The sequence below is a fragment of the Streptomyces sp. NPDC017991 genome (genome assembly GCF_044328075.1).
Taxonomy (GTDB): Bacteria; Actinomycetota; Actinomycetes; order Streptomycetales; family Streptomycetaceae; genus Streptomyces.
Genome location: NZ_JBIRGP010000005.1, coordinates 439,461 through 552,176, shown reverse-complemented (window position 1 = coordinate 552,176; position 112,716 = coordinate 439,461). Strand labels below are relative to the sequence as shown.

General features: G+C 67.8%; 112 protein-coding genes and 2 pseudogenes (1 of these 114 cut by a window edge). 42 read left to right on the top strand and 72 right to left on the bottom strand.

What is annotated here, in order from left to right; translation table 11 throughout:
* From ACH4DZ_RS18800 to ACH4DZ_RS18705, 20 genes are all read right to left on the bottom strand, one after another.
* On the bottom strand, positions 1-627 hold the 5' portion of the coding sequence (locus ACH4DZ_RS18800; RefSeq protein WP_398288260.1) for a hypothetical protein. 573 nt of this gene lie to the left of the window's left edge; only the first 627 of its 1,200 coding nucleotides appear in the window; the start codon lies at positions 625-627; its stop codon lies beyond the left edge, outside the window.
* On the bottom strand, positions 627-1,604 hold the full coding sequence (locus ACH4DZ_RS18795; RefSeq protein ID WP_398288259.1) for a hypothetical protein: 978 nt from the start codon (positions 1,602-1,604) through the stop codon (positions 627-629). Before ACH4DZ_RS18795 ends, ACH4DZ_RS18800 begins: the two co-directional genes overlap by 1 nt.
* Positions 1,605-1,723: 119 nt before the next feature.
* Complete coding sequence (locus ACH4DZ_RS18790; RefSeq protein WP_398288258.1) at positions 1,724-2,665, bottom strand: hypothetical protein; 942 nt, start codon at positions 2,663-2,665, stop codon at positions 1,724-1,726.
* Positions 2,652-6,695 (bottom strand): hypothetical protein, encoded by a 4,044-nt coding sequence (locus ACH4DZ_RS18785; protein ID WP_398288257.1) that lies wholly within the window; start codon positions 6,693-6,695, stop codon positions 2,652-2,654. Before ACH4DZ_RS18785 ends, ACH4DZ_RS18790 begins: the two co-directional genes overlap by 14 nt.
* A gap of 300 nt (positions 6,696-6,995) precedes the next feature.
* On the bottom strand, positions 6,996-7,514 hold the full coding sequence (locus ACH4DZ_RS18780) for a hypothetical protein (RefSeq protein WP_398288256.1): 519 nt from the start codon (positions 7,512-7,514) through the stop codon (positions 6,996-6,998).
* A 104-nt stretch (positions 7,515-7,618) separates the two neighbouring features.
* On the bottom strand, positions 7,619-8,218 hold the full coding sequence (locus ACH4DZ_RS18775; protein WP_328333327.1) for a hypothetical protein: 600 nt from the start codon (positions 8,216-8,218) through the stop codon (positions 7,619-7,621).
* Between the two features lie 72 nt (positions 8,219-8,290).
* The gene (locus ACH4DZ_RS18770) at positions 8,291-8,719 is read right to left on the bottom strand and encodes a hypothetical protein (RefSeq protein ID WP_398288255.1); all 429 of its coding nucleotides are present in this window, start codon (positions 8,717-8,719) and stop codon (positions 8,291-8,293) included.
* On the bottom strand, positions 8,719-8,943 hold the full coding sequence (locus ACH4DZ_RS18765; RefSeq protein WP_398288254.1) for a hypothetical protein: 225 nt from the start codon (positions 8,941-8,943) through the stop codon (positions 8,719-8,721). Before ACH4DZ_RS18765 ends, ACH4DZ_RS18770 begins: the two co-directional genes overlap by 1 nt.
* 633 nt (positions 8,944-9,576) lie before the next feature.
* Positions 9,577-10,107 carry a hypothetical protein gene (locus ACH4DZ_RS18760; protein ID WP_398288253.1) on the bottom strand — a complete coding sequence of 177 codons (531 nt, stop codon included), beginning with the start codon at positions 10,105-10,107 and terminating at the stop codon, positions 9,577-9,579.
* Between the two features lies 1 nt (position 10,108).
* Entirely contained in the window at positions 10,109-10,441 is a 333-nt protein-coding gene (locus ACH4DZ_RS18755) for a hypothetical protein (protein ID WP_398288252.1), read from the bottom strand.
* A gap of 16 nt (positions 10,442-10,457) precedes the next feature.
* Positions 10,458-11,324 (bottom strand): hypothetical protein, encoded by an 867-nt coding sequence (locus ACH4DZ_RS18750; protein WP_398288251.1) that lies wholly within the window; start codon positions 11,322-11,324, stop codon positions 10,458-10,460.
* 11 nt (positions 11,325-11,335) lie between these two features.
* Positions 11,336-11,800, bottom strand: coding sequence for a hypothetical protein (locus ACH4DZ_RS18745; protein WP_398288250.1), 465 nt, complete (start codon positions 11,798-11,800; stop codon positions 11,336-11,338).
* Positions 11,801-11,965: 165 nt separating this feature from the next.
* The gene (locus tag ACH4DZ_RS18740) at positions 11,966-12,442 is read right to left on the bottom strand and encodes an IPT/TIG domain-containing protein (protein ID WP_398288249.1); all 477 of its coding nucleotides are present in this window, start codon (positions 12,440-12,442) and stop codon (positions 11,966-11,968) included.
* 71 nt (positions 12,443-12,513) lie between these two features.
* Positions 12,514-13,482 (bottom strand): pentapeptide repeat-containing protein, encoded by a 969-nt coding sequence (locus ACH4DZ_RS18735; RefSeq protein ID WP_398288248.1) that lies wholly within the window; start codon positions 13,480-13,482, stop codon positions 12,514-12,516.
* A 369-nt stretch (positions 13,483-13,851) separates the two neighbouring features.
* Positions 13,852-14,535: a hypothetical protein gene (locus ACH4DZ_RS18730; RefSeq protein ID WP_398288247.1), complete on the bottom strand. Its 684-nt coding sequence runs from the start codon at positions 14,533-14,535 to the stop codon at positions 13,852-13,854.
* Positions 14,536-15,033: 498 nt separating this feature from the next.
* Positions 15,034-15,309, bottom strand: a complete 276-nt coding sequence (locus ACH4DZ_RS18725) for a hypothetical protein (protein ID WP_398288246.1) — start codon at positions 15,307-15,309, stop codon at positions 15,034-15,036.
* Positions 15,310-15,396: 87 nt separating this feature from the next.
* Entirely contained in the window at positions 15,397-16,698 is a 1,302-nt protein-coding gene (locus ACH4DZ_RS18720) for a phage major capsid protein (RefSeq protein WP_398288245.1), read from the bottom strand.
* Positions 16,699-16,935: 237 nt separating this feature from the next.
* The gene (locus tag ACH4DZ_RS18715; protein WP_398288244.1) at positions 16,936-18,747 is read right to left on the bottom strand and encodes a 2'-5' RNA ligase family protein; all 1,812 of its coding nucleotides are present in this window, start codon (positions 18,745-18,747) and stop codon (positions 16,936-16,938) included.
* 185 nt (positions 18,748-18,932) lie between these two features.
* Positions 18,933-19,145, bottom strand: coding sequence for a hypothetical protein (locus ACH4DZ_RS18710; RefSeq protein WP_398288243.1), 213 nt, complete (start codon positions 19,143-19,145; stop codon positions 18,933-18,935).
* A 13-nt stretch (positions 19,146-19,158) separates the two neighbouring features.
* On the bottom strand, positions 19,159-19,773 hold the full coding sequence (locus ACH4DZ_RS18705) for a hypothetical protein (protein WP_398288242.1): 615 nt from the start codon (positions 19,771-19,773) through the stop codon (positions 19,159-19,161).
* A 142-nt stretch (positions 19,774-19,915) separates the two neighbouring features.
* Between ACH4DZ_RS18705 and ACH4DZ_RS18700 the strand changes: the two genes are divergently transcribed.
* Complete coding sequence (locus ACH4DZ_RS18700) at positions 19,916-20,620, top strand: hypothetical protein (RefSeq protein ID WP_398288240.1); 705 nt, start codon at positions 19,916-19,918, stop codon at positions 20,618-20,620.
* 118 nt (positions 20,621-20,738) lie between these two features.
* Positions 20,739-21,341, top strand: coding sequence for an exonuclease domain-containing protein (locus ACH4DZ_RS18695; RefSeq protein WP_398288239.1), 603 nt, complete (start codon positions 20,739-20,741; stop codon positions 21,339-21,341).
* A 270-nt stretch (positions 21,342-21,611) separates the two neighbouring features.
* Here the strand turns inward: ACH4DZ_RS18695 and ACH4DZ_RS18690 are convergent, their stop codons facing one another.
* The 17 genes from ACH4DZ_RS18690 to ACH4DZ_RS18610 all read right to left on the bottom strand — a co-directional run bounded on the left by ACH4DZ_RS18690 (position 21,612) and on the right by ACH4DZ_RS18610 (position 54,368).
* Positions 21,612-37,967 carry a hypothetical protein gene (locus ACH4DZ_RS18690; protein WP_398288238.1) on the bottom strand — a complete coding sequence of 5,452 codons (16,356 nt, stop codon included), beginning with the start codon at positions 37,965-37,967 and terminating at the stop codon, positions 21,612-21,614.
* A 103-nt stretch (positions 37,968-38,070) separates the two neighbouring features.
* The gene (locus tag ACH4DZ_RS18685; protein WP_398288237.1) at positions 38,071-38,283 is read right to left on the bottom strand and encodes a hypothetical protein; all 213 of its coding nucleotides are present in this window, start codon (positions 38,281-38,283) and stop codon (positions 38,071-38,073) included.
* Positions 38,283-40,748 carry a phage portal protein gene (locus tag ACH4DZ_RS18680; RefSeq protein WP_398288236.1) on the bottom strand — a complete coding sequence of 822 codons (2,466 nt, stop codon included), beginning with the start codon at positions 40,746-40,748 and terminating at the stop codon, positions 38,283-38,285. The genes ACH4DZ_RS18685 and ACH4DZ_RS18680 overlap by 1 nt, the downstream gene beginning before the upstream one ends.
* On the bottom strand, positions 40,748-41,086 hold the full coding sequence (locus ACH4DZ_RS18675; RefSeq protein WP_398288234.1) for a hypothetical protein: 339 nt from the start codon (positions 41,084-41,086) through the stop codon (positions 40,748-40,750). Before ACH4DZ_RS18675 ends, ACH4DZ_RS18680 begins: the two co-directional genes overlap by 1 nt.
* 55 nt (positions 41,087-41,141) lie before the next feature.
* On the bottom strand, positions 41,142-41,645 hold the full coding sequence (locus ACH4DZ_RS18670) for a hypothetical protein (protein ID WP_398288233.1): 504 nt from the start codon (positions 41,643-41,645) through the stop codon (positions 41,142-41,144).
* Between the two features lie 98 nt (positions 41,646-41,743).
* Positions 41,744-42,298, bottom strand: coding sequence for a DUF5753 domain-containing protein (locus ACH4DZ_RS18665; RefSeq protein WP_398288232.1), 555 nt, complete (start codon positions 42,296-42,298; stop codon positions 41,744-41,746).
* A 101-nt stretch (positions 42,299-42,399) separates the two neighbouring features.
* The gene (locus ACH4DZ_RS18660) at positions 42,400-42,759 is read right to left on the bottom strand and encodes a MazG-like family protein (RefSeq protein WP_398288231.1); all 360 of its coding nucleotides are present in this window, start codon (positions 42,757-42,759) and stop codon (positions 42,400-42,402) included.
* A 151-nt stretch (positions 42,760-42,910) separates the two neighbouring features.
* Positions 42,911-44,800 carry an ATP-binding cassette domain-containing protein gene (locus ACH4DZ_RS18655; protein WP_398288229.1) on the bottom strand — a complete coding sequence of 630 codons (1,890 nt, stop codon included), beginning with the start codon at positions 44,798-44,800 and terminating at the stop codon, positions 42,911-42,913.
* Between the two features lie 273 nt (positions 44,801-45,073).
* Positions 45,074-46,096, bottom strand: coding sequence for a thiopeptide-type bacteriocin biosynthesis protein (locus tag ACH4DZ_RS18650; protein WP_398288228.1), 1,023 nt, complete (start codon positions 46,094-46,096; stop codon positions 45,074-45,076).
* Positions 46,078-47,304, bottom strand: a complete 1,227-nt coding sequence (locus ACH4DZ_RS18645; RefSeq protein ID WP_398288227.1) for a lanthionine synthetase C family protein — start codon at positions 47,302-47,304, stop codon at positions 46,078-46,080. The genes ACH4DZ_RS18650 and ACH4DZ_RS18645 overlap by 19 nt, the downstream gene beginning before the upstream one ends.
* Positions 47,301-50,324, bottom strand: coding sequence for a lantibiotic dehydratase (locus ACH4DZ_RS18640; protein ID WP_398288226.1), 3,024 nt, complete (start codon positions 50,322-50,324; stop codon positions 47,301-47,303). Before ACH4DZ_RS18640 ends, ACH4DZ_RS18645 begins: the two co-directional genes overlap by 4 nt.
* A gap of 99 nt (positions 50,325-50,423) precedes the next feature.
* Positions 50,424-50,621, bottom strand: a complete 198-nt coding sequence (locus tag ACH4DZ_RS18635) for an FxLD family lanthipeptide (RefSeq protein WP_398288225.1) — start codon at positions 50,619-50,621, stop codon at positions 50,424-50,426.
* A 52-nt stretch (positions 50,622-50,673) separates the two neighbouring features.
* Complete coding sequence (gene fxlM / locus ACH4DZ_RS18630; RefSeq protein WP_398288224.1) at positions 50,674-51,903, bottom strand: methyltransferase, FxLD system; 1,230 nt, start codon at positions 51,901-51,903, stop codon at positions 50,674-50,676.
* A gap of 462 nt (positions 51,904-52,365) precedes the next feature.
* Positions 52,366-52,821 (bottom strand): DUF6415 family natural product biosynthesis protein, encoded by a 456-nt coding sequence (locus tag ACH4DZ_RS18625; protein ID WP_398288223.1) that lies wholly within the window; start codon positions 52,819-52,821, stop codon positions 52,366-52,368.
* Positions 52,809-53,270: a hypothetical protein gene (locus ACH4DZ_RS18620; RefSeq protein ID WP_398288222.1), complete on the bottom strand. Its 462-nt coding sequence runs from the start codon at positions 53,268-53,270 to the stop codon at positions 52,809-52,811. The genes ACH4DZ_RS18625 and ACH4DZ_RS18620 overlap by 13 nt, the downstream gene beginning before the upstream one ends.
* Positions 53,271-53,565: 295 nt before the next feature.
* Entirely contained in the window at positions 53,566-53,985 is a 420-nt protein-coding gene (locus ACH4DZ_RS18615; protein WP_398288221.1) for a hypothetical protein, read from the bottom strand.
* The gene (locus ACH4DZ_RS18610; RefSeq protein WP_398288316.1) at positions 53,982-54,368 is read right to left on the bottom strand and encodes an ATP-binding protein; all 387 of its coding nucleotides are present in this window, start codon (positions 54,366-54,368) and stop codon (positions 53,982-53,984) included. The genes ACH4DZ_RS18615 and ACH4DZ_RS18610 overlap by 4 nt, the downstream gene beginning before the upstream one ends.
* 597 nt (positions 54,369-54,965) lie before the next feature.
* On the opposite strand from ACH4DZ_RS18610, the gene ACH4DZ_RS18605 reads away from it, so the two are divergent.
* From ACH4DZ_RS18605 to ACH4DZ_RS18590, 4 genes are all read left to right on the top strand, one after another.
* On the top strand, positions 54,966-56,219 hold the full coding sequence (locus ACH4DZ_RS18605) for an XRE family transcriptional regulator (protein ID WP_398288220.1): 1,254 nt from the start codon (positions 54,966-54,968) through the stop codon (positions 56,217-56,219).
* Positions 56,216-56,758, top strand: coding sequence for a GNAT family N-acetyltransferase (locus ACH4DZ_RS18600; RefSeq protein ID WP_398288218.1), 543 nt, complete (start codon positions 56,216-56,218; stop codon positions 56,756-56,758). Before ACH4DZ_RS18605 ends, ACH4DZ_RS18600 begins: the two co-directional genes overlap by 4 nt.
* Positions 56,759-56,973: 215 nt before the next feature.
* Entirely contained in the window at positions 56,974-58,365 is a 1,392-nt protein-coding gene (locus ACH4DZ_RS18595; protein WP_398288217.1) for a Tat pathway signal protein, read from the top strand.
* 39 nt (positions 58,366-58,404) lie between these two features.
* Positions 58,405-58,878, top strand: a complete 474-nt coding sequence (locus ACH4DZ_RS18590; RefSeq protein ID WP_398288216.1) for a TrmO family methyltransferase — start codon at positions 58,405-58,407, stop codon at positions 58,876-58,878.
* A 28-nt stretch (positions 58,879-58,906) separates the two neighbouring features.
* Here ACH4DZ_RS18590 and ACH4DZ_RS18585 read toward each other — a convergent pair whose 3' ends face one another.
* Positions 58,907-60,091, bottom strand: coding sequence for a tyrosine-type recombinase/integrase (locus tag ACH4DZ_RS18585; RefSeq protein ID WP_398288215.1), 1,185 nt, complete (start codon positions 60,089-60,091; stop codon positions 58,907-58,909).
* A 214-nt stretch (positions 60,092-60,305) separates the two neighbouring features.
* On the opposite strand from ACH4DZ_RS18585, the gene ACH4DZ_RS18580 reads away from it, so the two are divergent.
* The 8 genes from ACH4DZ_RS18580 (at position 60,306) to ACH4DZ_RS18545 (ending at position 64,824) form a co-directional block, all read left to right on the top strand.
* Positions 60,306-60,779, top strand: coding sequence for a hypothetical protein (locus ACH4DZ_RS18580; protein ID WP_398288214.1), 474 nt, complete (start codon positions 60,306-60,308; stop codon positions 60,777-60,779).
* A 125-nt stretch (positions 60,780-60,904) separates the two neighbouring features.
* On the top strand, positions 60,905-61,846 hold the full coding sequence (locus tag ACH4DZ_RS18575) for a hypothetical protein (protein WP_398288213.1): 942 nt from the start codon (positions 60,905-60,907) through the stop codon (positions 61,844-61,846).
* Between the two features lie 97 nt (positions 61,847-61,943).
* Positions 61,944-62,573, top strand: a complete 630-nt coding sequence (locus ACH4DZ_RS18570; RefSeq protein ID WP_398288212.1) for a hypothetical protein — start codon at positions 61,944-61,946, stop codon at positions 62,571-62,573.
* Complete coding sequence (locus tag ACH4DZ_RS18565) at positions 62,573-62,911, top strand: hypothetical protein (RefSeq protein ID WP_398288211.1); 339 nt, start codon at positions 62,573-62,575, stop codon at positions 62,909-62,911. The genes ACH4DZ_RS18570 and ACH4DZ_RS18565 overlap by 1 nt, the downstream gene beginning before the upstream one ends.
* Positions 62,908-63,567 carry a hypothetical protein gene (locus ACH4DZ_RS18560; protein ID WP_398288209.1) on the top strand — a complete coding sequence of 220 codons (660 nt, stop codon included), beginning with the start codon at positions 62,908-62,910 and terminating at the stop codon, positions 63,565-63,567. The genes ACH4DZ_RS18565 and ACH4DZ_RS18560 overlap by 4 nt, the downstream gene beginning before the upstream one ends.
* Entirely contained in the window at positions 63,564-63,818 is a 255-nt protein-coding gene (locus ACH4DZ_RS18555) for a hypothetical protein (protein WP_398288208.1), read from the top strand. The genes ACH4DZ_RS18560 and ACH4DZ_RS18555 overlap by 4 nt, the downstream gene beginning before the upstream one ends.
* Before the next feature lie 68 nt (positions 63,819-63,886).
* Positions 63,887-64,216: a hypothetical protein gene (locus tag ACH4DZ_RS18550; protein ID WP_398288207.1), complete on the top strand. Its 330-nt coding sequence runs from the start codon at positions 63,887-63,889 to the stop codon at positions 64,214-64,216.
* Between the two features lie 77 nt (positions 64,217-64,293).
* On the top strand, positions 64,294-64,824 hold the full coding sequence (locus ACH4DZ_RS18545) for an HNH endonuclease signature motif containing protein (protein WP_398288206.1): 531 nt from the start codon (positions 64,294-64,296) through the stop codon (positions 64,822-64,824).
* Between the two features lie 105 nt (positions 64,825-64,929).
* On the opposite strand, the gene ACH4DZ_RS18540 is transcribed toward ACH4DZ_RS18545, so the two are convergent.
* The 3 genes from ACH4DZ_RS18540 to ACH4DZ_RS18530 all read right to left on the bottom strand — a co-directional run bounded on the left by ACH4DZ_RS18540 (position 64,930) and on the right by ACH4DZ_RS18530 (position 68,683).
* Positions 64,930-67,707, bottom strand: a complete 2,778-nt coding sequence (locus ACH4DZ_RS18540; RefSeq protein WP_398288315.1) for a class I SAM-dependent DNA methyltransferase — start codon at positions 67,705-67,707, stop codon at positions 64,930-64,932.
* 218 nt (positions 67,708-67,925) lie between these two features.
* Positions 67,926-68,186, bottom strand: a complete 261-nt coding sequence (locus tag ACH4DZ_RS18535; protein ID WP_398288205.1) for a hypothetical protein — start codon at positions 68,184-68,186, stop codon at positions 67,926-67,928.
* A gap of 68 nt (positions 68,187-68,254) precedes the next feature.
* Positions 68,255-68,683, bottom strand: coding sequence for a hypothetical protein (locus ACH4DZ_RS18530; protein WP_398288204.1), 429 nt, complete (start codon positions 68,681-68,683; stop codon positions 68,255-68,257).
* A gap of 184 nt (positions 68,684-68,867) precedes the next feature.
* On the opposite strand from ACH4DZ_RS18530, the gene ACH4DZ_RS18525 reads away from it, so the two are divergent.
* Complete coding sequence (locus ACH4DZ_RS18525; protein ID WP_398288203.1) at positions 68,868-69,281, top strand: hypothetical protein; 414 nt, start codon at positions 68,868-68,870, stop codon at positions 69,279-69,281.
* A 454-nt stretch (positions 69,282-69,735) separates the two neighbouring features.
* On the top strand, positions 69,736-70,704 hold the full coding sequence (locus ACH4DZ_RS18520) for a hypothetical protein (RefSeq protein ID WP_398288202.1): 969 nt from the start codon (positions 69,736-69,738) through the stop codon (positions 70,702-70,704).
* Between the two features lie 60 nt (positions 70,705-70,764).
* Here ACH4DZ_RS18520 and ACH4DZ_RS18515 read toward each other — a convergent pair whose 3' ends face one another.
* From ACH4DZ_RS18515 to ACH4DZ_RS18470, 10 genes are all read right to left on the bottom strand, one after another.
* Positions 70,765-72,558, bottom strand: a complete 1,794-nt coding sequence (locus ACH4DZ_RS18515; protein ID WP_398288201.1) for a hypothetical protein — start codon at positions 72,556-72,558, stop codon at positions 70,765-70,767.
* Positions 72,559-72,798: 240 nt separating this feature from the next.
* Complete coding sequence (locus ACH4DZ_RS18510) at positions 72,799-72,960, bottom strand: hypothetical protein (protein WP_398288200.1); 162 nt, start codon at positions 72,958-72,960, stop codon at positions 72,799-72,801.
* Entirely contained in the window at positions 72,960-73,202 is a 243-nt protein-coding gene (locus ACH4DZ_RS18505) for a hypothetical protein (protein WP_398288199.1), read from the bottom strand. The genes ACH4DZ_RS18510 and ACH4DZ_RS18505 overlap by 1 nt, the downstream gene beginning before the upstream one ends.
* 51 nt (positions 73,203-73,253) lie before the next feature.
* Entirely contained in the window at positions 73,254-73,715 is a 462-nt protein-coding gene (locus ACH4DZ_RS18500) for a hypothetical protein (RefSeq protein WP_398288197.1), read from the bottom strand.
* A gap of 270 nt (positions 73,716-73,985) precedes the next feature.
* Positions 73,986-74,591 carry a hypothetical protein gene (locus ACH4DZ_RS18495; RefSeq protein WP_398288195.1) on the bottom strand — a complete coding sequence of 202 codons (606 nt, stop codon included), beginning with the start codon at positions 74,589-74,591 and terminating at the stop codon, positions 73,986-73,988.
* A gap of 291 nt (positions 74,592-74,882) precedes the next feature.
* Positions 74,883-75,179, bottom strand: a complete 297-nt coding sequence (locus tag ACH4DZ_RS18490) for a hypothetical protein (RefSeq protein ID WP_398288194.1) — start codon at positions 75,177-75,179, stop codon at positions 74,883-74,885.
* Complete coding sequence (locus ACH4DZ_RS18485; protein WP_398288193.1) at positions 75,176-75,529, bottom strand: HNH endonuclease; 354 nt, start codon at positions 75,527-75,529, stop codon at positions 75,176-75,178. Before ACH4DZ_RS18485 ends, ACH4DZ_RS18490 begins: the two co-directional genes overlap by 4 nt.
* A gap of 289 nt (positions 75,530-75,818) precedes the next feature.
* Positions 75,819-76,412 carry a hypothetical protein gene (locus ACH4DZ_RS18480; protein WP_398288192.1) on the bottom strand — a complete coding sequence of 198 codons (594 nt, stop codon included), beginning with the start codon at positions 76,410-76,412 and terminating at the stop codon, positions 75,819-75,821.
* 92 nt (positions 76,413-76,504) lie between these two features.
* Entirely contained in the window at positions 76,505-77,005 is a 501-nt protein-coding gene (locus ACH4DZ_RS18475; RefSeq protein WP_398288191.1) for a hypothetical protein, read from the bottom strand.
* 13 nt (positions 77,006-77,018) lie between these two features.
* Positions 77,019-77,387 (bottom strand): hypothetical protein, encoded by a 369-nt coding sequence (locus tag ACH4DZ_RS18470; protein ID WP_398288190.1) that lies wholly within the window; start codon positions 77,385-77,387, stop codon positions 77,019-77,021.
* 203 nt (positions 77,388-77,590) lie between these two features.
* Here ACH4DZ_RS18470 and ACH4DZ_RS18465 point away from each other — a divergent pair, with 203 nt between their 5' ends.
* On the top strand, positions 77,591-78,901 hold the full coding sequence (locus tag ACH4DZ_RS18465) for a hypothetical protein (RefSeq protein ID WP_398288189.1): 1,311 nt from the start codon (positions 77,591-77,593) through the stop codon (positions 78,899-78,901).
* Positions 78,902-80,594: 1,693 nt separating this feature from the next.
* Here ACH4DZ_RS18465 and ACH4DZ_RS18460 read toward each other — a convergent pair.
* The 12 genes from ACH4DZ_RS18460 to ACH4DZ_RS18405 form a co-directional block, all read right to left on the bottom strand.
* Entirely contained in the window at positions 80,595-81,923 is a 1,329-nt protein-coding gene (locus tag ACH4DZ_RS18460) for a DNA cytosine methyltransferase (RefSeq protein ID WP_398288188.1), read from the bottom strand.
* A gap of 263 nt (positions 81,924-82,186) precedes the next feature.
* A complete protein-coding gene (locus ACH4DZ_RS18455; RefSeq protein WP_398288187.1) occupies positions 82,187-82,927 on the bottom strand; it encodes a hypothetical protein in 741 nt (246 codons plus the stop codon).
* Positions 82,928-82,988: 61 nt separating this feature from the next.
* Positions 82,989-83,840 (bottom strand): hypothetical protein, encoded by an 852-nt coding sequence (locus ACH4DZ_RS18450; RefSeq protein WP_398288186.1) that lies wholly within the window; start codon positions 83,838-83,840, stop codon positions 82,989-82,991.
* A gap of 90 nt (positions 83,841-83,930) precedes the next feature.
* Positions 83,931-84,455, bottom strand: a complete 525-nt coding sequence (locus tag ACH4DZ_RS18445; protein ID WP_398288185.1) for a hypothetical protein — start codon at positions 84,453-84,455, stop codon at positions 83,931-83,933.
* Positions 84,456-84,550: 95 nt separating this feature from the next.
* Complete coding sequence (locus tag ACH4DZ_RS18440) at positions 84,551-85,201, bottom strand: hypothetical protein (RefSeq protein ID WP_398288183.1); 651 nt, start codon at positions 85,199-85,201, stop codon at positions 84,551-84,553.
* Between the two features lie 83 nt (positions 85,202-85,284).
* Positions 85,285-85,968, bottom strand: coding sequence for a hypothetical protein (locus tag ACH4DZ_RS18435; protein WP_398288182.1), 684 nt, complete (start codon positions 85,966-85,968; stop codon positions 85,285-85,287).
* 77 nt (positions 85,969-86,045) lie between these two features.
* On the bottom strand, positions 86,046-86,417 hold the full coding sequence (locus ACH4DZ_RS18430; RefSeq protein WP_398288180.1) for a hypothetical protein: 372 nt from the start codon (positions 86,415-86,417) through the stop codon (positions 86,046-86,048).
* A 71-nt stretch (positions 86,418-86,488) separates the two neighbouring features.
* The gene (locus ACH4DZ_RS18425) at positions 86,489-86,866 is read right to left on the bottom strand and encodes a hypothetical protein (protein ID WP_398288179.1); all 378 of its coding nucleotides are present in this window, start codon (positions 86,864-86,866) and stop codon (positions 86,489-86,491) included.
* A gap of 200 nt (positions 86,867-87,066) precedes the next feature.
* Positions 87,067-87,279, bottom strand: a complete 213-nt coding sequence (locus ACH4DZ_RS18420) for a hypothetical protein (protein WP_398288178.1) — start codon at positions 87,277-87,279, stop codon at positions 87,067-87,069.
* Positions 87,276-87,935 carry a hypothetical protein gene (locus ACH4DZ_RS18415; protein WP_398288177.1) on the bottom strand — a complete coding sequence of 220 codons (660 nt, stop codon included), beginning with the start codon at positions 87,933-87,935 and terminating at the stop codon, positions 87,276-87,278. Before ACH4DZ_RS18415 ends, ACH4DZ_RS18420 begins: the two co-directional genes overlap by 4 nt.
* A gap of 15 nt (positions 87,936-87,950) precedes the next feature.
* Positions 87,951-88,355, bottom strand: a complete 405-nt coding sequence (locus ACH4DZ_RS18410) for a hypothetical protein (protein ID WP_398288176.1) — start codon at positions 88,353-88,355, stop codon at positions 87,951-87,953.
* Between the two features lie 65 nt (positions 88,356-88,420).
* On the bottom strand, positions 88,421-88,912 hold the full coding sequence (locus ACH4DZ_RS18405) for a hypothetical protein (RefSeq protein ID WP_398288175.1): 492 nt from the start codon (positions 88,910-88,912) through the stop codon (positions 88,421-88,423).
* A gap of 264 nt (positions 88,913-89,176) precedes the next feature.
* On the opposite strand from ACH4DZ_RS18405, the gene ACH4DZ_RS18400 reads away from it, so the two are divergent.
* The 17 genes from ACH4DZ_RS18400 (at position 89,177) to ACH4DZ_RS18320 (ending at position 99,686) form a co-directional block, all read left to right on the top strand.
* Positions 89,177-89,596: a hypothetical protein gene (locus ACH4DZ_RS18400; RefSeq protein ID WP_398288174.1), complete on the top strand. Its 420-nt coding sequence runs from the start codon at positions 89,177-89,179 to the stop codon at positions 89,594-89,596.
* Between the two features lie 67 nt (positions 89,597-89,663).
* The gene (locus ACH4DZ_RS18395) at positions 89,664-89,903 is read left to right on the top strand and encodes a hypothetical protein (protein WP_398288173.1); all 240 of its coding nucleotides are present in this window, start codon (positions 89,664-89,666) and stop codon (positions 89,901-89,903) included.
* A gap of 152 nt (positions 89,904-90,055) precedes the next feature.
* Complete coding sequence (locus tag ACH4DZ_RS18390) at positions 90,056-90,475, top strand: hypothetical protein (RefSeq protein ID WP_398288172.1); 420 nt, start codon at positions 90,056-90,058, stop codon at positions 90,473-90,475.
* Positions 90,476-90,544: 69 nt separating this feature from the next.
* Entirely contained in the window at positions 90,545-91,036 is a 492-nt protein-coding gene (locus ACH4DZ_RS18385; RefSeq protein ID WP_398288171.1) for a hypothetical protein, read from the top strand.
* Between the two features lie 240 nt (positions 91,037-91,276).
* Positions 91,277-91,927 (top strand): hypothetical protein, encoded by a 651-nt coding sequence (locus tag ACH4DZ_RS18380; RefSeq protein WP_398288170.1) that lies wholly within the window; start codon positions 91,277-91,279, stop codon positions 91,925-91,927.
* The gene (locus ACH4DZ_RS18375; protein WP_398288169.1) at positions 91,927-92,898 is read left to right on the top strand and encodes a hypothetical protein; all 972 of its coding nucleotides are present in this window, start codon (positions 91,927-91,929) and stop codon (positions 92,896-92,898) included. The genes ACH4DZ_RS18380 and ACH4DZ_RS18375 overlap by 1 nt, the downstream gene beginning before the upstream one ends.
* Positions 92,899-93,046: 148 nt before the next feature.
* Positions 93,047-93,460: a hypothetical protein gene (locus ACH4DZ_RS18370; protein ID WP_398288168.1), complete on the top strand. Its 414-nt coding sequence runs from the start codon at positions 93,047-93,049 to the stop codon at positions 93,458-93,460.
* A gap of 41 nt (positions 93,461-93,501) precedes the next feature.
* A complete protein-coding gene (locus tag ACH4DZ_RS18365) occupies positions 93,502-93,993 on the top strand; it encodes a hypothetical protein (RefSeq protein WP_398288167.1) in 492 nt (163 codons plus the stop codon).
* Positions 93,994-94,061: 68 nt separating this feature from the next.
* Positions 94,062-94,622, top strand: coding sequence for a hypothetical protein (locus tag ACH4DZ_RS18360; RefSeq protein ID WP_398288166.1), 561 nt, complete (start codon positions 94,062-94,064; stop codon positions 94,620-94,622).
* An 80-nt stretch (positions 94,623-94,702) separates the two neighbouring features.
* Positions 94,703-95,332, top strand: a complete 630-nt coding sequence (locus ACH4DZ_RS18355) for a hypothetical protein (RefSeq protein WP_398288165.1) — start codon at positions 94,703-94,705, stop codon at positions 95,330-95,332.
* Positions 95,333-95,523: 191 nt separating this feature from the next.
* Positions 95,524-95,799: a hypothetical protein gene (locus ACH4DZ_RS18350; protein ID WP_398288164.1), complete on the top strand. Its 276-nt coding sequence runs from the start codon at positions 95,524-95,526 to the stop codon at positions 95,797-95,799.
* A 278-nt stretch (positions 95,800-96,077) separates the two neighbouring features.
* Positions 96,078-96,341 (top strand): hypothetical protein, encoded by a 264-nt coding sequence (locus ACH4DZ_RS18345; protein ID WP_398288163.1) that lies wholly within the window; start codon positions 96,078-96,080, stop codon positions 96,339-96,341.
* A 227-nt stretch (positions 96,342-96,568) separates the two neighbouring features.
* Positions 96,569-96,973, top strand: a complete 405-nt coding sequence (locus tag ACH4DZ_RS18340) for a hypothetical protein (RefSeq protein ID WP_398288162.1) — start codon at positions 96,569-96,571, stop codon at positions 96,971-96,973.
* 79 nt (positions 96,974-97,052) lie between these two features.
* Positions 97,053-97,364, top strand: coding sequence for a hypothetical protein (locus tag ACH4DZ_RS18335; RefSeq protein WP_398288161.1), 312 nt, complete (start codon positions 97,053-97,055; stop codon positions 97,362-97,364).
* Positions 97,365-97,442: 78 nt separating this feature from the next.
* Positions 97,443-98,498: a phosphoadenosine phosphosulfate reductase family protein gene (locus ACH4DZ_RS18330; RefSeq protein WP_398288160.1), complete on the top strand. Its 1,056-nt coding sequence runs from the start codon at positions 97,443-97,445 to the stop codon at positions 98,496-98,498.
* Positions 98,499-98,586: 88 nt separating this feature from the next.
* Positions 98,587-99,042, top strand: a complete 456-nt coding sequence (locus tag ACH4DZ_RS18325) for a hypothetical protein (RefSeq protein ID WP_398288159.1) — start codon at positions 98,587-98,589, stop codon at positions 99,040-99,042.
* 62 nt (positions 99,043-99,104) lie between these two features.
* A complete protein-coding gene (locus tag ACH4DZ_RS18320) occupies positions 99,105-99,686 on the top strand; it encodes an HAD family hydrolase (RefSeq protein WP_398288158.1) in 582 nt (193 codons plus the stop codon).
* 106 nt (positions 99,687-99,792) lie between these two features.
* On the opposite strand, the gene ACH4DZ_RS18315 is transcribed toward ACH4DZ_RS18320, so the two are convergent.
* The 5 genes from ACH4DZ_RS18315 to ACH4DZ_RS18295 are packed head-to-tail and all read right to left on the bottom strand — an operon-like array spanning position 99,793 to position 103,650.
* Positions 99,793-99,939 (bottom strand): hypothetical protein, encoded by a 147-nt coding sequence (locus ACH4DZ_RS18315; RefSeq protein ID WP_398288157.1) that lies wholly within the window; start codon positions 99,937-99,939, stop codon positions 99,793-99,795.
* A gap of 39 nt (positions 99,940-99,978) precedes the next feature.
* On the bottom strand, positions 99,979-101,370 hold the full coding sequence (locus ACH4DZ_RS18310; protein ID WP_398288156.1) for an amidase family protein: 1,392 nt from the start codon (positions 101,368-101,370) through the stop codon (positions 99,979-99,981).
* On the bottom strand, positions 101,367-102,560 hold the full coding sequence (locus ACH4DZ_RS18305) for an MAB_1171c family putative transporter (protein ID WP_398288155.1): 1,194 nt from the start codon (positions 102,558-102,560) through the stop codon (positions 101,367-101,369). The genes ACH4DZ_RS18310 and ACH4DZ_RS18305 overlap by 4 nt, the downstream gene beginning before the upstream one ends.
* Before the next feature lie 13 nt (positions 102,561-102,573).
* Complete coding sequence (locus ACH4DZ_RS18300) at positions 102,574-103,119, bottom strand: hypothetical protein (RefSeq protein ID WP_398288154.1); 546 nt, start codon at positions 103,117-103,119, stop codon at positions 102,574-102,576.
* A gap of 24 nt (positions 103,120-103,143) precedes the next feature.
* A complete protein-coding gene (locus ACH4DZ_RS18295; RefSeq protein ID WP_398288153.1) occupies positions 103,144-103,650 on the bottom strand; it encodes a hypothetical protein in 507 nt (168 codons plus the stop codon).
* 323 nt (positions 103,651-103,973) lie between these two features.
* On the opposite strand from ACH4DZ_RS18295, the gene ACH4DZ_RS18290 reads away from it, so the two are divergent.
* Entirely contained in the window at positions 103,974-104,420 is a 447-nt protein-coding gene (locus ACH4DZ_RS18290) for a hypothetical protein (RefSeq protein ID WP_398288152.1), read from the top strand.
* Between the two features lie 412 nt (positions 104,421-104,832).
* Entirely contained in the window at positions 104,833-105,282 is a 450-nt protein-coding gene (locus ACH4DZ_RS18285) for a hypothetical protein (RefSeq protein WP_398288151.1), read from the top strand.
* A 920-nt stretch (positions 105,283-106,202) separates the two neighbouring features.
* Here the strand turns inward: ACH4DZ_RS18285 and ACH4DZ_RS18280 are convergent.
* A complete protein-coding gene (locus ACH4DZ_RS18280; RefSeq protein WP_398288150.1) occupies positions 106,203-106,763 on the bottom strand; it encodes an ATP-binding protein in 561 nt (186 codons plus the stop codon).
* Positions 106,764-106,953: 190 nt separating this feature from the next.
* Here ACH4DZ_RS18280 and ACH4DZ_RS18275 point away from each other — a divergent pair, with 190 nt between their 5' ends.
* From ACH4DZ_RS18275 to ACH4DZ_RS18255, 5 genes and pseudogenes are all read left to right on the top strand, one after another.
* A complete protein-coding gene (locus ACH4DZ_RS18275) occupies positions 106,954-107,784 on the top strand; it encodes a helix-turn-helix domain-containing protein (RefSeq protein ID WP_398288149.1) in 831 nt (276 codons plus the stop codon).
* Entirely contained in the window at positions 107,781-107,984 is a 204-nt protein-coding gene (locus tag ACH4DZ_RS18270; RefSeq protein ID WP_398288148.1) for a DUF397 domain-containing protein, read from the top strand. Before ACH4DZ_RS18275 ends, ACH4DZ_RS18270 begins: the two co-directional genes overlap by 4 nt.
* 246 nt (positions 107,985-108,230) lie before the next feature.
* Complete coding sequence (locus ACH4DZ_RS18265) at positions 108,231-109,934, top strand: choice-of-anchor P family protein (protein ID WP_398288147.1); 1,704 nt, start codon at positions 108,231-108,233, stop codon at positions 109,932-109,934.
* Positions 109,927-110,265: a hypothetical protein gene (locus ACH4DZ_RS18260; RefSeq protein ID WP_398288146.1), complete on the top strand. Its 339-nt coding sequence runs from the start codon at positions 109,927-109,929 to the stop codon at positions 110,263-110,265. The genes ACH4DZ_RS18265 and ACH4DZ_RS18260 overlap by 8 nt, the downstream gene beginning before the upstream one ends.
* 1 nt (position 110,266) lies before the next feature.
* Positions 110,267-110,554: pseudogene (locus ACH4DZ_RS18255) on the top strand (SAM-dependent methyltransferase); the annotation flags it as partial.
* Positions 110,555-111,031: 477 nt separating this feature from the next.
* Here the strand turns inward: ACH4DZ_RS18255 and ACH4DZ_RS18250 are convergent.
* Together ACH4DZ_RS18250 and ACH4DZ_RS18245 are read right to left on the bottom strand one after the other, a co-directional pair.
* Entirely contained in the window at positions 111,032-111,430 is a 399-nt protein-coding gene (locus ACH4DZ_RS18250; protein WP_398288145.1) for a PIN domain-containing protein, read from the bottom strand.
* On the bottom strand, positions 111,427-111,723 hold the full coding sequence (locus tag ACH4DZ_RS18245; protein ID WP_398288144.1) for a hypothetical protein: 297 nt from the start codon (positions 111,721-111,723) through the stop codon (positions 111,427-111,429). Before ACH4DZ_RS18245 ends, ACH4DZ_RS18250 begins: the two co-directional genes overlap by 4 nt.
* A 101-nt stretch (positions 111,724-111,824) precedes the next feature.
* Between ACH4DZ_RS18245 and ACH4DZ_RS18240 the strand changes: the two are divergent.
* Positions 111,825-112,030 (top strand): annotated as a pseudogene (locus tag ACH4DZ_RS18240) (hypothetical protein); the annotation flags it as partial.
* A 187-nt stretch (positions 112,031-112,217) separates the two neighbouring features.
* Here the strand turns inward: ACH4DZ_RS18240 and ACH4DZ_RS18235 are convergent.
* Positions 112,218-112,667 carry a spore-associated protein gene (locus tag ACH4DZ_RS18235; RefSeq protein WP_398288143.1) on the bottom strand — a complete coding sequence of 150 codons (450 nt, stop codon included), beginning with the start codon at positions 112,665-112,667 and terminating at the stop codon, positions 112,218-112,220.
* Between the last annotated feature and the right edge of the window lie 49 nt (positions 112,668-112,716).

The following is a 112,716-nucleotide window of genomic DNA, read 5'->3' as shown; positions in this document are numbered from 1 at the left end:
CCCGCAGTCCGGGTTGTCCCACCAGGCCAGCTCCCACGGATTCTGGCCGTCGCTCGTGCCGAGAAGTTCGCCGAGTTTGTGACTGTCGATCTTCAGGCCGATGTTGCCGTAAGGCCGGCTCTGTACGTGAGACCAGACCTTGCGGAACGCGTCGTACACGTCGACCCGGGGTCCTCCGTACGGTTTCGGCGGGTCGGGGACGCGTTGCTTGCCCTTCTTCCCGTCGACCCAGCCGTCATGGTTTTTGTCCTTTCCGGCGTAGGGGTCTTTGGGGGTGATCAGAGCGCCGGAGACCATGTAGTCCTCGTACGGAATGCCCTGCGGGTAGCAGGAGAAGCCCTCGCACTGGATGCTCGCCTGCGGCCCGTCGTACGAAGTCTTGGTCACGACGCCGCCCCACCGGATCACGCCGTCGATCTCCAGGTACAGCTTGGTGTCCCACTCCTGCAAGATCGGCTTGCCGTCCGCGCCGAGCATCCGCGAGTACTCGGGCTGGATCGTGCCCGCCATCGCGCCGGGCCCGGACAGGTCGCGCTTCGGGTTGCTGCTGAGCGCAAAAGGGACTTCCCAGTCGAGTATTTCCTCGGGCAGGGCGCGTTGAGCGATGAACCGCCACCCGGCCGGCATCAGACCTCTTCCTCGTCCGGGGCCTCGACGAACTCGACGTCGGCGACGATCGACGTGGAGCCGTCCACGGACAGGTCACCGGTCTCGCTCTTCGACATGTACGTCTGGAGGTAGAGGCGTTGGGTGGTGCCCCGCAGCGCGCTGGAAATGCTCATGTTGTCGGCGATAACGATGGTCTGGCGCCGAGTCTGGTTGCCGGTGTCGTCGTCGATCACCGTGTTCTGGCCCTGGATCGTGCCGAACACGTTCTGCATGGAGGCGTAGACGTCTGCCTTCGTCATGCGCAGGCCCGCGATGGTGGTGATGATCTTCAAGCGAGTCGCCCAGGCGGGCACGTCGATGTCCCACCGTGCCGGATCACCGGGCCAGTTGTGCCACTTGTTGTCGGAGTAGGTGAGCGTCGACAGGGTGCCGGGGAAGGCGGTGTAGATCCGCCGGTCCCGGCGGGGGGCGACCATCGAGCGCAGGTCCTTGATCATGGCCTGGGTGACGGTCGTCGTATTGGCCGGGATGTCGATGCGGGCGAGAGCGATCGCGGAGTCCCCACTCCTGACCTGCCGCACACTCGTCGTGGTCTTCGAGACGCCGCTGATCACACGGGTATAGACGTACGGGCCGATCTTGGGATTGGAGGGGTTCGGCCAGGTCTCGCCGTAGCTGTAGGGGTTCTCCACGCGGGCGACGATCAGGTCGGAGCGGGCCGAGACGCCGGTGGCGGCGATCGGAACCTGGTCGGCGACAGGGAGCCGGGCAGCGTACGCCTGGTACGCGCCGCCCTGGGCGCGGTTGATGAGCGCGCAGGCCCCGGTACGGATCTGCACCGCCGCCGCGGGGGTGCTGAGCGCCTTCACCTGGAGGTCCGCGGAGCCGACCACCCCCTCGGCGCCGCCGAACGCGGCGTACGCCAAGAGCCTCGCGACTTCCGAGCTGTGCTCCGCGCCGCCTTCGGTGAACCACGGAACCGAATCCCACGCCATGCCGTTTCCTCCGCTGCTTGCTGGGCGAACCGGCGGGGAGTGTTCAGGGGGCGGGGCTCTTGCGTCGCGTGCTGCCTGGCCGTGGCTTGCCCATTCGGACAGGGACAATCTTGGTTCGGTCACAAGTAGGCGTAGGCATCGCGCCAGGCCACCGTCATGTATGCGGTGCTGGTGCTGTCCGTTCCACGCATCACGAAGTCCTGGCGGCCCACGGGTAGGCGCATGTCCTCAAGTCTCGGCGTCCCCCGGTAGAGGAGTCCGGCAACCGATGCGCCGCCGTTGCGCAGCACCGTCCGCGCCCAGGGCCGGGTGTCGATCGCGACGCGTTCACCCGCGCCGAGCGTGAGGTTCAGGGAAGCCTTCCACCTGCCGACGACCTCGCATACCGGCTGGCTGATCGGACCGTAGATGGTGATGACTGGCCATGTCGCCCTCGTGCCGCCCACGGTGACGTCCCCCGCCACCTTGCCGCTGCTCTCCCCGATCATTGTCAGCGGCGTGGTCAGCGGACCGACGAGACCACGGTGCGGCGGTGGCTGAATGTCCACGCGCACGCTCTGCTCGACCTCGTCGTACGCGGTGTCGTCCTGGCAGGCGAAGGTGCACACGACAGGGGTGTAGCCCTGCCTCGTGAGCTTGGAGGCGGCCGGCGCCCACTTGCGGGGGCGGCCGTAGAAACGGCGGGGTCGGCCGCCCTGCGTGGTCGACAGCGTGGCCGGGGTGGCGAAACGGAGGCGCAGCGCCTCCGCGTCCCACGCCTGCCCGAACCTGGACAGCCGGTCCAAGGCTGCGCCGTGCCGGCCCTGCTGGGTGGTCGCGTCGTCGACAGCGTCGACACCGACCTCGAACGTGATGGTCGCCGCGGTCTTGAAATCCTGACCGAAGCGGATACCGTCCGCGCGGGGCAACGGGGTGTCCCCGGCGTCCGTGTCGCCGTACGCGATCTCGTACGGCTCCAGCAGATAGAAGCCGGAGCGGATCGTGCCGAACGTGAACGTCGCGCCGGGATGCACACCGTTGGCGCCGTACGACAGTCTCCACTCACTCTCAGCCAGCGACATGGGCACCTCCTCGGCGGATGCGGCGCAGTTCGAACATGGCGTCGTTCAGGGCCTCTCCTGGGGTCATGGGACGGCCGGTCATGGTGAGGTTGAGGTCGCCACCGACGAGGGAGGGGCTAACGGCCTGGGGGACGGAGGCGCGGGGTGCCGCAGCGCGGGTGCCGCGGTTGACGGCCACGGCGCCGTCGGCGTACTGGCGCAGCGCGCCGTTCGCCCAGGCGACGACTCCGCCGAACTCGCGCACCACCTGCTCGACGATCTGCTTGGACCGGGTCCGCTTCGCCCCAGCTAGCGGCACGTAGGCTTCGCCGCCGGTCTCCGGCTCCGCCCACAGCCGCCATTCACCGGGGCGGGCGATCTGTGCGACGTGCCGTTCGGCTCCGGCCGCGAACGTCTTGATGCGGTTGCCAGCACGCTGGATGCCGCCGTTGGCGAACCGGGTGATGCTGCCGTTGGCGTTTTCAGAGACGTACGGCTTGCCGACCGTGGAGTACTTGATCGTGACGTGCACGGTCTTGCCGGTGAGGCCGTTGATCTTCCGCTGGATCGCCTCGACGTTGGAGGATGCCGACCCGGTCGGGGCGGTGATCTCGACCTTCTTGCCCTTGAGTTCCTTGACCTTGAAGCCAAGGTCTTTGATCATCTTCTGCGCCGTGGCGGTCGGCGCTTCCATCTTCAGCTTCTTGCCGGGCGGCAGCCCCGCGACCTTGTCGCGAATCGCCGTCAGATCCCCGGTGGCCTTCTTGATGATCGCGGTGACCGTGACGTTCTTCCGGTTCGGGGCATTCGCGATGTCCGCGGCCAGGGCGCCGATGTCGACGCGGGCGCCCTTCGTCGGCGCGGTGACCCGGACGTTCTTTCCGCCGGGGAGCGTGGTCACCTTGAAACCAAGGAGTTCGAGCTGCTTACGGGCCTCGCCCGTCGGTGCCTTGATGCTGATTGACTTGCCCGGCTTCAGCGACTCCAGCGTGCCGCGCAGTCCGAGAATCTGCGCCGTCGACTCCGGGATGCCCTTCGTGGTCATCAGCGTGGTCACGGTGTCCGGGATGAACCCCATCTGGTCGGCGAGGGCCTTCGCCTGTGACTTGGGGATGCCCATGTCCATCGCGAGCTGGATTGCCTTCGACCGGGCCCGCTCCATCGCGGCCTGACCTCGGTCCATTGCCTCCGACATGGGCATCACGCCCTGCTCGGCCGATTGCTGGGCGCTGGTAGCAACGCCGAGCATGGAGTCGCGCAGCTCGCCGAGTCGGCCGTTCAGGGTCTGCCCGTTGCGGGAGGCGGTGTTGACCAGGCCGTCACTGTCGACGAGAGCCTTGCCCCAGCCTTCGGCCTGGTCGATGTTGCCCTTCATCGTCTCGTCGATCTGGAGCATTACGGAGTTGAGCTGTGCGGACGCGTCGTGGAATGACTGCGCGTTGCCACTGAGGGCATCGAGCGCGCGGCGCAGGCTGTCGGTCCGCTCGTCGGCGCTCTTGGTCTTGTCGCTGTAGCCCTGCACCGCGGCCTGGAGGCGGTCGTAGGCGGACGTGCCGGTGGTGGATGTCCCGTTGACCGCTTCGTTCAGCTCCTTTGCCTTCGTCTTCGACTTGTCCAGCTCGCCGCTCATGCCCTTGAGGGCGTCGGCGGCGGCCTGGTACTTCTCGCCCTGCGGCGTCATCTTCAGGACGTCTGTCTTGGGGCCCATCGAGACGTAGTGCTCGGTCTCCTTCGCGAGCGTGCGCAGCTTCTTTTCCAGGCCCTCGATGGAGCCGCCTTGGTCGAGGTAGGCGTCGGTGACCGACTTGAGGCTGACGTCCGCGCTGCGAAGGGTGTCGACGAGCTTGCCCTTGCCGTCGTTGAGCTTGACGTCTTGGAGGTACTGGGCTGCCTGCGCCCTCACGTTGGCGTCGATCTGCCCGTTGGAGTCGGCGAGTGCCTGCGCCAGGGAGCTGATGCGTTCCTCGTGTGCGGCGGCGGCGCGGGCGGCGGCCTGCTGCTTCGCTGCGAGCAGCCCGAGCCCGATCGTGACCCCGGCCATAGCGATACCCAGTGGGCCGCCGAGCGCTGAGGTCATGCCGCCGAGGGTTCTGGAGGCGACCCGGTTCGCGGCGCCGATGCCCCGCAGCGTGCCGGAGAGGCGACCGCCCTCGGTGGAGGCGGTGCGGTAAGCCGTGCCCATGCGTTGCCACATGGTGGCCTGCGGGCCGATCGTCCCGGGCGAGAGGCTGCCGCGCATGACGTTGCCCAGGGACGATGCCGATCGGGTCGCCGTGGCGATCGACGTGCCGAAGCCGCGCAACGCAGTGGAGACGGCGGAGACCACCTTGAGGGCGAGCATCGTCCCGAGCAGCACCGCCAGGGCAGTGTTCGCGCCCGGCACGATGCTCATGATCGTGTTGAAGGCGTGCAGCAGGCCGTTGAAGGCGGCCAGGAGCACCCCGAGCCCAGTGCCGGCCGCCGAGAGGTTACCGATCGCGGTGGCAAGGTTGGATACGAGGCCGATCAGCGCGGGCCCGATGGAGTGCCCGATGGAGTCGAAGAAGGTGCCGAGCGCGGGCATCAGCTCGGTCCTAATCTGCCGGATCAGGTCGGTGATGCCGTTGTCCTTCGCGGCCCGGCCAAGCCCTCGAAAAAAGTCGCCGACGAGCCGGTTCAGCTCGTGGAAGGTGGGCGCGGCGTCGGAGAAGAACTGCTTCATCGACGTCTGGCCCTTGACCGAGTTCGCCCACCGCTTGAAGCGGGTCATGGCGCCTTCGAACCCGTCGAGCAGCGCATCGCCGGAGTCCTGGGCGGCCTTGCCGACGCCCCCGAGGCCCTTAACGAGGTCCCAGGTGGAGCGCCCGAGTTGGGATGCCTTATCTCCGGCGTGGTCGAGGAACTTCGCCAGCGATCCGGTTTCGCGACCGGCCTGGACGGAGGCCCGCGCCCATTGCGTGAACTTCTCAACGCCGCCGCTGACCCGTTCGACAAAAGGGCCGGAGGCCACCATGAAGTCGAGACTTGCGTGCCCGAGATTCGCGAGCCCATCGGTCATGTGCCCGACGGCCGTGCTGTTCGTGGCCGCGATCGTCTTGAAGTCGCGACGGAACGGGCCTGACTGCATGAACTGGGCGCCCCGCTCGGCCAGGTTGCCCATCTGGCCTGCGGTGTCGCCGAGCATGTCCTTCAGCAGAGGCAGCACCGCGCCCGACAGGGGCTTGATGTCGTCTGCGACCTGCGAGAAGAATCTTTCCTGCACGGACTGGCGCATCTTGCGCCATGCGCCGCTCAGGGAGGCGACCGTGGTCACGCTCTTGCGGGCTGAAGCGGACAGCCCCTCGGTGGACTGCTTGAGCGCGTCCTGCTGGGCCTTGGTCAGCTTTGCGCCGTTGGCTGCCTGCTGCTGGGCCTTGAGGGTCTGCTTCAGAGCTTCGCCGAAGCCGCCGAAGGCGACCTTCGTGCCGATCGCCGCAGTGCCGGCCGCCACGATCAGGCCGGGTATCGCTCCGAGCACACCTACGGCGGGTGCGGCGGAGGATACGAGCGCGGTCAGCGCGGCGCCGTACTGGGTGAGAGCGGCAACGGCGGGCTGCGCGAGGGAGAGCAGCGAGCCGATGCCGAGCATCCGCATCGACTTGCGGCCGCGCGGGACCCGCATCTGCACCGGGACGTTGACCGGCGTGCGGTCGGCTTCGCCCTGCGCACCGCGGATCAGATCGCGGACGCCTGCGAGCAGGCCGCCGCTGCGGCTGTGACTGTCGGAGTCACCGTCGGGCCGGACCGGTACGCGGACGTCGGTTGCTGCGATGCGCCGTGCGATGCCGTCCAGCTCCGCCCGGAGCCGCTGGTCGTCGATCTTGATCTTGACCTTGGAGCTGACGCCCTTCGACGCCTCTTTGACGGCGGCTTCGAGCTTCTTGCGAAGGTTCTTGTCGTCGACCTTGATCTTGACCTTTACGGCCAGGCCCTCGGCGGCCGCCTCGACCTTGGTGCGCAGTTCACGCGCGAATCCGGCGAGGTCGGCGACGACCGGCACGTCCAGGCGACCAGCCTGAAGGCCCTCAGCCACTGCGGACCATTCCTCTCTGCATCGCGGCCGCGAGCATCTGCCGGTGCCCCGTCATCTGGGGGGCTGCGGTGTGCTGTTGCTGTTGCGGCTTCGCGCCGGGCTGCTCGTGAGCAGCAGCCCGGGCGGGGTTGTACGGGCGAGGGATGGACGTCGGTTCTTCACGTCGCCGGTCGGCGGCCAGAATGCTGACCTCTTCGATCAGCTGGGCCAGGAGTTCCGTCTCCTTGGTCCACCCGTTGATCTGGGCGGACTGGATGCGGGACTCCTCGGGGAGGCCGTCGATCAGGACGATCAGACGCCTCAGTCCGAGGAAGCCGGGCTCTCCTGGCTGTCGCCAGATTCCTCGGGCGTCGAGTCCGTGGAATCGGTTGAGGTCGGACTCGACGTCTCCCCATCGCTCTCGGAGGAGCCGCCCAGCCCGAAGAGTTTTCCCAGGTCGACGCCGTAGACCTTGATCAGGCCCATGGTGAGGCGGACGTACGCCGGGAGGGAGGGGCCCAAGTCATCGAACCGCTGGTACTCCTCCTTGCCGAGGAGGATGCGGTGCACCTCGTAGATCGCGTCGACGAACTGGCGTGGCAGGTTCGGCCGTTTGAAGACCAGGTCGATGACGACCGACGCGGTCGGGTTCTCGCTCGCCTCGATGACGTCGCGCAGCAGGCCGACGAGGTCCAGGGTGTCGGAGAGCAGCGGGTCGAGCGCCTTGGCGGGCAGCTCGGCGGGGTAGATGAACTGCTCCTCGCGGTACTTCACGGGGATACCGTGGGGGTACTGGACTTCCCGGCGTTCGGCGGCGTCGAGGTCGATGACGAAGGACATGGCAGGCGGGCCTCTCGTGTGCGCGGGCTGGATCGCGGTGTGCGGCAGCGCGCGGACACTGGCAAGTCCGTGAGGCTTGCGTCGCGCGCTGCCGCTGCGAGAGGTCAGCCGCCCGCCGGAGCGGTGGCCGGGGCAAAGCTCGGGTCGTTGGTGATGACGTACCAGGCGTCGGAGTCGTCACCGCCCTGCACGGCAAGGCGCAGGGGCAAGACGGCTTCCTTCGTCTTGGCGAGTTCGGTGTTCACGCCCTCCATCTGCATGGAGCGCGGCACCATGTAGCGGTAGCTCTTGCCGCCGTCGATCACCTCGATGCACGCGGCGATCTCGGTACGCGAGCCGATCCTGGGCGGCGTGAACTTGTAGTGCTTCTTGGAGTCGGCGGCCGTGACTTCGTCGATCTGGCCACCGCCGTACACGGCCCGGAAGTTCTCACCGGACCACTGCTGGAGATCGACCTCGATCGTCGACGCGTCCTGGGTCTGGAAGGTCCGGGTCGGGTACGAGGACTGGGCGCTGCGGACTTGCTCGAAGTTGGGTTCGTTGTTGAACTTCAACGAGTCCTCGGTGGTCAGACCGACGGCGCGCCAGCCGTTCGGCATGACGGCGGTTGCGTCAGCCGGCGCGGTAGCGCCGACCTCGGCGAGCCACACGCGCGTGAGCGCGGGGATGACGATCTGGTTGTTGTTGGCGGTCTCGCCTGCCATGGCGGGGTCTCCCTGGGGGTCCGGTGATCGGGCCCCGGAACCTTGCGGAGAGCAGAGGGCTAACGTCGCGCGCTACGGGTGCAGCGTGACCAGCAGACCGAGGAGCCAACGAGGCTGTCCGTCGACGAGCGGGGACCAGAGGAGCGTGCCGGAGGGGCGGACGCCGCTGATGACGGGCTGCCCCGAAGTGTGGGGGGCGTCGGGCAGCTCGGTGGCCGCGGCCGCGCACAAGAGGATGATCCGCCGCAGCTCGGCTTGTCCCGGCCAGCCGCCGGGGTCGCCGTACATCTCCAGCGTCACCTCGGGCTCGGTTGCCCACGTCAAGCTGCGCAGGTCTCCGCCGGGCCCGTGGCTGACGCGCAGGTGAGGCCACGGGGCCTCTGCGATCCCGGACACGCGGCCGGGGCCGCCCAGGGCCTCGGCCACGCGCGGGTGTTTCTGGAGCCAAGTAAGCAGCGCCGTCACCGGGTCGGCGTCGGCGAGCGTGAAGACACCAGACATCAGGTACGAGCGACGTAGCCCGAGATACGCAGGCGCCGGGCGTAATCGGCCGACACGCGGACCTTCGCGCCGGGCAGGTAGCTGCGGCCTTCGATGTTGAGGTGGTTGGCCAGCGTGACGGTCTCCATCGGCGCGTTCGACGGCGCGGTGGCGCGTGCGGAGGAGGCATCGGCGGCCGGGGCTTCGGGCGTGGCGCTCTGGGGAGAGAGGTTCTTGGCAGTCATGCAGCGCACCGTGACTGGCACGGCCTGCTTGCGTCGCGTGCTCCGGCTTGGCGGTCCGGAGTACACGCTGTGAGCCTGGGGCGCCCGGCGATGCTGCGTTCGTCTACGTCCGCTACAGCAACTGGCCTGATTCGCCCGCGCGTTTAATGGGGCAAAAAGGGATCAGACGGTCTGACACCTTGACGACGCCGGATAGGATGCCGATGGCGGAAAAGGCGCACGCCACCGCCATGTTATCCGCCCCCGTTAAGGCGACATACCGTCTGACCTGCGGAAACGCCCTTTTGCTTATGCTCGCACCCCCTCCAATGTGGTCGTTGTGCCGGACGTCGGCGCCTCGGACTGGGAGGGACAACGAATGAGCGGCAAGAAGCGCACCTCTACCGGCGGTCGGAAGGCCGCGTGGCGAGAGGTCCCCTGGGAGTGGCGCCGGCCTCGGCCGCTGGAGGTCACCGGCCTCCTGACCGCCATCCCGCTCGTATCGGCGGTCGCCGGATACGTTCCCGAGGGTCCGGCGACGCTCAGTACAGCCGCTGCCTTCGCTGTGAATGCTGTGGCCACATTTGTTGCTCGATGCATGCGACGCACGCGCAGTTGACGCGCCGCAGCCCTGACGCCCCCGCATCGGGGGCGTCAGCGGCGACCAGCCACGATGGCAGCGGCGCGGGCCATGAAGTGCGCGCCGTCAGCGATCAGGTTGCCTGGGTAGACAGTCCCGACTTCAGCCTCGACGACCATCGGGCCGCGGGCGGTGACGGTTACCGTCACCTTCTTGCCGGTGATGATCGGTTGACCGGTGCTGATGTTCCGTGTAATGCCCTCGGGGTCGAGGGCGGTGGCGCAGCGGCAGTTCTTCAGGTTCGCGACCGCTCGGGACGTCTGGTCGCGGGGCTGAAGCATGTAAGTGTTCGCCCCGACGCCGCGGTGCTTGCGGTCCCAGTCCATGCTGTTGATCGTGAACCGAAGGTTCCCCGGCACGACTTGGCCCTGCGCCTGGACGTGGGTGGGACGCACCTTGTCGTCGGCCACAGTGACCCACCGCTTCGTGGGTGGGGCCAGACGTTTCGCCTCGACCTCGACCTGGTGGGCTATGCGCTGGACATGTGGGGCGACCATCCTTGCGAGCAGCGTCTCCAAGGCAGGGTTCGGGGTGAACTTGGCCATGTCAGGGCACCTCCGGCGGGTTTTGCGCGGCGGTCGCCTGGACGTAGTCGACGGCCGGGTAGCCGGGCACCCGGTGGAGGCGGGCGGTGGAGACGGTCCATGTCATCCCGGCCTCGTCGCCGATGACATCGCCGGGTTCTACGGGCCAGGCGGCCGGGGCCAGGCGCAGGGACCAGGTGGCGTCCGGCTGCTCCAGGGCGGAGCCGGGCCAGGGGCCGCGCGGCGCCGACCGATGACTCGGATCGGGCGGCACGGGGACACCGTTCGCGTCTCGGGCCCAGGGGTGCGCGAGCGCGTACAGCGTCAACGCCCGGTTAGCCAGAACGACGGCCATCGGCCTCCCCTTCCAGTCAGCGCCGGGCGCGGGTCGACGCGTACGGCCAAGGGGCGCGCGGCGGCCGGGACAACGGCTGGAACACCAGACGGCGCAGCCGGTTGAGGCTGTTGATGGTGGGGAGAGCGCCTGCCTGACCAGTGGTGGGCGCGGAGTCGTACGAGACGGACTGGCCTTCGGCGCTCACGGATGAGACGCGACGCCCCGACCCTGCTGCCGTCGTGACCTGGTCGGTCCGCTGCCGGACGGACTCAGCGGCGTGCGCTACGACATAACGCACCACCGACTCCTCCTTGACGCCGTCCAGACCGACGAGGAGGTCCACGTCGTACGTGCCGTCGCCACTGGCCCGATAGGAGATCACCTCAGCGATGTCGTCAACGTCGAGGTGCCAAGCGTCCGCGTCCTCAAGAGCATCCGTCCAGTACGGGGTGAGCCCACGCAGCGTGGTGACAGCGGGCACCAGGGCCCGGCCGAGGTAGGCGGCGACGTCGGCCTGCGCGTTGCGGATCTCCGTCTCATAGGTGCTGCGCTGGGCAGAGGCGAGCGGGAGCGTAACGCCAAGGGCGTCGGCGACAGCCTCGGGTGACGCGACCAGGCCCTGGCCGTTGGGGAGGTCCAAGCGCACTGAGGTGTCCGTGACGGCCTGCCCGGACGCGTTTGGGGTGAAGGTGACCGTGCCCCAGTAGCGGCCCGGCGCGACGTGGGGGATGTCGAAGCGGTATACCCCGGCGCTCAGACGAACGGCAGGTGCGGCCGACGCGACAACCGCCCCGTCGCGTTCCGGCGTGGCGTACAGGTCGAGGCGTGAGACCTCGCCGCCGGCCGGGGCCGGGTCGTAGTGCGCTCCGGCCCACATGGGCTTGTGGTCGTAGACCGACACCTGGCCTCTCCCTACTGGTTGCGGTTGGTGCGCGCGGCCTGCGCGTCGAGGCGTTCGCGGATACGGGCGGCGATGTTCTCGGAGACGACGGCGCCCTTCGGCTGGAGGAGCCGCGTCACGGGGTTGTGGTGAGGTCCGAGGAACGTGCGCTCGATCAGGCGGATGGTGCACTGGAGCGTCGAGCCGAACGGGGTGAGGGGTACAAACACCTCGTCGAGGTTGGCGGGCGGCTGCCCGGTGGCGTCGTCGAGGATGACGTCGGCCAGGTTCTCCTCGTCGGGGATGACCTCGGTCGGTGTGACGTACAGGGGCGCGGCCGGGGGCTCGGGGGCATCGTCGACGTGCGGCGGCTCCAACGGGGCTGCTTCCGGCGCGGTGGGGGCCGAGTCGGTGGGCTCGGTGTCCGGTGCAGCCGCCGTAGCGTCCTCGGCGATCGTCTTTGCGGTGGTCTTCCGGGTGCGGGCGGTGGTGGCCATGGATGGCTCCTCATGCGGGTGTCGGTCCGATCGCGCGCACCCTGCACGGGTGGCCCGGTTTGTGTCGCGCGGTGCGAGAAGATCGCGTCTATCGGGAATCGAAGCCTCGGAGCATTGGCCGCGGCTGCGCTGGGGCCCCACGGGCGGGGCCCCAGACGGCTCGGTTCAGCCGCCGGCCGGGGCCTCGTAGGTGAAGCCGTTGGTCTTGGCGATGAGGCCGCTGTCATCTGCGAGTTCGACGGATGCAGCTCCCGCTTCGCCGGACGGCGTCTTCACGGTCAGCTCGTTGGCCGAGTGGATGCGCAGTTCGGTTCCGGCCGTGGGGCCGAAGCTGACGGCTGAGACACCGTCGAGATGTTCACCCTTGATCGTGATGGTGGTGCCGCCTGCGGCCGGGCCCTTGTTGGGGCTGATCGCCGTCACACTGGCCGCGCTGAACGCTCGGTCGATGCTGGATCTCGGGATGACTGTCCCGGCCTGGTAGAGCAGGAAACGCTTGGAGCCTTCGGGCTGTCCGTCTCCGCGCCCGTACGGCTCGGAGACGTAGACGTCTTCGGTGATGCGGACGGGGGGATCGTCGAGTGCGGCCGCGGGAAACGCTGCTTTCGCGATGCGGGTGCCATCCTGGCGATACAGGCCCATGGTGTCCTTCCTCCGATTTCGGTAGTCGGCGAAGGATGTGTGTCGGAACGGACTAGCGTCGCGCCCTGACTTCAATCGTCCTCGCGACCGAGGGCCCGACGGGGGATGGAATCAATTTCCGTGCGGAGATTCACGACACGCGCGACGGAGTCCGGCAGTTCGACCCTTGGGGCGACACTGGCCGGCGTCAGCTGCTCTGACGTCAATCCCGGAGCGTCCTGAAACACGGTTTCCCCGTGGAGCGACGCACCTTCAAACCGAGCCCCGTGCAAGCTCACATCGGAAAACAGTGCATCTTCAATGTCTGATTCGCGGAGATCTGCGTCTTCCATCGATGCCTTGTCGATGGACGTCCCCTCCATCTGAGCCCGACGGAAACTAGCTTTCTCCAGTGATACGTTGTGGAATTTCGTTCCCTCAAGTGAGGCATCATCAAAAGTCGCCTTGGAAACGTTGCAACTCGCCAGAGTTGCCTTGTTGAGCGTGGCCTCATTGAGGCGAACCGATTCGAAGTTGCAGTCGATGAATGTCGCCGCGTGCAGGTCAGCGCCCGAGAGGTCGAAGTCCTGCAATCGACCGCCCTCAATCTGCACTTCGTGCAGAGTTACATCGCGCAGATCAACGCGGTGTGCCTCCTCGCGATCCGGGCGGCGGCAGAGAACCTGGAAGGCGACTAGCCCATCTCGCTCTGGCGGATTCGAGACAGTGAGGGTCCCGTGCTCGCCGTCAACTTCAACGATTTGAGTCTCGTCGTGACGTGCGCAGCGGTCGCGCACGAATGAGGCCAGGACCTCGACGACTGTCCAATGGTCCTTCTCGGAGTCCTTCATGATTCTTTCGAGGGCGTAGATTCCGCCAAGCCGTTCTGTCTCGCTGGCGGAGCCAAGAAGCTTGATTGCCGCCACATATCGCTCGGTGACCTGGCCTTCGCGCGTGAGTTCGGCCTGATCCCGATCCTTGTCGCGCGTGTGCTGAAGATTCAGGTGGGTGTACATCAATCCGAGGCCCGCCACCACGGCGGCCCCAAGGGCGACAAGCATTGTGCGGAGCCCAGTGATCACGACACCATCGGCCGGCTGTAGGTCTCTGTCCCGAATGTGGGAACCGTCGAGCCACCAGGGGCCCCTCCAGAGCAAGAGCCCGTAGCCGATCAGCCCTAGGAAGATCGCCAGACCAATTGCCAGGCGGCGCCCTTGAGACCCGCTGCGTACCTTCCACCTTCGCCTCAACCGAGTGATCACCTGGCCACTGTGCCTCCGGACAGCGCCGAGAGTGGTCCTTCTGTAAAGATCAGAGCAGAACTTGAGGTACTGCACGAGCTACGCCGAACTGGCGAGGAGACGGTAGGGGTCAGGAGGCTCGCTATCGCACGCCCGTTCCCTGCTGAGTCGTTGCGCGTTGGCGCGAGCTCAGAGCAACCGAAGGTGGTCCCAACCATTTGGGCTGACACTGAGGACGAGCAGCCCGGCGGACGAGACCTCGCCCGATCTAGCCGTGTACCAGTCCGAGCCGTTGTCGAGCGTGGGGGCCTGGATGTGCAGGCGCCCGTTGCCCAGCTGTTGGGTGCGGAAGTGGTGGTAGTGGCCGGTGATCAAGATCGAGGCATCTGCGATGGCCTGACGGCCGAAGCTCTGCGCTCGCCACCAGTCCCCGGCCTTCTCCGGCCTGGGGTATTGGTGGCCGTGTGCGAGTCCCACAGTGGTTCCGGCGATGTCCAGGCTGACGGTCTCGCGCCACTTCTCCGGCATGACGAAGCTGACGTGCCCGTACGCGTCCGTGTTGCGGGCGTACGCGTCGGCGATCTGGGACATGACTTCAATACCCCAGTCGTCGTTGGGCGGGCCGACGGCTTCGCGGCCGCGTCGTACACGGCCGTGGTTCGAACCGCAGGTTGCCGCGACGACGCGATCGAAGCGTCCGGCGAGGCGGTCCAGGCCCTCGAAGGTGATCCGTCTGTGGACGCGGATCATCTCCGTCATGCTCAGGTCGTTGGTGTACGCCTGCTGCGCGGTGTTCTCGTAGGTCCCGAATGTGGTCGTCGAGTCGATCGAAGCGTTCAGCGACCCGGGAGACCAGCTCCGGAGTGCCGCCATCCCGTCCGACCTTGCCTGCCTGCGCGTCGGCGTATACGACGATCAGGGCGCGCTCTGCGCTATCGGCGGTAGCGCGTGGCTTCCGGCGCCGCCGCATCGCGTCGCGGACCAAGGCGTCGACGTCTCCAGTGGAGAGCCAGGCCGGGGCGGCGGGCTCGATCACGTAGCGGCAGCGCCAGACCGCTCGGGTGACCGCGTCTTCGCCTTGGGCATCACGATGCCAGGCGGCCGGGTCGTGACGGGCTTCGACGAGTCGCACTCTCCAGCCCTCGGGGATGGCGAGCCCGAGGTCTTCGACGCGGGCACGCCAGTCGGCCTCGTCCTGCGGCGGTTGCACGGCGGCCGGGGCGGTGACCACCATGGCGCCCCCCGCCTCGTAGCGGACTCCGGCCTCCCAGCCCCGTGGGGCAGGTGCCGGGGGCCGCAGGACCTCGCTGGGCTGAGATTGATTGGCGTCCGCCGTGGGCTGGAGAAGGGCCTCCAGGTCGTTCGTCAGGCTCATCGTGTGCACCGGCATCCGTTGGCAGCGCCGCGGCGGCGGTGACGCGCCACGGTGTAGGAGGTGACCGACCGGCCGTGCTCGCCGAGTACTTCAGCGATGGCGGTGGAGGAGATGGTGCTCGTGTCGAGGATGCGCCGCAGCGTTTCAGCGGCGTCGTTGTCCACGGCGGCCAGTACGGACGCGACGCCGCACGGTGGCCCCTTGCGGGCGGCCGGCGCCTTAGTCAGTGCGTCCAAGTCGGCTGCAAGCCCGACGAGTTCCTTGTTGGTCACCGGCGTTCCTTCGTGTCAGGTCGTGCACAAGGCGGGCGAGCGGGGAGGCACCGCCAGGACGACGGGCGGTGCCTCCCTTCATCGGGTTCAGCCGGTGGGCTGGGTCCAGGTGCCGATCACGAAGGACTCGGGGCGCGGGACCTCCAGGGCGACCCGTTCGTCCGCTCGGAACGTGATCAGCCCCTTCTCGAAGTTGTCCGCGTTCTCCGAGCTGACCGTGACGGAGACCGACTCCCTGTCGTGGAGCTGGGCGCCCAGGCCAAACGCTCCGACGAGGAAGTTGTCATCAGCCATCGCCGTCGTCTCGACGACGTCCAGGCGCCAGACGCGCTTGGACGCGCCGACAGCTATCTGCAGGGCGACGCGGAACGCACCCGTCTTGTCCTCTTCGACCTCGACGTGCTCCCACATCGTCGGCGAGAGGACGATGCCAGTCGGGTCGTACTCGGCGAGCAACGCCTTGGTGATGCTGCGCCGGATCTGGACGCTGTACTGGTCGGAGTTCAACCCCTGGTACTGCTGCACGCCAGGGGTGTTGAAGATGCCGGTCAGGCTCTGGCCATCACCGACCGAGTGCAGAAGGTCCCAGTCCTCCTGGTACTTCACACCTTCGATCATGCGGCTGTTGATGAAGGTCTTGAGCCTGGGCTCGTCGGACAAGATGTTCTTGTGGGCGTCGAGTAGGTGGGCGATCTCGCTGACCGGGTACATCACCGGGACCAGCGAGAGCTTCGAGCGGGGTGCCCGCCCCCAGGTGTCGGTCTCCGCGCCCGTCGCCGGGCTGGTGCCGTCGGCGCCGTAACGCTCCTTCACCTGCTTGGCGTTGTTCGTCCAACCAGTCTCGCGAGCGCCGTACAGCACGGCCTGCTTCGTCGAACTCTTCGGGAACAGGTCGCGCACGTGGAACTTGCGGTACTCGCGCTCCGCGATCCCGAGGTTCTGCACAGAGCCGAGAGTCTGGTGCGTGACCGTCCCCGCCGACAGGCTGAAGATGGACTTCCCTTCCATCTCGGCCCGGACATACGGGCGGTCACGGAACCCGGCCTGCGCGGCGTGCTTGAAGGCGTCGGACTCGACGAAGAGATCACCGAGGCTCTTGCCCTCCATGGGGCCCTGCTGCCTCTGCCCGTAGTGCTGGCCTGCGGCGGGCACAGAGTCCGGCTCGGCCAGATACTGCTTGACCTGGCTCAGGCCCTCGGCATCGGCGATGAGCTGCTTGAGTTCCATCGCATCGGCGGACACCTTCTTGAAGGCGGACGCCTGCTCGGTGCTGACGACGAATCCACCGTTGTCCTCGACCTTGAAGGTCTGCGAAATGCGCTCGGCTTCGGCGGACTTCTCGGCGAGCTGGGTCTTCAGGCTGTTGATGAGGCTCTTGTTCTCAGCCATTGCGGGGTGCTCTCTCCTGATGCTGGGTGCGGTTGACGTGCGTCGCTCGCCCGGCCAGCACCGGGACGACCCGACAACGCGGGGCATTTGAGAGAGCGGGGGTGGTTAACGTCGCGTGCTGCCGTTCCTCACGTGATGGAGGAAGGCAGCACACGGGCTCTGACCTGCTGTTTTGTTGTGGTGTGAAGCAGGTGCCTTGTGGGCGGCGGAAGCGGTTCGCGGGCTGAGTCGCGGTGGCTACCCCTGGATCGCAGCGAGCTGGGCTTTCACTTCATCGGGGTCGAGGAGAACGGTGTCCTCGTCGTCTTCGTCGTTGTCCGGCTCCTCGCTCATGCCGTCGTTGGGGGCAGGGTCGTGGGGTTCGTCGTACGGGTCGTCCCACAGGTCGATGCCATTGCCCGCCATCGGGGCCGGGATGGATGCACGCTCTCGGCGGTCTTCGTCGGCGGGGTGGACGTCGAGTCCCTTGCGGGAGAGCGCGGCGATGAGTTCTTCTACCGTGGATCGCAGCGGGCCCAGTTGCTCAGTTCCGTCGGCGGCCTGGACGCGGGCGGTGACCTCTTCCAGTGCGCTCAGGGCCGGGCGTACGACGAGGCTGTCCGTGGTCTCGTCGGCATCGGCGGCGCGCGCCGGCCCTTGGTTGGGGATGACCACGGTGGTCAGCTCAACGGGTTGGGGAGAGCCGAGGGCTATCTCGGTGCCGTTGGCGTCGTACGGCACGGAGTAGGTGGCCGGGGTACCGCCGTCCTGGTGGACGGAGACGATCGCGCGGTCGGGGTAGGTGGCCTCGACGCATGACCAGGTGCCCTCATCCGTGGCGAGTAGCTGTCGGACGGCCGCGCGGACGCGGTCGCGGATCTCCTCGTAGGACGCTGGCAGGGGCTGGATCGGCTGCACGAGGGCTCCAGATGTGGTGCGGGACTTGGCTTCGAAGACCGTGGCGCGGGCGCTCTTGTTCGCTGGCGGGTTGCGCTTACGGCTGCTGCTACCTGCGGTCTTCGCTTCGAACACGGCGGCGCGGGCGGTCTTTGTTTCGCCCCTAGCTGGCATTCCAAGATCGTTCTTGCTCAATTGGGCAAAGAGGTTGGAGGGAACCGATTCCTCGCCGGTAGCTTGGCCGGTGAGACGGACAGGGGTGGCGTCCGGGCCGCGGACTACGTGCACGGTGTGGAAGGAGACGGGTATCGGCGGGAGTGCTGGGGTATCGGCGGGCAGGTCGTAGCCGAGGGTGATGTGCGGGGTGAATCCGTGGTCGGTCCGTACGGCTCCGGCGAGGGGCGACACAGCGAGGACGTCGAGGATTCGAGTACGCAGCTCGGTCAGGCCGGGCACGTCGACCGGGACGAACATCGGCTCGCCGTCCCCGCTGGCGGGGAAGCGGCCGATGCCCCCGATCTGGCCGGTGAGGGGTTCGGTGCCGTCGAGCGCGATGGCGACGAGCTGGGCGAGGTCGTCGGGGTGGCCGGGGAGTTGGTCGGCGTCTCCCAGGTAGGCCAGGGTGATGTGAAGGTCACGCGGGTCCGTGCCGTCGCGGTGGGCGATCTTCGCGGCGGTGTCGGCGGGGAGGTAGAGCGCGACCATGCTGCCGCGTCCTACCTGCTGCTCGGCGGCCTTGATGTCGAGGTGGCCGCTGGACGCGGTGGTCTTGTGCTCCAAGTCGACGGAGCCGGGGTCGGCCTTGACCTCCAGCGAGCGGGTCATGGGGTGGGCCCCGTGCAGTACCGGGGAGACCTCGAACAAGTCGAGCTTGTGGATTACACGGACGCCGTCGGAGCGCTTCGTCGCGCCGCTCGGAGGGACGCGGTAGCCGATGGAGAACTGGGCCTCACCATGGTCGTGCCACTGGCGCACCTGCTCGTACACGTCGCGGCCCTTGGACGTGCGCAAGTTGAACGCGATGGTCGCGACGAGTGCTCCGGCTTCGGACGGCCAGCTGGGGATGTCGGCGAAGCGGGGGTCACCGGGCTGCCACTCGGCGACGTCCAGAACGACGCCGATGGGCTCTTTCCACTCGTGGTGCCAGACGGTCTTGACAGGTCTGGTCGCCAACGTGTGAGCGAATGCTCCGGGGACGATGAGGTCCGCGACTTCATCGACGACACCTGTGACGGCGAAGATCGCCCTGCAGATGCCCTGGCGGGGCGCAGGGGCGCGGGACGTGGGGGCGGTCGGCACGGCGAGGAACCTCCGGCGGGTGGACAGTTGGCCGCCGGGACCGTGCCGTGCCTATCCGTCTACTGTCCTGCGCTGACCTCGGCCTGGGGGTTCTTGGACTCCGACGCCGTGCGCGCAGCCATGTACCCCTTCGTCCAGTAGCGGGCGCCGAACTGCTGCATCTGGTCGGGGCTGTATTGGTCGTAGGGGCAGGCGTCGGAGGGGTCGCCCGCCGTGAAGGCGTCTCCGCCTTCCTTGAGCAGCGCCAGATAGCTCTGGCGGTTCAGCTCCACCGTTGTCCGCTCCTTAACTCTGCTGCTTCGGGGGGAACAGCGGGTCCTGCCCGCCGTGTTCGGCAGGCGCACCGGCGTCGTCGCCTCCGGCCTGGCTGTGGGTGCGGGTCATTTGAGCATCGTCGACGTCGATGGCCCACACGTCCGGGTCGGTGTACCGCCACACCTGTCCGGTGGCGTCTCGGACCCACCCGGTCAGTGTGCCGTCCGGAGCCTGATCGAGCCACGCCTCTTCACCGCTGGCTCCTTGGTAGGCGGCAAATGCGGCGGTGGGGTCGGTCTCGTCGCCCTCGTCGTACATGTCTCCGGACCACGGCCGTGCATCGTCCTCCGGGGCGGGAGGCGCTTCCTCGGAGGGCTCGTCTTCGACATCTCCGCCCTCGGGAGGTGCCTCTGTTGGCGCAGTCGGGGCTTCTTCAGTGGGCGGTACGGCGCCGGGGTCAGTCTCTTCTTCTGGAGCCTCGTCAGCCGGGCTGTCCGCCGACGCGTCCGCGGCGGCCAGACCGGGCGGTGTTTCCGTGCCTGCGTCCTCCACGGCTGCGTTGTCCTGGTCCTGGTCTTCATCGTCGTCCCCGAACGGCTTGCCGCCCTTGGGGAGCGCCTTGATGGCGAATCCGTATCTGGTCACCGCCGGAGGATGACCGCGCGACCGCACTTGTGTCTCGGCCGCCCCGGACCTGCCTTCCCGCCGCTGTCAGTCGCGTCTGCCCCTCGTCGGAGCTGTACTTAAATTCGCCCCACCAGCGTGCGCACCGAACTACGATGATCGAGTGATCGATGATGGTGGGGCGTACAAACTCATTTTGGAGAGAGCGGTAAAGCGGTTCGAACTCGACCTGAAAGCGTGGCCGTGGCCCCCGGAGCGCGCCAGCGAAGACTGGGGCACATATTGGCGAGCCCGGTTCGAGGATACTCTTTTCCGGGTTGGTCTCGGCGTGCGAAAGCTAATTGAGGCCGCAAAGCTTTCGGTTGAAGTCCAGGAACTTCCCATTGGTGTCACGTTTATGCCTCTTCGGGGCGAGCGGTTCCCCGGCGTTCTAGATCAACACCGAATTGAGGAATTCTATGATGCGGAGGCAGCGCGTCCCGACCGCTTGCCTCTCCTGCTTCTCTGTCATGCGATAGTGCACTCCTACGTCCTCGTTCCCTGCTTCGACGGGTCAGCACATACAGGGCTGCTCGTACAGAATTTCTACCTGGCTTCGGACCGCGGGCGGAAGAAGGGTGTTTACCTGATCGAATGGCGCACTTTCGTTGATGATCTGGTGCGTCCCGTAACGACGGACGCCGTCAACGGGATTTTCATTTGTCGACTGCCTAACGGTGAAGAACTGAGAATCCCAACCTCTTCCCCGGGCAGGGAATCGCTGGACCGTTACGCTAGCCTGTCGCAGGGAAACGCCAAATCTTTTGATAAATTCATGCAGGAGTGGCGAGCGGCTTATGGCCTGCCGCCCAATTCGGAATCGATCTGAATAGGCGTCCCGGCGCGCCGCGAACGGCTAGCCCCCACCAGCAACCGGCAGCGCTCGTTCGCGCTCATTCATGTCAGCGTGGCCCCGGGTGTCAGAGGGAGGTGCTACCACTTCCTCTGTGGACTTCACCTCCTGGCCTGCGCTGCTCGTGGTCGACACTGAAGGCAACGGAACCAGCCCGCCTGATCTAGTCGAACTTGCAGTCTTGCCTGTCTGTGGCGGTGCGGCCGACAAGACCGTTGCGGGAGCCTGGCTCGTGCGGCCAGAGCGCCCCGTCACGCCGCGCGCCACGAGCGTGCACGGCCTGACGAACGCCGTGTTGGCCGGCGCACCATCCTGGGCGGACATCGCCAGCGAGGTACACGCGTTTCTCGCTGCGTCCTGGATCTGTGCACACAACGCCCATGTCGATTACCGAGTCATGAAGGCACACTTGCCCGGGTGGGAGCCGTCTGGAGTGCTGGACACCTTGAGATTGTCCAGGGCCACATTCCCCGACCTACCGGGCTACAGCCTGGATCACCTCATCAAGCTCCTGAAACCCGACCTGAGCGAGGCCCCCGCCCAGCGGCACAGGGCGACGTTCGACGCCTTCGCAACGGCGCAACTCCTCGTCATCATGGCGGACCGCTACGAGACTTGGGACCAAGTCGTATCCGCAGCGGTACCGCCTAACCTGCCGGGAGCTCCCAAGCCGGGACCAGACCTCACCCTGTGGTGAAACGTCCGGCACGATGAGATGGGCCGCGGCTCTCAATGACCTCGGTGTACCGCTGAAGTACGGCGAGAACGGCCTCCGTGTCGTCTCCGGCTACTGTGCGCAGAGGGCCCGTGGGAGTCAGCGGAATCGACTCGCCTGTGTGCAGTTCGACGAGAGCCGCTGCGCGGGCGGAGCCAACCACCGGCCGGTCCGCCTCACCGGTGATCACCACCTGGTACGCGGAACCATCGTCGAACCGGCCAGTCACGGTGTGCGGCATTTTCTTCTCCTTCATCGCGTGGCCAGCAGGCCGAGGAGGAAATCACGCAGATCGTCGTCCTCGTACCAGTCGCCGGTGAACATGGCCTGCAGCGACCGGGCGAGGCTGTCACCCGTATCCGGCTGCGTCTGCTGCTGCGCCAGGAGCCTGCCCAGGGCCGTGCGGTCGAGTGTGCGGGCGCCTGGGCGGCCGGTGTGTGTCCGCGTGAACCAGAACGCACGCTGAGCGGCATCCAGGTCCGGCAGGTGCCTGGCGAAGTGCTGTGCCAAGGCGTGCGCGGCAGTGCCGACTCCCGCATCACCGAGGTCAGCGACGGTGGCCCGGCGCGCCTCGGGCTCGTAGCGGCCAGCGTCGCCGTTGACGGCAGCCAGGCGGCGGCCATCAGGGGCGTCGAGCCAGTCCCGGGGGATGAGGCGCTGGACGTCACGTATCGCACGTTCGGCGTCCGGGGAGCTGTCCGGGGCGAAGACGATGCCCGCGTTGCCCCGCGGGCCGAGTTCGCGGACGTCCGCCAGGGCGGCCGCTACGGCGTTGGGCACGGCCGCGGCGTACCGGCGGCGCAGGTCCTCCCACTCGCGGCGCGCGGCAGCAGCCTCCATGCGCGCGGCTGCGATCTCCACGTCGACGTCCGGGTCCTGGATCATGCTGCTGCTCCGCGCGGCTTGGAGGTTGAGCAAGCGCCGCTCCGTAGAGGCCACATAGTCGTCCGCGTGCTGAAGGGTGCCGTTCGGGTCCCCGCCGAAATCGTCCCCCAGCGCTTCGGCAAGCCGGCGGGTGACGTCCTGGTCGACGTCGCTGCCTGCCGCCCGAAGCGCAGCCATGTGCCGCAGGGCAGTGAGGCCCGGCCCGCCGTCGGAGGCACGGTCCGGCACCCACCTGGTATCGGTGGAGCGGTCGGGCAGCCTTCCCGCGGAGAGCTGCGTCCACGTCGTCGGCATCCACCACGAGAGGCGACGGGACGCCTGACCGAAGTGACCGCGCTCGGGCATCAGGGCAGCCCACTGGGACACGCGCGCTGCCAGCGACTCGCCCTCGACGTCCGGGAGGTCGATCGCAGCTTGCAGTTGTGCCAGACGCCGAGATTCCGGCCAGTCGCGAACTCGGCGCACCAGGCGGCGCAGGAACGACCGCAGCCGGGAGAGCCGGTCGCGACTGTTACGCCACAACTCCGCGATCTTCCGCGCAGCGGCCTTCACCAGTTCGGTCACGCGGCGGCCCAGCCGGGTGAGGAGGGCGATCACGCGGGCGAGGAGACCAGGCTGCTGCCCGCCGTCCGGTGCGGAGCGGCGGACGATGCGTTGGGCGGTGGTCTGGCGGGTACCGTCGAACTGCCGCGTTAGGAGCCGGGTGATGGCGTCGATGTCTGCCGGGTCGGTCCCGGACCCTTCGAGCTGTCGCAACAGCGCGGTTAGCGCGTCGTCGACGTGCCCGGTCGCGTCGGCAGACGCATCGGCGTCGGGGGTACGGCGGCCGCGTGGGGTGGGCGGGGTATCGGGGCGCCGTGTGGCGGTCGGGGCGGCGATGTGGTCGGGGATCAGCCGCAGGAGTCCGGCTGCGCGCTGAGCCAGGTCCTCGTGGGGCTCGCCAGGGAGAGGTTCGAGGTCGTTGATGGTCCGCAGCACGGCGCGGACGGTCCGCTCGTGGGCCTTTTCGCGGGTCCGGCGCAGGGCCTGCTGGACGCCGGCGCGGTCGCGGCCTGTGATGCCCGCAGCATCCAGGGCGGCGTTCGCATCCTGGCGGGCGGTATTGCGGGCGCCTTGCAGGGCTTCCGGGGTGAGGCGCTGGGCGATCTGCTCGCGCAGAGCGTGGATATCGCCAGGCGGCTCGGTCCCGGCCACGGCCTCGTCGATGATGCGCATGGCCACCATGCGGTTATGGTCGGCGACGATCTGGCGCCGTACCGAAGCCAGCGGCGGAGTCGGAGTGCGCGGGGCGGGCGCGGGGGCAGGAACGCTGTCGATGTCTGCGGCGGGCTCTGGGAGTTGCCACACGGGCATGGCGGCGTGGACCAAGCGGCGCTTCCACTGCCGGTTCTCGTCCTCCAAGAGGAGGTTGCGCACCCCGCCGGGGCCCTCCTCCACGTCGATGACGCGGTAGACGTGGATTGCGTCGCCGCGGCGTTCGTCAGGCATGGCGATGATGTCGCCTTCGCTGATCTGTGCGGCGTTGGAGGGGCGGGAACGGTCGAGCCCTTCCGGGGCGCGGCGGCCGGACGCGCGGTCGAGGTGGTCTGCGGCTCGGATTGCCGCCCGCCCTTCGGTGGTGGAAGGGTTGGCGTTCGCCCGGAGCTGCGCTGCGAGCGCGGCGGCCTGTCCCGGGGTGACGGGCAGGTCGGCGCCGAGCCGGGCGGCACCCTGCTGGGCGTGGGGGTCGTCCTCGGGGCTGCTGCCGTTGTCGGCGATTGTGTCCCGGTCGGCTGGGGTGAGGTCCGGGTCGACGGTGGGGCCGTTGACCGGGTCGAGGGCGGGCAGCGGCTCGTGCACAGTCAGGTCGTCGGTGATCGGAGCGTCGTCCGGGCCGAGGGCCGGGGTTGTGCCGTCCGGGCCCTCAGCCTTGTGGACGACGGCGGTGGCGTCCATGTCGATGCCGCCCAGCTCGCCCGTGGTGGTGTCGGCGTAGTCGAGGGTGACGCGGTCACCTTCGCGGCTGGTGTCCAGGATCTCCACGGCGGTTGGGGTGCCGTCCAGGTCGAGAACGACGATGTCGCCCTTGTTGATCTCGTCGGCGGTCGTCGTGCTGATGCCGATGATGGGGGCGGTGTCAGGGGTGTCGTCTCGGACTTCGCCGACGACGCGGAGGCCCGCGGCGTCGCGAGTGAGGGTGCCTTCGGAAGTGGTGATCGTGATGCGGTCGCCGTCGATCTCATCGATCGGGCCCAGGAGTGCGCCGCTCTCGTCGGAGACGACGTGACCGGGCCGGAGCCGCTGGCCGGTGGAAGTCCAGCCCGTAGGGCGGCGATCCTGGGTGTCGTTCACCGTGAGGGAGCTGGGGGCGACTGCGTTGTCGGTGTCGCCGTCTGCCCACCGTATGGAGACGGTCGTGTCGGTGACACCGGTGACCGTGCCATCGCGGTCGCCGCCGCCGGTGATGTGGCTACCGGGGAACAGGCCAGCACCGCGGGTGTCGGTGGCGATGATGTCGGGCAGGTCGCCGCTGATGACGTCGCCCTGGGCACCGCTCGCCGGGGCTCCGGGTGCTGCGGCCTCCGAGGGCTCGGCGCGGGCGGCGCTGGCGTTGAGCGGGGTGTAGACGGTGCCACGGCTGCCGGTGCGGCCATCGGCAGTCTCACCGATCGTGGTGCGCCACATGTCCTCGGTGCGGCCCTTGCGGGTCACAGTGACGCGCTGCGGAGCGTCGAGGACGTACCCGGCGCGAGTCACAGCACGGCCCCGGCGAGTCGTTCCGTCGATGCGCGCCATGTCGCCGGGCTGGAGCTGGTCCACGCTCGCCCAGTGGGCAGGCTGGCCACCGATGGGCTCGGGCTCCGGGCGGGGCTCAGGCTCGGCCACGGGTTCGTCAGTGCTCTCGGGTGCCGGCGTCGGCTCGGGCACCGGACGGGGCGCGGGTGCCGCGCCCGAATCCGGGCCGGGGGCCTCGTTGCCGCTGGTGCGCGCGGTCTCGGAATCGTCGTTGCTCGACTCAGGTGCGGGCCTGGTGCCAGCGGTACCGAGACGGTTGCCTGCGGGCTCCTGAACGCTGTTGTCCGGGAGCGGCTGGTCTCCGTCGGTCGCGTGCGGCTCTGGCGCATTCGCAGGGGCGGTCGGCGCCGTGCCGATGTCGGACGGCTCCCGGCCGGCGCTGAAGGCCACATCGGGTACGGCCGGGGCCGCACCGGCCAGCTCGTCGCCAGGCGTCTCTGGGGCCTGGCGCTCGTCGTCTTGACCGAATCCCGCGCGCAGTCGCTCCGCCCAGAACGAGCGCCAATCCAGGTCCTTCAGCATCTCGCGGTCCTGGCGCTTTCCGTGGGCCGCGGATAGAGCGCCGCGGAGCCACTGGAATTCGTCGCGGGCCTGCGTGAGGTCCTGGGCCAGATTTCCGCTCGGCGAGTGCTGGGCTCGGATCGACTCGACGAGTCCAACGAGCCGGTCGTAGCGCTCCTTGACCGCCGGGTCGCTGCTGAGGCTGGAAGGGAGTTCCGGCAGCTCTGGGTTCCGTCCCGCGAGGTGCACCCTGACCGCATCCCAGGTGTCCTCATTGGGGTTCATGGCGTCGGCGGGGCTGCGCTCGGCTCGCACAACGAGGTTGGCGACGGCCAAGTCCCGGTTGGCAGAGCGGCTGTTGTGGTCGTGGTTGATCGTGAGTAGGGGCGTCGCGTCCCACATCGGTGTGCGCTCGTCCGTGTTGCGGTTCACGTTCCGAACCGTGCCGATGCGGCGGCCGTTCATCCACACATCGAACGTGCCGTCGTCGGAGGTAGGGCGAAGGTCGGCGCGCTCGGCCAGAGCACGCACCTGCTCGGCTCCGCCGAAGCGTCGGTTGGCGTCCTCCTCGGGCTCCGCGACCAGAGTGAACGAGGGAAGTTCGATGTCGGCGACGTCGGGTGCGTGCGTGGTGGCGTCACTGTCGTGGGCAGTGGTTGCGGTGTGTTGCTGCTCCTCCTCGTACTTCTGGCGATCAACACGGTTTTGGGTACGGCGCTGCTGCTTGAACGCGTTGTACGTGATGCGGCCTCCGTTGAGGTCGTACCACTCCAGCAGTTCCTCACTGGCGTACTGCCGCCACCTGCCGAAGCGTGACAGGGAGCCGCCGGAGAACAGGTCACGTTCGTCGACGGGCGGAAGGCTCCTGCTGGCGCGGCTGAAGAAGTAGCCGTTGGTGGCGTCGATGGCAGCGGAGTACCGGGCTTCGTCGAAGTCGTTGAACTCCTGCTGCAGGCGCTGCTCGCGGGTCTGCGGGCGTCGGGTGATGTCGGCGCTGCCGAAGCCGAGGGCGGTGTCCATCGCCTCTCCGCGGCGCCGGACTTCGTCGGCGTCGGCGGCGGGCGTTGTCGGGATGGCGTCCCGGATGCGCTGGTCGGCGTTGTCCCGGAGGTCCATCTCCTGGGCAACCCGGAGTTGGTCGGCTTCGGACAGCCCGCGGCCCCACGCGGCGGCGAGGTCGTCGTCGCTCAGGTCGGTCAGGTCGTCTGGGAGTTCGTTGGCCGACTGGGGCTGCGGCATGGCGTTGTCGTGCTCGTCGTTGTCCTGGAACAAGTCGCGTAGCGCGCGCAGGGCGTCGGGCAGGGTGCGGCCCTGGCGGTCGCGCCACTGGGTGAGGACGTCCGGGGTGAGCGGCTGGTGCCAGTCGATCGGCTGTCCGCTTGCGTCGGTGGTGATCTCGAACAGGTCGGCGAGGTCTCGGGCGTCATCTGTTGTGCGGGCGGTGAGGGTGATCTTTCCGAAGCGGCCTCCGTTGCGGGCCTGCGCGAACTGCCAGCGGCGCATTCCGTCAGGCGCGGTGTCGTCGGACCAGGTGACCAGACCGCCGCCGGACGACAGGGTCAGGGTCGGGTTGGCGGCGAGCTGCGCGAGGAACGCGCGCCGTTCCGGGGTGTCCTCTTCTGTGGTCAACCTGTCGCCGCGGCGCCACCTGTCACGCAGGTCGGCCACGGTGCGCGGTCGGGGTTGTCCGCTTTCGGGCAGGCCGCCGTTCCTGCCTTTGCTATCGCGTCCTGTGCCGTCGGCCGCCGGCACCTGCGGAAGGTTGGGCAGGCTGAGCCGGGGCAGGCCAGGGCCTCCCGGTCCGCCGGGGCCGCCCGCGCCGTTGCCGCCGTCGCGACGGCGACGACGACGCTCACGGTCGTCCTCATCGTCCTGGGCGTCTGCCTGATCGGTGTCCGCGTCGTTGTCGTCCTGGTCCGGGCTGCCGGCCGGGGCCTGGGGGCCACCACCAGCTCCGTCGGGAGCTTCGTCGGGGACCGCACCGTTCGAGTCCGGTCGTCGGCGTCGCTGCTCGTCCTGGTCCTGCTCGTCGTCGCGCTGTTCGTTGTCCTCGTCCTGCGTCTCCTCGTCGGACTGGTCCGGCCCCGGGCCGGTGCCGGTGTCGTCGGGCTTCGACGCGGCGGGGTTGTCGTCGGTCGTCGACTCGCTGTCGCCGAGGGCGGGCGCTCCCTGCTCGTCGCGCTCGTCGATCTCCTCGTCCGGGTAGCGCAAGCGGAGTTGGGCGTCGCGGCTGTAGAAACGCTCCTTGCCGTCGTCGGTGACGATCCTGATCCGGCCCCGGCCAGTGCGCTGCGGCGGCTCGGCCACCGTGTGCGTGCGGCCATCTGCGTCGGTGTAACGGTCGCCCTGCGTCATGTCCCCGGGGCCGCGCATCTGGACGGGGCGCAGGTCACTGGTGTCGCGACCCTCGTTGTCCGCGAACATATCCGGCGTGCCGAAGGCGTCGTCTGGTTGGTCGAGCGGGTTGTCCGGGTCAGCGACAGCGGGAGCTTGAGACTCCGGCTCGTCGATATCGAACAGACCGCCCTCCGGCTCGCTCGCAGGCTTCTTGGGCTCCGACTTGGGCGTGCGGCCAGCGCGCCGGTCCTTCTCCGCCTCCAGGACAGCCATGCGGGTGCGGTCAGCGCCGGTCAGTTCGCCGTCGGCCATCTCCCGCTCCATCAGAACCACGAACTCGTCAGCGATCTCCTGGTCGCTCATGGCGGACGGCGCCTTGGCGCCCGCCGGGCGGATGGCATCGAGCTGCTGGGCGACCTCATCGCGGTCGAGGATGACCGTGCTGTCGCCGGTGTCCGTCGTCTCCCCGTCGCTGCTCGCAGGTTCCTCGCGGTTGTCCGCCTCACCGGTCGAGGCGTCTGGCTGCGGAGCCCTGCCCGTGCGCTCGGGCGTCGGCGGGTCGGACTCGTCGTCCGGCGAGGCGTCGTCGCCGGACGTGATGGAAGCAGTCGGAAGGTCGCCACCGCCTTCGTCCCCGTCACCGGTGTTCGCGGCGTCGGGCGCGTTAGCGCTCTCCTCCGTGGCGCCCGCATCGTCATTGCTGGGGCGGATCTGCCCAAGAGCTTGGGAGACCTCCTCGGCGGACAGACGGACCCCGTCCTGATCCGGCGTAAGCGGCTCCTGCGGCTTCTCGGCGCGCTCAGGCTCGGGGAACTTCTCGTCGAAGTTCGCGAGGGTCAGGACGGAGTCGTCGACTGCAGTCTGGAGAGGGATGCGGGCCTGATGCCGCTCCTCGACGAGCTTGCGTCGCACGGGCTTAGGGAGGTGTTTGTCGAGGTCGTTCTCGTCGATCTCGGGCAGCTTGTCGAGGTCAGCGATCCGCCCGACGATGTCGTCCAGCAGGTTCGCGCGAGTTCGCGCGTGCTCGATCTGCGGGGTGAGATCGGCGGCGGCCTGGGCGGACTGCAGAAGGGCTATCTGCTCGTCGAGTTCAGGCATCCGTGCCCGGTCGGCTTGCTGGAGGGCTGGCGCCTTCTCCAGAGCGTTCGTAAGCCGGGTGATCATGCCCGCCCCGGCGCCCTTCTTCTTCAGGTCTTCCGGTCCGCGCTCGAAGTCGGAGCGCGCCAGGTCGGGGAAACCGACGTGCGCGACGAGCTTGCCGTCCGCGCGCCGTTCGGTGCGCACGGCAACGTCAAGGCCGCCGAACTGCCCCAGCGTCTTCCAGGGGCCGATGCCGTCGCGGTCGTGCTCAAGGAGCTGGGTGGTGACCTGCCGATGCAGGGCCGCCGCGGCGTCCGCGCGCTCTGTGTACGACAGACCGCCGAGGTTCATGGCGAAGGTGTCGCGGACGTCACGGATGCGGGGCAGGGCGTCCTCGCGGCGGGTGATGCCGTTGTGGGTGTCGGCGAGTTCCTGCGTGAGGTCGGCCAGTGCCTCTTGGCGGCGGACGCGTTCGGCGGCCTCGTTGTGCTGGTCGATCTCCAGATCACGCAGCGCACGGCGGGCCTTCATGAGCTGGCTCATGTAGGGGTTGCCGCCGATCTCGGCTTCCATCGTCTCGTAGTCGGGGTAGTCGACATCCAGCTCAGTGACGGTGTCGCGGGTGTCGCTGTCTGCCATCTCCGGGCGCTGGATGTCGATCAGGCCCTCTGCCTTGGAGGCGACGAACCCGGCCTTCCAGCCGTCGAGGCTGCCCTTGGTCGCGAAGACGTCGATCTCGACTTCGCCGTTCTGGTTGCCGTATCGCAAGATGCGGCCATTGCGCTGCTCCATCTGCGCGGCGCCCCAGTCGAGGTCCACGTGCGTCAGGCTGACCATGCGGTTCTGGGCGTTCATGCCGGTACCAGCGACGCTGCTGGAACCGATGAGGACGGCTATGTCGCCGTCACGGGAGCGGCGGAACAGCTCGGCCAGTTCCTCGGGCTTGCCCGTCTTCTTGTGGTCCTGGACGAACGCGATCTTCTCTTCGGGGATGCCGCCCTCGACCATGAGCCGCTTGAGTTCGGCATAGGCGTCGAAGTCGCCGCGGTTGTTGCCGCCCGGCACGCCCTCGTTCAGGAAGACCATCTGGAGGGCGCCGGGGGTCGGGTGGTCTTCGGTGCTGCCGTAGTACGTCTTGTAGCCGCGGTCCTTGTGCTGGTGGTAGCGCTCGACGTGCTTGGCGGCGACCGCGCGGAGCTTGTTGCCCGACGGAGCCTTGGCGTCGACCAGGCGGGGGTCCAGCGCGACAGACGTGCCCTCGTTGGACACGGCGAGCATGTTGTCCTGCGACCGGTCAACGTCCCCGTTGTGGATCGCACGACCGCGGACTACAAGCTGCTTCAGCCGGGCTGTCTGGTCCTTGGTCGGGTCGACCATGACCAGATTGGGGCCGCCGTTCGCGACCTTGGGACGCGGAATGCCCACGTCGTCGCCGCGCTTCGTGTCGGCAACCAGACCCCACATCGTCTTCATCGCGCGGCGGTTGTGGAACTCCGAGAACCGCTCGACGATCCGCAGGCCACTGCCGTCAGGGGCGTTCTCAACGCGGAGGGTCTTTCGCCCGAAGGTCGCAGCCCACAGGTCCGGTGCGCCGGCCTTGTACGAGTCCAGGACCCACGGGGCGGCCAGGGCGAGCATCGTGAACTGCTCGGTGATGCTGTTCGACAAGGGGGTACCGGTAGCCAGGGTCACCGTGGCGCGGCCGTCGCGGCGCCTGTGCAGATCGGTGAGCTTCTGGTGCAGGTCGATGCCGCGGATGGACGCGGGATCGCCGCCACCCTCGCGGGAGCGGAAGCCCACCCCCTTGTACCGGTGAGCCTCATCAACGACGGCGTAGTCGAACCCGAGGTCATCCCAGTACGTCTGGCCGGGCGTCCGCATGGGCGCCGCGTTCTTGCTGATCTTGTTCTGGACCGTCGCAATGCGTTGCTCGATCTTGGCGACGATGAACGGGTGATCCGGGTTGGTCGCGTCCTCGTACTGCCGGTCGAGCTGCTCGCGCAGGGCCTCCAGCTCGCGGAACTCGTAGTCCTCCTGAGCCTCGGGGCTCATCCGGATCGAGCCGAAAGCGGGCTCGGTGAAGATCACGAGATCGGGCTTGTTGGCCAGCAGCCACTCCAGCGTGCTGTCGCGCCGGCCGTCAGCGAGGTCCCCGCTGGTGATCAGGTGGACCTCAGCGTTGGGGTACAGGAACCGCGCCTCGTCGTACCACTGCTGTGCAAGGTGGTCGGGGACGACGGCGAACGGCTTCTCGATCTGCCCGGACGACTTGAGCGCCTGGGTGCCCATGACGAGCGTGCCCGTCTTGCCCAGCCCGACTTCGTGGGCGAGGATCACCGACCGCTCGAACTGCATCCGGGCGGCACCGCTCAACTGCCAGGAGTGGGGCGTGCGGTCGGGGGTGAAGCCGTCCAGGGACGGGCTCATGCCGTCGTACGAACGGACGACGTGCCCGTTCATGATCTTGTTGTAGGAGTTCGTCAGCCGCGTGAGCCGGTCGGCGTTGGCCGTCGCGTACTTCGCGAACTCCGACCGCATCTGGTCGGCCTTCTGCCGGACCAGGCGTGACGTTTCCTCGTCGACGTTCCGGCGCTTGTCGTCGCGGTAGATCGTGAGCGAGCCGTGGCCGAGGATGGAGCGGGCGATCTCGACCGCGTTCTTGCCCTTGGTGCCCTTTGCCTCATCGGCCGCGACACCGTGCAGGACGTTGTTGGCCTTGGGGACCTGGCCGGTGTAGAGCATCCAGCCGTAGCGGTCGTCGTGCGCGACGCGCAGCGTCTTGTCGCCCAGGTAGTCGCGCAGGAACCCCTGAAGCAGTTCGGGCGGCGTCCAGTGCGCGCCCATCTCCGGGGTGAACTCGCCGATCGTGCGGTCCTTGGGCTGGACCGCTTCGAGGGCGGAGACGTTGACGGCGAACGCCGGGTCCTTCTCGGCGGCGCGACGCGCGGCGGCGAGCTTGTCGCGGACGGGACCGGACAGGTAAGCGCCGGCGAGATCCAGGCGGCCGGTGCGCGGGTCGGTGAAGACCTCGCTGCCCAGAGCCCGGATGGCCTCCGTGGGCGTCATGTCCAGCAGGCGGGCGATCCTGCCGACGTCCACTTGACCGGTCGCCGCGACGACTGCGGACAGGGCCGTCTTCGGGTCGTCGGTCCGGTCGAGCGGCTGCCGTCGTGCGGCGGCGCGCTCTTCGAAGACGCGGCTCAGGATGGGTTCCTGCTTGTCCGCGTCCCACCGCTCCAGGGCGAGGACCGAACCGGCGTCCGGGTCGGAGCGGAAGTAGCCCCACGCCGTAGGTGTGCGCTCTTCCGTCCCGTCGTCGCGGGTGCCGGTCTTCATGCTGCGGAACTGGCCGGGCTTGGACAGGGGCCCGTACTGCTTGACGTACGCGGTGTGCAGGTCGCGGAGCTGGGTGCGCAGCTTCTCGGCCCGCTCGTCCTCCGCGTTCTTGCGGTCGAGTGCTCGCAGTTCGGCGGCGACGTCCCGGAGCTGCATGAGGGCGCGGAGCTGGTCGCCACGGCCGTCGGACGGCTCGACCGTGACGGGGTTGCCGCCGTTGACGTGCTGGTAGAGCTTGCCGTCATCGCCTTCGTAGAGGCGGCCCGTCCAGTCGTTGGCGTGCTTGTCCCGCGCGGTCTGCAGGAACACCGGCGCCCGGTTGTCGCCGTCGGGGTGCGGCTCGTAGCCACGGCCATCGGCCTTCGCCTTGGTGGCGATGCCCTCCAGAGCGTCACGAAGCTGATCGGCGGCCTTCGCCGGGTTGCCCTTGACGGTCACGCGCGGGCCGTACGGGGACGACTCGGTAGTCAGCTCACCGAGGACGTGCTCCGGGTGCCGGGTGAAATACGCGTTGACGTGCTCGTGAGTGCTCCCGACCTTCCGCTCCGGAGCGTTGAGCCACGAGGCATCGCCCGGCTCGTCGCCGTCGGCGCGGCGCTGCAGTACCAGGACGTCGGTGACAACGCTCGTGCCGGCGTCGTTGAAGACACCGGACGGCAGACGGACGGCGCCGACCAGGTCGCCGTACTTGGCGATCTGCTTGCGGGCCTTGTCGCCCTTGGAGTCGAGGGTGTGCCGGGACGTGATGAGCAGAGTGATGCCGCCCGGCCGGGTCAGCGCGAGGTCCTTGGTGATGAACCCGTTGTGCAGGGACTCCGCGGGGTAGCGCTTGTCGCCGAACGGCACCGAGGCGAAGGGCACGTTGCCGACCGCCGCGTCGAAGGTGCCGGGCTCGGCGTCGGTCTCTGCGAAGTTCTCGTTGAGGACATTGGCGTCCGGGTAGATCGCCTTCGCGATCCGCGCCGTGGTCGGGTCCAGCTCGATGCCCGTGAGGCGGGCGCCCTCCGGCGAGACGCCGAAGAACGTGCCGCTGCCGGACCCTGCCTCAAGTACGTCACCGCGCTCGAAGCCGAATGCCTTCAGCCCATCCCACATCGCCTCGGCGATGGGCTGCGGCGTGTAGTGCATCGACAGCGTGCCGCGGCGGGCCTGCTGCCACTCCAGCGGCGACAGCTCGTCGGACAGCATCCGACGCAGGTCCCTGTACTCCGCCCAACGGGTATGGTCCTGTGCGAACTTGCCGTACCGGGCGCCGCCCTGCTGGTAGCGCGGTTCCTTCTCGTTCGGCTCCGACGCGAACATGATCGGAACCGAGCCCCACCCGGTCCAGCGGGCGAGAGTGACCTTCTCCTTCTCGGTGGCCGGGCGCTTTTCGCGCTCCAGCCGCTTCATGACCCGGATCGCCTCGACGTTCGCTGCGGCCCGCTGGACGGGGCCCTTGGTGGCGGCGTCGGCCGGGTTCGAGCGGAAGCGCGGTGCTACATGTCGTACAGCGCGTCCTTCAGCGCCTGAAGATCCCGCATCTCCGGGCTGAGCGTCTGCGGCTGCTCCGTCTGCGGCTCCGGCTCCGGCAGCAGATCCCGCAGAACCATCGCGGTCGCGTCCGCCCTGATCTGCTTGATCTGACCCGCCCGAGCTTCGTACTCCGTCGCGGCCGGCACGGACTCCTCCAGTGCCTCCTCGGCCACCAGAATCGCCACCTCGATCTCCCTGCCCTTGTTCAGGAAGAACGTCTCCGCGTCGTCCATCGCTGCCAGCTCCCGCGGACGGTACTTCGTCCAGTGGTCCCTGGCTGTCTGGCTGTAGATGCTCACCATCAGGCCCTTCGTCCGTTCCGAGAGCCGCGCGCAGGGCTGCCTGCTGCGCCTCGATCTCCTCGCGGGAGATGACCTTGCGGTCCTCGTCCCCGCCATCCTTGCGTACTGCATTGCGCTGCGCGTCGATCCCGTGCAGCGCAGCGTTGATAGAGGCCAGTCGGGTGCGGGCCTTCGACCGGTCCGACGAGTCCAGCTCACGGTCGGTGGACCGCAACATCATCTCGCGAGACAGATCCTCGGTGACACGGTGGAACTCCGCGAGCAGCCCCTCGGGCACCGCGATGTTCGCGCCCTTGCCGATCTTCCCGGTGATCGGATTGGAGCCGTCGGACCACCCGTAGCCGTGGCCCTTGAACAGGCCGTATAGGGTCTGGCGTTCCTTGCTCGCCGACGGGAAGGAGTCGGCGCGGCGGGAGGACTGGTACAGCTCGAAGAACATCTTCGGCACCCACACGTGGCGCACGGAGCCGTACAGGCGCACCGGCTCGGTCGCGGGGTCGCTGTCGTAGCTGTCGACAATCGCGGCCAGGGCCGCAGTCATGCTCGGGAAGGTGCCCAGGATGCCGCCGTGGCTCTGGCGCTGCGCGTTCCACCCGGCCTTGTGGCCGCCCGCGTACGGCGAGTCGTGATCGTGGTAGCTGACCTTGCCGTAGTCGTTGCCATCGACCTGGATCGAGGTGCCGTACGAGCTGGACAGCGGGTTCTCACGGGTATCTGCCCGGTTGACCTTCTGCTCGCGGCCCTCAGCACCACGGCGGTTCTGCTCGTCGAAGAGAGCCGTCAGCCGCTCGTCCAGTGCTTCCCGCTCCCGGCCGCTGGTCAGGTTCCGCTTCTTGTGAAGGTCCTTGAACGCTTTGTTCAGGTCTTCGTCGGCGAGCCCGGCCGGGTCGGGGCCGTTGCGGTAGGTGGCGGCCTTGCGGTTCTGCCGCTCCTCGTACACGGCGTTCCGGCGGGCGGCCAGGATCTCGTTCTGCTCCGGGCCCAGACGCCGGAGTCGGACGGGGAGGCGCAGGGACTCCTTCTCCAGTGCGTCATCGTCGAGGTCCTGGACCGGCGGGCGCTGCTCGATGTCGCGGAGCTTGCGGGTCTGCTGTTCGGTCTCAGCGTCTGCGAGCCGACCGGTCAGGTTGTTCCACAGGTCGCGCTCCGGCGCGAGGTCGTCCTCCCCGTGGATCGACCCGTTCGGCTTGTGCGTGCGCTCCCGCGCCTCCAGGCCCTTGATGTGCGCGGCAAGTTCTTCGTCGCTCAGGTCCTGCGGGGTGTCGACCTGGGCCACCTGGTCGGTGGTCCGTCGGCGCCGGTCGGCGTACAGGGCACGCTCGTCGTCGGTGAGGCGGTCACCGCGACGGGAGCCGTACGTGCCCCGGTCGCGCTCGGATCGGCTGATGGCCTCGGTGAGATCGGCATCATCCATCGCTGCCGCGCGGTCCTGTGCGCTCGGCTGTGCCTCGGGCTCGGCCTGGTCGGTCTGGTTGTCCTGAGCGATGCGACGTCGGTCGAGCTCGGCCTCGACCTTCTGCAGGGCGGCGCGCGCTCGCTGCTTATGGGCCGGAGTCGTGGCGACCTGGGCGTGAATCTTGAGGTTGTCGCGGTGCTGACGGAGATCCGCCTCGGGCATGGCGCGGAGCTTCTTGGTGTCCTCGTCGAGCTGCTGCGGCTCAGGGGCGCCGACGGTGTTGTTCCGGTCCTCGTCGGTGACGCGGACGTTGCGGCCCTGCCGGATGAAGGCGGCGAGGATGTCGGCGCCCTTGCGGTCACGGGTCTCCGGCTTCCACTGAGTACCGGTGATCCGCGCCTTCTGGACCGGGGACCAGGCGAGCTTCCCAGCAGTGCCGACGGCCCGGTCGTCGCGCGCATCGTTCTTGATGGTGCCGCGCACGGCCAGGACCCGCTTGCCCTTGTGCGTAGTCCACGCCAGGTGCACGTGGTCGGCCTGGTCCGGGTTCGTGGTGGCCAGGTGATGGCGGGCAATGATCTGGTCGGCGATGTTCGCGTTGCTGCCGATGGGGACGTAGATGCCGTCGACCGTGGCGTGCCGGTCGCTGTAGCCGCCGACGACGGAAGCGATACGGGTGCCGTCCGGGCCGTACACGGTGACCGGTCCGGGGTTCCACGAGGTCGACCAGTACCCGGGCACCCCGTCTACGGGCTCGGCGTCCGCCGGTACACCTGTCGGTCGTCCATCGCTCTCGCCCGCCGGCGCCTCCTCCGGCTCCGGCTCCGGCGCTGGAGCGGACTCGGGAGACGGTTCCGGCTGCTCGTCTGGGTCGGCCTGCCCCTGTTCGCCTGTCCGCGCATCGGCTGGTACGTCAGGCTCGTCGGTGGCCTCGGGCCCGGAGGGAAGCTGTTCAGGTGTCTCCGGCTTCGGGGCCGGGGTCTCGTCGGCACCGAAGGGGCGCCGACCCAGGGTCTCAGCGAGGCGGGCGGTAGCGATGCTGTGCTTGGGCGGGTGTTCCTGGTCCCACAGGGCGCGAGCGGCGGTCCACTCCTGCTCGTAATCGCGTCCCTCGGCGGAGCGCCACGCCCCGCGGTAGTTGGCGAACGCCGGGTCGGAGAAGTCGAGGGCGTTGCCGTCCTTGTCCTTGAGCTTGCCGACGATGTGCTCCGCGAAGCCCTTGGCATCGGCCTGGCGGTCGAACCACCAGCTCATCTGCTGGCCGGAGCCTGTGGCGTACAGGTACCAGTCGCCCTCGACGCGGCGTGCGACGAACTGGCCGTCGCCGACCAGCTTGAGGCGCTGCTCCTTGACGAGGCTGTCGAGGGCGCGGGAGGAGCGCCGGTCCTGCTCGCTTCCGGAGGCGCGCAGAGTGTCGGCTCGCTGGGTCCAGTTGTCGCGAACCTGCTGGAGTGTGGTGAACCGTTCGCTGGCCTGCGGGGGCTGCTGCTTCGCTGTCGGAGCCTGCTGAGGGTTCTCCTCTGCACGGGCGGCGTGGAAGTCCCGCATCGCGCGCCGGATGGCCTGCTCGGCGTCCTCTCCCGCGGTTGAGCGCCACGTCAGGAAACCATCGGCGATCTTGGGGTCGGAGAAGTCGATCGGCTCGTTGAACTCGCCCGGCATGATGTGCCCGTTGCGGACGTGCTCGTTGAGGTATTCGGCCGCGGCCTCGGCTTCCTGGCGGGTGGCGAAGTCGCCGACGTCGAGGTAGCCACCGGTCCCAGTCGAAGTCAGGTACCAGCGGCCGTTGGCGTCATCGCGGGTGGTGACCAGGCCGCCGGAAGGCGTGACCTGAAGGTCCTCGTCACCGGCCAGACGTCGCAGCGCCGGGGCGTTAGCACCAGGCTGCTGGGCGAGGTCGAGGAAGTGCCGGCGAACTGCGGCGGTGTCCTGGAATCGGGCCCCGGGGCGGGCCTGTCGGTTCGGCAGAGCATCGGTGTCGACGTCGTGGTGCCCGGCCTCGGGCTCGTCCTGGTCGTCGTCCTCGGGGCCGTCGCCGTCGTCGTCGCCGATGGCGTTGCCCTCGTCGTCGGCGTTGTGCGGATCGTCGGGGGTGTCCGGGTCACCGTTGTCGTCGCGGGACAGGCCCAGGCCGCGCCGGTCGTCCTGATCGCGGCGGGCGTCCTCGGCCTCGACCTTCTTCTGGTTCGATGTGGGGGCGCTGCCGTCGGGGCGCGCCACCATCGTGATCCAGCGGGCGCTGGTGCTGTGTCGCCGCCCCGTGTATGTGCCGTCTGCTGTGCGGTCCTGGACGAGGACACGGTCACGCGGGAGGGCGCGTACAACTCGGGCCAGCTTCCCCGACCACAACCTGGCGATTCCACCGGTTTCGATGAACCTGCCCTTGGAGTCCCTGGGGTGCAGGGCAGAGTTCCACGGCCGTCGTACGGACTTGGCCTCAAGGGTGCGACTCAGGTCGGCCGGGGAGGTGCGCTTCAGCATGGACCGGACCATGCACAGCGCGACTGGTTAGCGTCGCGTGCTGGCAGGCGGCCCGCCGTCCAAGATCATTCTTGCCCAATTGTGCAAGCCGCCCGGTGCTCAGTTACATCGTCTCGGTCAGGATGTGGATCGCGAACCATGCGGAGAATCCACACCACCCCACAGCGAATACGGCACGCCCGGCCTTGGAAGTGCGGGTGCGGAACAAACGCCGGAAGGTTTCACTCAGGGTGTCGCCCTCCTGCTTGTTGATGAGGGCGGTGGTCTCGAACACGGCGAACAAGCAGGTCCAGGCGAACCAGATGGCGGGCCACATCAGGGCGTCTCCTCAGTGGTGGGGCCGGTGCGGTAGCGCAGGCGGCAGCGGCAGTTGATGGTGAGGTCGGTGGGGGCGAACGGGTCTCCCGGGTACCGCAGGGCGGAGCCGTCGACCGCGTAGGGGATGCCGGCGGGCAGCGTGGTGCCGCTCAACTTCTGGTGGGCGGGCCGTACACGGGTATCGCCGCGGGTGACCCACGTCCGCAGGACGGTCGGGCCTGCGGTTTCGGCGGCGGCGTCCGCGGCGCCATTGACGGTTGCGACGGCACAGGACTCGGCTAGCACGGCGGTGAACATCGCTGCGCGGGCCCGGAAAAACGCGGCCACGACGCCCGCGAGGTCGTCGAGGGTGGCGTCCTCTGATTGGGCAGTATCCAAGGCGGTAGCGAGATCAGCGAGTAGAGCGGCGACAGCCCCTCCGGCCATCGTGGCGGCGGCGAACGCCGCGGCAGTCGCGCCCGGCGGCACGGCCGCCGTTCCGGTCATGGCCGTGCTGAGTGCAGCCGCCGTAGACGTCGCGGCCGGTTGGAGAATCGGGGCCAGGGTGCTGGTGGTCTCTTCCTCCCAGCGTCCGGCGCCCACGACGCGCGCTCCGCTGATCGAGTCATTGCCTCTGCGGAGGTCGCCGTCACCGTCCGGCTGCCAGTACCGGGTGTGCTTCCGGGTTTTGGGCGCGTGAAGGCGCGCGGTGATGACGCCTTCCTGACGGGCGAGGAGCGCAGTCAGTGCGGCTGTGACGGCAGCAGCGACGGTGTCGAAGTCGCTGTCGCTGACCTCGAACCCGTCATCTCGTGGCAGCTCCTTGCGCTCGATGTGGGTGCGTGCAGCATCGACATCGGCGGCTGCTTCACCAGAAGTGGGAGCGTCGACTGCGGCGCGGGCGGCGGTGACGTCGCCGGCAGCGTCGCCGGGCAGGGTGAGGGGCATGTTGTCGCGGGCCTGGTCAACGGCTGCTGTGGCCGACCCTCCAGCAGCGGGGGCATCTTGGGCTTCGCGGGCCGCTGCAACGTCGGCGGTCGCGCTCGCCTGCGAGTCTGGGGTACGGGCCTCCGCGACTGCGTCAGCTGCGGAGGTGCCGCCGCCTGGCCCCGCGGGGGCGATGGCTGGTGGTGATCCACCCGCGCCGGGTAGGCCAGGGCCGACTGCGGCCATCGGGTCCTGGGCGACACCGAGTGCTGCCGCGTCCACCTCGTTGGCCGGGACGGGGGCCTTCTGCGGGCTGATCCACAGGGCCCTGGTGTGGGCCACGTTGAAGGGGCGGCGTCCGGCGATCTCTCGGTACTCGTCAACTGTGATCAGCCCCGCGTTCCACTCCTGCCGTGCCTCCTCGCGGCGCTGACGGCGAGGGAACTCAAGCGCTTCGACCGTGGACGTGTTGAAGCGCAGGGACCAGCCGTCGTCCAAGTCGAGGTCGAATGCAGAGGCGAGCAGCGACAGGTGCGGGAGTTCGGTGTGCTGCCAGAAGTTCCACTCTTCGCGGTCGGCGTTGGCGTACGTGCGCTCGCTCGCGTTGCCGACGATGGATTCGGGGACGCCGAACGCGCTCAGGATTTCGTCCTTCGCGGTCTTGGACAGCGTCTCGTAGTTCATGTCGCGCGGTCGCGTGCTCGTGTCGACGTAGTTGAGGCCACCGGGCCCGCTGCCGACAACGACGGTTTCGCCGGCGTTCTGTGCGCCGGGGGCGAGGCGCTGCTGGATGCGGTCGATCTCACGCTGGTCCAGGCCGTCCACGTCAATGCCGACGATTCCCGAAGGCCGAGCGTCGTTGTCGATGAAGGCGATGTTGTACGTACGGGCCTTGACGTCCAGGTCGACGGAGAGCCCTGCGGCCTCCAGTGGGGTGACGCCGCAGAAGGGGTCGGTGGGGTGGGGGTCGCGCAGCCAGATGACGCGGCTGGGGTCCAGCTCCCGAAGACGGCCGTCGTATGTCGTGAACTCGAAGTGCGAGAGGTAGTCGCCGTGGGGGTCGGGTATCGGCTCGACGCGGTTCGCGGGTAGCAAGTCGAGGCGGGTGATCGTGCCGCCGCGGCTGCGCGTGATCTCGACGAAGGCGCCCTTCTTGCTCAGAAGTACCTGGGCGGAGAGCCGCTTCTTGAAGACCGTGGCGCGTTCGAGCGGGTTAGCCTGGACGTTGAGAACGTGCAGGAGGGGGTGGTCGTCGAGGGTTTCCGCGAACTGCCGCTCGTCGCCGCCGCGTCCTATCTCGATGGTGAGCGCGCTGGGGTGCTTGGAGATCGCCTCGACGGACTTGAACGTCCAGATGCTGCGTTCGTAGCCCTCCTGGATGACCCGGTCGAGGTCCCAACCGGCCGCGCGGTTCTCGGTACCCCACACGGTGGTGGTGCCCGCGTAGGACATGGAGACATAGGAGTTGCCGATGGGCCCGACGGACTTCTCTTCGACGAGTGTGGCCGCCTGCGGTACGAGGAGCCGGCGGAGGCCGGGGAGAAACTGGCGTGGCATCAGGCCCCCTCACTGGCCAGCCACGTTCCCGTGACGCTGAGGGCTGCGCCGACTTCGACCCAGCCCAGGACCGGGAAGTAAGCGAAGGTGCAGCCGACGGCCGCCGCTGCTGCGACGACGCTGGCGGAGAGGGCGACGACTCGGGCAGTTTTCGTCTTGGGTGAGGCCATGAATCTGAAGGCTGCGAGGGTCCCCGTCGCCGCCACGGTGGTGCTCAGCACCGGGTGGATAGCGCCCAGTGCGACGAGCACGACGAGCACGCCGACGGCGACGAGGAGGAGTCCGGCGGCTTCGCGGGCGAGGATTCGCGGCGACGGTGTCTCTGGCGGTGTACTCACACCGCGCACCATGCGGACGACGGATGCTTAGTGTCGCGTGCTCGCATGTCCGGCGTCAGCGGGGGCGGCTGACCCCGGACATGTAGGCGCTGATGCCGCGCCGCTGAACCTTCTCACCCGGGATGATCTGGGCGCCCCTGGGGACCGGCAGGCTTTTGCGCTTCTTCCTTGTCGACTGGTCACCGCCGATCAGGTGGCGGTTGTCCACCTTCTCCGCACAGTCGGAGCCCTTCACCTCGTCATACGGACGCCGGCACCCCTTGCAGTACACCTCCAAGGCGTCTACTCGCTGGCCCGCATCGGTCTTGAACGAGCCCCGGAAGTCAGCGATAGACGCGACTCGCGGCTCTACCTGAATCTCGGCGGCGACGACCCAGGCGTGCGAGAAGTCCTGACGAGGTGCTGGCGGTTCTTTCGGAGCCTCGGGAGGGCCTGCTTTCGCTTCCGCCTTCTTCGCCGACTGTTGGGGCGCGAGGCCGGGCCGTGACGGGAACAGAGGTTCCTGCCAGAAGGCCCGGCCTGCCGCCGGTGAGAGGGGAGCGGTAGCAGCCGTCACCATTCCTCCGCCGTGTCGCTGGTGGGGTGGACACAAGCGCCAACCCCTTTTCACAGCGCGGAACGCCAACAGGCCGAGTTCTGTTACATCTGCTGGTACGCCTACAGAGCTCGCAGTTCGCTCTGGACCATGGCGTGCGCCTCCCCTCCGTACAGCGCGCCACGTGCCAAGAGGTCGAACGCCCGGCCGTAGGTAGCTACCTGCTCCGGGTCGGTGGAGGTTGGGGAGTCGGCGAAATTCTCGATTTCCACCCGTGTGCCGTCGAAGATCCCGAAGCTGTTGCCTGGGTAGATGTCGAGCTGGGCGCGGTCAGGAATCACACCCAGCTTGAGCCCGGGGAGGTCGAACGCTTCCAGCAGCCGACTGAGTTGGCCGCGCATGACGGCGGCTCCGCCGATGTTGCGTCGGAGAGCCGGTTCACCGAGGAGCACGTGGTAAGTGCGTCCGCCCGTTCCGATGAGCGCGGCTCGGGCGGTGCGGGCGGCCACTCCGTCTTCGATGTCGTCGGGAAAGCCGTGGAAGTCCACCACCAGGCGCAGGATGGCCCGAGCGTACTCCGGAGTCTGGAGATTGCCCCAGATAATGTTCTGGCAGTAATTCTTGGTGTCCTTGGTCTGGCGGACTAGTTCAAGGAATGCTTGCTGCGTGGGCCCCATCCCCTCCTGATGCCACTCAGCCCAAGGTTTCGAGGGGTCGCTTGGAGGCGTCATTTTCCAGTTCCTTTCGACGAGTACCGGTCTGTTGAGGCTCTGCTACATCACGATGACGAGTTGGTGGGCGCGGTTCGTTCTGGGGGAAGGAACTTCGCCGACTTGGCCAGGAGTTGCTGGTGGAGGTAGACAGCAGCATCATCGGGCCGCATACGGGCCAGGGTGACCAGCCCGGTGATTACGACGTCCGCGACTTCGGCCTGGGCGTCCTGCCATGTGTGACTATTTCCCTTACGCGGGTTGGTCCCGCGGGCGCCCATGACGGCCTGGGCTGCTTCGCCAGTTTCCTCGGCGATCTTCAGTACTTGGAGCGTCCACTGCTCCTCCAGGGGAAGGCCGCGTTCTGCATCGTGAGCGGTGAAGCGTGCGGCCAAGGTGTTAATGATGTTCCACGTGTCGCTCTGCAAGGGGGTGGGTCCTCGTTCGTGGCTATGGAGGTCTGGCGTGGGCTTCGGCTCAGCGGGGTCGGTCAGAGTAGTCACGTTGAGGTTCCATTCGAGCGAAGGAGCATTGGGCGCCCCTACTGGTTTGAGTGGCCCTGCTGGTGTGAGGGGGGATTCAGCGGTCTTTCCCGAGCGCGACAAGTTCAGCGAAGAGGCCGTCAGCTTGCGCTAGTTCCTCGTACTGTCCGTGCTCGATGACTCGACCCTTGTCCATGACGAGGATGCGGTCAGCGAGTTTCGTGTTCTCCAACTGGTGTGTGACCACGATGGTGATGCGGTCGGCGGCACTGCCCTTGATCTTCTCGAAGATTTGGTGTTCACCTCGGGCGTCCATTTGTGAGGTCGGCTCATCCAGAATGAGCAGTTCAGGTCGCCTGTAGATTGCGCGAGAACAGGCAAGGCGCTGCCATTGTCCGCCGGAGAGTTCGGCACCGCCGAAGACTTCACGGGCGAGTAGCGTCTCGATACCGTCGGGTAGAGCCTCAACCGCCTCCCGCATACCCACGGCATCGATCGCTTCCCATACGGATCGGTCATCATGAGTGCGGGGCTGCCCGAGGGTGACGTTCTCCCGGACACGCAATGGCCACTGCGCGAATAGTTGCGGGACGAGACCGGTACGTGCCCAAACGCTGTCCTGGTGAAGATCGGCGAGGTCTGCCCCATTCCACAGAATGCGCCCCTTGTCGGCCAAATAGATGCCGGTGATAAGACGGAGGAGGGTTGACTTCCCGCTGCCGTTCTCGCCGACGATGGCCAGGATCTCACCGCGTCGCAGCGAGAAGGAGACGCCATCGACGGCCGGGCGGTCCTTGCCGGGGTACTGGTAGCCCACGTTGTCGATGCGGATCTCCTCCACGACCGAGGGCGCGGGAACCTCGCCGCGCTGGGGTGCGCGGCGAGCAGCATCGTCGAGGAACGCGTGCATATCGGTCAGATACAGACTGGTGTGGAACAGGGCCGCCCCGTTGACGACGACCTGGGACAGCGCTGCCAGGGTGGTCTGAACGGCGACGACCGCAGTGGCGGCAAGAGCGAGTTCGATGCGCCCGGTAACCGCCATCCAGGCGAGAGCGGCCCACGCCAGGAGCAGGAAGAAACCACCGACCGCCGCGGACAGCAGGGTAATGCGCAAGGTGCGGGGAGCAACGGCGAGGAGACGGCCATCGATGCGCTGGGACAAAGAGCGATACCAGAACAGCAAATAGCCGGTCATCCCATTGGCCCGGACTTCGTCACCGTGTTTCGGGGTGGTCGCCCACCAGCGCATCATGTGGCGCACGTTGCGGTCCGAGACGTTGGCGTAATGCATCTCGTAATCGACTCGTGCGGTGAGGAGCGCGCCGACCCCGGCAGGAATGACGGCGAGAAGGAGCAGGGGCAGCATCGCCCAGTGCAGCACCGACAGGATTCCGCTTGCGGCCACCATTCTGATGAGGGCCGCCATGAAGCGCTGCGCATCGTTCACCATCACGTGAGTGCGCGTCACGCCCATCTCCGCTGCTTCCTGCCGGTCGGCAAAGCCGTCATGGGCATAGGCGGAGGCTTCGACGCGGCACACCGCTTCGACGAGCGCCACGTCGGCGGAGGTTGTCAGCGGCGGTGTGAGCCTGCGGTCGGCGTAGGAGGCGAGCGCACCGGACAGCTTCCCCGAGGCTGCGGCGCCGGCGACGACGAGTAGAGCGGGCAGAGCCGCATGGAGTCGGTCGTCCACGGCGCCGGGGGCCAGGATGGGACGCATGGCGTGCGCGGTCGCGGCCAGACCTAGCGCGGCCGCGGCTCCTGTGACGAGTTGGCAGGCCACGAGAAGGAGAACGGCCGTGCGGTCGAGGCGCCACGCCATGCGGCAGATCCCGCGCAGCACGGATGGCAGCCGAGAGCACATGTGCGCAAACGAGACCTCCCCGAGGGGGTTGGTGGAGTATTCGCCGCTGTAGCGAATCTCCGCAGGTGGTGGAGGGGGAGGTACGTCCTCACGTTCCGTCGAGGCGTCGGTGACAGTCACCTGGGGCTCCTCCTTGGGGTCAACTCCGAGCCTGGGTGGCGCGGTAGTGCTTGGCATAACGACGCCCGTGAGGAATCGAACGCGCTCGATTCCGGACTCGTTGACGCCCTTGAACCGCATGAGGAGAGCGTGTGTCCGCAGTGCTGGGGGCCCTTCTTGGGCGGCGTGGGTTGGCCGAATCGCCGAGGTCTGAAACCCCTGTGACAGGTGAGGTTTCCGAAGGGGTCGGTCCTGGTGGGGGTCGGCGATGCCACTCGGTTCGCGATTCGTTGATCAGCCCGGTTCCTGCGCGTCTTGGGGCGGATCGAGGATCGCGGTACGGGCGGCCAGCGCGAGGGCGCTCTGGGCGCCGAGGGAGAGACCGAGCCGGTTCCAGTGGAAGATGACGTGGTAGGCCAAGACCCGCCGGATTCCACGGTCGAGAGAACCAAATGCGACGCCTTCTTTGAGTGCGTTGCCCGTGCGATGGAAGGCTGCGGCCCACTCGGCAAGGGGATGCAGAGGCCCACCGTCGCCGAATACGGGGCCGTCCGGTGCGGTGTCGCTGACGAGAAGTTCTCGGATTTGCCGGGTCATTCCCCCAAGGCGTCCTTCAAGGACCTTGCCCGTGGACGTGCGGTGTTCCTCGTTGATGACGCGATCCCAAACGTCGCCTTGCTCCAGCCACTCCAGGCCCGCTGCACGCATCATGACCGTGCACAGGAGAGCGGATAGTTCCCGCCGGCCGAGGTGTACGTCTGTTCTGCTGTGCAGGGTCAGGATCTGAGTGCTGTCCGCAGCGAAAAGGAGGTGCGCGTTCATCATCCCGGAGGCGCCCCCGAAGGCCGCGGTCTCGGGCTCGTAAATGCCCGGCCACCAACGGGTGAGGTGGCCTTCCTTGACCAGTTCATCCAACCGCGTTCCGAGTTCGGCGTGCACCTGGGTCTCCGGACCGCCGTGGACGCGCAGACGCCAGCAGGGGTGCTTGCGGATGAACCACCACAGAGAGATCGTGCCGCGCTCCTGCAGCGTGCCGAGGAGCGGCACCAGGTGTGCGGCCGCGGTCCGCTCGGCGTGGGGCCAGTCGGGGAACTCTATATAGAACTGCCACCAATTCGTGCGCCGTTCCTGTCGATCAAGAGCTTCACCCCCGGCCTGCTTGAACACCTCCACAGCATCGGACAGCGTTACGGGTTCCATACCCGCCCCGCGGGCTACCTCGTCGAGGCGCCCTCCAGCCAGGACGTCGAGAACAGCGCGGCCCACGGGGCTGGGGTCGGGGGATTCGGCAACGGGGATCAGTTGATCAGCAGACATGCATCCCATCCAGTGATCGGCGGTCGGTCGGCTGCGACGGTGGTGAGGGCGAGGGCGTATCCGGCGTCGCCTTCCAGAAGGCCCGGCCCATCCCCAGCCGCTGGGCGAGCGTGGGCGACCAGGTTCTTGCGGAGAGCTGGGAGCTGGGCAGCCAGGTGCGGGGTGCCGGCGTCGTGGGCTGCTCTGAAGACGGTCTGGTACAGGCCCGGCCAGCCGTGGCAGAGACCCCCATCGGTGATCCGGGCGAGCTGTACGGGGTCGCTCAGACACTGGTGGAGGGCGTTCTCGTACATGCGTTGAAGGGCGGAGTCGCCAAGGGCGATCCCGGCGAGTTGACCGGCGCGGGCGATGCCGGGTGTGCCGTAGCACCACGAGGGCCGGGCGGGCCCGTGCTGGTGCGGTCGACCCGTTTTGAGGTCGGTGAGCGTGAGGTGTTCGGGCCACCACGGTCCGGTGTCGCTTTCCTGCCGCCACGTGTCGAGGTGGTCGCAGATGGCGCGGATGGCCTCGGCCTGGCCGTCGACCTGGATGCCGCGGCGATGGGCTTGAGCGAGGAGCAGGAGCGGCCCGGTGATGCCGTGGGCGACACCGAGGTTGCCGTGGCCGCCCGGCAGCCTGTCCGTACGCCTCATGTCGTGGTCTACCCACCATCCGAGGGTGCTGTGGCCGTCGCAGTCGAGAGGGTGTGTCAGCGAGACGAGGTAGCGCAGGACCTTCTCCATCGCGTCGCTGTTGGGGGCGGTGCGTAGCAGGTAGGCGCCGATGCCGGTGAGCCCGTAGAAGGTGTCGTACTCGGCGAAGTTCGCGTGCGCGCCTCGGTACATGCGGGCGAGGGCACTGCCGACGCGGCGGTGCGCCAGGTTCACGACGTGGCTGTGCAGGGCGGTGCGCGCGTCACGGTAGAGGTGTTCCACGGAGTCCGGGACGCTCTGCAGGATGAACGCGATGGCGGGGGCACCGAGGTAGAGGCCGGTGCTGTCGGTGGCGGTGATTTCACCGGCGGCGGCCTGCCCGATCCAGCGGTGCGCGGAGTGCCACGTCGCCTGGCCGGTGGCGGCCTGCTCGATGTGGAACAAGGCGATGCCGGCCGCGCCGGTGGCGAGGGATTGCCCGGCCCACGGCTCGTCCTTCGGGGGTGTGGAGGGCTGGCTGAGGGCGGCGGTGAAATCCTGGACGAGGGTGTGGGCTTGATCCATTACCTCGGTCATCGGGCCGCCTTGACCGGCTGATGGCGTAAGGCCACGGTGCGGGCGAGGTACAGGGTGGCGGCTTCGACGGTGGGGTCGACTCCGAGGGCCCGCACGTGGTGCTGGTGCAGCAACGAGCGCAGCACGGTGCCGGGGTCGTGCTGCTCCGTGGTGAGGGTCTGCCGGTAGGCGGCGAGACAGCGCCCGCGTTCTGCCCATGCGGCGGTGAGGTCGGTGCCGCCCTCGGATGTGTAGAGCTGGAGAGCCTGGGCGCGGTGGTCCCGGTCGGGCCTCCCGTGGGCGGGGGTGTTCTCGATCAGCCATCGCCATGCGTCATTGGCGGAGGGCAGGAGATGGGCAGCGAGGTTGACCAGGCTCGCGGCTGTCACCGCTTGGGGCGGGATGTGCGAACCGGCGGAGAGGCGGATCTGCGCGAGGGCCGCCGCGGAGTCTGCGGCGAACACCTCGTGCGCCGCGTCCATTGCGGTGTGTGCGCCAAAGCGCCCGGTCTGGGGCCGGTATGGCTCCAAGGTCACACGGGCAAGAAGGCGTTGGTAGTGCAGGACGCTCGCCCACCGGTTCACGGCGGCTGCCACGGCGGCATGTTCGGCCGGAACGATGAGCAGGTTCAGCGCGAGGTGCTGACCGGTCTCGGGGCGGGCGAGCTGGCGGTGGCGGGTGAACCACCACGTGGGCTCGGATTCGAGCGAGGCAAACAGCCGTGAGAGGTGGCGGTCCAGGATCTCGTCGAACCGATCGGGGTGAGCGTGCAGGTGCATCTGAAGTACCGAGCCAGCCCCGGGGAACTGGATGGGCGCCTGGGTGTCCTGGTGGGGCCGAAGTACCGGCAGTGACCGCTTGGTGGGGGTGGTTCGTACGAACGGGAGCACGACGTCGTGCGCGCGGCCGATCCAGCCGTGGGCGTCGGGGTCCGCAGCCTGGCGAAGCTCCAGGCCGGGCCCCTCGTACATACGGGAACGCACGAGGCGGCGGTGCACGGGATGGTTGAGGTCCAGGGGCAGACGCTGGTCGTATTCCATCAGGCAGACGTAGCGGGCGACGTCCATGCGCCTGCGCCAGGCCGCGAATGCCTGCTCCCAGTCGTTGTGCGATGCGGAGCGGCCGGGCATCCCGCGGTTGTCGAGGAGCCAGCGGGCCGGGGCCAGGGTGGAGCGGCCATAGCGCACACGGGGCAGGTACGGCAGGCGGGAGGCGGCGCCGAAGTCGAAGGGTTTGTAGGCCGCGTGCCGGGCGCCGGCGACCTCGGCCAGGAACCGGGCCAGGGGCGGAGTCTGGATACCGGCCTCCAGAGCATGGAGGACGCGCGCGTCGATCGGGCGACCGGTGGAGATCTGGACGAGGTGGAGACTGCGGGCGTCGGCGGTGACGCCGACGTCATCCAGGGCGATTGCCGTGGCGCCCTCGACCGGATGCTCGGCGAGCGGGATCACGTAGGGCAGCAGCTGAGGGGTTCGGGAGACGTTCTCGTTGCGGCGCCGCCGCGGGCCGAAGGAAAGCTGCGCGGTGATCGCATCGTCCCGGGTCGTGTACGAGTCGGCGATCCGCCGCTGCTGATCGGCGGGCAGCAGATGGGCGAAGCGCCCGAGCATGCTGCTCCCGGGTCGGGGGACACCGATGACTTCGATACTGAACTCGCCCTGGACCAGTGCGCGCGTAGAGGGAGCGTGGACCTCGAAGCCGAGTTCGCAGCGGTCTGCGTAGAGCGGCTCATCAATGCCTGCGGCTTCGACAAGTTCGGTGATCGTGGGCTCATCGAGGACGAGGTCGCCACGGCCGCTCTGCTGGATGAGCTTGAGGAGCACGGTGTCGCGGTCGGTGAGCAGCGTGGGAGCTTTGCGCCGATCGGAGCCGACATATCCGGCGGGCCAGCCCAGACCGCTGTCGGCGACCAGGTCGAGGACGGGAACGCTCGTGCCGACGCCGTATTCGGCACGGAACCGGCGGTGGTAGTCCCGCCAGTGGTGGTAGCCGTAGGGCAGCGGGCTGAGGCGGTGCAGGACGGTGACGGCGTTCTGCGCCTCGGTCACGACGGCCGAGGGCAACTGGACCGATGTGTGCAGGACGGTGTCCACGAGCACCGGCACGGGCGCGATGGCCGACTGGGAGGCCATGCGGGTGGTGAGCGCCTGCAGATTGGTGGCTGCGGCGGTCTCGTGGTGTGAGGCCAGATCGTCGCGCAGGTCGTACAGGCTGCGGGCGTAGTCCCCGACGTCGGGCAGGGAGTGCGCGTCGGCCTTCTTCAGCTCTGCGCAGACGTGGTCGAGCGCGTCGAGGACCGTCATGGGCGGGCGCAGGCTGGTGATGAGGAGGTTCTGTGTGAGGAGTTCGCGCAGGACCGCCTCGATCCCTCCTCCGGCTCCGGCCGGGAACAGGGCCGTCAGGTGATCACGTAGGTCCTGGTAGCGGATCGGCTTCTGGGCGGCGTGCATCGCCGCCTTCACCGGCCGGGTGAGGCGCATGGATATCTCGACGGGCGCCATGAGGCGGGCGTGGCCATCGGCGGGCGGGCCGGGCGCAGCGAGACGGTCACCGCGGACGTAGGCAGTGTTGTTGGCGATGACGGGGAGCCGTTCGAGGAGGTCGGCGTCGTTCTCCAGGTGCTGGATGACGTCGCTGATCCACTCGCCGTCGGCGCGCAGCCTCACGGGGTGGTCATGGCCCCAGCCCACGCGCGGTGCTGTCTCGACCGTCAGCGGGGCAGTCCCGGCGAACAGGCCGAAGGGGGTGGGGCGTTGCCGCCAGCGCAGGAGGTAGGAGACGACGGACAGGGCGGCCCGGCGGATCTGGCGGGACGGCGGGGGCGTGCCGCGGACGATGCTTTCCACCGTCTGGGAGAGAACGGGGCTGGCAGTACTCAGGGCGTTGCGTACGTCGGGCCGCTGCCAGATCCGCACGAGCCACGTGCGGGTACTCACCGCATCGTCCAGGTTGAGGCCCGGGGGGATATCGGCGGGGCTCGGGTCGGTGGTGGCGCGGAGCATGGCTGCGCCCGTCCACTGGTACCTGATGGCGTCAGCCATGAGAACTCGGTCCTTCCGGCAAAGGGTGGCGGCTGTGGCGGGCGCGGGGGCGCCGAACAGAGCTGTTCGACGCCCCCGCTTGACCGGTCGTGCGTCAGGTCAGGCCGGGTCCTCGACGAAGCTGTTGCAGGACGAGGCGCTGCCGGCGCAGGTTCCGCCACACCCGTCGCCGGTGGAGCACATCAGCTTCCCGATGGGGTGGGCAGCGACGATCACCTTGACGTCCAGCGGGGCGAAGTCGTCCTCCTCGCCGAAGGTGGCCTGCGGCGCTTCCAGAACTGCACTGGTGGGGCTCATATCGATCCTCCTGGTTGACGGGGTGGTACCTGGCAGACCTGGCTCGCAGCTCTCAGGCCGCGGGCCAGGAGAGTGAGATCCGGCTGTGGACCTTGTCGATGACCCGGTCCGCGGGGATCTGGTCATCGGGGGTGCCGGCCGGATAGACCCGGATGCTCGGGCTGGGGCCGCCGCGCCGGTGGGCCTCCCAGTCGCGCAGGACGTCGGCGATCCTCGCGGCGAACTGTTCGGCGTTCGGGCCCAGGGCGTGCACGCCGTACTCGACGTGCTTGTTGTCCTCGGTGCGGCGGGTGACGAGGTAGGCGAAGGTGTCCTCTTCGACGGCGGCGAGGGCGTACCGCTTGTTCACCGGGGCGACCAGACCGGTGTCCAGATCCTCATCGACGGCCATGGTGCAGAAGCCCGGCAGGCTGATCGCCAGATGCATCTGGAAGGTGTCGAGCAGTTCGGACAGGCCGATGGTGACGCCGGTCCACAGCTCGTAGCGCGGTGTCGTGACGGCGTTGTCGAGCTTGCTGGGCTCGGCGGGCAACCCGTCGTCAAAGCGCAGGCCGATCTCCGGGGTTCCGTTGACGAGCAGGAGCTGTTCATCGTGCTCGGTCGTGCCCTGCATGGGAACGAATCCGCAGATCTTCGCCGACTCCGACTCCAGGTGGTCACCGACACGGGTGAAGGCGACGGAGCGGGTCAGGCCGCGCATCCGCAGCGGCACGACGAGACGACCACCCGGCTCCAGCTGATCGGTCCAGGCCGGCGGGATGTCCCAAGCCCCGACGGTGACGAGGATGACGTCCACTGCGCCGAGGTCGGGGATCGGCTCGGCGGCGTCCGCGGTGACCACGCGCACCTGGTCGTAGTCGTTCTCGGCGAGGAGTCGTTCGGCGCGTTCGGTGACCTCCGAGTCGATATCAACCGTGGTTACATGCCCGCCAGACCCGACGAGTTCGGCTAGATAAGCGGCATTGAGGCCGCCCGAACCGATCTCCAGGACACGCATTCCCGGCTTGAGCTGACACTGCTCCAGCTGGATGGCCTGGATCTGCGGGGCAGAGACGCTGCTGATCTGCACGCCGTACTCGTCGGTCTTGGTGATCACGGCTGAGTACGGCGCGTACACCTCTTCCAGCGGCGTGCCCGCCGGGGTGAAGCGGTCTCGGGGCACCTTCTTCATGGCCGCCTCGACCTCCGCCGTGGTGATCCAGCCCTCATCCCGCAACTGGTCGATGATCTTGTGGCGCAGTCGCGTGGCTTCGTTGGGGGCTACGGTCGAAACATCGGTCACAGGAGGTTCCTTCGGTGGTGTGTGCGCGTTTGTGAAGGCGCGTGCTCTATGCCGTCGGCGACGCTAGCCAGGCGGCTGTACTGGGGATGCGGTTACGTGCCGCTGGGCCAGGTGACCGACGGAGTTCGGCTGAAAAGCGGTCTCGGATATCGCCACCGCTGTTCTCCCTTCCTTCGTTGAGCCGGTTCGTATGGGGAGGAGTCCTGTATAGGAACGGGGCTCCTCCCCACACGGTTCATCCGGCACCGGCCCTTGTTCAGGCCCGGCTGCCGGGTGGTGCGCCCGCCTACCGATCGGTACGTGGCACTTGACCGCGGGCGGGCGGCTCAGGGGCCGGCCGCTTGCTCCCCCACGGAGTGCGGCCGGGGCACGGCTTGGTGCCGCCTCCTCCGGGACGATCTCGGGCCCTCGTGAACCGCACGAAGATCCACACGCCCGGGAGGAATCCCCAGTCATGGGGGGTTACTCCCGCTGCGGTGCCTCTACGTGGCGCGCGCGGGCTTGTTCGCGGCCGACCTCGCCGATCGTGCGATTCAGGGCTTGGGCGAGACGAGCGAGGTTCTGCGCGCGGTGGGCGGCCGACCGGCGGGAAGCGCTCTGCACCAAAGGCTTCAGGGGAAGCCGCCTGCTGGCCTCGCTGAGAGTCGCCTGTGCACTGATGCAGAGGTCCGAGTCCGCAGGCAAGCTGCGGAGCTGCGATTCCAGGTCGGCGGCGACGATCCTGCCGTAGTCGGTGAACTGCCGGGCCAAGCTCAGAGCATCTTTGACGGCCGGGAGAGCGGGGCCGTCTATATCCCAGGACAACGCAGCCTCGACGAGGGCCAAGACCTCGACCTTGTCGGGGACCGTGGGGATGTCCTCGCGTGCTTCGCATGGCGCCACAGCAATCGCCAGACTCTCAGGAATCAGCGAAGCCATGAGATCACCTGCTCCGCCGCCAAGAGCTGGTACTGCCAAGCCCGCGTGACGATATGAGCGGGGTTCCTCGCCCCGAGATTCGACATCAGGTCGCGGCCGTCCCGGCGGACGATGTTGACCGGACGCTTCAGCTCGGTGGCCATCTGCGCGGAACGCATGCCCCTCGCGACGAACGGCACGAGCTGACGCTGCTCAAGCGGCACGTGCAGCCCCGCGCAGTCCAGCAGATTCGGCCGGTCGATGGCTTCGGTGGCGAAGCCGACGGCGATGGCGGCAGCTGTGTCACTCACTCCATACAACCTCCGCTTCGCCAGCTTGAGGTAGCCGGCAGCTGTGCCTTCCCTGATCTTGAGGGCCTGAGCGACTGAACTGAGCGTGCTGCCATCGCATAAGCCCTCGATGACTTGCCGCTCTCTGGGGGCGAGGATGATCCTCGCGATCGTGGTCACTGCTGCGCTCCCTTCTGGCGGGCGTGAGTTCTCTGCCGGCACAGCTCGGCGAATCGCCCTTCGTCAGCGGCTACCAAGCTGTGTATGACCGGGACCGGTCGGCGGCGCGGAGAGCGGTGCAGGCCAGCGAGGGTGAACGCGCAAAGCACTGCACCGATGATGCAGAGGGTGCTCCGCCCCGCGCCGGGGCGCTTCGGCTCCCATAGGGGGACGTGCGGAGCCGTGTTTTCCCGGCGCCGGGCGGAGAGTCGGGCAGCCAGGGGAAGCAGCCCGGCGTATGGGGCGGGGGGATGCGTCATGAGGGATCGTCCTCCCTCAGCTCAGCGAGTTCCCCCATCAGGTCGAGGACGCTGAGGATCGAACTGGCGAAGCGCACCAGATGACCGTGGGCGTCATCCGGGCCCGGAAACTCGCTGCTCCGGTCCATGACGGCGTCCATCTCCGGCGGGTAGGGCTTCAGCAGGCGCTCGACAACTTCCTTGAGCACCGGCGCCACATCCTTCAGCCGGTCCGAGATGACCAAACTGTCTTCCGGGCTGAGGCGCGCGGCGTTCTCGCCCAGGACGGTCTCCAGATCGTCGTACAGGTCGACGGTGACCGCGTCGGAGGCAAGGAAGCGGCGTAGGCCGAGGTCGACTCGGCTGGCTGTCTCCGCGTCGTGGGCCCACGCTGCGACGGGTAATGGAGCGGCGCTTTCGTACATCACGGCGGTCATCCGTTCCTCCCCGAGGAGAGGCGGAAGGCACACCACGTGGTGTGGCCGTCGTCGCTGACTCCCCAGTTGTGGGCGAGGACGGCGACGAGGAAGAGGCCGCGGCCGGAGAGGTCGTCATCATCGGCCTGGGCGAGCCGGGCGGGGGCCGGATTGCCGTCCGTGACCTCGACCCGCAGCTCGCCGTCGACGCAGATGGCTTTCAGCCCTACGGCGCCGTACCCGTGCTGGATACCGTTGGTCACGAGTTCCGACACTGCGAGGATCACGTTCTCAGCGGTCGACTTCGGTACTCGCCACAGCCGCAGGTGTGCTGCGGTGATCTTGCGCATGTGTGCGACTCGGCACTCGTCCGGGGTGAAGGCAACCGCGAACCCAGGGCCGATGCCCTGCTGTATTTCGCACGCGGCAACGACGACTGCAGACGTTGCGGGGCTCATCATGCTCCTCCTCCCGGTCGAGCGCCGTGGGAGAGGATGCGTCGTGCAGCGCCGTTACGTCGTGCACTTCTCACCTCGCCGTCGGACACCCCGGACGAGGGCTCGTGTACCTCCGCCGAGTGGGTCACTCGCTGCTTCGCCCTCCCCAGGGGAACGCGGTTCCACGGCAGGTCGACGCTGTCCAAGCGGTCGGCGCTCACAGTGTCGGTTGTGCCAGTGGAGGCGTTCATGTGGAGTGCTCCCGCTCGTCTGGTAGCTGGCCTACAAGAGCGAACCGCCAATCCGCGGTGCACGGAATGGGGTCAAGGGCTTGGGGGTGGTCAAGGTGATCAAAGATCACTAACGGCCACCTGGTTGGTACGGCACAGAGGCGAGATCCCCCATGCCGAGGTGCGGTGTGACGGCTAATACTCAGTCAACGACGCTCGGTGACCGGACGACAGGAAGAGTCCAAGGTCCGCGCCTCACCATCGACCGGAAGACTTTACGTTCCCATTGCCTAGATTCTGGGCAGTTCAGTAGCGGCGGTACTACTTTCGGTGCATGGGAGCGAACGTCATCCTTCAGAAGCGGATGGATGAACTCGGCGTGACACAGGACGAGTTGGCTGACCGCTGCAACCAGGCGTTACTGGAGATCACCGGCAGACCTGGGGACATGTCCTCGCGCACGATCCGGAACCTGCTCAACGGGACGACCCGGCGGCCAATCGGCCGTACTTGCGCTGCACTTGAGCGTGTGTTCGGCTGCCCCGTGGCGGACCTGGGGTTCAACACCCCCAGCACCATGCAACATTCTCCGGAGGGCCCCGTGCGGCGTCGTGACTTCATCGTTGCCACCACAGGAACGGCGGCCGGCGCTGTGCCCCTCGGGAAGCAGCGTCGCTCGGTAGGCATGACGGACGTCGATCGGGCCTCCGCAGGCATGAATAAGCTCGTCGCAGCGGACGACCGTCAGGGCGGACACCGTTCCCTTGCTGCCGCGGCCATCGAGGGCCGCGCCAAGATCCTGGAACTCCAGCAGCGAAATGCCAGTGAAAGCGTGCGCCGGGCCTTGTACGCCCTCGCCGCCGAATACACGACTATCGCGGCGTGGGCGTGCATCGACCTGCGGGAGCTGGACGCAGCGCAGGGGCATCTTCACGAGTCCACGACCTTCGCGGGGTTGTCTCAAGACTCTGCGACCGGAATGCGGGTGTGGATCAACGTGGCGATGCTGGCGTACCAGCGAAAGAACTGGCCCGAGCAACTAGCGGCCGCGCAGGCGGCCAACGCCTCGAAGGCAGCTCGGAGAGACCCCTTCTTTAGCTCCATGGGTCGGGTACGCCTCGCCCTCGCCCACTCATCACTGGGCGATCCGAGAGCAGCCAAACGTGCCCTTGGATCAGCGCAAGAAACCCTGCGGAAGGCAGCCGCGGACGAGCGGCCACGCTGGACTGCGTTCTACGGGCCAGCAGAACTTAATCACCTTGCGGCCGTCATCCTGAACCGCAACGGTGAAGCTACCCACGCCGAGGCCATGGCCCATCGCGCCCTCGCCAAGATTCCGGTGGAGTTCCAGCGCAACCGTGCTCTGGCTACATGCCAGCTCGCCCTCGCGCAGCTCCGACAGGACGAACCCGAGCGGGCGACGGAGACTGCGGCCACTGTTTTCCAGATCATGGACGGCGCTCCGCTTCCAGGACGGATGCGCACCCTGATCGGAGATTTCCACCGAGACCTGTTCCGGCTAGCGCCGTCCACGGCGTATGCACGCGACTGGGCCGACCGTATGCGAGAAGAATGGAGTCGAGCGTGACCAGGCTGATCGACCTGCGCCACTACAACCACGGAAGCCTCCCCGAGGGCTTCAAGCAGCTGCTGATCGACGTACACGCTGATTCCTATGCCGAAGCCATGGACAACGAGTTCAACCAACGGTTCCCGTGGTTCGTCGATCACTGGTCCAGCATGGACGGATTCACCTGCGTTGTCGCCTTCGAGGATGAGCAGCCGACGGGGTTCGCGTACGGCGCCCCGCTGCAAGCCGGCCGTGAGTGGTGGCGCTCGACCGCGTTCGAACCGAACAACGGCTACACCGCGACCTACGCAGTCTCCGAGGTCATGGTGCGGCCGAAGTGGCGCAAGCAGGGAATTGCAGACCAGCTGCACGAGGCGCTGCTGAGTACGCGCAACGAAGACCTGGCCGTGCTCTTGGTCGACGTGACTCACCCCAAGGTGCAAGCCCTCTATGAGCGGTGGAGCTACCGCAAGACTGGCGAGCAGCAGCCGTTCGCCGACTCTCCGGTCTACGCAGTGATGGTCCGGGACCTCCGCGATGGGCCCCGCCCCACATGAGTTCGGCACTTGCGATCGAGCTCCGATCGTTCACCGACCTGGACGTGGCGCATCCAGAGTCGGAGTGGTGACCCTGGAGAGGGTGAGTTTGCGACACCTTCCCTGTGTCGAGCACCAGTTGAGCACTACGTTGGATATGTGCCCGCTCCCGGGCTACCCGCCGGGGCTGGTCGGTCAACGTGGTCAAAGATCGTTTTCGGGTGCGGGGGCGCAGAATGGCGCGGGAGAGAAATGAGCGGCTGGCCTCGCTCCTCCTGGAAGCTGGCTGGTCACGGGCGCTCGCCGCAGCCGCGTACAACCGGGTCGCCGTTGAGACACTGAACGGTGCGGTGCTGGAGAACTCCAAGATCGGACGCTCCCACGTGAGCATGTGGGTAGGCGGCGTCCAGCCATCAGGGATCGCTCCCGTTATCTTGTGCCAGGCGCTGTCCCGTCGATTGAAGCGTGAGATCACGCCACAAGAGATCGGGTTCGCAGCCGCCACCTCGCCAGCGCAGGAGGCGCTGGACTGGTGCGTCGATCCTCTGATCGCGCTGAGCGACTTGGGGAATGGCGTGAACACGGACCGGCGTCGACTACTGGCAGGGGGCGTGTACTCTGCGGCGTCCCTGATCTTGCCGGACGCGGCATGGTGGGAGGCCATGGCCGAGCCGCCGGCCGAGGAGACCTTGGCTCGGAAGCGGGTCGGCCATGGGGATGTCGAGACCGTACGGGAGCTGACCCTCGCGTTCTCGCGCATGGATCAACGTCGTGGAGGCGGACACGGTCGGCGGACCGTCGACGAATACCTGAAGCATGAAGCTCACGGCTTCCTTCGGGGACGCTTCGCCGACGACGAAACTCGGCGCGCCATGTTCTCTGCCACCGCCGAACTCGCCTATGTCTCTGGCTGGATGGCCTTCGACAACAGCGAGCACGCCATTGCGCTCCAGCGATTCAATATCGCGGTGAAACTGGCAGCTCGGTCCGGCGACGCGCCTCTGAGCGGGCACATCTTGCGAGCCCTGGCCCATCAGGCACTCGACATGGGCTTTCGTCACGAAGCTCTCCAACTCGCGCAGGCTTCGGTCCACGGACAGCGGTACGCGGCTGCTACCCCGCGGGAGCGCGCGCTCCTGGGTGTGGTCCACGCACGGGCTCTCGCAGCGAACCGCCACAGCGACCAGGCGGCCAAGGCCCTGTTGCGAGCGGAGGATGATCTCTCCAACGCACACGATGGGATCAAGGAGCCTGACCGGACGTTCTTCTTCGGGGAGGCGTCTCTTGCCCATGAGACGGCCTGCACGTTAAGGGACTTGGGCGATCACCAGCGGGCCGTGAAGGAGTTTCGCCGTTCCGTACGCACGCGCGGCGCTGCGTTCCGGCGCACGCACGCGGTCACCCTCGGGTACATGGGCGCGACGCAGATCGCCCAGGGCGGCGTCGAAGAGGCGTGCGCAACGTGGACCAGTGTCCTGGACGAGATGGAGGACGGGATCTACTCCGGCCGGGCCCGGCAGAGAGTCGTCGACATGCGACACCTGCTGTCGCCCTACCGCAAGCGCGGCATCCCCGCCGTGGGGGTGCTCGATGCCCGTGCGGCCTTGTATCTCGCCCAAGTAGATTGATCGCCAGCGTCCATACATTCGAGTCGAGGGGATGGACCCATGGCCTTGGAGATCAAGCCGATCGGGGAAGTCATCACGGGCCGCACCGAGGTAGCCGATGACTACTGGGGCGGCATTGAGTCCGTGATCCAGTTGGACGAGGCCGAGTATCCCCTCGACTCCGTGCAGGGCCTGGAGGAGTTCTCCCACCTGGTCGTGGTGTGGCACTTCGACCAGGCATCACCTGATGACGTCGAGTATCACGCCCGGAGCCCACGGGGAAACACGCAGTGGCCTGCCACAGGAACGTTCGCGCACCGCAACCACCGGCGCCCCAACCAACTGGCGCAGAGCTTCCCGCGCCTGCTGGAAGTCGACGGACTTCGACTCCGAGTGACCGACCTGGACGCAGTGGTCGGCACGAAGATCTACGACGTGTCGCCGTTCTTCGCCGAGATGGGCCCGCGCGGCGCGGTTCATGAGCCCGCCTGGCCTGGTGAGATGCTGGCCGACTACTGGACCGATAAGAGCTGAACGAGCCGCACGACAGTCCCTGGCTGGCTTACAACGTGTTTTTCGCCCCTGGCTCTGCCGTCCGCTGGCCATACATGGGGATCTTGGCGAAAGGGTCATGGTTTTTCTGCTGTGCCGGACGGACGTACACGCGACGAGGGATCGGGGACCCCTTCGCCCAGCGTCCCGCCTCCTCCAGTTCCTCGTCCGTCGCGCCGTGCTCGGCCAGGTCGGTGGCGCCGCCGGCGCGCAGGCCCTGGGCTGACACGGGGCGCCCGTCGGTGACCAGGCCCGCGTTCTTGAACCAGAGCTGGACTCGTTCGTTGACGGTGTGGCCGCGCAGATAGTCGCCTCGCACGGTGGCGGTCTTGCGCCGGGTTTCGGTGGTGGCGACGGTGCCGTCCTTGAGGAGATGGCGGAACAGTGGCCCGGTGGTGATGCCCTGGTCTTCAAGGTGGGCCAGCCAGCGCCGCATCCTGGCGACGAGGTGGAGGTCAAGCCGGTCATGGAGGGTCAGCGTCTGTTCCTCCTCTTGGTGCGTCTTGTCCTTCAGCAGCCACACGACGATCCGGTCGTCGAGGATGTTGAGGTCTTCGATGTCCAGGTCGGCGTCCTCGATTCGGCGGGCGAGGAAGCGGTAGCCGAAGGCGAACAGGGCGGCGTCGCGCCAGCCGATCGGGCGGTCGTTGGCTTCGGCGGCCGCCATCATCGGGACGAGGTACGGCAGGGTGATGGGGAACGCCTGCTTCTTGCGTGACGCGCGCTTGTTTTTGGCGCGGTAGTCCTTGAGGAGTTGCAGGTAGAGGCTGTTGTCGGGCTGCTTGCCCACGGGCATCGACGTGCGGATCAGGGACATGTAGTTGCGGATCGTGGCGACCTTGAGCTTCTGGCTCATGAGGTGCCGGCCGTACTCCGTGTACGTCGCGGTGGTGCAGGGGACTGCGACGCGGCCCTCCGTGGAGCACCACGCCCGGAAGCGACGCATCGCGGAGCCTCGCGGCCCCGTCTCGTCGCCGCCCGACTCGTCGAGGGCTCGTGCAGTCTCCTCGGAGACGTACAGGTCGCGCTCGGTGTAGCGCGGTCCTTCTGCGGCGGTGGGGATCTCCTCGCCGGGCCGCAGGACGGTGTTGTGGTCGACGTACGGACGGGCGGACGGAGCCCCGGTTGCCAGCGGCGCACCGTCCACTACGAGTTCGGCGTCGACGATCTCGACGAGATCCGTCCCCACGTCCATCAAATCCCCCTGGTCAGCGACACGTTGGGTCCAGAATACCGACGACAATCCTAGTTATCGTCGGCTACCTACGAGTAACTTGATATCTCAGAGTGCCACTTGCTTAAAAAGTCGGCACCCTGACCCTGAAATTTTAGATGCCAACCACTAGTTTTTTAGCTATGCAGGCAACTATCTTGAGGTAAGAAGCCACTTCAGGAGTAAGGGCGGGGCCGTGAGCGACGAGGAAGAGTTCGAGGCAGAGTTCGAGGGCGAGGCTTTCAATAGCTGGGCCGACCTCGATCAAACGGTGAGGGACCGTGGCGGCGTGCTGCGGGTCTCGATGCGGGATCTGCGCTACCTGTCCGGCTATGAGCGGCTGAAGGTGCGCGTCTTGGAGCAGATCAAGTCGCAGCTCACTGATCTCGGCATCGGGTTCCTGCCCGAAGACCTGCCAGGGGACCAGAACGCCTACGTGGTCCTCTATAAGACCGGAAGTGAAGCTGGCGCCGTGATCGACGCAGTTCGCAATGGCAGCAGCAGTCACCGCGCAGAAGCGGCGTTGCGCGAACTGAACACGGCCAAGAGCACCCAGGCCAAGCGCGAGTTCGAGCTGAAGACCAAGGAGCTGCACGAGCACTTGGCTGAGATCGAAGAGGCGGTCGTGGGTATGCGCGAGACGATCACGAGAGAGGGCGACGTGCTGTGAGTCCGAGCGTGTAGGGCCTCGGCGCCCGACCTCGGGCGCGTACAACTTGAGCACGCATGGCGCCCGTTGAGGCGCCGCATCGGCGGAGAGCAACCGCCGAAGACCCGAACCGAAAGGGATTCGTGATGCGCAGAAAGACTGACCTGCTGCTCCTCGCACTCGGCCTGCTCTCCGTGGCCTTCCCTCCGATTGTGCCCCCGCTGCTGGGCATCGTCGGAGGAGCGGTCGCGGGGGTGCTGTCCCTGTTCACCGTGGTGGTCGCACACCTGCCGCTGGCGTGCACGACTGCGGCCGGCGGCGTGCTGGCGTACGCCTTCCCGGCCGCCGCGGCAGCAATTTCGAAGTGGCTGTGTCGCGCCTTGGTTGCTTCCGTCGCTGCCGTAAGTCCCGCGCGCAGTCTGACCTGCGCTGTCACACCCCAGAGCCTGTGCCGTTCCCATGTGCGGCGCACTCCGGCTCTGCCGTCCGGCGGAGAGCAACCGCCGGAAGACCCGAACCGAGAGGTAAGTGACGTGACGTTCCGCGTGACGAAGGGTGAATTCGAAGCCCTTCAGGCCCGGCTCAAGGAGGGCCGGAGCCCCGCGGCGACCAAGCCGCGCCCCGCCCGCCTAGCGCCGCCGCTCGGCCCACCCGCGACGCCAGATCCCCCCGACCTGGCCACGGCCATCGGTGCCTTGCCGGGTGCTGGCCGCTCCTGGACGCTGCTCATGCCGTACGGCGACCTGTTGACCAGCAACCAGCGGCTCCACCACATGGCTGAACACAGGCTGAGGAAGCGGCTGCGGCAGGAGGCTGCGCTGACCGTTCGGGGCCGACGACTTCCGAGCCTGGAACGGGCCGCCGTGTACTACGTCCTGCACCCGAGGCCGATCAAGCGCAAGCGGGACCCGGGGAACTGGTCCCCCACCGCGAAGGCGTACGTCGACGGCCTCGTCGACGCCGGTCTCCTCCCTGATGACAACTCCGCCCACCTCCTGGGCCCCTACCCGGAGATGGGAGCGCCCGTGACGACCGGCGGCGCTCGCTTGTCCCTCGTCGTGGTGGAGCTCGCACCCGTGCCCTCCTGATCTGCGGCGATACAGCCGGGCGTAACAAATTCTGCGATCCGACGTAAGTGACCGTGAGGGCTTGTACCTCGACCACCTACCAAGGAGATGCCCCTCCATGAGCACCACCTCCGCCATGCCCGCGGCCGTCGTCCAGGCCACCGAGGCATTCGTCCGCGGCGGCGAACACATAGCCCCGGACGTCCTCGACCTGCACCTGTCCGAGGTCGCCGACAAGGCGTCGTGTTCCCTGCTGCGCGACCGCTTCCGCAACGACTTCCCTCATGCCGCCTACCACGAGCTGCTGTCCACGGTTGCGGCCCTCCGCTCGGTACTCGGCTTCTCCCCGACTCCCACTGCCGCCGAAGTGCTGGCCTGGCAAGACCGGCAGCGCATCGTCTACGCCGAAGCCGTAAGGGGGCCGAAAACGCAGTACCCCGTGGTCTTCGTCGACGGGCCGTACCGAGGAGTCGAGATGACTCTCGATGGCCCGGCGGAGCCGTACCCGAACGCAGACGACCCCCTCGGGCACCTGGCAGACGGCTGGATCGCAGGCCCTCCCGCCTTCATCCCTCTGCCGATCATCTGGGGAGACACGGAGCGGCTGGGCCACGGCAGCGTCCGGTACAAGCGCGGCTACGCCCCGGACTCCGAAGGCCGGTGGCAGTTCCGCGTTCGCACGGATGACCCCGCGCCGCCGGAGGGCGCCCGCCCGAACATCACCGTGCCGGCAGCACAGGAGATCTGATGGCGGCCACGTTCGAGGACCGGGCGGCCAGGTTCGCCGACTGGATGGAACCGATCGAGAACCCCATCGTGGACTGGCACAAGGTCTACATACGCCTCCAGCCCCACGCCGCCGAATCGCTCGCCCTCGCTGCCGGATTCCCGATCTTTCCCGTCCCGCTGCCGTTCACCACGATCAAGGTCCGCGCCGAGGTTCCTTGCCCCGCGTGTGGTCAAGGCCGGGTCTCGCGCAACTGGCGCCTGGGAAGACGCGTGCTGATCGCCGGTTCGGGGTGCTGGCGGCACGTCTTCGTCATGGCGCCTCCGCTGCCATACCTGCGGATGGAGGACCAGGCGTGACCGCGCTGGCCGTCGAGCGGCCGACCGCGGTATGGGCCGGGCGGATCATCGTGCGCGCGGCGGGCCGGATCGCCCTGCACGTCGCCGTAGCGGGGGCCACGGTGCCCACAGCGACGATGTTCACGGTGCCGGTGGAATGCCACCCGGACGCAGAGTCCGCCCCGGGCGTACGGCCCTGGACCGGCCCTGTTGACGAGGAGCGGTTGTGCGCATCCTGCCTGCGGGCGTTGCGCGGCGAGCCGGAACCAGAGCCCGCCCGCACCATCCCCACGGGCAAGGCCGTCGCTCTGCCGGACCTGGGAGCGGACGGCCAGCAGCGCCGCCTGCTGCGTGCGGTTGCGGATGCACCGACCTACACCGCTCCGAACCTGCCGGCCGAACACCGCGCGCGTCCCATCCGGTGGTCGGAGTGGGGCACGGCACCACAGCTCTCGCACTACTCGTCCGCCTGCGACTGGTGCGGTGACGCCGGGCCCTGCCTCATGGCGGACGGTCGCCAGGGCAACCCTCTCGTGAAGGACAACCCCCTGCGTTGGTTCGTCGCCTACCGCTGTTCGTACTGTCAGGAGATGAGCGTGTACGAGCAGACGGGCGCCGCGGACCTGTCTTCGATCGCCCACTTCAAGCCCAAGTCCCCGAAGGGAGCCCGTACGTGAACACCACCGAGCCGTCCGCGAACCTGCTTCGACAGGTCGCCCTCACCGCGTGCGGCCGCAGGCCGGGCAAGACCCAGTCCTGTGACTCGTGCGCGCGTAAGGCCCCGGCCCTGCTGAACATCGCCTCCACAGGCGCGGCGGACGCTCTCGCGGCCGCGATCTGTGGCAGCCAGGGCGGAGCCTGCGCCGACTGCCACAGCAAGGCTGAAGCGATCATCAACGAGACGGCGGAGACGTTGTGCGACGCCTGAGCGGAGAGATCGGCCCCCGATCGTCACGCCTCCTCCTCCTTGGAGAGCTGCTGCCGCTGGAAGGGTGGATGAACGTGGAGCTGCACTGCCACCTCGACGGTGTCGGCCCCTCCGACCGGCACCCGGACCTCGCCCAGGTCCTGGTGTCGGTGCCCCCTCCCGAGGAGCCCTACGGCATCGACCCGCGGGTGGAAGCCCTCGCCGACTACATCAGCCGCACCATGGAGCTGGGCGCCGGCATCGACGAGATCGACCGGGATATCCCCGGCCGCAGCGAGCAGTACCGCTACCTCGCCGAGGCCCTGATGCCGTGGCTCCGCGGCGCCCCGCGGCGGGAGCTGAAAGACGCATGGGACCGCGGATACGAAGCGGCATCCGCTCCGACGATCACCCCGTGAAAGAGTTCTCCCCAGGGGGCAGTTCACTGCCGCGTCGGTGAGGGGAAAAGGCGATGGGGCGACGACGGCGACGGTTCATGATCTGGGAATGGCTGACCGTCTTGTCCGCCCGCGACGGAACCTGCCTCTACTGTGCCAGCCGATCCCAGACAATGGACCACGTCATCCCGTTCTCGGACGGTGGCGCAGATGACCTGAAGAACCTTCTGCCGATATGCCGCCCATGCAACCGGACGAAGGGCAAGAAGAACCCAGTCGTCTGGCACGTCGCCATGGACCTGTGCCTGCGCTGGAGTGGCGAAGGCTCCTTGCTCGACGGAGCGACCTTGCACAACAAGAGCCTGCGGGAGCTGTATCTGCTCACCCACGCGCAGGTCTTGGAGGCCCTGGACGAGCTGGAAGAAGTGCAGGCCGAAGTTATCGACGCGCGGCGTACGGCGTGGTTCCAGCGAAAGTTCGAAGCCTACGGTTATCCCTCTGCCAGGTTTGGCGTCCCCCGGGCACGAACTCAGTTCGACAAACTCATTAGCGAGGGCAGGACCAAGGGGTACCCGTCAGTCGACGAGGAGTGGGCGGAGGTCCTGAAGCGACTCGAAAGCGGACGCTGACGGTGGGTCGTTGGGCAAGCGCCCCAGAGCGTCGTGACGTGTTCGGGGCGCCGGTCGCAGCCGCCCGCCCATCCTTGTAGGGCAAGCGGCCGCGAACGCTCAACTTCAGGCCAGTCGCACGCTCTTGCTCCACACACCTGTTTCCTGCAGTTTGGAGCGAATCTGGTCCAGCCGTTTGGCGACTGCTGCAATCTGGCGTTGCCGTTCCAGATCCGGCTCCCCATTGCTATCGACCGGAACCTCAATGGTCAATTGTGCGACCCTCTTGGTGTACAGCTTTGCTTCGTAGAGGTACCCTCCTTGCGCGATTTTCTGCGAGAGGGCCACAGCTAGGAACCCGAGGTCAATGTTGTGCTCCGGGATCGCCTTCGCATCGGCCTCGTCGCCCCCCTGGGTCTCTTCGTCGCCAAGCTGCATTTGGCCGCTTTCGCGCTCGCGGGGCCAGGGCTGGACGATTACGACATCATCGGTCATGACACAGTTTGCTTCGCGATAAAACACCGTGCCAACCGCTGATGCTCCCGTAGCCATGACCGTCACTGACGGATAGGGCTCCGGGAATACCCCCCGTTCCCTAAGCCAATCCTCGTCGATCCGTCCCTTGATTGTCTCGGGTCGCGTGAATACCGAGTACACAGGGACTTTCCCGGGGTGGTCGCGAAGGTCGACGTTGCGGATTCGAACCCCAGACCGCACTTGGAATCTTTTGGAATCCGACAGGGCGAAATCTTTAGTATTTCCCGACCGCAGGCGGTCTAGCTCCTCTTTTGCCTCTCCTAGTTCTGCGATCACTTCGTGGAGTGTTTCAGTTGCCAGCTCAATGAACTGACTGCGTTCAATCGTGTCTTTCCGCTCTCCGAGTTCGATGTGTTCTGCATCCGTCCAATGGCGGATTACATCCCATCGCTCATCGGGAGCGAATTCATTCGGCGGGACAATTTTCGCGAAGGAGCAGTCGCTGTACGTCGTAGAATGGGTGACCTTCTCGTCCGTACCGTCGCTGACGTAACGCACGAACAGATTAGCCAAGGCCGCCAGATCATTTTCATCGGGAGTGGGAACCCTCTCATAGTCAAGGGTCTCACCGATGCTGCGTGCAATTCCGCAGAAAACGGGCGGTCGAGATTGACTCTTAACCTTGCGCTTCTCAAGAGCCAGAATATATGTCGGCTGCGCCGTGTTGAAGAATGCATTTCGGGGCAGCTGGATACTAGCCAGAATATTGCACTCTCGAAGTAGCTCTTTCTTCATCCTCTGAGCCGTACGATTGAGCAACCCTAGTGGAACAATTACGAAGGCTCGCCCCCCAGGCTTGAGCGCCCCAGAGATGTAGCGAAGGAACAAGGCCTCTACGCCGAGACCTCCGGTGTCGTAATACTCATTCAGGTAAACGCCATTCTTCTGTCCAGTGACGTGCTCGATCTCCTTGCGATAGATCGAGGACCCTTGTGTCACGTAGGGAGGATTCGTGAGGATCACGTCTACTGCTTCCCTGGGTGGATAGAGCAATCCACCCAGGGTTTCACTGTCATCCATCAGGATGAAAGTGTTCACCAGGGCTTGATTCAGAGCCTCTGGTGTCGTGTGTGGATCACGCACGAACTCGGCAAGGTGTAGCAACATATTCGCCTTGGCCAGTATGTTCGTCGAGGCATCCACATCGATACCTACGAGTTTGACGCGCTGTTTCGGATCGCCGTCAACGAAGGAGACGTTACCCGGCAATGCATCTGAGAACAGCAGGGGTTCGAGCAAAAATCCACCGACGCCGGCGGCAGGGTCGAGCACAACGGAGTTCTCAGGCAAGGCATTTAGCTGAGCCATCTTGACCATTGGCTTCACAATATTTCTGGGCGTAAAGAACTGCCCCAACCTCTGCTGCCGCGCTGAACGCTTCAAGAAGGTTTCATACAAGCGCAATTTAAATTCTGGATCAATGTTGGTGAGGGCGCCAAATTTTTGAAACTCCTCCACGATTTCGCAAAACGTTCGGTTATACGATGATGTGGTGGTGGTCTCGGAAGAGCGTAGAAACGCAAACCCGTTGATGATCGATGTGTAGGAGGTGATCGTGGCGAGACCGAAAATATTTCGGACGCTCTCGTCGTTTACCAGGAGCCGTTCAGCAAAGATTTGTTTGATTCGCGGGCGGATGCTGTTGACGTAGTACTCGATCTGTGTGCATCCCTTGCTGCGCTTGAACTCGTCCGGTGTCGACAGCAGCACGTCGAAACGATAGTCAGCTGGCAGTGCAGTGAGCGGGAGGTTATCTGACAGGAACTTCAGCATGAAGAATTCTACGAAGGTGAGAAGGCAGTCCTTCGGCTCCGCCTTCGTCGCCATCCAAATAATCTGCCAGACGGTTTCCGAAAGGGGGCGCGGATCGCGCTCCACATCAGATTCTCCCCGATATAGATCAGAAAGCACGGAGGGCGTGAAATCCCTCATTTCGGGAATCTCGATGATTTCACCCGCCGCTGCCGAAGCTGCCGCGTCGATATAGCGATAGCGCTCACCATCGGTTGTCAGTGCCAGTCGAACGCCCATTGCCAAGGCGCCCACTACCGCCTGCTCGGCTGCTGATAGTTCATCTTCGGGCTTACGGAGTCGAGATTTACTCTTCCACTCAGCCACCGCAATGGGGATGGCGCGGCCCGCGACGCGATGCACATACACATTGTCGGGCTTGCCCTGGCTCGCCTTCTTGGGTGCTTTATAACGCTTGCACGGGAAGGCCACTGCGCTAGCCGGGGTGAAGTCCAGACCCGCTGTCGCCAACTTTGCGACTGTCGTGGCGCCGAGCTCCAGTACTTCGAAGTCGCCAAATCGCTTACCCCTCACCCCGTCGGACTTGAGGTATCCCTTTTGGGCAAGCTCTTCCATACTCACTACATCCACCGTCCGCTACGCCCGCGCTGTGGTCTACCACTGCTCGGGAAGTCACCAGAGCTCAACCAGCCAAACTGTACTCACGTAGCGTCCCACGGGCCGCACGCTGTGGTGATCCGGTACCGATCGTCAGCTGCAGGTGGAGACTTGAGGGTTGCTCGCCGTACTCGATGATCCATTTATGACGCCTACGTGACTGCTCATGGCGCCGCTCATCGGCAGACTTCCGAGCGGCGCGCGTCACGAGCCCGCCCCATCCCGGCGCGTGCGATCTCCTTGAGAGCCACACGGGCGGCCGGGGTTCCGTCAGGCGTTCTCCAGAAGGCCTGCCCCGCGATGCGGCGGGACAGCTCCAGCAGGCGACGACGGGCGTCCGTCTGTGACCTGGCCGAGTCGCGGGCCAGCTCGTCATAGGCGAGGTACCAGGCTGTCTGATCCTTCAGAAGATCATCGGGGAAGTGGTCATGGTCCATGCTTAGAATAGATCACATGTTCGATTCCTGAAGCAAAAGCGCAGCCCGCCGCGTGTGGCGCGATGGGTCTAACTCATGCCTCGGCGGATTTCTTCGACGAGGATGCCGTCCTGTTCGCTCAGTCCGAGGTCGGCCCACGAGGCGCCAACGGCAGCGAGCACCTCGGCCATGGTGGCCCTCCCGGGGAACTGGGCTTCGAGAGCATCCAGGTCGCCCGAGCGCTCTGCGATGCGTTGCATGGACGCCATGTGGGCGGCTTCGGCCGCAGCCGCTTCGTCGACCCGCGCACCGGCCTCCTCCATGGCGATCCGGGCATCAATCGCGTCCCCTTGAAAGACGTCGAAGGCCATGCTCACGATCTCCGGCACATCCAGATCAGGCCGCTCGGCGTGGATCTGGCGAAGTTTGCCCTCCAGGAGGAGCACGGAACTCTCCGGCAGGATCTCACGTGCAGTTTGCAGGATGCCCCTGAACTGGGCGTCGAACTGGCTCGTCATACCGGGCAATTTAGCGCCCCGGCGCGTTCACGGCGGACTCATCAGCGCACCCGCCGCGCGCTCAGTGCCCCACTAATCGCCCAGTCGTACGGGATACCCAGTACGCGACGCTAGGAAGCGGGACCCCTCACAGTGCGCGCACCTGCCCACACCGCAGGGATTCGCGACTTAGGAGGACCCTCCCATGACCCAGTGGACCCCGAAGCTCACCAACGTCGACGGTGCAGACGGTACGTCCGGCTCTGGCCATTACGTCTCCGCCGGTGGCGCCTGCACGTTCACCGCGATGATCGTCGCCCACAAGGAGACGACGTCCAAGGACGGCGCCGGGTTCGGCCTCACGCTGCCGGTGCCGGCCAAGAGCGGCGTGCGCCTCACGTTCCAGCTCAGCTACGACGGCCGCGACGCTGACAACGGCACCAGGACCGGCGAGGCGCTGATTTACGCCGGTTCCGACGGCAAGCAGATCGACCGGCTGCGGGTGACCGGCACCTCCAACGGTGCGGCGCTGCAGAACGTCAACTACATGTACGGCGACGCGGAGGGCGCGAAGGAGGCGGAGATCATCACCGTCACCGGCTCGTATCCGGTGGCCTGAGTCAGATGTAGAAGGGCCGCCGGGACCCTCGGGTTCCGGCGGCCCTTCCGCGTTCCCGGGAGCTACGACAACTGGCACCTGCGGCAGGTGACACTGCTGTCGAGGAGATCTGCGCAGACGACGCACTCCTGGTCCCCGTTTCCAGAGTCGGCGACACCGCTCAGGTTCACCCCGCACAGGGCCCAGTTCGGCTCGCAGCAGTAGGTGTGAGCGATCGCTGTGCCCGTCGGCGTAGCAGGCTTCATATCGTGGAGTTCGCCGCGGGCACGCGCGACAACGGTTCGAGTGGCCTGGTCGAGGGCTGCAAGGAACGGGTCCGACATGGACGCGAGAGTAGCGCGGCGAAGGGCGATCAAGACCAGAGTGAAGCCGTTTGATCTTCGGCTGGCGGGGAGCCTGCCGGTGATGATGAAAGGCTGGAGCGCGACAGAGGGTTGGGTCATAGTCTGTGTCCATGGCGCGCAGGTACTCGGAACTGACCATCAAGCTGCTTTTTGGCTCAGCATCGTACTGCGCCTACCCCGGGTGCACCGAGCCGCTGGTGTTCAAGGACAGAGGTCGGCTCACTGTGGTCTCGCAGATCGCGCACATCCGGTCGGAACAGCCAAACGGGCCTCGGCATGAACCGGGTTACGAACCGGTCAACGGCTTCGAAAACGTTCTGCTGCTCCGCGGCAAGCATCACCCTCCGATCGACCAGCACGAATCCGAATACTCGGTTAACGAGTTGGAGGAGTGGAAGGCTGCCCAGATAGCCCAGGCCGGACACGTTCTACCTGCCGGTGAGCTACCGGAGATTGTCGCCGCTCTGGAGGAAGCGGCGCACGCCCAAGAGCGACGAACCATTCTTCGCGCAACGTGGGACTCGTTCAGCCGCGCCGCCCTCCCCTTCTGCGATCACGCCCAGGGAGCCCTTAGTCGCGATCCCATGCACCTGAACGAGCAAATCGTCAGGGATCGGCGGGCGTTCAACGGAACCATGGCCGCCCTTCAGCGGGAGAGCCCTCAGGACATGCGCGAACTCGCAGTCGCAGTCCGCGACTGCTGCGACGCTCTGATCCTCCATGCCAACATCTATGGGCCAGGTTGGATCGCCTGGCGCGCCCTGGACGACGCCAGGACTCATGCCCCTCCTGAACGTTCCTGGGTCGCGGCCTGGGCACAGAACCAGCTCGGCATCCTCATTCGAGCTGCAAGCGCGGGAGTTCCGGCTCCCGAAGCCACTTACGCGGAAGCGGAGACTGCCCTGTTGCAGGTTGAGGGTCTAACCCCAGTTCACGTGCAGGCCCTACTTGAGGACGCCAGTCGGTTGGAGCCGCGCATTACGGCAATAGCCAGCCTCAACACCGCACGTGAGAAGTTCTACGAGGCCCTTGAACAGTTCGAGACGAGCGGCCTGGCGCATCTCGCTATGGCCCCGTAGACGTGGCGGGACGCGCCCGCGAGCATCGGAGAAGCTGCATCTCAGCGCGAGGACGAACCTTCAGTTCAGGAGACCGCGGCGACGCGGCTTGTTCAAGGGCTCGGGCTCGTACAGGGCCAAGAGCACGGCTTCCGCGCGGTCCGGCGACTTCATTCCGCGGGCTTTCATCGCCTTCTTGCTCTCGATCTGGGTGTAGCCGCTTGTCGTGGACAGCAGCTTCGGCGTGGAGAGCTGCGCGGCCGCCTTCTTGTCGACGTGCAGGCGCAGCCGCCCCCGGCCGGACGACGGGTCGGGCTGGAGCAGCGACCTGGTGGCAAGCCACATCTCGTCGCGCTTGCGCCACGGCCGCATGACGGCGCCCGGGTCGTCCTGGCTCGGGGACTCCGAGACCATGACGCCGACGATCTGCGCCTGGTGCCGGCCGGTCTCCGCCCACCGCTCCAGCATGGAGACGACGCCGTGACCGATGCCGTTCTGGTCGACCTTGACGCGCACGGGGTGCGGGGAGTCCAGGGCATCGGCGAGGCGCTGCGCGGCGTGGATCTCCTCCAGGACCTTCTCGGCGACGTTGACCTGGCTGTCATTCGCGGCGCCGGCGGATGCGTGCCGGAACTCGACCGCGTCGCCGACCGAGCGATACACGGTGAATTCGTCGCCCCCGTCGGCGGCGATGTCCACGCCGAGCCGGACCCAGGCCCCATCGCGGACGGTGTGCCCGGCTTTCTCGCCTTCGAGGCCGAGGTCACATAGCCGGTGCCAGCCGTCTCCGGCCGGGTCCTCGTAGGACATGGCGCCATCGACCCAGGTCGGCGGGATGGCGATGCCACCGCCGCCCTTGGGGAATCGGGCGAAAACTTTGGCGATCACGTACGGGTGGTCTTCGCCGTACGACCGGATGGTGCGGTCCACCCAGTCCTGGTCGGGCATGTGGTCGGCGAGGGAGTGCCGGGCGACGCCCGCGGGGCAGTCCGTGCAGTACGGGGCGTGCTCTCCGGTGATTGCCGGGGAGTCGAGTGAGGAAATGGGGATGGTGACGGTGGTCGGCTCGTCGGCATCGTCGCCTTCGAGGCACAGTTCCTCGAACCAGCTCGCCGGATCGTCCATCGCCGGGTTGCCGATGGCCAACATCGCGGCGTGCCCGCCGGTGAGTAGGTTGTTGGTGCCGTGGCCGATCATCGGGGCGATACCGCCCGCCTCGTCGACGATGAGCAGCAGGTGGGGCATGTGGATGCCCTGCATCGCTGCCTCGTCGTTGGCAGGCGCGGAGAAGCCGTAGGCCGCGACGAAGTCGTTGCCGTACGGGTCGGGCATCTTGTACTGGACGGTGTCGCAGTACCCGGGCAGGCCGGCACGGGGGACGACCTTGCGGATGTGCGGCCAGAGCTGGCGTTGCACCTGCCGGAACCGTGTCGCCGTGGTGATGGCCAAGGCGGTGCCGACGGGATAGACGTTGGTGAACCAGACGGCGGCGCGGGCGGCCAAGTGCGTTTTGCCGACACCGAATCCGGCCGGGACGGCGACGCGCTTGTGATCAACGAGCGCGTCGAGAACGGCTCGTTGCTTGGACCACAGGCTCTCGCCGAGGACGTCCTCGACGAACCCGGACGGGGAGTCTCGCCAGAGCCCGTAGAGGGACCCGGTGGCCCTTTCGACTTCCGTCATGATGACGGCGCGTTCGTGGGGTGTGAAGTGCTGCTTGAAGGCGTTGCGGCGTTCGGTGGGCGGCATTCGCAGAAGCCGGTCGGCGATGTCGGCGCCGTCGCGTGAAATGACGCCGGGGCGGGCGTGCTGCAGCTTGGACGCCGAGGGGGCCACGCGGGTGCGTGTCGGCTGCTCAGGCTGCTTACGGGACATGATCAGGACGCTGCCGCTCGGGCCGGGTTTGTGTCGCGGTCTGGCCGGGGGCCCATGCCCTGACACCCCGACCAGACCGCGTGTTCCGGCGCGGTATGACGAACACGGCCATCTCTGCTGGCCCTTGCGCCGGAAGCCTTTTCGCTCAAGGCCCGCGCGCTCGGGGGGAAGGTCGCGCGGGCCTCGGCACCATGTAGTACGTCGGAAGTCAGATCTTGTTACACCTGGCGTCGGGGCCGGTCAGATGCCGTCGTAGATGCCGCCGCACCCGGTGCACTCCCAGGCCGGGCCGACGCTGTCCCCTCCGTGGTACTCGTGCACGGGGCGGAAGAACGACTCACCGCAGCCGCACGCGTCGGGGGGCCGCTTGAGTACGTAGCCGTCGACGTAGAAGTCGCCCATCACGGCCGCGCGAAGTCGTCGGCGTCTGCGGAGGCCGGGCTGTCCGCGACGCCGCCCAGGAGCACAGCGTGCTCATCGTTGGCCCGACGCACGGCTTCGAGGATGATCCGGGCCTCGGCGACGGCGACGGCGAGTTCATCGGCCTTCAGCCGGTACCAAGGAGTGGCCTGGGCGCCGGCGGCGGCCAGGACCTCACGGCGGGTCTCGTAGAAGTGGCGGGCCAGGGGCAGAAGGCCGGGCATGGTCGTCGTGCCCGGGGGAACGTCAGCCAGCCGGCTTTTGTGACACCCCGCTCAAGGGCGTGCGTGCAGTTCAGCAAGGGTCGTGAGCGAGGTACGGACGATCCCGACGGCCAACGGCGGAGTCAGCGCGGCATGGGTGAGATCCCCGTGGGCGAACTTGTTCCGGATCGGGCGACCGAAGCCGTCGAGGAGGCCGTACTGCTCATCGGTGAGGAGGCCGTCCTCGCGCGCCTTCTTGAGGTGGCTGGCCAGGCTCCCCTTGCCGTAGCGGTCGGTGAGCGCAGTCTCGATGGCGATGATGGACGTAGCGGCGCCAACCATCAGGAACTCAAACCGGTAGTAGCTCATCCGGATGAGTTCGCACGCGGTGGTCATCACACTCTCGGCGGCCTGGGGCAGGCCGGGCGGGATGACGAGCTCCCGGACCAGGTCGTGCATGTCGGAGAACTGCCCGGCCCAGTGTCGAAAGCGGACGTCGGGCACAGGCCACGGCAGTTCGCGCATGTCGCTCATGCCCGGAGTCTCGCAACGCGGAGGCAGGCGGGGCAGCTGCTTTTCGACAGGCGGATCTGGCTTGGAGGCAGACGCCGACGGTGTCTGAGCGAAGCGAAGGCACCGTAATTACTTGATGGTCATGCTTGATGTTCATACTAAAGGGGCCTGACCTGCCGGAACCCGGAGCACCGGAAGCCGGATTCACCGGGGCCGGGTTTTCAGGCCCCGGTTACCGGCGACTGAAAACCCGGCCCCGGTGATGCTGCAGGGCCGGGCTCGGGGCGGGGGTCAGTAGCCGCGGCGCTTCTTCGCTCGCGTCTTGAGGTTCCGCACGTACGCCGGGGTGAGGTCGTCGCCCAGCTCCGCGATCTTGCTGGTGCTCCACCCGTAGGGCTCCTCGGTCAGGGCGAGCGTGGCGTCATACAGGAACGGCATCGCGGCCTTCCGGCGGGCGCCAGCGACCGACACCGTGGCCGACAGCGACGGCAGCCGGTCCGCGGCGTCCTTGATGTGCTCGACCCCGGCCTCCTTGGCGGCGGCTCGGCGCTCCTCGGAGGTCATGCGGGCGTTGAGGTCGCCGTCGGGGTTGATCGTCGCCGTCTTGTCGCCGCGCAGCGCGAGGCGGCGCATCTCGCTGTACGCGTTGGGCAGGATGCCCAGGACCTTGTCCAGGCCGCGGACGCCGTCGTAGAACCACAGGCTCATGGCGGCCTGGTTGCGCTCCTCAGCGTGCGCGGCGATCTCAAGGTCGGCCTGCTGCACGATCTCGCAGGCCCGCTTGAACCGGTCGTCGGGCCGGGCGATGGCGCCCAGCTCGTCCTTGACCTGGCGCTCGGCGTCGGCGCGGAGGGTCTTGTGCTCGGGGACGGTGAGGTTGTGGTGCGCAGCGGACATGACTGGCCTCCGGGTACTCGGGCACCGCGCTGGGTGCCGGCGAAGGCTGGGGCAACCCCATGCCGAAGAACGCCGAAATAGTACAGCGCGGTACGGAGGCTTGTCATGACGAGCGCGCTGCACCCCTCCTGAGCAGGGCAAATCCGAAACGGCCGACGAGGAGAACCCGCCCATGGACGTCCGCTGGGGCAGCTGGATCGCGGCCAGCCGGTGCGTCGGTGAAGACGATCCGGCCGACCTCCGTCGGCGGCACGGAGCCGGGGCGCAGGAATCCGAGCCCCACGAGACGCCTCACCGCCACCACCGCAGCCGGGCAAGACCGCGGCGCGGACCCGGAAGCGGCTGGAACTCCTCGCTCTCCGTTTTCCACGGGTCATCCTTCCGGGCCCTGTGCTCGGCGCGAGAGCACAGGGTGAACACGGCCCAAGTGCTGCGGCCGAAGGTGATGGCGGGCCCGCCGACCCCATACAGCCGCTCGTTGCTGCTGTAGGTGTAGCCGATCGCGAACCACACCTCCGGGGTGCTCGTGGTCCAGGTCCCGGCCGTCCACCGGCCGAAGTCAACGAACCCCGGCGTCTCCCGCTTCATCGCCCCGCCCCCACGACCGTGGTCCGCTCGCCGTCCGGGGTGAGTCGGTACGTCTGTCCGTCGGCGTACTCGACCTCGACCTCGTCCGGTACCTGTGGGCGACGCACCTTCCATCCGGCCTCGTATGACGGTTTGGGGTTGTCCTCGAACCATCCGTTGCACAGCTCGCAGGCCAGCAGCAGGTTGTGCGCCTGGTTGACCCACGGCTCCCGCGCCCCGCCCATGCCGCGGTTGACGCGGTGATGGATGGTCAGCCGATGAATGGTGCCGCAGCGCACGCACTGCCCGCCGTCTCGCTGGTAGACGAGGTCCTTAACCGGGTCGGTGGGGCCGGTGCGTCGTCGAGCCACGATCGTCTCCGTCCTGCCCGGCCTCCGGGCCGCGGTCGCGGCCCGCGTGTGCGGCGGGGTGAGGGACGGGAGAGTGGCGGGTGACCGGGCCTTACGTCGCGCTCTCCGGCGCCCGCCATCGGGCAGCGACCCACGACGGGCACGTCCTGGTCGTCGTGGAGGTGCGGCGTGGGCGAGCAGCGAGGTGCGGGGCGCAGGCGGAACGTCGTCGAGCCGGGGTGCGGCCGGATCGGATTTGGGACCGGAATGAGTGTCCCCGCCGTGACGGGGGTTCACGGCGGGGACGACTTCAGTGTGCCACGTGATCGTTTTCGAGAGTCACGCCCTCTGTTGTACCGATGTTCAGCACGATCGGATCGGCAGCGGTACGGGGCCATGGGTCCGGGCGTGGGGCAGGCGCGCTCAGTGCCGCGTCGTCGCCGTGCTCGGCGAAGGCGTCCTCCAGGGCGTCAAGGACGGCTGCCGCGTCTGGGATGGGCGCGAACGAGATGACGACTTGCCCGTGCCCGAGGGTGCCGAGGGTGAACTCGAACTGCGCGGCCGATGTCTCGCACTCGTACACATAGGTGCCCGGCGGGGCGTCGCTCAGTGGCCCGTCCGCGTAGTCCAGGTACGGGAGACGGATCTCGTCGACGGCGCGCGCGATCACCTCATTGGGGATCTGTCCGAACTCGACGTTGGCGCGGCCCTCGTCGTCGACGCAGACGCGGCCGGCGCCGCGCCCCTCGGTGTCGTACTCCAGGCGGATGTCGTCACAGCCGACGTAGCGGGAACGGTCTCCAAGGTGAGGGAAGGCGGTCTTCAGCGCGGCGACGGCCGCGGCCTGCGTCTCGTGCCAGTGCTGCTCCCAGGTGTCGATGGCCTGGAGGAGGTCGGGCTGCATTTGGTGCTCCGTTCGGTCGCCGGGCCGCAGCCGCGGGGGCGGCCGGGGTCCGGCAGGGGTGATGCAACGGAGCAGCATCCGCATCGAGGGGGCTAGCGTCGCGCTGGCCAGCGGATACGTGCGGGCATGTGCTGTTCGTGGACGGCGCCCATCAGGTCCATCAGGGAGCTGGACGCCGAACCGGGGTCCCCGATATCGACGGCCTTGAGAGCTCTGGCTGCGGCCTCCCTCACGGGGGCGTCGAGACGTTCCGCTGCGGCCTGCTGGTAGGCGACCCAGCGCAGCTCGGCCACCTCCTCGTCGGTGACCGCTCCGTTCCCGGTTCGGGGGGAAGCGGCGCGCTGGTAGCAGGCGACGGCGATGAGGGCGCCCTGGGCCAGCGCGGCCCCGAAGCCGTTGCGCTTCGCTTCGGCCTGCTGCTGGCGGATCTGGCGGAGCCGGACGAACGCGGCGACCCCGGTTCCACTGGCACAGCACACGGCCGCGGTGAGCGTGCTCGTCACGTCCTGGGTGGTGAGGTAGCCGACTCCGGCACCGAATATGAGCCCTCCGAGCGCCATGACGGCGACGACGGGGCGAGCGTCCTTCCACATGCCATGCAGTGTCTCAACCAGCACTGACAGCCCGGCGCGCCCGGTAGTCGGCAACGAGGAGCGCTGTGGCGGCGTCGGTGAAGCCGTCGGCTTCCTCAAGCGCAGCCGCGGGGAGCGGATCGCGGGGATCGTAGCCGAGGGCCGGGCTGCCGGAGACGTGCTCGCACAGGGCGTCGAGCCGGTGCAGGAGCGCGGCGCGACGGGCCTGGTCCTGGTCGAGGGAGCGGAGCCAGACGAGGCGGGCGCGGGCGTCGTCGAGGGGGCGCGGCGGCAAAGAGCTTCGGATCGCATCCGCCCGCTGCGCCAGGGCGTTCCGCACGGGAACACGGAGCAGCGCGGCGAGGCGTTCGCGCGGCGAGTAGTCCGTAAGGATCGCGGTCATGAATCCCACTGTTGCAGCGGGCACTGACAGCCCGGCCGGGCATGTTCGCGTCCGGCCGGGCGTGCGGTCAGCCGGTTCCGCCGAAGAGACCCCCGTTGCCGCCCGTCCCGCCCGTGCCGCCGTCGGGACCGTTCGCATTATTCGCGGGCCGGTGCGCTGCGCGAAGGGCCAGAATGGTCGCTCTGCACCGGAGGGGGTTGCTGATGAACAGGAAGGTCGTGGAGCTGCCGGACATCCCGGCGGCCGGCGAAGAACTCGAGGATTACGTCGCCGCGCTGTTTCAGGCGTCGGGCCACTATGTGGAGAAGTCGATCGTGGGGTCCGACCCTGCGGACATCTTCGAGCTCGATATCGTCACCACCGACTACGCGCATGAAAGACCCAGGCGGCGGCTCACCGAGGTCAAGGGTGGGGGCTGGGGGTACACCGATCTCTTCAAGGTCGTCGGCTGGATGCAGTACCTGAAGATCCAAGATGGCGCCTTCTTCATCACGCGGTGGGATGACCGTGAGTCTGCCCCGGGCAAGATGGGGCCGTTGGGGCTGGACGTCGTCTGCTTCGAGGACTTCAAGACCGCGCCAGAGGAGTTCACCGAGAGGGGCTTCGGAACATTTGCAACGCAGGAACTCATCGAACTGTGGCGACACTCATACGGTGCGGAGCGCAGGTTCGTCAAGCTCCTCAACAAGCGGGCGAAGAAAGGGGATGAGGGTGCCAAGGCGGCGAAGGCATATCACCGCCAGATCAACAACGGCACCTTCCTCGCGCGCGCTCCAGAGGAGTCCTTGGCGCTGCTGTACGAGGCGTACGGCGAGCACCCGAAGCTGACCCGCGGCTACGCGCAAGAGCTGGACGGCAACGGGTTTGATCCTCAATCGGAGGCTTCCGACAGCGCGAGCTACAGAGCCATGTTGAGGGGGGAGTACCCGGAGCTCCAGGCCTGCACGTACCTCGAACACCGAGCGCGGCTTTCCATATTGAAGGCGGCGGTTGACTACGCGCTCGAACACCCTGATGGTGCCCCGGGGGTGATCTTGGAGGGCAAGAACTGGTTCTTCCAAGGTCTGACCTATCACGCCCTGCCCGCGACCTTTCACGACGGCATGACGTGGCTGCGAGAGCAGCCGAACTTCAGTCGCTACGCGAGCTTTTGGCAGCAGCTTCTCTGGGGGTGGGGTGGGTTCTACCTCGACGACCGGGAGGAGCAGGAGTTTGAGTGGATGTCGAAGTATTCCGGCATTCCCGTCGATGAGATCCCGGTGGCGTTGGAGGCTTTCGACCGGTTCTTCCCGATCCCCGGAGGCTGGTTCGTCAATGCAGGGCCGACCGATGTCCGCATGGTCAAGATGGTGCCGTGGATCTTCCAGGGGATTGGCGCTCACCATCGCCGCGTCCAGTACGGCCTGGACGAACAGCTCAACCTGGCGGCACTGAATCCAAGCTCCCAGTACACCCTCAGCGATCTCGGCAAACGCATCAACTGCGCCGTCGACTTTCTGCTGGATCAGCCGTAGGCCTGTCCTTCGGCGACTCCTCGACAACAGCCACGAGGACAGAGGCAACTGTATCTAAGGGGCCCCGGGGAGGTCGGTCGGCCTCCCCGGGGCCCATGGTGTCCGAGACGACGTCAGCTCCGTGGCGGCCGTGGCGGTGAGCCAGTCGGCGGCTTCGGCATCAGTCCGAACCAGCGCGCGTGTCGGAGGTGCGGGCCGGCAACCGAGGCCAGGCGCTGCAAGCTGAAGGTCGACAAGCTCAGCGCACCGGCCGACCCCGGACGCGAGGCTATTGAGAGGAAACAGCTACCTTAAGTCGCGCGCCTATCGGACCTTCACGAGCGACGGCGCCTTGACCGCCGGAGCCGGGGCTTTCACGGCAGGCGCCTTCGGAACGGACGGCGCCGTGGGCGCACCGGGCGCCTTTGGCTTTGCCTGGTTCCGGTTCGTGCCTCCGCCGGCCGCGCCGGGCACCGCTACCCCGCCGTCTGCCGGACGGTGCGCGCTGCTGCCGTAGACGACACACGGCCGGTGAGCGGCGGACGTGCCAGCCCTGCCATCGGCACCGGGGTCAGGGAGTCTCATCGGGTAGGGGGCTTGCACTGGGTGCCGGACTGCCCCCGTTTTGCGAAGGCTCGTCCGCGGCTCCACCATCCAGTTCCGGCAGCTGCGGCGGGGGTGGCAGCTCAGACAGACCCTGCTGTGTTCGTTCCAGTTGCGCTCGCATCCACTCAACGTGCGCTCGCCTCGCCTCCAGGTTGGCCTCGGCTCGCGCTCTTTCCGCCTCCGCCTTAATGATGGCGGCCTGCCCTTCTGCTCGGGCCCTGACGATGGCCGCCTCGCCTTCTCGCTCAGCACGGACCACAGCAGCTCTGCCGTCTTGCCGAGCTCGCTCTCCTTGCCCAGTCTCAGCTGCGCGTCGCCCCATGGCACGAAGGAGCCGAGACATCGCAACGCTCGTGCCTGCTAGAAGTCCTCCGAGGCCTGTTACCGCGCCGATCATCGGGGCAATGTCATCCGGACCGAATCGGGAGCCCGGAAAGGCGGTAAGCGTACGGTCGAGCCCCCAGTAGGCGAGGGCAAAGAAGGCGCCGCATAGTGCGATCCAGGCGATCCAGACGATTCCGACGGGCAATGCCGAGTCCGGCCCATCTCGCCATAGCAACCACGACGCCAGAATGAAAACAATGAGGCCGAGTCCCGCCCACAGCAGTGCGGGATCGATGAGATGCCGCATGGCGGGAGAATCCTGCACCAAAACGCCCGCCGCCACGGCGAGGCCCAAGGCCGTGACAGCCGTGGAGAGGGCATACAGCCTCAGGAAGAGCCCGTCGTTCCGGCCCGGCCGCGTTCGCTCTCGGTCCATCTATGCAGTATGTGGAGCCCATCGGCACCTACTGGCTTGAGAGGAACTTCCGCCGCCTAACCGTGACATGAGGCCACACCGTCCAGGCAGAGGCCAGATGCTTGCCGGACGCCGGACGCCGGACGCCGGACGCCGGACGCCGGACGCCGGACGCCGGACGCCGGACGCCGGAAGCCGGACGCCGGACGCCGGACGCGCAGCGAGCGGAGCCGGGCGGTGAAGGTGGTCACGAACAGGGCCTTCCAGGTGGGCGAGCAGTTGGCCGCGCATCGTGGGCGGGGTGCGCCATTTGCGTCGCGTGCTGAGGCCGGGCGGCCCGGCCTTCGGGGCGGGAGGCCGGGCGTGGGCTCAGACAGCTAGGTCGTACTCGTCGTCCCACAGGTCGGCGTAGTGGTAGAGCCCGGTGAGGTAGTCGCATAGTCGTGGCTCCCAGTCGAGTCCGTGGAGGACGGCCAGGACGTACGCGGCCACGGCGGGGCAGACGACGTCTCCGGCCTGCTGGAACTGGCTGGAGCGTGACCCTTGCCACGGGTAGGTGGCACGGAAGGAGACGAGTGTTCCGGCTTCGGCTGAGGTGAGGCGCTTCCCGTCGCTTTCGCGGACCCAGGTGCGGGTCTTGCCGGTGAGGCACCAGGACGGCTTGTCGGCTGAGAAGCAGTTCCCGCCCTTGGCTCGGCCGGTCGTCGGGTCCACGGGGCGCTGTCCTCGGGTGTTGATCCGCTCGCTCTCGTCCCATCCGAGTGCTTCGGCCATCGTCGTGACCGGCAGGGGTGCGGCGGGCGGCGTGATGTCGACCCAGCGGTGGCGGGAGGCGAGCATGAACGTCCGCTTGCGGCGGGAGGCCACGCCGAGGTCTGCGGCCTCCAGGACGGCCCAGGAGGTACGGAACCAGTCGGCGCACCCGAACTCGACGGACAGCTCCTCCAGGATCTCCTCGGGCAGGTTGCTGGACTGCTCCATGGCCATCCACTGGGTGGGGGCGCCTGCCGCCTGAAGACCGAGCGGCCAGATGGCGACTTCGGCCATCAGGCCGATACGCGGGTCGGTCAGTCCGTCGAGCATGGCGCGGACTTCGGCCCAGCTCTGGCCGGAGCGCGGGGCGTAGCCCTCGTGGTACCCGAGATCGGCGCACAGCGGGCAGTCGCCTTCAAGATCGGCAAACAGCTCGTCGCAGCACACCTCGTCGAGGCGGATGAACCCTCCTGCCTCACCGGCGGCCGCGATGGTGTCCCGCAGGATGTCGATGTTCGTGGCGAGGAGTCCGGCGCGCTTGCCCGCCGTCGAGAAGCTGGGGCATGGGGGGCTGATGATGACGCCTACGGTGCAGCGCAGGGCGGGGTGTTCGGGGTCGAGCTTGCTGACGTCGGCGCAGATACGGACGTGGCCAGCGGCGCGAGCGGTGGCGCAGGCGTCTTCGTTGATGTCGACGCCGACGATGTCGAAGCGGGTGATGCCGAGGACGGTCTTCAGGCCCTCTGCCCAACCACCGGGGCCCGCGCACAGCTCGACCACTCGCTCCGGCTCTCCCTCTTCCCAGGGGAGGAGCCAGCGGCCGGGCCAGGGAGCGGCGATCTCGTCGAGCTCCGCCATGACGTGTGCGGGTATGGGGGCGCCGGTGCCCTTGTAGGAGAGGGCGCTGGTGATGACGCTCTCTTGGGCTGCGGTCAGTTCGGGCACTGGTGTGTCTCTTTCGCTTCGGGTCGGTCAGCGGTTGCTCTCCGCCAACAACTAAAATACTACAGTGTGCGTCACGCATAGTCCATTCGTGCAGATCAGAGGCATGTTAGTGACGCGAACTGGATGAGAAAGGTAGAGGTCCACGCAAGAGTGAGGAACACAAAACGGGGCGTTCCTCGCTGTGAAGGAACGCCCCGTCGAAGGGCTCGTGCTACCCAACGGACTGTCAGGGAGAGGTTCGGCCGCCCCTGGCCCGGCGACCGTCAGGGCGCGTCGTCGACCTGGCCCAGGACGATGGTGAGGCGCGCGCCTTCCTCGGGGTGCAGCAGTTCGGCCAGTGCCCCCAGCGCCCGGGACAGCACCGTGTCGTCCCAGTCGGCGGTCTCGTTCGGGCCGTCCTGGCCGGGGGCGTACAGCTCAACGTCCTGTCCACGCCAGTCGGCGTGACCCATGCCCAGCTTCGAGTCCGTCGCCTCGAACACGGCCGTCTCGTAACGCCGTCCGTCGCCCGGGGCCAGCAGCCCCGCCCGGCGGGCCACCACGTCGCGCAGCGCGGCCTCCTCGGCGGCAGCGGTGGTTTCCCGCAGCTCGGTCAGCATCGCCGTACCGAACCCATCCAGGAGCCGCCGCAGCGCCGACTTGCGCTCCTCGCCCCGGGCCCGGGCGACAGGGGCCTGGGCGCAGCACTCCGCACGCCAGCACGCACACCGCCCGCAGTCCTGGCACCTCTGCGCCAGGGCGCAGCCGCACCGGCAGTCGAAGGCCCCGCAGTCGGCCGCGTGCTGCGCCTCCGGCTCGGACGCGGGGACGGCTGCCAGGGAGCGGGACAACTCGGTGAAGTCGCGGTCCTCTTCGACCAGGTTCGCGGCGGAGGTCTCGCCGCTCGCGCGCAGCATCGCAGCCACCTCGTCGCAGGTCTGCCGCCGCACGATGAGGGCGTGCGCCTCTACCTGGGCGCCGATGAGCAGCGGGAAGGAGTCAGGGACGGGGATGTTCTCGGGCATGGGCATGGTCTCCAGACGGAACCGGGGCGCGCCGTGCAGGCGCCCCGTGGGGTGGGATGAGTCAGCGGGCGAGCAGTGGGGCGAGGTGCACCAGGTGGTCGACACCGACGCCGTGCAACTCGGCGGACGCAGGCGTGGAGTCCCGCACGCGGGCGGCCGGATCGGTGGGCGGGGCGAGGTAGCCGAACGGGCCGATCGCGCCTCCGAAGGTGAGGCCGCTGTCGTCGAGCTGGTCGACGTCGGTGAACTGCGCCAAGTGCGCGGCCACGCGGCGGCCCAGGCGTGTCCCAACCGTGCGCAGGGGGAAGCGCGGAGTGCGGTCGGCGGGCTCGGGCAAGAACAGCGGCAGGACTCGTTCCACGGCCGTGACGGGCCCGGTGACGGACAGGTCGCACGCGGGGTTGGCGCCGACGAGCGTCACCGCGAACCGCGCCCCCTGCGCCTCCCAGGCCAGGACATGGCTGTTGGGCTGGACGCCGACGGTGTTCAACGTCGCCGCACCCTGGGCGCGCACAGCGCTGCCGATCAGGTTCAGGTGCAGCAGCCTCATCCGGTGCGCCTCACTGGCGAGCGGCTGGGCGTAGGCGACAGCGGAGGCGTCGTCGAGGCGCGGCAGGATAAGCCGCAGGGTCTCGCGGACCACGGGCTCCGGTGCCATCCGGTCCAGGCTGAGGTCCGGCTCGTAGGGCTCGCGGTCGTCGAGCTGCCACGCGATCTCGGTACGCCACGGGTGCGCAGCGAGGATGAGCGCGCCGGGCCGCCCGGCCTGGGTGAGGCGCGCGGCGGGACGCGTCGTCCACCAGGCCGCGTACGGGGCGACCGTCCAGGCGTGGCCGTCGCGGTGCGGCAGACGCTCGGCGACGCGTTCGGCGATCGCCGGTGCGGCCTTCACGGGAGTGGTGGCAGTAGCCATGCGGGTTTCCTTCGGGTCTTCCGGCGTTGCTCTCGCCGGGGAGTTGACCGGCAGGGGGTGTCTTGCGTCGCCCCCTGCCGGTGGGTGGGGTCAGAGCCAGGAGCGGACGACGCGCGGGCTCTCCGAGTAGCACTCGACAGCGACCGTGTAGAAGTCGGCGTCGGGGTCGTCGAGGAGGGTGAGCGCCGCGTTCACGACGAGGTTGTCCAGGTCATCGGGGAAGCTGCGTCCGGTGTGCCGGGCGGCGGCGTCGACGCCGTTGTTCACGGCCTGCGAGACCTGCTCGCGGATGAACTGCGGAGCCTCGTCGTCCTCGGCGGCGTCCGGGGTCGGCTGGTAGTGCCGGTTCTTCACCTCGGCCCATGGCGCGGACGGGGCGTCGAGGTACGTCATGACGGCGGTGATCGCCCAGGCGAACCGGTCGCCCTGGTTGGAGCGGTGCGCCTCGTCGGCGGCCATCGTCACGTCGTCGACGATCGCGGTGTGGACTTCGTCGCGGGAGTACAGCTTGACCGGGCCGGATTGGGTGGAGGCAACGACGTCGCCGGGGCGCACGGTGGTGGGGTCGAAGTCGACGACCTGAATGCGGGCGCCGTCGAAGGATTCGAGGGACATGGCGGGGTTTCCGTTTCGGTCCGGGTCTGTGCCGGCCCGGTTGCTCTCCGGGTCGTGGGACCCGACCGACGGCCGGGGCCCGAGGGCGGGTTGGATCAGTCGACGTCGCTGAGTCCACGCACGGTGTTGGCGACGAGTTCGGCGAGCACGGGCAGCCCATCGGCGGCGCACGCATCCGGCAGGTAGGTGCGGCGGCCCATGTCGTCGGCCAGGTAGAGGTCTCCGTGAGTGCACGGGTCCCTGTCGGTGTCGACGACCAGCAGGTAGCCGTTCGTCTCGTCCTGGAGCTGGAGGTACGCGCCGACGCCCCACGGGGTGGACTCCGCGTGCCAGATGGGACCGAGGAGTTGCACGGCGGCGCGGCCGATGTCCCCGACGCTGAAGTCGTACTCAGTGCCCGGCTCCGGCGTGTAGCGGTCGTGGTCGTCGTGCGGCAGGTACCGGGAGTGCGCCTCCTCGAACGCGACGATGGCATCCGCGACGATGGCGACGGCGGCACGGCGGATGGGTCGGCCGAAGATCAGCGGGGTGTCAACGGCCGTACTGGCGACAGCGATCGCACCAGTGAGCTGCCAGGCCGCTTCCTTCCACACGCGGGTGTACGGGGCGCGGACGGCCGCGTACGCCTGCATCGGGATGATCCGCTCGATCAGCAGGTCGGCGGCGCTCCGGCGGCGGGGGAAGGTGGCGAAGACGCCGTACGCGGCGCGGGCCTCGGGGGCGAGCGGGGTGACGGTGATGCTCATGGTTGTGCCTTTCGGGTCTTGGCCGGTTGCTCTCCGTCCAGGGGTGGGGCGCACCGGTGGGGTGCGCCCCGTGGGGCGGGTGGTCAGTGAGCGGTGTCGCCCTGGATGGCGGGGCACTCGTAGCCCCAGCAGTCGCATGTGGTCGCGTCAGCCCAGGTCTGGCCCTTGCCGCAGTCGCAGACGGCCCACTCGCGGACGGTGAACCTGATGGAGGAGCCGCCGCACGCGATGCACTTCAGGTGCAGTTCGGCGACGCGCGCCCGGTTGAAGGGGCGGCGGCTGCCGACGTTGACCGCGCCTTCGAGCCGCTTCCACTTCGCGAGAACGTTGAGCACCGCGCGGAACCAGCGGTCGGTGTCGGCGTCAGCAGTGTCGGTGTCGGCGTGGAGCCGGTCGAGTTCGGCGCGGAGCGCCGTCTCCTCGGCGGCATCCCGCTCGTTGGGCGGGAGTAGCCGGGGCAGCGTGGGCAGCGGTGCGGCGGTGAGCGGTGCGGTGATGTAGTCGATCACCGTGTCCGGGAGGCGGCTGTCGGGGTGAAGGGCGATCAGCTCACGGGCGTCGGCAAGGGCCCGTCCCATCTCCATGAAGGGGGCGTTCGTGGTGCCGTCGTAGGCGTCGCACGCGGTGGCGGCGGCGTCGAGGTGCGCGGCGATGAACTGGAGGGCGGAGATGGTGGCCGGGGCGGCGAACCGGTCCCGGGCTGCGTTGGCGGCGGTGCGGGCGCGGGTGGCGGCGGCGATCTGGACCGAAGTGGGCTGGTAGGTCACGGGGTTCCGTTCGGGTCTGGGCCGGTTGCTCTCCGGCCAGATGGGGCGCACCGGTTTGGTGCGCCCCGTGGGGCGGTTCAGGAGCGGCAGGCGTCCGGTGACGCGCAGCCGGGCTGGCAGGTGGAGCGGGTGACGCCGTTGATCAGAACGCGGACAGCGTTGGTGCCATCGGCGCGGCAGGCTCCCCGGGAGTGGTTGCCGTGGACGACTTCGGCGCGCAGCACCTTGCCGCTAGTCCGGCCGATGGTGATGGAGCCGAAGGCGCCATGTGGGCCGCTGGAGTTGAGGACGATGCGTCGGGTGTTGCCGTGCGGCTGGCCCCAGGTGGGGCGTAGCCCCTTGGCCTCGGCGAGGCGGATGATGCCGACGGTGTAGCCGGTGATCCCGGTGAGGTCGATCGTCGTCTCGGCGGCGCCGGGGATCTGCTCGGGTGCGGGGGCGGTGTTCATGGTGGAGGTCTCCAAAGTGTGGGGGCCGGGGCACGGCGGGGGTGGGCCGCGCCCCGGCGGTAGGGGTGGGGTTACGCGGCGAGGGCGGCGCGGATGGTCTTGTACTCGGCCTTGCGCGGCTTGTAGTTCGCGACGATCTGGGCGACCTGTTCGGCGGTGTAGCGGTAGACGGTCACGACCTGGCGGGCGCGGCCGTTGAGCGTGCGGCGTATGCGGGCGGCGCGCCCCTTGATGCCCGCCTTGCGGGCCTGAGTGCGAAGCGCGTCGGCAGCGCCGGAGACGGCGGTGAGCGGGGTGCCGGTGGCGATGATGTGGGTGACCAGGGAGCGGGGGCCGGTGCGGACACGGCGGGCGGCGGTGGAGGCGGCGCGGCGTGCGCGGGCTTCGGCGCGGTTGGTGCGGGCGCGGTCGCGGAGGAGGGCGGCGGTGCGGCGGGAGTTCGCGGACATCGGGGTCACCTTTCGGTTCGGGTCTGTCGGCGGTTGCTCTCCGCCAACAAGAAAAATACTACAGCACGCGTCGCCATGGGTCTAGTTCGGGGAGTGATCGAACACCAAAGTGCCCGTAGGCGGCAGATTCGTTGCCCTCTGCGGCTGTCGTGGTTCGTGCATCTCGACCGTGGCGACGCGCGCTGTACTCGACCGGGAGGCTAGAACAGTGCGTCGACCTGCGGAGGTGCGGCCTCGGTCCGGCGGCGCGCGGTCCGCCGCTCGGGCACGTCGTCGCCGAACAGAGCGGCAGTGCCGTACGCGTCCGGCGCGGCCAGCACTCGGGCCCCCGCTCGCGCGGTCCGCTCGTCGACAAGGGCGAGCTGGGCTGAATCGTCGAAGTCGCCGCGCCCCATCTGCGTCCAGTCCGTCACCGGCTTCCCTCCTTCTGCTGCGTGGCGTTCAGGTCGATGACGTACGTGTGCCCGTTCTCGTCCCCGATCTCCAACTCCGGCGGCCACCCGTCGGCGGCATAGCTCTTGAGCTGTTCGTACGCGAGCTGTGCGGCCTCCTGCGGGCTGGACGCCTCGAAGTCGGCGGACCACATCACCCCGTACGTCCGCACGGGCAACGCGGCCTCATCGGCGGCCTCCTCGGCGGCGGTGACAACGCCGACAGGGATCACGGCCATGGGCCGATTGCGCAGCTCGATGGCGCACGGCTCATCACCCTCGTCGCCCTCACCGTGCTCGGACGGCGACAGGCACACGAACCGCCACCCGACGTCGCCCACACGGCTGTGGTCGCCGAGGGTCCACGCGTCGACGTCGTCGCGCTCCTCGCACCCCTGGCACGGGCAGTCCCGCAACGCGTGCGGGTCGGCGGGGTACGGGGTGGGGACGTGCCCCGCCCGACGGGTGCCGCTCTCGTCGGAGAAGTCGGCGAGCACGAGATCACCGGCCTTCACCTCGTGGGCGTGGACGGCAACGGCCTGGTCGAGGGTGAGCCCGTGCGGCAGGGGCGGATAGTCGGAAGCGGTCGGCCGGTCGGTGAGGTGCAGGGTCTCGGAGCCGAGGGTCAGGGTGCGCATGGTGGGCCTTCCGGGTCAGGCAGGGAACTGGTGGGCGGGGATGACGATCAAGAGTTCGTCGGTGTTGTTGAGCTGGCACACGGGGTCCCCGCGCGGCCAGACGGTGAGGACAACTGGGCTGGTGAGGTAGGTGCACGGATCGGCGCGGTGCTGGCGGCACAGCTCGCACGGGCACTGCGGGTCCACGGGCCGGGGCCGGGCGGTGAACGGGATGCAGCCGTACGGCAGGTAGCTGACTTCAGCGGTGCGCTGCGGGTCGTAGTCGTAGACCTCACCGAGCACGACATCCCCCTGTCGAACCTGGTCAACGCGCACGATGCGTACGGCGGCCAGATCGAAGGCGTAGGGGTGGGCGTCGTCCGGGCGGGCGGACAGGCGGACGGGGCGCACGGTCGGGTCAAGGTCGAAGAACTGCGGCATCGGGTTTCCTCCAGCGGGGGGCGGGGCCGGGGCGCGGCGGTGCGGCTGCGCCCCGGCGGGGGTGGTCAGTGGTGTTCGCGCCACTCGGCGTCGAGGGCCCGCAGCGCGGACGGGAACCCGGGCGTGCCGGGCTTCTCGTCGAGGTCGCGGATCTGGGCGTGACCATCGGGGTTGTCGACGCGGGAGCCGTCCGGATTGGCCCATCCGTACGCGGGTCGGCTGGCTACGGTCACGCACAGCCCGACGGCGACCCCTGCGCCCTTGCATTCGGTGGGGACGATGGGGGCGCCGCAGACGCGGTTGCCCATGGTGTGGCAGTCCCAGCCGCTCTCGTCCTCGTCGATGCGGCCGTCACGGTTGTCGTCGCCCGTGGCGTCCGCGCGGCCGTCGGCGAAGCCGTCGTTGAACGCGGTCACGATCTCCTGCGGAGTGGCCTTGGTGGCTCCGGCGCTGGCGGGGCCGAAGGTGGCGATGGTGCCGAGGGCGGCGGCGGCCAGCCCGGCGGCGAGGAGCACGGCGGGGCGGGGCCGGCGGAAGGGCAGGCGGAGTCTGCGCATGGCGAAGTCCTTTTCGATTCGGGTCGGTTGGCCCGGTTGCTCTCCGGGCCGGTGGTGCGATGAGAACGCTACACACCCTCAATAGAAAAGTACAGCGCGCGTCGCGCGGACTGGATGGGGAGCCTTGCATGTAGGTGAAAGGCGCCATCTCGGTGGGGACTTCCCAATGGTGTGACGCGTGCTGTAATATTAAGGTGTTGGTAAGCGACACCGCTGACAGCCCGGAGAGCAACCGGGCACCGACCCGAACCGAAAGGCACAGCCATGCCCGTCACCCTGGACAAGGCCCCCCGCTCCTTCACCGTCCTCATGCAGGACGGCGTAGTCCACGGCGTCCTCCTCACCCCCGCGACAGAAGAAGACCGCGAACTCCTCTACTTCGACGCCTACTGGGGTGACTGCCTCGACCTGCGCGAGGTGACCGCCATCGACCGCTTCGAGGCGCACAACACGGCCGTCGCCACCCACGACCGCGAAATTGCGATCGAGGACTACGTGGACCGCGTCGGGGTCAGCCACGACGTGGCCCGCACCGTCTACCAGGACTGCCGCATCTGGGCCCGCTCACTCGGCACCGCAGGCCGCGCCTCCTGGCTGCGCCATGGCCTCAAGAACTACATGCCGCTCAAGCACTTCGTGCTGATCGAGGTCCTGCGCGAGGTCGGCGAGCCCACCACCGCGTGACCGACCACGCCGCCCGCCACCACGGCGGGCGGCACCCCCGCCATCCACACAGAGGAAAGCCATGCCCGTGCAGCCCACCACTATCAGCCCCCGCTTCGACCAGCACCGCCACCCCGACGGCGAAGGCGACGGCTGGAACGAACACATGCGACTGATCAACGGCCGCCTCTACCACTTTCAGCACGGCTACACCGTCCAGGGCTACGCCACGTTCCGCGCCTACGTCCGGATGCCCAGCAGCGCAGTGCCGATCACCCCGGAACCCCTCGTGAACTGGCAGCTCGTCCACGAACTGCACACCGACTAGGGCAACTCCGTGACGGGCGGCCCGCCCCGCCCGTCACACCAGCCCCACCAACGCGAAACAGCGTGCAATGGCGCGCTCTTACGCGTGCGCGCGTAGAGACCGCTCAAAACGCTCGCAACCTCGACCGCTCTCCCCTTGGAAGGCCCCGTTTGATGACTGCTTCGACGACCGCCGCTGACCTGACCACGGCCCAGGTGACCATCACGCTCGACCAGTGGGACCGGCCCGTCGTGCTCCTGCCCGATGACGTCGCCGCGCGGCTGGCTGTCTCGTCCCGTACGGACGTGAAGAACTACGGCTACGGCCACTTCGAGTCCCGCGTCTTCGGCGTGGACACGTACGAGACCCGGGCCATCCGCACGATCTTCGCGGCGGTTCTCTCCGTGCACCCCGACGATCAGGGCCTTGCCCAGTACGAGCGGTTCGGCACCGGCTACTTCTACGGCTGGACCGTCGGCGTCTCCGGCTGGGACCCGGCCGTGCGCACCTGGCGCAACTACAACGCCACCAAGCATCTCCACGTGGACGGCCTCCACCTGGAGCACGACGGACGCTCCCACTTCGGTTCGTGACCCCTGGGGCGCCCGTCCCGGCGGGCGCCCCCTCCCTCTCGCACTTCACCCTTGGAAGGGCACGCCACCATGCCCGTCTCGCTCGACAAGCCCGTCCGTACGTTCACCGTCATCCACCAGCGTGGGAAGGTCTTCCACGTCGTCCCGGCGCGCGCGGAGATCCACCGGGACGGCTCCCTGGGCCCGTACGCCACGGCGTGGCAGAACATGTTCGCCCGCTGCCTGAATTCCACGACGGTCGAGGCCATCGACCGGTGGTCGGCCGTGACTGCGGCGTCCGACGCGATCGGCCCGTACATGACCGAGCGGGAGTGGCTGACCAGTCGTATCGACGTCTTCGCCAGGGGCAACCATTCGGCGAACCCGCAGCTCCCCGTCCACGAACGCGCCGTCGTCATCGACGTGGTCCTGGACTCCACGTTCACGCCCACGGTCGACCCGACCGGCCCCGCCATCGTGTGGGAGGGCGCGCCGGCCGAGGAGCGCCGCACGTGGCTCGACGGACAGCCGACCGGCGTGCTCCTCCGCTGGTACCGCCACGTCCGGCACATCCCCGCCTGACCGTCAGCCCGGCCCCCCAGCAAGGGGTCCAGTGTCGGCCAGTTCCCCCCGTTCGCCCCGTACGCGGCCAGTGCCCGCCCCTAGGGTCGCTTGACCTGCGTGCGGGGCCCCAACCCGTCTGGTCACAGGCCAGGCCCCACCCACGTTGAGGTTCCCGTGAGCACTCCTGCCAGCACTCTCATCCACCGATCCGTCTTCACCGTTCCCGACGCTGACACCTTGCTCGACACCGTCCGATGGATGTCGGGACAGTGGCTGAAGAAGAAGTTCCGGGCCGCCGTCCCACTGGGGACCGGGCAACACCCGCTCGACGACGCGTCCGTACTGCTGTCGCAAGCGGCCTACGACGACCAGGGCGCCGAGTACGCCACCCGCATCCAACTCCGGGAGGACAAGCCGGAGGCGACCTGGCGCACCACCGTCACGGCAGTCCGCTCCACCACCGGCGACGGAGGCACCGCGGGCGTCGATCTGGAGTGCTTCCCCAACACCGCGCAGGCTCTCCGCGGCAGCAAGCCCAACCTGATCCGCGACCTGGTGGGCGAACTGGAGCCGCGCGACGGCCTGTCGAGGCTGAGCGTCAACGCGCTACGCGTCACCCACGACCGCGTCCACTCCCTGCTCGACGTACTGTGCGACCCGGAACGGCAGATGCCCACCCTCATCGCCGCACGCCCCGTACAGGCCGATCCACTGTGGTCGGACCGCGTGGCCGGCACGATGCGGAACGTCGCCGGGGACGCGTCCACCTACCTGTTGTGGGACCTGGCCGCGGTCGACGCGTTCCGTGAAGCGATCGGCCATGACCACCGCGTCAGCCCCGGTTGCGTACGTACCTTCATGCCGCTCGTCGACCCGGCCTGGGCGGCGGAGCTCCGCGGCACCGGCTGATGGGCTCCTCCAGGTGGACCGACCAGGCGGACCAGACGTGGCGTGGCGTCGCCCGACGCGTGCACACGCTCGCCCTGGAACGTCCGCTGCCCCGACAGCTCTCCTCCGTGATGTTCCCCGACCGCGTCGCCGAGCAGCACCGCCAGGAACGCCGTGAGTCCATGGACAAGGCGCGGCTGCTCTCCTCCGTACCGGCGCAGCGCACGGGGGAACGAGACGAGGAGCTGCGCGCCGAGGTGGCCCTGTTGAACGGTCTGCTCGACCAGGCCGACAAGGAGCTGTCGGAGCTGGGCCGCAGCATCGACCTGGCCGAGCGCGCGAGCACGTCGACTCGTGACCAGCTCCAGGCCGTCATCAGCGATCGGGACGGTGAGATCGAGGACCACCTGACGACGCTCGACGCGTTGCAGCAGGCGCGAGCCGAGGCGGACCGGCTGAGGCTTCTGCTACTGCGCCAGGGGCGCGCCGATGAAGTCGTTGAGGCCGCCAAGAGCCTGCCGGGCATCCCCGCATCGTTCGAGGAGCTGTGGGAGCGACTGGGGGAGCTGGAGCATCTGGCAGTGACCGCGGACCAGAGGATCGCGTTCCGGCTCGACGAACACCCCATGTCGCGGACGTGGGCGGCGAAGGGCTGGACAGCCCTGGTGGCGCTCGACTCCTATGCCGCAGCGGCGAAAGCCGGGTTCAACGGCGGGTTCTACCAGTTCTGCACGATCCCGCCCGCAGGCGCCAAGCCCTACCCGGCCAAGCAGATCGCGATGACCGAAAGTGCGCCGACCATGGAGCAGTACGGGCACGAGCGCATGTTCCCGGTGCCCGGCGGGGAGCGCGCGGAGATGCAGGCGCACCTGAAGCTCGCCGCTCGGGGAACCATCGCGCCGCGCGTGTACTTCCTCGACGAGGTGAAGGGCGCCGGCCGTCTCGTCGTCGGGTACGTCGGACCGCACCTGACGAACATGATGACCAACTAGCAGCACCGGCAAGGCACAGCGCGCAGCGCACCATGAAGGATCTGGCCTTGTTTTGCGGGGTCATCTAGCACCCGTGCGACGCGTGCTGTAGTATTTGAGTTGTTGGCGGAGAGCAACCGCCGACAGACCCGAACCGAAGGGAACCGTCGTGTCCTTGACCCTGCCCAGCGTGGACGACCTCACCGCCATGTGTGGGCCGCTGCGCACCGTCCTCGCCCACTCCGGCCCCGTCGACATCGCGCCCGAACTCGACGAGGTGTACTCCTTCGAGATCCTGGGCGGCAAGACGCTCCGCGAGTCCGTCATCACCGGCGACGCAGGACCCGCCCTGATCATCCGCCTCGTCGAGTACAGCGACCCGGTCACCCACACGACGCGGTACGGCGTCGAAAAGTGGAGCGTCGTCGGATACCGCACCGTCGACCACACCGTGCGCCTCGTCTCCGACACCGAATACGACCGGCAGGTCCGCGCCGAGTTCGCCGCGCCGTCCCTGCCCGTCGGCCGCGAGCGGTTCACCGGCGGCATGGCCACCTTCTACGACGCCACCGACGTCATCTGACCATCCGCTCCCCACCCCTCCCGCACCGAAGGACTGCCAACATGGCCACCGCCCCCAAGAAGCCGACCCCCGCCCACCGCCGCGCGCTGCTCGCCGCCCTCGCGGATGACAAGGGCCGTGTCCCCGAGAGCACCAACATCCGCGTCCAGGACGCCATCTGGCTCGCTCATTGGGTGACCGAGGTGACCAACACCGGCCGCGCCGCCGCAGGGGCGCGCTGGGCTGGATACGACGGGCCAACGTTCCTGTCTGTCAACAGCAGCGGTCGCCGCGTACTCCTCACCGACGCGGGCCACACCGCGCTCCACGGCGCCACGCCAGAGGGACGCCTGCCAGAAAACACCCCGTGGCCGACCGCGATGGCCCTGCACCGTGACGGCCTGATCGAGTTCCGCGACGCCGTCGGCACCGTGCACCCCAGCGACGGCGACGACGGCGTACGCGGGCCGCAGTACGCCCCGTACCTCACCGCGATCGGCCGACGCCTGGCCACTGGGTTCCCGCAGGCGCACCGGACTCCCCAGACCGTCTGACAGCCACCCACCGGCCGCGCCACCACTCACCCGGCGGCGCGGCCCCGCTCACCGAACGGACACCCACGATGAAACCCACCAACGGAGACACCGCGCTCTCCACCCTCCGCATGAGGACCAGCGAATGGCGCTCGAACGCCGACCGCACCCGATCGGCCGGCACCGACGAGTCCCTGGGCTGGCAGATCGACCGCATGGGCGAGCGCGACGACCTCGCCACGGAGATCGTCGAAGCGTGGACGATCCTCGACGACACGATCACCCGCAACCTCGGCGTGTCCCGGCCCGAGGAGTGGCGCGTCCCGCAGCTCACGGACGAGGAGTTCACCGCAGCACTCGCCGACTGGCCGGAGCTGGCCGTATTCGGCGAAGACCTGGTCAAGGACCTGTCCCGCCATGTCGGCATCCGCTACGTCCACTGGATGGCGCAGCGCGCCGTGAAGAACGCCCCCCGCCTCGCGGCGCCCCAGCAGGACGACGCTTGCACCTGCGTCACCAACTGCAATGAGGCCAAGGGCGGGTGCAGCCTCTCCGGGCGCAGGCACGTCCACCCCCGCACCCGCACCCGCACCCGCAGCGGCCGGTACGGGAAGTGCCCTGAGCACCCCGACGCCCCCGTCGACCTGTAGGCCGACCCACCAGGGCCCCCGCGCCCGCCCGCACCTCCGGCGGAGAGCAACCGCCGTCCGACCCGAACGAAAGAGGCCCCGTGTTCAACGCCACCGTGCTCGAAGCACTCGCCGCAGCCGACGTCCCCGCCTTCTACGACGAAGAGGGCCTTCTCATCGCGCACTCCGCCGACGTCCCGCAGAGCCGGGCACCGTTCGGCGAACACGTCGTGATCCAGCCCCGCAACCGGGACGGCAGTGGCTACTACGCCGTCGCCTGGGAGCCCGACGGCCTGCCGGACTACACCGAGATCGCCACCGTCTACGAGACGCCTGGCAGCGACGTGAACCTGTGCGCGCGAGCTGTCGCCGAGTGGTTCACCACCCCCCGCCCGTCCGCTGGCGGAGTGCTCCTTGCCGCGCTCACCGACTGGGGCATCACCGCGCACACTGACGACGTCGGCATGAGCTACGCCATCCCCCTCGACCCGACCACCCCCGCGGCGGACTCCCGCAACCAGCCGCACCTGTCCGTAGGCGACCGCGCGCCGTCGGTGGAGCACGTTCCCGCCGCACACACCGGCTGGACCCTGTTCATCCACGATCAGGACGGCGCCCCCATCGGCGACCCGCTGTTCATCAGCGGCGACGGCGGCCCGGTGGACTGCCGTGTCGACTCCGCGGCAGTCGCCGAGACCATCGCCGACTTCCTGACCCACCCCGCCCACTGACTCTCCACCGGGGCACGGTCGCGCGCCGTGCCCCGGCCTCTGACGGGAGAGCAACCCGCAGGCCCGCACCGGCTGGTGGTTTCCAAGGCACAGGCCGCCCTGTTCGCCGTGCCGGCTGAGCCACCCGACAAGCGACGCACCGTCTTGTCGCACGGACCGGCGGGGTCATAGCCGCCGGCGCGGTGCTCCACATGATTGGCCGGAGCTGCGAGGTGACCGCGGCGATCAGCCCGGCGCTCGCCGGAAAGAAGTTTACTCCGCGCGGCTTCCGGCGGCTGTTCGCCATCGAGATCGTCACCGGGGGACTGCCGATCCATATCGGCGCGGCCCTGCTCGGACCCCTGAATCTCCGGACCGCTCAGGGTTACGTCGCGGCCTTCGCCGAGGACATCGTCCAGCACTACCTGAAGTACTTGGACCAGCCCCGACCACGGACGCAAGGCACCACCGACCCAGCCCCAGCGTGACCACGCAAGGCGTGCCACTGGCTCAACCGCCCCTGCACACCTGCCAGAGCGCGTGGCCGCTGCTAAACTCGTGCTATCAGCAGACGGCCCCAGCTTTGACGTGGTTGGGAACCTGTTGGTGGGTCAATACGTACTGTGGAGCACATCGGCCACCAAGGCGTATTCCCGATCCGGAACAGTAGGCGGGGTTACCCCGCTAACCCGCGGTGCTCGGGGTGACAAAGCATCTTCCTGAGGCTTGAACGTCAGCGGGGCTCAGTTTGACCACCATTCAATAGGTGGTCGAGCTGATGCTGCCCGCCTCCGGCTCGACCGCCTCCCTCAGGGAAGGCCATCGGTCGTTGAAACTCACCTTCGCAGTCAAACTGTTGCTCGTCCTGATCGCGGGACTGGTGTCGCTCGTCGTGGCGATAGGCGCCGCCCTGCTGTCCCGGTCCAGTGATGCGGCGTTGCCCGCCGCTGTCCTTTGCGGGGCGGGAGCATTCGCAGTGTCCATGACGCTCTGTCTGTGTGTCATGTCAGCACTGGGCCTCACGGGCTGACACAGGTCCTTCAGTTCCAGTGGCTGAGGCTTGACGCGCCTCAGTCACTTGGAGGCCGCCTCGCGCCAACCCCGGAACCCGTGCACGGGGAACAGCGCGCGTCGAACGTGGAGGTGATGGCCTGAGTTCCTGGGGCAGGTGGACCAAGCGTGACGCGTGCTGTAATATTTGGAGTGTTGGTGGAGAGCAACCGCCGACACGACCCGAACCGAAAGGGCCCGTGCGCCATGACTGCGCCATACCTCTCCCCGTTCCTGCCCGACGTGAAGCGCAACCGGGACTCCCTCGCCGCGGCCTGGCTAAGGATGCTCGAACTCGGCTACACGACCCGCACCAAGCCGGTCCAGGAGCCCGAAGGCTGCACCCGCACCCGGTGCGCCGGAGCCCACGACGGCTACCCCGGCAGCGAACACCGGTGGGCCCTGCACTGCCTGCTGGACGGCGTCGACATCGAGGTCTTCTACAGCCACATGCGTGAGCGCAAGGGCACCAACCCCGCCCCGCCGCGCCGTCACAAGGGCTGCACGTTCTCCGGACCGCACAACGCCAAGGCCCGCGCCGCCCGGTACGTCGAACTCGGCCTCACCGTCCCCGCCTGGGACACCGACGCCCGCGCCGCGCTCGCAGCCTGACCCACCCCGCCGGGGCGCGACGCAGACCTCCGCGCCCCGGCACCCTCCCCATCCTTCATCACGAGATCACGAGGTAGTCATGACCACCGCTCCGGCCGTCCTCATCAAGAACACCGCCGAACTCGCCCAAGGCCACATCGTGCACACCCTCGGCGGACTGCGGGTCCGGCTCGACGAAGGGACATCCCGCGCGCTGACAGGCCGCACCGTCTACTACTGGACCGCCACCGTCCTCAACCGTGCCGAGGTCCTGGAGAGGGGCGTCATCCCCGAGGCGTTCATGCGTACCCAGAAGTGGGTGCCGGGCAGCGGCTGGAAGACCGACCGCGAAGACGTCTGGACCGTGCAGGGCAACAACTTCGACGAATGGCTGGTCGAGGACCCCTCCTAGCCCAACCGCCGGGGCGCGCCCGCCCGCGCCCCGGCCCCGTTCCGAACGCCCCGCACCCTCACCCCTGCCGAGGAACCCGTGAGTGCCCAACTGGCCCTGTTCGCCGAAGCCCCCGCCCCAAAGAAGACCCGTCTCCGTCGCGTCCACCCGTCCGTCCCAGAAGTGCCGGCCACGACCATCCCGAGCGCGCTACTGCGCGCCGCCGACTGGATTCTCCTGAACTCCAGCGGTGGGAAAGACTCCCAGGCCATGGCCTCCCACGTGTGCGCCCTGGCCGCCAAGCTCGGCCTCCTGCACCGCATCGTCGTCGTCCACGCGGACCTAGGGGACATCGAGTGGGCGAACACCCGCAAGCTGGCCGAGGAGCAAGCCCGCCGACTGGGCGTGCGGTTCGAAGTGGTCAAGGCCGAGGGCGGCGACCTCCTCGCGCGCACTGTCGCACGGTTCTTCAAGCTGAAGGCGAAGGCCGAGACGGAAGCACGCGAGCAGGGCCTTGACCCCGCCGCGGCGAAGGTCGCCCCCGCCTGGCCTTCGAGCTCAGCGAGATGGTGCACTTCGGACCTAAAGAGAGGCCCGATCCGGAAGCTGATGACCCGGCTCGTCAACGAACGCGGCGACCTCGGACGCCCGGTGCGTATCTTGAACTGCCTTGGCCAGAGGGCCGCCGAATCCGCTCCGCGCGCCAAGCTCGCCGCTGTCGAGATCGACCGACCCGCGAGCAACGGCAAGAGGCATGTGACGACCTGGAGGCCGGTGCACGGCTGGTCGGACGTTGAGGTCTGGAAAGAGATCGCCCGCTCCGGCCTGCCGTACCACGAGGCGTACGACTGGGGCATGAGCCGCCTGAGCTGCAGTTTCTGTGTCCTCGGGTGCGAGGCAGACGTAGTGCTCGCCGCGCGGCTGCGCCCGAAGAAGGCCGACGAGTTCGTAGCCGTGGAGAAGAAGGTCGGCGCCGACTTCAAGCACGGCCTGTCCATGGCCCAGATCATCGAGCGGGCCCGAGCGCTGGACGCCGAACACGGCGAGTTGCAACGCCCGCCGCACGGCACAGCACTCTCCCGCTACGTCGGCAAGAAGGCCACCCGCGAGTACCTGGCGCGCGTTGAACGGGGCCGTCTCGACTTGGCGGCCTGACCGTCCCGCACCGCCCCCGGCCGCCCGGCCGGGGCCTATCGGCCCGGAGAGCAACCGGGCCGCCCCGACCCCGATGGAGACCCCCCCCATGTCCCGCACCACCCGAACGCACACCATCGCGGCGCACCTGACCTCCGGCGGCCTTACCGCGCTCTCCCTCAACTGGGACGAGCAGCAGGAGGAGAAGGACCCTGGCCGGCACGAGCGCGACGGGTTCGCCGTACGGCAGCAGCACGACCAGACGGGAACGCTCGTCGTCGTGGCAGGCGCGTACGGCCCGAACTGGTTGCGCACTCTGGCCGAGGTCAGCGGGCGCCTGGAGCAGCCGCACCTGAAGTGCACGGTCATCGCCGCGGCGCCCGGCGTCGGCGACCACGAGGTCATGGTCCGGTGGGCGACGTCGACCGAGTTGCAGGACAGCAAGCGCGCCCGTGCCCAGGCGCAGGCGCCGCTGATCGCGCTGCTCCGTCAGCAGGATGCGGCTACCAAGGCGGCCGAGGAGCGGCAGGCGCTCGAAGACGCGTGCCAGTCCGGTCTGTGGTGACCGCCGAACCGCGCCGACTCTCCTCACGGATGCCGCGTCTATGAGGAGGGAAGGACTGCGGGATGGAACCGGACTTCGCACGCTACGACGCCTTGATCATGGACTGGGACGGGACGCTCGTCGACTCGCAGCCCCTGAACTTCCGCTCGCTGGCGATCGCATTGGAGCCGCACGGCGTCGCGCTGGACCAGCTCTGGTACCGGGCACGTCTGGGGGCTTCCGGCGACGATCTGCTGACACAACTGGGCGTCACTGCCCCCTTCGACGACATCCTCACGCACTGCGGAGAGCTGATCATCCGGGACATCCACTCACTGGCTCAGTTCAGCACCGTCGTCCAGTGGGTGCACCAGGGGCGGGAGTTGGGCCTTTGCTGCGCGGTCGCATCCGGTGGAGGCGACGAAGTCGTGCGCGCTGGCCTGGCCGCGACGGGCCTGGAGCCACTGTTCGATACCATCGTCACCCGCCGCGATGCGGTGCACGGCAAGCCCGCTCCCGACCTCTTCCTCACGGCTGCGGAACGCTTGGGTGTCGCCCCCAGCCGGTGCCTCGTGGTGGAGGACGCTGACGAAGGTCACGCCGCGGCCCGCGCCGCCGGCATGGACGCGATCGACGTACGGCCCCTGACGACTTCCTCATGGTGACACCGCCGAACGAGAAGGACCCCGGCACGGTGCGTGTGCCGGGGTCTTCGCGTTGTACGGGCGCGCCTCGCCTCACCCCCGTGAAGGCAGGACGCACCCGGGTCTGTCAGGCCGTCAGGGCGGGAGCCTGCGGCGGGGTGGGCAGCGTCTTGGCCAGCAGCTTGGCCACAGCGATGACGGTGCGGTCGGACAGGTAGGGGCCGATGATCTGGACGGCGAGCGGCAGACCGTCGCGGGTCTGCCCGGTGGGCATAACCACCGCGGGCAGGCCGACGGGAGAGGCCAGGTTGACCTAGCTCGTCTGGTCGAAGAAGCTGCGCTTCTCGCCGTCCACGGTGATGTAACGGTCCGCGGCGGGCACGGACGTCTGGTCGAGGACGGCGGCGGTCGGCGCGGCCGGGGTGATCAGCACATCGTGCTCGGCGAAGTAGGCGGCCCACTTCGCACGCAGCTTCTGCCGGTCCTCGTCGGCCCGTGCCCAGTCGCGGTGACGCATGGTGCGGCTCTTGAGGTAGCGAGCGGACGGAGCATCGTCAGCAACAGAGTCGGCTGCCTTCACCTCTCCGGCGAACGCCTCGTCGGTGGCCGAGGCTGCGGAGGTGGCGTACATCAGACGCTCGAACAGGGTGTTGCTCGCCTCGAAGTCCACGGGGCGCGTCGAGTCGTCGACGCTGGCGCCGGAGGTACGTAGGGCGCTGGCCACCTGGTCCATCAGGTTGCGTGTCGAGGCGTCCACGCGGCAGAACGCATCGTCGGCCCAGAGGCCCACCCGGTACTGGCCGAGGCGGGTCGTCGACGGGGCGGGCAGGTCGATCTTCCACGCGGCGTTGTCGGCCGGTGCCGGGGCGGCGAGGACGTCCAGGAGCAGGTCGAGGTCGGCGGCGTCCCGGGCGATCGGGCCCAGGGTGAGCATGTCGCTGGACGTGAGCCAGCCGGGCGGCCGGGGGATGTGTCCGCGGGTGGGGACGATCGGGGAGGTGCCACGTGAGGTGCGCAGGGCGAACACGCCGCAGTACGCGGCTGGCAGGCGCAGCGATCCGGCGAGGTCCGATCCGACCTCCAGGGCGCTGAGGCCGGTAGCGACGGCGACGGACGGCCCGCCGGAGGAACCGCCGGCGGTGTGGTCGGGAGAGAACGGGTTGTTCGTCTTCCCGAAGATCATGTTGCTCGTCTGGATGTCCTGGCACATCGTCGGCACGTTCGTCTTGCCGATGATGACGGCTCCGGCCTGGCGGAGCAGAGCGACTACGTCCGCGTCGGCGCTGGGGACATGGTCGCTCAGGTCGGTGCTGCCGCACGTGGTGCGCAGGCCCGCCGTCTCCAGAGCGTCCTTGACCGTGATGGGCAGGCCGTGGAGCGGGCCCAGGGTGCGGCCGGTCTCGGCAAGGTGAGCATCTGCCTTGTCGGCGGCGGCGCGGGCACCCTCTGCGTCCAGGGTCACCACGGCATTCAGTCCGGGGTTGACCTTGGCGTGGTGGGCGAGCACCTGGTCCAGGAGGGCGCGGGCCGTGATGGTGCCGCGCCGCAGGGCAGAGAGCTGGGCGCGTGCGGTCGAGCGGTACGGGGCGGTGCTGTTCATGGCGTCCTTGGTTGCTGCGGCTGAGGGTGCCGCGATGGCCGTCTTCGGCAGGGAGGCTGCGGCCACCGTGGTGGCGGCTGCGGCCAGGAGGGTTCTGCGGTTCACGTGCGGACTCCAGGGGCGCATGGGACCTCGGGCTTCGTCGACGGTGCCGTGAAGTAGTGGGCGACGCGGACGAGGTGGCGGAGGTCCTGCTGCGGGGTCGGGGTGTTCAAGGCCGCGTCAGCGTAGGTAGCCGGGCTGCTTACTGGCCCGTCCTCCCGTTGGAGGAGTGCGGCACAGATCTGGTCGGCAGTGACTGCGGCGGCCTGGTACTTCGCGGGGCGCCACCAGGCGGAGCGCCGGGTCTCAGCAAGAGCGCGCGCTTCGGGCGCGAGGTAGGGGCGGAGCTCGATCTGGGCGTCTCGGATCTCTACGACGCGCCGGTACAGGTCGAACGACCGGTCGCGGGAGTCCTTGGCGGGCTCGACGAAGACGATGCTCGGCTCCGCGGCGGAGACGGCCTGCCAGAGCCGTTCGAGTTGCTGGTACTGCTGGCGTTCCCGGCGGGCACCCAGCAGGCGCGCGGCCACGATGGGCATGAAGTAGCCGATCTGGGTCAGGGTGGCGCCGATGTCGCCGCAGATCCAGGCGTAGGGCTCGGCGGGCCGCACGCTGAAGCCGAACTCGGCTCCGAGGATGGCGCACAGGCGGATGCCGCTGTAGCCGAGGGTGATGACGGCGCCGACGGCAATCAGGCGCAGTCCCCGGCTGATCCACGGGTCCTTGATCTCTCCGGCGTACTTCCAGCACACGCGGGCGAGGTAGATCTCGGCAACCGTGTACGTGCACATGTAGAGCAGCAGGTACGCCTGGAACGCCGGGTCGTGCGCGTAGTACAGCGTGAAGTCCGTGGGGCGCTGCGAGACGGGAGTCAGGAGCGCGAAGAGGACTGCCATCACCGTGATCACCGAGATCGCGCCGGCCATCAGCAACTTCGCGCGGCGTGCCCCCTGCTCAGTTGGCTTCGTCCAGAACGCGAGGACGCTGGCCTGGAGGCCGAAGACGAGCATGACGCAGCCCTGCGCCAGGGGTACGGCGATGTTGGTCACGCCGAACACGCCGTCAATGCGTACCCACACCCAGGTCAGGGAGATGGCGTAGCTCATCGCGGAGAAGAGGTACGTGAAGGCGAGCGCGACGAGTGCAGGGTCGCGCTGCTGGGGGGTGCGCCAGGCCGTGCGTAGGTCGCGTAGGAGCAGCAGGAAGCCGGAGCCCGCGATGATCAGGCACAGCGGGTGGAGTATGTCTTTCACTGTTTCCGTCTGGTCAGTCTTCGCGCCGCATGAGCGTGCGCGTGATGCGGTCAGCCGACTCGCTCTGTGTTGCAGGGCGGCTGGTGATGACGTGTGCCTGAAGGAACGAGCCGATGGCTTCTGCCTCGCGCTCGATGGTCTCGGCGTAGTTCGTCCGTCCCAGGACGGTGGCCCACAGGTCCACATCGACGTCGCCGAGGATGATCCCCTCCTGGGAAGTGGGTTCCACGCGGTTGCCGCTGTGGCCCTTCAGGAGGTGGCCGAACTCGTGGGCGATGATGAAATCTTGGGCGGTGCTGGTGTCAGGGTCGTACCTGACGTAGTGGACTCCGCCACTCTTGACCACCATGCCGCAGGGCGTGTCTCCGCCGGCGGGGCGGCCAGGCGCGATCTGGATGGGCTCACCGATCAGGGTCTCGATGTAGCCGCGCAGATCGCGCACGCTCGACGCACGGGGGAGATCCAGAGACTGAACGAATCTGCGGCTCTCTTCGAGAACAGGGTCCACCGATATCGAAGGCTCAGCTTTGCCGGTGCGGCGTGAGCGGCGGCGCCTCATGGATCGCTCTCCTCGTGCTGGTGGTCAGGTGTGCTCCCGGCCGGTGTCGGGCTGGTCCGTGGGCTCGGTTGGTAGGCCTTCGAGTCGGCGGACCTGTTCGATCATTGCTGCGGCAGCAGAGAGACCTTCGTCGGACAGTCCGGCGGCCCGCATAGCGATGCTGGTCACCCGGGCGTCCTGCAAGCGTTTCAGGGTGCTCGCGCTCACTCCCTGCTCGTTCATTCGGGCCAGCTCGTCCAACTGCGCGATGAGCGCTTCGGGCGCCGCTCCCTCGCTCATACGTTTGGTGAAGCTGACGAGCTGCCGATGCAGCTGCTCCGGCGTCGCACCGTTGGCCTTGAACCCGTTGAGGCGATCGATCAGGCGGTTGATGATCTGGGCCGTGGCCCGGCTGGACCAGTAGTCCTTCGGCACGCCGAAGAAGTCTGCGAGCCCGTCCATGTTGTTCTTCGTCGGGTTGTCGGCCCGGCCGGTGCGAAGTTGCCACATGTAGGTGTTCGAGAAGCTGGGCAACCCCTGCTCCTCCAGCATCTTGACGACCGTCGGATTGGTAAACGGGCCTCTTGGATCGTTAGTGCACAAGAAATCTAGACGCTCCGCGAAGCTGCCCTCATCGGGCCCCTCCGCAGGCAACTGCGTCCCGTGGGCATGGGTCACGGCGGTGCCTCTCCCTCCATTCATTTCAGTTGACCTCGGTGAGTGCGACGATCAACCATCGGCTTAAGATGTTAACTCAGGTTGCTCGACCAGCTGGAGCTGGGTCGCTCGGGTGCCATGGGCGGGCTCCCTTACTGGGATCGTAGGAGCCATCGAACTAGTATTCGAGTAGGGCTCGACTGACGGGATGGATCAACGTGACGATTTCCCCCACTGAACGACGCCTGCAGACCATGCCGTCGACGATGTGGCAGCACCTCACGATGGACCGAGACATCACGTTCACCATCGGCCCAGAGACGAAGCCGGTCGACGCCATGGCCCGCGCCGCCGCCTTCGCGCGGATAACTTTGCCCATGCTCCTCAAGGACGCGCCCGGCACCGCAGCCGCGGCGAGCAACGCCATCAAGGTGCTCGCTGAACTCGTGGACATCACCGCGCGGGGCCGACACAGCACAGACGTGCTCGGCCGCGTCGCGTTCGACGGGGCGCACATCACCGTGTCCGTCGGCGAGATGGGCGGCGCCCTGCCCTCCCCGGAGGAGGAGCCCGGCCTATACCTCGTGCGCGCTCTCACCGACGACGTCGGCCAGTACTGCGGTGACGAGGGCGGCCACGTCACCTGGGCCTCAGTGCCCCTTTAGTCGATCACCCACGGCCTCGCCATTTCTCGCCTACTTACCGCACTGAAATGGGTGGCCTCTGATCTTCCGGAGCCAGCCGCAAGCTGGAAGTCGGGCTGGGGGCACCGCCGCCCAGAAGGCTCCGCAGTGATGCCGTAGGCCCTCATCAGGGCCACGATCGGGGCTAATTCCTCGTTGCCCGGCCCCTGCGATTTGAGTTCGGGTGAGTCATCGGTCGAGGCGCCTTATTGTGCCGCAAGGCTTAGCGCCTCTATATTCGCGGACCCATCGCTGGAGAATCCCTGCGTGCGCTGCACGATCCATTTGGGGAGTGATGCAAGTCACGAAGGGTGTCCACATGTTGGACAAAGGGTTGGGTGCCACTCTGGCTACCGCAACCTCAACTGTCAGTCCCTGCCCGTACGGTCGTGGCGTGATTGAGCACCCAGACCCCACGCTGCACCAGCTGAGTAAGGACGTCCTGGAAGCCGACGGCTGGCCTCCGTTCACCGGCATGTTTGATCTGCTCAACGAGTGGCCGGCTGAACTCCCGACGCGGAGGGGTGTCTATGTGTTCCTGGCGGGCGGCGAGGCAAGGATCACCTACCCACTTGGGGAGTCGTCGATCGTCTACATCGGCAAGGGGGGATCGGAGCGCGGAGTGCGTGGTCGGGTATCGCAGCACAGGGGGCATATCAAGCGTGGCCCTCACAGGAAGTACGTAGGCCATCCAGCGCACGAATGGATCATGGCCCGAGGTGGGTTCTGCCTCTACTCCCTCGCCCCCGACGTCTTCGGCGCGGCAGGGATGGAACGTAAGCTACGCGAGGCGTTCAGGTGTCTGCATCGCACCCGCCCTGTCGGCAACGGGATCGACGCGTAGAGAAGACGTTCATACGTAGCCAGCAAAGTAGCCACAGAGGGGCGCCGTTGATGCGTTGTCGCAGGTGATAGCGCTGCGGCGACTCTCCCCGGCGTACAGCCCGACTCGTCTGCCGCCACCTGCGGCTTTACTTTGGAAAGGGCCTCTGACCTGCGTCGGAGGCCCTTTCCGTTCTTTAATCCCTGCTGCCTCTGCGATAATTGCGCCCATCACAGCGTAGATGGCGGCGGCACGACGTCGGAATTTCCTGTTCTGCGAGTCATTCTTCGAGGCGGTACTCCTTTGTTAACCCGAGGGCTGCCGCCAGGTGCAGGAGCGTTGACGGCAGCCCTCAGGGTTTCACAGGAAGAGTATCCCTAGGTGAACTGGCGTCTACTGGAAAGCTGTTCCTCCGATGGCTTCGCCGATGTCGGGGAGACTCAAGAGGCCCGTGGGGTCGGTGCGGTTGACGGGGTCGCGGCTACTTCAGCCCGGTTCTAATCAACGGTCAAAATTCCAACAATAATTCCTGCCGCTATTGCGATCACCCATAGAGCTATTTGAATCTTCTTGGAATTAGTCACAGTTTGCCACTCATTTCTGTCCCTGTGAAGCAGTGCAGATTTCGCAAGAATGGTGCGGGAGGGTTGACTCCTCTCGGAGTCAACCCTCCCGCGATCTGCCTATTTAATCGGGAATGACACCGTCAGAGGGGTCAACGCAGGCCCACAGGTCTCCCGCTTCTTCGCTCCAGTCGTTTCCGTCTTCGTCCAGGACTGAATTTGTGCCATAGCAGGCCAGGACGTAACCCGGGGTTGGCTTTGCCCAACGCCCAACAGTCTTCGCTCCCGACTTCAGCGCTCCACCGATGTCGCCCCAACTGAGCTCCCCGGCGGACTTCTTCGCCGGTTACCGCCAGCAGAAGCAGGGCGAGCACGGCCTCACTGACGACGACCTCCGCGGCTGGCGTCCTGTGACTGCGACCCGAGGTCGTCGCGCAGCAGTGAAGCAGTAGCCAGGAGTAGATCGACTTCCGTGGGTTCAGGGGCCACCCGCTGCGTGCGTGGGTGGCCCTGTTGCTGCACGCGCAGTTCCGCCCACACGGTCTTGCCCGGGGCCGCTCGGCGAGGGCTGACGCCCCAGTCATCCGCGAGGGTTTCGACGAGGAGTAGGCCCCGGCCGGACTCGGAAAGTGAGTCGGCCGCCGGGGGACTGGGCGGCGGCTGCTTCTCGGCGCGGGTGTCGGTCACCTCGACGCGGACGATGCCGTCGGCCAGGACCAGGTGGAGGTGGAAGTCCCGGCCAGGAACGTGGCCGTGGCGTACGGCGTTGGCGGTCAGTTCGGCCGTGATCAGGGTGAGCGTCTCGTTGACCAGGGTCGTGTACGGGTGCCCCCAGTCGTCCAGGCGGTGCGAGACGAGTCGGCGGGCGAGGCGGGCACCGCGCGGTGTTGATGTGAAGCGCATGGAGAACTCGCGTTCGGGTGCGGAGTGCTCTGGCATATGCCCGTTCGGGGGAGTTGCTGACTTCATAGGGTCAACGATCGCCAACTCTGCGTAGCGTTGACCAGGAGTGATGCGCTGACGGGTACGGGCTGTACACGCGGGCGGTGCGCCTGTATTCGGTGTTGGCCGTGACCGGTTCCCGGGCCCCGAGTTGGCCGACTGGGCGGTTGTACGAGAGGAGCTGCGCATGGACGACGAGGTTCAGCAGCCGGAGTATGAAGTCGGAACGGGCATGCTGTGCGTGTTCGGACGGCAGTTGAAGCTGTTCCGGGAGCGGGCGGGCCTGGACCGGGCGAGGCTCGGGTCGCTGACCGGGTACTCGGCTTCGACGATCGCGTCGTTCGAGCAGGCGAGACGCATCCCGCCGCCGAAGTTCATCGACCAGGCCGATGAAGTGCTCGACTCCGGTGGGGTGTTGAGCGTGAGCAAGGAGGAGGTGGCTCGGGCTCAGTATCCGGCGTTCTTCCGGGATGCGGCACGGCTGGAGGTCAAGGCGGCAGCCCTGCATGTGTACGCGACGAAGGCAGTACCGGGGCTGTTGCAGACGGAAGATTACGCTCGGGCGGTGTTCGCCATGTGGCGTCCGCTGTTGGACGAGGAGACCATCAACCAGCGGGTTGCGGCTCGCCTGGCACGCCAGAAAACCTTCTCCCGGGCCCCGATGCCCACCATCAGCTTTGTCATTGAGGAGTTCGTTCTACGGCGACCGCTCGGTGGACGGGCCGTTATACGAGGCCAGTTGGAGCAGATTCTGCTGTATGGGCACCGGCGCAACGTGGAAATCCAGGTGATGCCGATCGAGCGGGACGAGCATGCTGGGCTGGAAGGCCCCTTCACCTTGATCGAGACGCATGAAGGGCAGAGGATCGCCTACGTGGAGGCGTACAAGGACAGCCGTCTCTACACGGAGCGGCGGCAGGTTCGGGAGATCGAGGAGCAGTACGGCATCCTTCGGGCCCAGGCGCTCACTCCGCGCGCGTCGCTGGCCGTCGTAGAGAAGTTGCTTGGAGAGAGATGAACGCCCAACAGCTGATAAAGCCGGTACCTGAGTCGGCCTGGTTCAAAAGCAGTTACAGCACGGGCTCGGGCGGCGAATGCGTCGAGGTCGCCACCCGCCCCGCCAGGGTCCACGTCCGGGACTCAAAGGACACAACCCGCGCCGCACTGGACGTAGAGCCCAAGGCGTGGGCCGCCTTCGTGGAGTTCGCGGCGCTCTGACAGAGGTGGCACCGATCGCAGGGCCTTCGGCGGCCGTGCGCTTGCCGAGGGCCCCGCGCATGTCCGCCTCCACGGCCCTTTGCCGAGGCTCGCGCCTTGCTCGCCGGCGTCGATCGGGCACGCCAGAACGGGGAAAGGTTTGTCATGGCCCTGCCTATTGGGCAGGGTGGTGGTCCTCGGCGGTCAGGGCATCGCCGGGGCGCCGGACCGTCGTCTGGTCGGCCCGGCCAGAGGGAGGGGATGTCCATGCCAGTCCTGCAAGGCCACGCGCACACAGTCGCACGCGTCCCGGCCGGCCGCCGGGCTCTCAGATGTTTACCGAACGCTGTACTCGCGCTGCTGCTCAGCCTGTTCGGTGTCCTCCTGGCGCCGGCAGCCGCATCTGCCGACCCGGGCGACCCGAATCCGAACATGATCGACTGGACCGTCGTCGACACCTTCCAGGGGGCCCTGGGCAACGACGTCCCCTTGCGCGAGGGACAGGTCGACTACCCGCAGGGCAACCCTCCGGTGGACGGCTTCGGCAGACGTCACATCCTGGCGCACGGAGTGGTACCCGACCACGAGGACATCCAGGAGACCGTTGGCACCGGTGGCTACTGCGTGCCCGCTCCGGACAACCGGGTGATCTGCACCAACACGGAGATCAGTCTGGTCGTCGTGTACGCAACGCACAGGGATTCGCGCTCGGGCGACGGCAGGCCGTTCGGGATCATCACCGCCTACTTCTTCCTGCCCTGCTTCCAAGCCGCTGACTGTCCCGGCCCCGAACAGCCCCACAAAGTGGACACCAGTCTCGCCTACACCGGTGACACAGCAGTGGTGAACGGTTCCCCGGCCAGGCTCTCGGCGAGACTCACCAACGTTTTCGGAACTCCGATCAACGGCCGTACCGTACGGTTCGCCCTGGGAACCGGGGCCGCGGAGCAGACCTGCACCGGCACCACCACGGCCTCGGGCTCCGCGAGTTGCACCATCGACGCGGTCGACCAGTCACAGGACTCAGGGAACGCGGTACCCATAGCGGCCGCGTTCGCCGGCGACGACGACTACAACGCCTCCAGCGCCGCCGCCGGACTGGGGCTGACCTCACCCACGAAGCTCGACTACACCGGCGTGACCCACCTCGCCAACGGCACTCCGGCCGAACTGAGCGCCGCCCTCACGGACTTCGGCGGCGACCCGGTGTCGGGACGCAGTGTGCGTTTCACCCTCGGTACGGGCGACGACGAGCAGGCGTGCACCGGCACAACGGACGGCGCGGGCTCTGCGACCTGCACCGTGGCCTCGGTCGACCAGCCGCTGAACGACTCCGCCACTGTCACGCTGCGTGCGTCCTTCGCCGGTGACGCGGGCTACCTGGCCTCCGACACCTCCGCGCAACTGAAGCTCCAGTACGCGACGGGGCGCGCCTACGGCGTCTCGGCGCACGTCGCCCTCCTCGGCGTACCGCTGCTGGACGTCGAGCCGCAGCCGGACACCGGTACCGTCCGCACGGCGGACGCGACCACGACCGCCACCCCCTGCTCGGCGGAGTTCAGTTCTCCCCTGCTGTCGGTGCGGAAGCTCTGTCCGAAGGTCACCACGTCACTCGCCCCCGGCGAAGTCACTGCGTCGTCCACCGTGGCACAGGCGCGCATCGGACTGACCGGTGTGCCACTCATCGAGGTGTCCGGCCTCACCGCGACCTCCACCAGCACGTGCGGAAAGACCACTGGCAGCACCACACTCACCCTGAAGATCGCGGGAGTGCCGGTTACCGTGTCGGGAGCTCCGAACACGGAGATCCCGCTGCTCGGAGGGGGTCGGCTCATTCTCAACGAACAGATCCCCTCGAACGGTACCGATGCCGGACTCAAGGTCAACGGGGTCCATCTCGTCCTGCCCGCCGCCGGAGGTGAGGTCGTCCTCGCCTCCACGGACACCGCGATGCACAACTGCGGTGGCTGACGCCCACACCGCCTGGGGCGGACCGCAGGAGTACACCGACGCGTTCCTGCGATCCGCCCGTCGTGCTGTCCAGGATCTGTGCGAGCGACGGGGCGGTGAGTTCGAGTCGCTCTCGCACGACGTCGTCCACGACACGGCCGACGACATGATCATCGCCGCTACGGCAGTGGTGCTCTTCCGCGGCCGCCGCTGTGTTTTCCGCCGCGGTATCTGGCCTCCGAGCCATCCCGCCGCCACCCGCGCCGCCATCTACGCGACCGTCCTGGAGGAACGAATGCTGACGGGGGTCCGCCCCCTTCCGAGCGACGACACGCCACCGCTCGACCTCTGACGGGGCCGCCTGGTTCGCCGACCCGGGCCGTCTCTTCCCGCTTGTCCGCCGGCGGCTCAAGCCCGGTAACGTCTTCGTGTTCTCGCAGCCTCCGGCCATCCCGGGCGCGTACGGGCCGCAGGGCATGTGCAAGGGCGGCTTCGCCGCAAAGGCGATGTCCACCTACCGCTACAGCTACCGCCTGGCTGTCTGGGGACGTCTGCTCACCCGGGCCGGGTTCGCCACTGCTGAGGCGCAGGTCCTCGACGCGCCCCACCCGGGGCACATCGGGACTCTTTACGACACCGCCATCGGTGCCGTACTGCCGCGTGCTCGCACCGGGACAGCCCTCAGAGCCTTCCTCGACCAGTCCCTGTCCGAACTGGTCGACGCCGCCGGCGCGCGCTGCGTACAGAGCCACGGCATCCTGCTCGACAGTGTCTCGGCGGCGACCCCCGCGGACCTGGTGCCCGTGGCGCCCGCCGCAACCAGCCGGTGGATGACGGGGGATGCGGGGGACGGCGGTGCGTGTCCGGCCGATGCCCGCCCGAACGGCTTCCACCGGTGACGCTCCGCGTGCGGGCGTTCGTAGGACCGGCAGGTCGCGTGTGTCTCCGCCGACCCGTATTTCCGGATTCTCCCCAACGATCTGGACCGGTGGCCGACCCCGGGCCGGGGCGGCGGACGGGCATCGCCGGGCCGGGCCGGTGCGCCACGTCCGGGCGTCAGGGGGAGCACGGGCACACCGGAGGGAGCGAGCTGCGAAGGGGGACGGGCCGTGTCCGGCTCAGAGCTTCACGACGACCACGCGGTCGGCGCACAGCTTGCGCATGTCGTCCTCGTCCGACGTGAACACGGTGACCGGGCCGGACTGCCGGAGCGCGACGGCGGCCAGGGCCGCGTCGATGGCGTACTTGTGGCCGTGCAGGCCGGTCTCCTGGAGAAGGCCGGTCGCTTCCTTGGCGATCTCCTCGGTCACCGGCTCGACCCGGATCTTGGAGAGTGCCCAGTGCCACTTGGGGAGGTGGCACGTCGGATCGTAAGCCTCGATGAGTGTCATCGAGGTGGTGACGACCGGGATACCCGCGTCGTCGGCGTGCCGCAGGTAGGCGCCCATGCGGCGCTCCCCGCGCACCCACCGCGACAGCCCTTCGCTGTCGAGTACGTACATCCGGTTTCCGGTCATGCGGCAGCCCGCTTCCGCTCGTGCGGCTGCTCACTGCCTTCGCGGGCGCCGGCCCGCTCGGCGTGCTGCCGCTCCAGGTCGCGATGCTCGGCCTCGACCTCGGCCAGTTCCGCCTCGGTGATCTCCCCGTACTCGGACTCCCACCACCGCACCGCCTCGTGCAACCGCTCCCGCTCCCGCTGGCGCTCTATGGCGTGCGTGACATAGCGGCTGAAGCCGCCGGGGCCGACCTCGGCCCGGATGGCCTCGGCCAGCTCCTCGGGAAGCGTCACGGTGTACTTCTTGGTTGCCATACCTTCGACCATACCGAGAGCCCGGCCGGGCAGCCAGTTGACGACAGACATCCCGCGCGATCGAGTGCAAGCGGTGGCGGAAGCCGTCAGGTGGAGAGCGTGAGCGGCTGCTGGAGAACTTCGACGAGGCGCTGGCGCTCATCAAGTCCTCGCTCGTCGGGCACCGCTCCAAGGCCGCCTACCTGCACGGCTCGTTCGGTTCCGGTAGGTCGCACTTCATGGCCGTGCTGTACCCGCGCTGCTCAGCGGCGACCCGGCGGCCCGTGCCCGTAGCGGGTTCGACCCGGTACTGACCACCAGACGCTACTCCGCCCCAAGTGCTCCGTCACTTCAAGGACCAGCCCGACTCGTCTGCCGCTCGGCGTTTTCGCGGGGTGGAGCATGTTCGCGAGGGCCGGGACAGGCGGACGGCCGCTGCTGTGGGACGCGTCCCGGAGCAGCGGCCGTACTGGAGGGTGTGGTCGTGCAGGGCGGTCACCTGCGCGGCGAGGGGGTCAGCGGGTGGAGGTGACCCTGTTTTCCTTCAGGGCCGCGCAGTTGGAGCCCGTGATCTGTACGAAGACGTTGTTGATGCTGCCGCCCCAGTCGATGCAGTGGCCCTTGCCGTACACGTACGCCGGGCCCGCGTACGACGTGTACGCGCCGTCGTCGCCGGCGCCTTCCTGGGTTTCGGGGACGTAGACGTACGCGGACATGTTCACCGCGGTGCCCGGGTTGTTGCGGATGGTCGCCACACAGTTCTGGCCGTTCGAGGCGTTGTACGTCAGATAGACGGTGCCCTGGGAGCCGACGGCCGCCGAGTTCACGGTCTTGTAGGCGCTTCCGCAGACCTTCTGCGGCGTGGTGTTGGGCGCGGCCGAGGCGGGCGCCGCCAGCGCGGTCGTGGTCCCCACCGCCAGCGCGGCGAATGCGGCAGCGGTCAGGACGGAACGGTTCAATCGCATGCTTCCCCCATGTGGTCCAAGATCTGTGGTTCGCGGGGTTCAGTGTCTG

Bases quoted from the DNA above. Each gene is read 5' to 3' on its own strand.
- ACH4DZ_RS18795 (WP_398288259.1), bottom strand. From the start codon at position 1,604: ATGGCGTGGGATTCGGTTCCGTGGTTCACCGAAGGCGGCGCGGAGCAC.
- ACH4DZ_RS18790 (WP_398288258.1), bottom strand. From the start codon at position 2,665: ATGTCGCTGGCTGAGAGTGAGTGGAGACTGTCGTACGGCGCCAACGGT.
- ACH4DZ_RS18780 (WP_398288256.1), bottom strand. From the start codon at position 7,514: ATGTCCTTCGTCATCGACCTCGACGCCGCCGAACGCCGGGAAGTCCAG.
- ACH4DZ_RS18775 (WP_328333327.1), bottom strand. From the start codon at position 8,218: ATGGCAGGCGAGACCGCCAACAACAACCAGATCGTCATCCCCGCGCTC.
- ACH4DZ_RS18770 (WP_398288255.1), bottom strand. From the start codon at position 8,719: ATGTCTGGTGTCTTCACGCTCGCCGACGCCGACCCGGTGACGGCGCTG.
- ACH4DZ_RS18765 (WP_398288254.1), bottom strand. From the start codon at position 8,943: ATGACTGCCAAGAACCTCTCTCCCCAGAGCGCCACGCCCGAAGCCCCG.
- ACH4DZ_RS18760 (WP_398288253.1), bottom strand. From the start codon at position 10,107: ATGGCCAAGTTCACCCCGAACCCTGCCTTGGAGACGCTGCTCGCAAGG.
- ACH4DZ_RS18755 (WP_398288252.1), bottom strand. From the start codon at position 10,441: ATGGCCGTCGTTCTGGCTAACCGGGCGTTGACGCTGTACGCGCTCGCG.
- ACH4DZ_RS18745 (WP_398288250.1), bottom strand. From the start codon at position 11,800: ATGGCCACCACCGCCCGCACCCGGAAGACCACCGCAAAGACGATCGCC.
- ACH4DZ_RS18740 (WP_398288249.1), bottom strand. From the start codon at position 12,442: ATGGGCCTGTATCGCCAGGATGGCACCCGCATCGCGAAAGCAGCGTTT.
- ACH4DZ_RS18735 (WP_398288248.1), bottom strand. From the start codon at position 13,482: ATGCTTGTCGCCCTTGGGGCCGCCGTGGTGGCGGGCCTCGGATTGATG.
- ACH4DZ_RS18730 (WP_398288247.1), bottom strand. From the start codon at position 14,535: ATGGCGGCACTCCGGAGCTGGTCTCCCGGGTCGCTGAACGCTTCGATC.
- ACH4DZ_RS18720 (WP_398288245.1), bottom strand. From the start codon at position 16,698: ATGGCTGAGAACAAGAGCCTCATCAACAGCCTGAAGACCCAGCTCGCC.
- ACH4DZ_RS18690 (WP_398288238.1), bottom strand. From the start codon at position 37,967: ATGCTGAAGCGCACCTCCCCGGCCGACCTGAGTCGCACCCTTGAGGCC.
- ACH4DZ_RS18685 (WP_398288237.1), bottom strand. From the start codon at position 38,283: ATGTGGCCCGCCATCTGGTTCGCCTGGACCTGCTTGTTCGCCGTGTTC.
- ACH4DZ_RS18680 (WP_398288236.1), bottom strand. From the start codon at position 40,748: ATGCCACGCCAGTTTCTCCCCGGCCTCCGCCGGCTCCTCGTACCGCAG.
- ACH4DZ_RS18670 (WP_398288233.1), bottom strand. From the start codon at position 41,645: ATGGTGACGGCTGCTACCGCTCCCCTCTCACCGGCGGCAGGCCGGGCC.
- ACH4DZ_RS18665 (WP_398288232.1), bottom strand. From the start codon at position 42,298: ATGGGGCCCACGCAGCAAGCATTCCTTGAACTAGTCCGCCAGACCAAG.
- ACH4DZ_RS18650 (WP_398288228.1), bottom strand. From the start codon at position 46,096: ATGTCTGCTGATCAACTGATCCCCGTTGCCGAATCCCCCGACCCCAGC.
- ACH4DZ_RS18645 (WP_398288227.1), bottom strand. From the start codon at position 47,304: ATGACCGAGGTAATGGATCAAGCCCACACCCTCGTCCAGGATTTCACC.
- ACH4DZ_RS18640 (WP_398288226.1), bottom strand. From the start codon at position 50,324: ATGGCTGACGCCATCAGGTACCAGTGGACGGGCGCAGCCATGCTCCGC.
- ACH4DZ_RS18635 (WP_398288225.1), bottom strand. From the start codon at position 50,621: ATGAGCCCCACCAGTGCAGTTCTGGAAGCGCCGCAGGCCACCTTCGGC.
- ACH4DZ_RS18625 (WP_398288223.1), bottom strand. From the start codon at position 52,821: ATGGCTTCGCTGATTCCTGAGAGTCTGGCGATTGCTGTGGCGCCATGC.
- ACH4DZ_RS18615 (WP_398288221.1), bottom strand. From the start codon at position 53,985: ATGACCGCCGTGATGTACGAAAGCGCCGCTCCATTACCCGTCGCAGCG.
- ACH4DZ_RS18605 (WP_398288220.1), top strand. From the start codon at position 54,966: ATGGGAGCGAACGTCATCCTTCAGAAGCGGATGGATGAACTCGGCGTG.
- ACH4DZ_RS18595 (WP_398288217.1), top strand. From the start codon at position 56,974: ATGGCGCGGGAGAGAAATGAGCGGCTGGCCTCGCTCCTCCTGGAAGCT.
- ACH4DZ_RS18590 (WP_398288216.1), top strand. From the start codon at position 58,405: ATGGCCTTGGAGATCAAGCCGATCGGGGAAGTCATCACGGGCCGCACC.
- ACH4DZ_RS18585 (WP_398288215.1), bottom strand. From the start codon at position 60,091: ATGGACGTGGGGACGGATCTCGTCGAGATCGTCGACGCCGAACTCGTA.
- ACH4DZ_RS18575 (WP_398288213.1), top strand. From the start codon at position 60,905: ATGCGCAGAAAGACTGACCTGCTGCTCCTCGCACTCGGCCTGCTCTCC.
- ACH4DZ_RS18570 (WP_398288212.1), top strand. From the start codon at position 61,944: ATGAGCACCACCTCCGCCATGCCCGCGGCCGTCGTCCAGGCCACCGAG.
- ACH4DZ_RS18565 (WP_398288211.1), top strand. From the start codon at position 62,573: ATGGCGGCCACGTTCGAGGACCGGGCGGCCAGGTTCGCCGACTGGATG.
- ACH4DZ_RS18550 (WP_398288207.1), top strand. From the start codon at position 63,887: ATGAACGTGGAGCTGCACTGCCACCTCGACGGTGTCGGCCCCTCCGAC.
- ACH4DZ_RS18545 (WP_398288206.1), top strand. From the start codon at position 64,294: ATGATCTGGGAATGGCTGACCGTCTTGTCCGCCCGCGACGGAACCTGC.
- ACH4DZ_RS18540 (WP_398288315.1), bottom strand. From the start codon at position 67,707: ATGGAAGAGCTTGCCCAAAAGGGATACCTCAAGTCCGACGGGGTGAGG.
- ACH4DZ_RS18535 (WP_398288205.1), bottom strand. From the start codon at position 68,186: ATGGACCATGACCACTTCCCCGATGATCTTCTGAAGGATCAGACAGCC.
- ACH4DZ_RS18530 (WP_398288204.1), bottom strand. From the start codon at position 68,683: ATGACGAGCCAGTTCGACGCCCAGTTCAGGGGCATCCTGCAAACTGCA.
- ACH4DZ_RS18525 (WP_398288203.1), top strand. From the start codon at position 68,868: ATGACCCAGTGGACCCCGAAGCTCACCAACGTCGACGGTGCAGACGGT.
- ACH4DZ_RS18520 (WP_398288202.1), top strand. From the start codon at position 69,736: ATGGCGCGCAGGTACTCGGAACTGACCATCAAGCTGCTTTTTGGCTCA.
- ACH4DZ_RS18515 (WP_398288201.1), bottom strand. From the start codon at position 72,558: ATGTCCCGTAAGCAGCCTGAGCAGCCGACACGCACCCGCGTGGCCCCC.
- ACH4DZ_RS18510 (WP_398288200.1), bottom strand. From the start codon at position 72,960: ATGGGCGACTTCTACGTCGACGGCTACGTACTCAAGCGGCCCCCCGAC.
- ACH4DZ_RS18505 (WP_398288199.1), bottom strand. From the start codon at position 73,202: ATGCCCGGCCTTCTGCCCCTGGCCCGCCACTTCTACGAGACCCGCCGT.
- ACH4DZ_RS18500 (WP_398288197.1), bottom strand. From the start codon at position 73,715: ATGAGCGACATGCGCGAACTGCCGTGGCCTGTGCCCGACGTCCGCTTT.
- ACH4DZ_RS18495 (WP_398288195.1), bottom strand. From the start codon at position 74,591: ATGTCCGCTGCGCACCACAACCTCACCGTCCCCGAGCACAAGACCCTC.
- ACH4DZ_RS18490 (WP_398288194.1), bottom strand. From the start codon at position 75,179: ATGAAGCGGGAGACGCCGGGGTTCGTTGACTTCGGCCGGTGGACGGCC.
- ACH4DZ_RS18480 (WP_398288192.1), bottom strand. From the start codon at position 76,412: ATGCAGCCCGACCTCCTCCAGGCCATCGACACCTGGGAGCAGCACTGG.
- ACH4DZ_RS18475 (WP_398288191.1), bottom strand. From the start codon at position 77,005: ATGTGGAAGGACGCTCGCCCCGTCGTCGCCGTCATGGCGCTCGGAGGG.
- ACH4DZ_RS18470 (WP_398288190.1), bottom strand. From the start codon at position 77,387: ATGACCGCGATCCTTACGGACTACTCGCCGCGCGAACGCCTCGCCGCG.
- ACH4DZ_RS18465 (WP_398288189.1), top strand. From the start codon at position 77,591: ATGAACAGGAAGGTCGTGGAGCTGCCGGACATCCCGGCGGCCGGCGAA.
- ACH4DZ_RS18455 (WP_398288187.1), bottom strand. From the start codon at position 82,927: ATGCCCGAGAACATCCCCGTCCCTGACTCCTTCCCGCTGCTCATCGGC.
- ACH4DZ_RS18450 (WP_398288186.1), bottom strand. From the start codon at position 83,840: ATGGCTACTGCCACCACTCCCGTGAAGGCCGCACCGGCGATCGCCGAA.
- ACH4DZ_RS18445 (WP_398288185.1), bottom strand. From the start codon at position 84,455: ATGTCCCTCGAATCCTTCGACGGCGCCCGCATTCAGGTCGTCGACTTC.
- ACH4DZ_RS18440 (WP_398288183.1), bottom strand. From the start codon at position 85,201: ATGAGCATCACCGTCACCCCGCTCGCCCCCGAGGCCCGCGCCGCGTAC.
- ACH4DZ_RS18430 (WP_398288180.1), bottom strand. From the start codon at position 86,417: ATGAACACCGCCCCCGCACCCGAGCAGATCCCCGGCGCCGCCGAGACG.
- ACH4DZ_RS18425 (WP_398288179.1), bottom strand. From the start codon at position 86,866: ATGTCCGCGAACTCCCGCCGCACCGCCGCCCTCCTCCGCGACCGCGCC.
- ACH4DZ_RS18415 (WP_398288177.1), bottom strand. From the start codon at position 87,935: ATGCGCACCCTGACCCTCGGCTCCGAGACCCTGCACCTCACCGACCGG.
- ACH4DZ_RS18410 (WP_398288176.1), bottom strand. From the start codon at position 88,355: ATGCCGCAGTTCTTCGACCTTGACCCGACCGTGCGCCCCGTCCGCCTG.
- ACH4DZ_RS18405 (WP_398288175.1), bottom strand. From the start codon at position 88,912: ATGCGCAGACTCCGCCTGCCCTTCCGCCGGCCCCGCCCCGCCGTGCTC.
- ACH4DZ_RS18400 (WP_398288174.1), top strand. From the start codon at position 89,177: ATGCCCGTCACCCTGGACAAGGCCCCCCGCTCCTTCACCGTCCTCATG.
- ACH4DZ_RS18390 (WP_398288172.1), top strand. From the start codon at position 90,056: ATGACTGCTTCGACGACCGCCGCTGACCTGACCACGGCCCAGGTGACC.
- ACH4DZ_RS18385 (WP_398288171.1), top strand. From the start codon at position 90,545: ATGCCCGTCTCGCTCGACAAGCCCGTCCGTACGTTCACCGTCATCCAC.
- ACH4DZ_RS18380 (WP_398288170.1), top strand. From the start codon at position 91,277: ATGTCGGGACAGTGGCTGAAGAAGAAGTTCCGGGCCGCCGTCCCACTG.
- ACH4DZ_RS18375 (WP_398288169.1), top strand. From the start codon at position 91,927: ATGGGCTCCTCCAGGTGGACCGACCAGGCGGACCAGACGTGGCGTGGC.
- ACH4DZ_RS18365 (WP_398288167.1), top strand. From the start codon at position 93,502: ATGGCCACCGCCCCCAAGAAGCCGACCCCCGCCCACCGCCGCGCGCTG.
- ACH4DZ_RS18360 (WP_398288166.1), top strand. From the start codon at position 94,062: ATGAAACCCACCAACGGAGACACCGCGCTCTCCACCCTCCGCATGAGG.
- ACH4DZ_RS18350 (WP_398288164.1), top strand. From the start codon at position 95,524: ATGATTGGCCGGAGCTGCGAGGTGACCGCGGCGATCAGCCCGGCGCTC.
- ACH4DZ_RS18340 (WP_398288162.1), top strand. From the start codon at position 96,569: ATGACTGCGCCATACCTCTCCCCGTTCCTGCCCGACGTGAAGCGCAAC.
- ACH4DZ_RS18335 (WP_398288161.1), top strand. From the start codon at position 97,053: ATGACCACCGCTCCGGCCGTCCTCATCAAGAACACCGCCGAACTCGCC.
- ACH4DZ_RS18325 (WP_398288159.1), top strand. From the start codon at position 98,587: ATGTCCCGCACCACCCGAACGCACACCATCGCGGCGCACCTGACCTCC.
- ACH4DZ_RS18320 (WP_398288158.1), top strand. From the start codon at position 99,105: ATGGAACCGGACTTCGCACGCTACGACGCCTTGATCATGGACTGGGAC.
- ACH4DZ_RS18315 (WP_398288157.1), bottom strand. From the start codon at position 99,939: ATGCCCACCGGGCAGACCCGCGACGGTCTGCCGCTCGCCGTCCAGATC.
- ACH4DZ_RS18300 (WP_398288154.1), bottom strand. From the start codon at position 103,119: ATGAGGCGCCGCCGCTCACGCCGCACCGGCAAAGCTGAGCCTTCGATA.
- ACH4DZ_RS18295 (WP_398288153.1), bottom strand. From the start codon at position 103,650: ATGCTGGAGGAGCAGGGGTTGCCCAGCTTCTCGAACACCTACATGTGG.
- ACH4DZ_RS18280 (WP_398288150.1), bottom strand. From the start codon at position 106,763: ATGCCAGAGCACTCCGCACCCGAACGCGAGTTCTCCATGCGCTTCACA.
- ACH4DZ_RS18275 (WP_398288149.1), top strand. From the start codon at position 106,954: ATGGACGACGAGGTTCAGCAGCCGGAGTATGAAGTCGGAACGGGCATG.
- ACH4DZ_RS18270 (WP_398288148.1), top strand. From the start codon at position 107,781: ATGAACGCCCAACAGCTGATAAAGCCGGTACCTGAGTCGGCCTGGTTC.
- ACH4DZ_RS18265 (WP_398288147.1), top strand. From the start codon at position 108,231: ATGCCAGTCCTGCAAGGCCACGCGCACACAGTCGCACGCGTCCCGGCC.
- ACH4DZ_RS18250 (WP_398288145.1), bottom strand. From the start codon at position 111,430: ATGACCGGAAACCGGATGTACGTACTCGACAGCGAAGGGCTGTCGCGG.
- ACH4DZ_RS18245 (WP_398288144.1), bottom strand. From the start codon at position 111,723: ATGGCAACCAAGAAGTACACCGTGACGCTTCCCGAGGAGCTGGCCGAG.
- ACH4DZ_RS18235 (WP_398288143.1), bottom strand. From the start codon at position 112,667: ATGCGATTGAACCGTTCCGTCCTGACCGCTGCCGCATTCGCCGCGCTG.